This is a genomic window from Methylobacterium sp. E-045, assembly GCF_022829685.1.
Taxonomy (GTDB): domain Bacteria; phylum Pseudomonadota; class Alphaproteobacteria; order Rhizobiales; family Beijerinckiaceae; genus Methylobacterium.
On the sequence record NZ_JAKSYE010000134.1, the window covers coordinates 56483 to 171825 of the forward strand.

General features: G+C 67.1%; 106 protein-coding genes and 1 pseudogene (2 of these 107 running past the window's edge). 67 read left to right on the plus strand and 40 right to left on the minus strand.

The genetic code is table 11. The features are described 5' to 3' along the window. From MKK51_RS26005 to MKK51_RS26025, 5 genes are all read right to left on the minus strand, one after another. On the minus strand, nt 1-1686 hold the 5' portion of the coding sequence (locus MKK51_RS26005; protein WP_243982568.1) for an efflux RND transporter permease subunit. 1632 nt of this gene lie to the left of the window's left edge; the window shows 1686 of its 3318 coding nt (coding positions 1-1686); the start codon lies at nt 1684-1686; its stop codon lies beyond the left edge, outside the window. Next, nucleotides 1683-2279, minus strand: coding sequence for an endonuclease domain-containing protein (locus MKK51_RS26010; protein ID WP_243982570.1), 597 nt, complete (start codon nt 2277-2279; stop codon nt 1683-1685). The genes MKK51_RS26005 and MKK51_RS26010 overlap by 4 nt, the downstream gene beginning before the upstream one ends. Next, the gene (locus tag MKK51_RS26015; protein ID WP_243982579.1) at nt 2276-5389 is read right to left on the minus strand and encodes an MdtB/MuxB family multidrug efflux RND transporter permease subunit; all 3114 of its coding nucleotides are present in this window, start codon (nt 5387-5389) and stop codon (nt 2276-2278) included. Before MKK51_RS26015 ends, MKK51_RS26010 begins: the two co-directional genes overlap by 4 nt. 271 nt (nt 5390-5660) lie before the next feature. Further along, nucleotides 5661-7061 (minus strand): MdtA/MuxA family multidrug efflux RND transporter periplasmic adaptor subunit, encoded by a 1401-nt coding sequence (locus MKK51_RS26020; protein WP_243982581.1) that lies wholly within the window; start codon nt 7059-7061, stop codon nt 5661-5663. A gap of 269 nt (nt 7062-7330) precedes the next feature. Then, nucleotides 7331-7471, minus strand: coding sequence for a hypothetical protein (locus tag MKK51_RS26025; RefSeq protein WP_243982583.1), 141 nt, complete (start codon nt 7469-7471; stop codon nt 7331-7333). Between the two features lie 395 nt (nt 7472-7866). Between MKK51_RS26025 and MKK51_RS26030 the strand changes: the two genes are divergently transcribed. The 8 genes from MKK51_RS26030 (at nt 7867) to MKK51_RS26065 (ending at nt 15221) form a co-directional block, all read left to right on the plus strand. Further along, a complete protein-coding gene (locus MKK51_RS26030) occupies nt 7867-9036 on the plus strand; it encodes an aminotransferase (protein WP_243982585.1) in 1170 nt (389 codons plus the stop codon). Nucleotides 9037-9132: 96 nt separating this feature from the next. Beyond that, a complete protein-coding gene (locus MKK51_RS26035; RefSeq protein WP_243982587.1) occupies nt 9133-9618 on the plus strand; it encodes a DUF4112 domain-containing protein in 486 nt (161 codons plus the stop codon). A 25-nt stretch (nt 9619-9643) separates the two neighbouring features. Beyond that, nucleotides 9644-10819: an ABC transporter permease gene (locus tag MKK51_RS26040; RefSeq protein ID WP_243982589.1), complete on the plus strand. Its 1176-nt coding sequence runs from the start codon at nt 9644-9646 to the stop codon at nt 10817-10819. 166 nt (nt 10820-10985) lie between these two features. After that, on the plus strand, nt 10986-12206 hold the full coding sequence (locus MKK51_RS26045) for a Gfo/Idh/MocA family protein (RefSeq protein WP_243982591.1): 1221 nt from the start codon (nt 10986-10988) through the stop codon (nt 12204-12206). A gap of 176 nt (nt 12207-12382) precedes the next feature. Beyond that, nucleotides 12383-13666: a cation:proton antiporter gene (locus MKK51_RS26050; protein ID WP_243982598.1), complete on the plus strand. Its 1284-nt coding sequence runs from the start codon at nt 12383-12385 to the stop codon at nt 13664-13666. A 289-nt stretch (nt 13667-13955) separates the two neighbouring features. Beyond that, nucleotides 13956-14165: a cold-shock protein gene (locus tag MKK51_RS26055; RefSeq protein ID WP_026176335.1), complete on the plus strand. Its 210-nt coding sequence runs from the start codon at nt 13956-13958 to the stop codon at nt 14163-14165. A gap of 150 nt (nt 14166-14315) precedes the next feature. After that, complete coding sequence (locus MKK51_RS26060) at nt 14316-14678, plus strand: DUF6481 family protein (protein ID WP_313898842.1); 363 nt, start codon at nt 14316-14318, stop codon at nt 14676-14678. A gap of 345 nt (nt 14679-15023) precedes the next feature. Then, a complete protein-coding gene (locus tag MKK51_RS26065) occupies nt 15024-15221 on the plus strand; it encodes a hypothetical protein (protein ID WP_243982602.1) in 198 nt (65 codons plus the stop codon). Nucleotides 15222-15320: 99 nt separating this feature from the next. Here MKK51_RS26065 and MKK51_RS26070 read toward each other — a convergent pair whose 3' ends face one another. Next, nucleotides 15321-15857, minus strand: coding sequence for a Dps family protein (locus tag MKK51_RS26070; RefSeq protein WP_243982604.1), 537 nt, complete (start codon nt 15855-15857; stop codon nt 15321-15323). 204 nt (nt 15858-16061) lie between these two features. After that, the gene (locus MKK51_RS26075; protein WP_243982607.1) at nt 16062-17000 is read right to left on the minus strand and encodes a L,D-transpeptidase; all 939 of its coding nucleotides are present in this window, start codon (nt 16998-17000) and stop codon (nt 16062-16064) included. Between the two features lie 298 nt (nt 17001-17298). Between MKK51_RS26075 and MKK51_RS26080 the strand changes: the two genes are divergently transcribed. The 3 genes from MKK51_RS26080 (at nt 17299) to MKK51_RS26090 (ending at nt 20165) form a co-directional block, all read left to right on the plus strand. Then, nucleotides 17299-17691: a hypothetical protein gene (locus MKK51_RS26080; RefSeq protein WP_243982609.1), complete on the plus strand. Its 393-nt coding sequence runs from the start codon at nt 17299-17301 to the stop codon at nt 17689-17691. A gap of 131 nt (nt 17692-17822) precedes the next feature. Further along, nucleotides 17823-19049 (plus strand): exonuclease SbcCD subunit D, encoded by a 1227-nt coding sequence (locus tag MKK51_RS26085; protein ID WP_243982611.1) that lies wholly within the window; start codon nt 17823-17825, stop codon nt 19047-19049. Nucleotides 19050-19184: 135 nt separating this feature from the next. Next, nucleotides 19185-20165: a catalase family peroxidase gene (locus MKK51_RS26090; RefSeq protein ID WP_243982613.1), complete on the plus strand. Its 981-nt coding sequence runs from the start codon at nt 19185-19187 to the stop codon at nt 20163-20165. Nucleotides 20166-20237: 72 nt separating this feature from the next. Here MKK51_RS26090 and MKK51_RS26095 read toward each other — a convergent pair whose 3' ends face one another. Both MKK51_RS26095 and MKK51_RS26100 read right to left on the minus strand, forming a co-directional pair. Beyond that, nucleotides 20238-21473: a calcium-binding protein gene (locus MKK51_RS26095; protein ID WP_243982615.1), complete on the minus strand. Its 1236-nt coding sequence runs from the start codon at nt 21471-21473 to the stop codon at nt 20238-20240. A gap of 390 nt (nt 21474-21863) precedes the next feature. Next, nucleotides 21864-25394, minus strand: a complete 3531-nt coding sequence (locus MKK51_RS26100; protein ID WP_243982617.1) for a PAS domain S-box protein — start codon at nt 25392-25394, stop codon at nt 21864-21866. 350 nt (nt 25395-25744) lie between these two features. Between MKK51_RS26100 and MKK51_RS26105 the strand changes: the two genes are divergently transcribed. Next, the gene (locus tag MKK51_RS26105) at nt 25745-26773 is read left to right on the plus strand and encodes a helix-turn-helix domain-containing protein (protein WP_243982619.1); all 1029 of its coding nucleotides are present in this window, start codon (nt 25745-25747) and stop codon (nt 26771-26773) included. Nucleotides 26774-27419: 646 nt separating this feature from the next. Beyond that, complete coding sequence (locus MKK51_RS26110; RefSeq protein WP_243982620.1) at nt 27420-31169, plus strand: AAA family ATPase; 3750 nt, start codon at nt 27420-27422, stop codon at nt 31167-31169. Between the two features lie 223 nt (nt 31170-31392). Here MKK51_RS26110 and MKK51_RS26115 read toward each other — a convergent pair whose 3' ends face one another. Continuing rightward, complete coding sequence (locus tag MKK51_RS26115) at nt 31393-33204, minus strand: M10 family metallopeptidase (RefSeq protein ID WP_243982622.1); 1812 nt, start codon at nt 33202-33204, stop codon at nt 31393-31395. A 410-nt stretch (nt 33205-33614) separates the two neighbouring features. Then, complete coding sequence (locus MKK51_RS26120) at nt 33615-34529, minus strand: LysR family transcriptional regulator (protein ID WP_243982624.1); 915 nt, start codon at nt 34527-34529, stop codon at nt 33615-33617. 143 nt (nt 34530-34672) lie between these two features. On the opposite strand from MKK51_RS26120, the gene MKK51_RS26125 reads away from it, so the two are divergent. Continuing rightward, a complete protein-coding gene (locus MKK51_RS26125; protein WP_243982626.1) occupies nt 34673-36010 on the plus strand; it encodes an MFS transporter in 1338 nt (445 codons plus the stop codon). Between the two features lie 658 nt (nt 36011-36668). On the opposite strand, the gene MKK51_RS26130 is transcribed toward MKK51_RS26125, so the two are convergent. Then, complete coding sequence (locus MKK51_RS26130) at nt 36669-37334, minus strand: HAD family hydrolase (RefSeq protein WP_243982628.1); 666 nt, start codon at nt 37332-37334, stop codon at nt 36669-36671. A 285-nt stretch (nt 37335-37619) separates the two neighbouring features. Here MKK51_RS26130 and MKK51_RS26135 point away from each other — a divergent pair, with 285 nt between their 5' ends. Continuing rightward, a complete protein-coding gene (locus MKK51_RS26135; RefSeq protein ID WP_243982631.1) occupies nt 37620-37829 on the plus strand; it encodes a hypothetical protein in 210 nt (69 codons plus the stop codon). A gap of 90 nt (nt 37830-37919) precedes the next feature. On the opposite strand, the gene MKK51_RS26140 is transcribed toward MKK51_RS26135, so the two are convergent. The 3 genes from MKK51_RS26140 to MKK51_RS26145 all read right to left on the minus strand — a co-directional run bounded on the left by MKK51_RS26140 (nt 37920) and on the right by MKK51_RS26145 (nt 39817). After that, nucleotides 37920-38276 (minus strand): hypothetical protein, encoded by a 357-nt coding sequence (locus MKK51_RS26140; RefSeq protein ID WP_243982633.1) that lies wholly within the window; start codon nt 38274-38276, stop codon nt 37920-37922. Between the two features lie 743 nt (nt 38277-39019). After that, a complete protein-coding gene (locus MKK51_RS27460; RefSeq protein ID WP_313898843.1) occupies nt 39020-39295 on the minus strand; it encodes a hypothetical protein in 276 nt (91 codons plus the stop codon). A gap of 267 nt (nt 39296-39562) precedes the next feature. After that, the gene (locus MKK51_RS26145; protein ID WP_243982635.1) at nt 39563-39817 is read right to left on the minus strand and encodes a DUF6894 family protein; all 255 of its coding nucleotides are present in this window, start codon (nt 39815-39817) and stop codon (nt 39563-39565) included. A 224-nt stretch (nt 39818-40041) separates the two neighbouring features. Between MKK51_RS26145 and MKK51_RS26150 the strand changes: the two genes are divergently transcribed. Further along, the gene (locus MKK51_RS26150) at nt 40042-40722 is read left to right on the plus strand and encodes a recombinase family protein (protein WP_243982636.1); all 681 of its coding nucleotides are present in this window, start codon (nt 40042-40044) and stop codon (nt 40720-40722) included. 10 nt (nt 40723-40732) lie between these two features. On the opposite strand, the gene MKK51_RS26155 is transcribed toward MKK51_RS26150, so the two are convergent. Then, the gene (locus MKK51_RS26155) at nt 40733-40951 is read right to left on the minus strand and encodes a hypothetical protein (protein WP_243982638.1); all 219 of its coding nucleotides are present in this window, start codon (nt 40949-40951) and stop codon (nt 40733-40735) included. A gap of 42 nt (nt 40952-40993) precedes the next feature. Between MKK51_RS26155 and MKK51_RS26160 the strand changes: the two are divergent. Beyond that, nucleotides 40994-41263 (plus strand): annotated as a pseudogene (locus tag MKK51_RS26160) (helix-turn-helix domain-containing protein); the annotation flags it as partial. Nucleotides 41264-41435: 172 nt separating this feature from the next. Here the strand turns inward: MKK51_RS26160 and MKK51_RS26165 are convergent. Then, nucleotides 41436-41609, minus strand: a complete 174-nt coding sequence (locus MKK51_RS26165) for a ribosome modulation factor (protein WP_243982640.1) — start codon at nt 41607-41609, stop codon at nt 41436-41438. Between the two features lie 171 nt (nt 41610-41780). On the opposite strand from MKK51_RS26165, the gene MKK51_RS26170 reads away from it, so the two are divergent. The 13 genes from MKK51_RS26170 to MKK51_RS26230 all read left to right on the plus strand — a co-directional run bounded on the left by MKK51_RS26170 (nt 41781) and on the right by MKK51_RS26230 (nt 51745). Beyond that, nucleotides 41781-42023, plus strand: a complete 243-nt coding sequence (locus tag MKK51_RS26170; RefSeq protein ID WP_243982641.1) for a DUF6894 family protein — start codon at nt 41781-41783, stop codon at nt 42021-42023. A 68-nt stretch (nt 42024-42091) separates the two neighbouring features. After that, nucleotides 42092-42337, plus strand: a complete 246-nt coding sequence (locus tag MKK51_RS26175) for a hypothetical protein (protein WP_409565771.1) — start codon at nt 42092-42094, stop codon at nt 42335-42337. Between the two features lie 353 nt (nt 42338-42690). Next, complete coding sequence (locus MKK51_RS26180; RefSeq protein WP_243982643.1) at nt 42691-42894, plus strand: hypothetical protein; 204 nt, start codon at nt 42691-42693, stop codon at nt 42892-42894. Between the two features lie 481 nt (nt 42895-43375). Then, a complete protein-coding gene (locus tag MKK51_RS26185) occupies nt 43376-43756 on the plus strand; it encodes a hypothetical protein (protein ID WP_243982645.1) in 381 nt (126 codons plus the stop codon). Nucleotides 43757-43773: 17 nt separating this feature from the next. Next, nucleotides 43774-44493: a DNA-directed RNA polymerase gene (locus MKK51_RS26190; protein ID WP_243982646.1), complete on the plus strand. Its 720-nt coding sequence runs from the start codon at nt 43774-43776 to the stop codon at nt 44491-44493. 85 nt (nt 44494-44578) lie between these two features. Beyond that, nucleotides 44579-45226, plus strand: a complete 648-nt coding sequence (locus MKK51_RS26195) for a hypothetical protein (protein ID WP_243982648.1) — start codon at nt 44579-44581, stop codon at nt 45224-45226. A 52-nt stretch (nt 45227-45278) separates the two neighbouring features. Continuing rightward, nucleotides 45279-46049: a hypothetical protein gene (locus tag MKK51_RS26200; protein WP_243982650.1), complete on the plus strand. Its 771-nt coding sequence runs from the start codon at nt 45279-45281 to the stop codon at nt 46047-46049. 73 nt (nt 46050-46122) lie between these two features. Then, nucleotides 46123-47430: a hypothetical protein gene (locus MKK51_RS26205; RefSeq protein ID WP_243982652.1), complete on the plus strand. Its 1308-nt coding sequence runs from the start codon at nt 46123-46125 to the stop codon at nt 47428-47430. Nucleotides 47431-47911: 481 nt separating this feature from the next. Next, nucleotides 47912-48694, plus strand: coding sequence for a hypothetical protein (locus MKK51_RS26210; protein WP_243982654.1), 783 nt, complete (start codon nt 47912-47914; stop codon nt 48692-48694). Then, nucleotides 48663-49618 (plus strand): IS630 family transposase gene (locus MKK51_RS26215; RefSeq protein ID WP_243982656.1). Its coding sequence is split into 2 segments (ribosomal slippage): nt 48663-49002 and nt 49002-49618, totalling 957 coding nucleotides; the frame shifts between segments, so codons are not numbered across the junction. Before MKK51_RS26210 ends, MKK51_RS26215 begins: the two co-directional genes overlap by 32 nt. Nucleotides 49619-49642: 24 nt before the next feature. Beyond that, entirely contained in the window at nt 49643-49801 is a 159-nt protein-coding gene (locus tag MKK51_RS26220; RefSeq protein WP_243982658.1) for a hypothetical protein, read from the plus strand. A 448-nt stretch (nt 49802-50249) separates the two neighbouring features. Then, complete coding sequence (locus MKK51_RS26225; protein WP_243982660.1) at nt 50250-51368, plus strand: NADH:flavin oxidoreductase/NADH oxidase; 1119 nt, start codon at nt 50250-50252, stop codon at nt 51366-51368. A 20-nt stretch (nt 51369-51388) separates the two neighbouring features. Continuing rightward, nucleotides 51389-51745: a hypothetical protein gene (locus tag MKK51_RS26230; protein ID WP_243982662.1), complete on the plus strand. Its 357-nt coding sequence runs from the start codon at nt 51389-51391 to the stop codon at nt 51743-51745. A 10-nt stretch (nt 51746-51755) separates the two neighbouring features. Here MKK51_RS26230 and MKK51_RS26235 read toward each other — a convergent pair whose 3' ends face one another. Continuing rightward, nucleotides 51756-52484, minus strand: a complete 729-nt coding sequence (locus MKK51_RS26235; RefSeq protein ID WP_243982838.1) for a phosphodiester glycosidase family protein — start codon at nt 52482-52484, stop codon at nt 51756-51758. A gap of 281 nt (nt 52485-52765) precedes the next feature. On the opposite strand from MKK51_RS26235, the gene MKK51_RS26240 reads away from it, so the two are divergent. Continuing rightward, the gene (locus MKK51_RS26240; protein ID WP_243982664.1) at nt 52766-53263 is read left to right on the plus strand and encodes a hypothetical protein; all 498 of its coding nucleotides are present in this window, start codon (nt 52766-52768) and stop codon (nt 53261-53263) included. Nucleotides 53264-53343: 80 nt separating this feature from the next. Here MKK51_RS26240 and MKK51_RS26245 read toward each other — a convergent pair whose 3' ends face one another. Further along, nucleotides 53344-53748 (minus strand): DUF4174 domain-containing protein, encoded by a 405-nt coding sequence (locus MKK51_RS26245; RefSeq protein ID WP_243982665.1) that lies wholly within the window; start codon nt 53746-53748, stop codon nt 53344-53346. 175 nt (nt 53749-53923) lie between these two features. Here MKK51_RS26245 and MKK51_RS26250 point away from each other — a divergent pair, with 175 nt between their 5' ends. Then, nucleotides 53924-54940 carry an NADP-dependent oxidoreductase gene (locus tag MKK51_RS26250; protein ID WP_243982666.1) on the plus strand — a complete coding sequence of 339 codons (1017 nt, stop codon included), beginning with the start codon at nt 53924-53926 and terminating at the stop codon, nt 54938-54940. Nucleotides 54941-55118: 178 nt separating this feature from the next. Continuing rightward, entirely contained in the window at nt 55119-55688 is a 570-nt protein-coding gene (ssb, locus tag MKK51_RS26255) for a single-stranded DNA-binding protein (RefSeq protein WP_243982668.1), read from the plus strand. Nucleotides 55689-55812: 124 nt separating this feature from the next. On the opposite strand, the gene MKK51_RS26260 is transcribed toward ssb, so the two are convergent. Continuing rightward, a complete protein-coding gene (locus tag MKK51_RS26260) occupies nt 55813-56499 on the minus strand; it encodes a haloacid dehalogenase type II (RefSeq protein ID WP_243982677.1) in 687 nt (228 codons plus the stop codon). 125 nt (nt 56500-56624) lie between these two features. Here MKK51_RS26260 and MKK51_RS26265 point away from each other — a divergent pair, with 125 nt between their 5' ends. From MKK51_RS26265 to MKK51_RS26295, 7 genes are all read left to right on the plus strand, one after another. After that, on the plus strand, nt 56625-56999 hold the full coding sequence (locus MKK51_RS26265) for a YciI family protein (RefSeq protein WP_243982679.1): 375 nt from the start codon (nt 56625-56627) through the stop codon (nt 56997-56999). Between the two features lie 436 nt (nt 57000-57435). Continuing rightward, nucleotides 57436-60192 carry a DNA gyrase subunit A gene (gene gyrA / locus MKK51_RS26270; protein ID WP_243982681.1) on the plus strand — a complete coding sequence of 919 codons (2757 nt, stop codon included), beginning with the start codon at nt 57436-57438 and terminating at the stop codon, nt 60190-60192. 446 nt (nt 60193-60638) lie between these two features. Continuing rightward, nucleotides 60639-61139, plus strand: a complete 501-nt coding sequence (gene coaD / locus MKK51_RS26275) for a pantetheine-phosphate adenylyltransferase (RefSeq protein WP_243982683.1) — start codon at nt 60639-60641, stop codon at nt 61137-61139. Between the two features lie 44 nt (nt 61140-61183). Beyond that, entirely contained in the window at nt 61184-61750 is a 567-nt protein-coding gene (locus MKK51_RS26280; protein WP_243982685.1) for a peptidylprolyl isomerase, read from the plus strand. A 30-nt stretch (nt 61751-61780) separates the two neighbouring features. Continuing rightward, complete coding sequence (locus MKK51_RS26285) at nt 61781-62275, plus strand: hypothetical protein (RefSeq protein WP_243982686.1); 495 nt, start codon at nt 61781-61783, stop codon at nt 62273-62275. A gap of 3 nt (nt 62276-62278) precedes the next feature. Next, nucleotides 62279-62737 (plus strand): peptidylprolyl isomerase, encoded by a 459-nt coding sequence (locus tag MKK51_RS26290; RefSeq protein WP_243982687.1) that lies wholly within the window; start codon nt 62279-62281, stop codon nt 62735-62737. 128 nt (nt 62738-62865) lie between these two features. Beyond that, complete coding sequence (locus MKK51_RS26295) at nt 62866-63954, plus strand: GSU2403 family nucleotidyltransferase fold protein (RefSeq protein WP_243982689.1); 1089 nt, start codon at nt 62866-62868, stop codon at nt 63952-63954. A gap of 44 nt (nt 63955-63998) precedes the next feature. On the opposite strand, the gene MKK51_RS26300 is transcribed toward MKK51_RS26295, so the two are convergent. The 6 genes from MKK51_RS26300 to MKK51_RS26325 form a co-directional block, all read right to left on the minus strand. Beyond that, nucleotides 63999-64259 (minus strand): L,D-transpeptidase, encoded by a 261-nt coding sequence (locus MKK51_RS26300; RefSeq protein ID WP_243982692.1) that lies wholly within the window; start codon nt 64257-64259, stop codon nt 63999-64001. 9 nt (nt 64260-64268) lie between these two features. Further along, the gene (locus tag MKK51_RS26305) at nt 64269-64427 is read right to left on the minus strand and encodes a hypothetical protein (RefSeq protein ID WP_243982693.1); all 159 of its coding nucleotides are present in this window, start codon (nt 64425-64427) and stop codon (nt 64269-64271) included. Between the two features lie 197 nt (nt 64428-64624). After that, the gene (locus MKK51_RS26310) at nt 64625-64864 is read right to left on the minus strand and encodes a DUF6894 family protein (protein WP_243982696.1); all 240 of its coding nucleotides are present in this window, start codon (nt 64862-64864) and stop codon (nt 64625-64627) included. Nucleotides 64865-65118: 254 nt separating this feature from the next. Next, on the minus strand, nt 65119-65727 hold the full coding sequence (mobA, locus tag MKK51_RS26315; RefSeq protein WP_243982700.1) for a molybdenum cofactor guanylyltransferase MobA: 609 nt from the start codon (nt 65725-65727) through the stop codon (nt 65119-65121). Nucleotides 65728-65733: 6 nt separating this feature from the next. Beyond that, entirely contained in the window at nt 65734-66870 is a 1137-nt protein-coding gene (locus MKK51_RS26320; protein ID WP_243982701.1) for an Mrp/NBP35 family ATP-binding protein, read from the minus strand. 125 nt (nt 66871-66995) lie between these two features. Continuing rightward, nucleotides 66996-67313, minus strand: a complete 318-nt coding sequence (locus tag MKK51_RS26325; protein ID WP_243982703.1) for a hypothetical protein — start codon at nt 67311-67313, stop codon at nt 66996-66998. Nucleotides 67314-67443: 130 nt separating this feature from the next. Between MKK51_RS26325 and MKK51_RS26330 the strand changes: the two genes are divergently transcribed. Further along, nucleotides 67444-67947, plus strand: coding sequence for a pyridoxamine 5'-phosphate oxidase family protein (locus MKK51_RS26330; RefSeq protein WP_243982705.1), 504 nt, complete (start codon nt 67444-67446; stop codon nt 67945-67947). Nucleotides 67948-68251: 304 nt separating this feature from the next. After that, entirely contained in the window at nt 68252-69544 is a 1293-nt protein-coding gene (locus MKK51_RS26335; protein WP_243982706.1) for a nicotinate phosphoribosyltransferase, read from the plus strand. Between the two features lie 46 nt (nt 69545-69590). Here MKK51_RS26335 and MKK51_RS26340 read toward each other — a convergent pair whose 3' ends face one another. Then, nucleotides 69591-71201 (minus strand): TROVE domain-containing protein, encoded by a 1611-nt coding sequence (locus MKK51_RS26340; RefSeq protein WP_243982708.1) that lies wholly within the window; start codon nt 71199-71201, stop codon nt 69591-69593. Between the two features lie 974 nt (nt 71202-72175). On the opposite strand from MKK51_RS26340, the gene MKK51_RS26345 reads away from it, so the two are divergent. Further along, nucleotides 72176-72421, plus strand: a complete 246-nt coding sequence (locus MKK51_RS26345) for a helix-turn-helix domain-containing protein (protein ID WP_243982709.1) — start codon at nt 72176-72178, stop codon at nt 72419-72421. 37 nt (nt 72422-72458) lie between these two features. On the opposite strand, the gene MKK51_RS26350 is transcribed toward MKK51_RS26345, so the two are convergent. Next, entirely contained in the window at nt 72459-73583 is a 1125-nt protein-coding gene (locus tag MKK51_RS26350) for a methyl-accepting chemotaxis protein (protein ID WP_243982717.1), read from the minus strand. A gap of 373 nt (nt 73584-73956) precedes the next feature. On the opposite strand from MKK51_RS26350, the gene MKK51_RS26355 reads away from it, so the two are divergent. The 3 genes from MKK51_RS26355 to hisN all read left to right on the plus strand — a co-directional run bounded on the left by MKK51_RS26355 (nt 73957) and on the right by hisN (nt 77828). Continuing rightward, complete coding sequence (locus tag MKK51_RS26355) at nt 73957-74718, plus strand: LamB/YcsF family protein (RefSeq protein ID WP_243982719.1); 762 nt, start codon at nt 73957-73959, stop codon at nt 74716-74718. Between the two features lie 230 nt (nt 74719-74948). Further along, a complete protein-coding gene (locus MKK51_RS26360; protein WP_243982840.1) occupies nt 74949-76883 on the plus strand; it encodes an AI-2E family transporter in 1935 nt (644 codons plus the stop codon). 156 nt (nt 76884-77039) lie between these two features. Further along, a complete protein-coding gene (gene hisN, locus MKK51_RS26365) occupies nt 77040-77828 on the plus strand; it encodes a histidinol-phosphatase (RefSeq protein WP_243982730.1) in 789 nt (262 codons plus the stop codon). A gap of 88 nt (nt 77829-77916) precedes the next feature. On the opposite strand, the gene MKK51_RS26370 is transcribed toward hisN, so the two are convergent. Further along, entirely contained in the window at nt 77917-78921 is a 1005-nt protein-coding gene (locus tag MKK51_RS26370) for an alpha/beta fold hydrolase (protein WP_243982732.1), read from the minus strand. 178 nt (nt 78922-79099) lie between these two features. Between MKK51_RS26370 and MKK51_RS26375 the strand changes: the two genes are divergently transcribed. Continuing rightward, entirely contained in the window at nt 79100-79573 is a 474-nt protein-coding gene (locus MKK51_RS26375) for an Hsp20 family protein (protein ID WP_243982733.1), read from the plus strand. A 452-nt stretch (nt 79574-80025) separates the two neighbouring features. On the opposite strand, the gene MKK51_RS26385 is transcribed toward MKK51_RS26375, so the two are convergent. After that, a complete protein-coding gene (locus tag MKK51_RS26385) occupies nt 80026-80469 on the minus strand; it encodes an RNA polymerase subunit sigma-70 (protein ID WP_243982842.1) in 444 nt (147 codons plus the stop codon). A 325-nt stretch (nt 80470-80794) separates the two neighbouring features. Here MKK51_RS26385 and MKK51_RS26390 point away from each other — a divergent pair, with 325 nt between their 5' ends. Together MKK51_RS26390 and MKK51_RS26395 are read left to right on the plus strand one after the other, a co-directional pair. Next, on the plus strand, nt 80795-81661 hold the full coding sequence (locus MKK51_RS26390) for a Kdo hydroxylase family protein (RefSeq protein ID WP_243982735.1): 867 nt from the start codon (nt 80795-80797) through the stop codon (nt 81659-81661). A 35-nt stretch (nt 81662-81696) separates the two neighbouring features. Further along, nucleotides 81697-81996 carry an antibiotic biosynthesis monooxygenase family protein gene (locus MKK51_RS26395; RefSeq protein ID WP_243982743.1) on the plus strand — a complete coding sequence of 100 codons (300 nt, stop codon included), beginning with the start codon at nt 81697-81699 and terminating at the stop codon, nt 81994-81996. 194 nt (nt 81997-82190) lie between these two features. Here MKK51_RS26395 and MKK51_RS26400 read toward each other — a convergent pair whose 3' ends face one another. After that, nucleotides 82191-82397, minus strand: a complete 207-nt coding sequence (locus MKK51_RS26400; RefSeq protein ID WP_243982746.1) for a hypothetical protein — start codon at nt 82395-82397, stop codon at nt 82191-82193. A gap of 711 nt (nt 82398-83108) precedes the next feature. Between MKK51_RS26400 and hemC the strand changes: the two genes are divergently transcribed. After that, nucleotides 83109-84032, plus strand: coding sequence for a hydroxymethylbilane synthase (gene hemC, locus MKK51_RS26405; RefSeq protein ID WP_243982748.1), 924 nt, complete (start codon nt 83109-83111; stop codon nt 84030-84032). 143 nt (nt 84033-84175) lie between these two features. Then, nucleotides 84176-85216, plus strand: a complete 1041-nt coding sequence (locus MKK51_RS26410; RefSeq protein ID WP_243982756.1) for a diguanylate cyclase domain-containing protein — start codon at nt 84176-84178, stop codon at nt 85214-85216. A gap of 11 nt (nt 85217-85227) precedes the next feature. Here the strand turns inward: MKK51_RS26410 and MKK51_RS26415 are convergent, their stop codons facing one another. Beyond that, nucleotides 85228-85635 carry a response regulator gene (locus MKK51_RS26415; RefSeq protein WP_243982758.1) on the minus strand — a complete coding sequence of 136 codons (408 nt, stop codon included), beginning with the start codon at nt 85633-85635 and terminating at the stop codon, nt 85228-85230. Nucleotides 85636-85761: 126 nt separating this feature from the next. Between MKK51_RS26415 and MKK51_RS26420 the strand changes: the two genes are divergently transcribed. The 7 genes from MKK51_RS26420 (at nt 85762) to glmM (ending at nt 94782) form a co-directional block, all read left to right on the plus strand. Beyond that, entirely contained in the window at nt 85762-86127 is a 366-nt protein-coding gene (locus MKK51_RS26420) for an Hpt domain-containing protein (RefSeq protein WP_243982844.1), read from the plus strand. 323 nt (nt 86128-86450) lie between these two features. After that, entirely contained in the window at nt 86451-86951 is a 501-nt protein-coding gene (gene pal / locus MKK51_RS26425) for a peptidoglycan-associated lipoprotein Pal (protein ID WP_243982759.1), read from the plus strand. Nucleotides 86952-87068: 117 nt separating this feature from the next. Continuing rightward, complete coding sequence (gene ybgF, locus MKK51_RS26430; protein ID WP_243982761.1) at nt 87069-88037, plus strand: tol-pal system protein YbgF; 969 nt, start codon at nt 87069-87071, stop codon at nt 88035-88037. Beyond that, nucleotides 88034-89041 carry a tRNA lysidine(34) synthetase TilS gene (tilS, locus tag MKK51_RS26435; protein WP_243982763.1) on the plus strand — a complete coding sequence of 336 codons (1008 nt, stop codon included), beginning with the start codon at nt 88034-88036 and terminating at the stop codon, nt 89039-89041. The genes ybgF and tilS overlap by 4 nt, the downstream gene beginning before the upstream one ends. 145 nt (nt 89042-89186) lie before the next feature. Next, nucleotides 89187-91106 (plus strand): ATP-dependent zinc metalloprotease FtsH, encoded by a 1920-nt coding sequence (gene ftsH, locus MKK51_RS26440; protein WP_027174054.1) that lies wholly within the window; start codon nt 89187-89189, stop codon nt 91104-91106. 335 nt (nt 91107-91441) lie between these two features. Next, nucleotides 91442-93343 (plus strand): hypothetical protein, encoded by a 1902-nt coding sequence (locus tag MKK51_RS26445; RefSeq protein WP_243982765.1) that lies wholly within the window; start codon nt 91442-91444, stop codon nt 93341-93343. A gap of 98 nt (nt 93344-93441) precedes the next feature. Beyond that, complete coding sequence (gene glmM / locus MKK51_RS26450; protein WP_243982846.1) at nt 93442-94782, plus strand: phosphoglucosamine mutase; 1341 nt, start codon at nt 93442-93444, stop codon at nt 94780-94782. Here glmM and MKK51_RS26455 read toward each other — a convergent pair. Next, nucleotides 94779-95102, minus strand: coding sequence for an MmcQ/YjbR family DNA-binding protein (locus MKK51_RS26455; protein WP_243982766.1), 324 nt, complete (start codon nt 95100-95102; stop codon nt 94779-94781). The two genes, glmM and MKK51_RS26455, sit on opposite strands and share 4 nt — an antisense overlap. A gap of 230 nt (nt 95103-95332) precedes the next feature. On the opposite strand from MKK51_RS26455, the gene MKK51_RS26460 reads away from it, so the two are divergent. The 4 genes from MKK51_RS26460 (at nt 95333) to MKK51_RS26475 (ending at nt 98774) form a co-directional block, all read left to right on the plus strand. Further along, on the plus strand, nt 95333-96184 hold the full coding sequence (locus tag MKK51_RS26460) for an outer membrane protein (protein WP_243982768.1): 852 nt from the start codon (nt 95333-95335) through the stop codon (nt 96182-96184). A gap of 230 nt (nt 96185-96414) precedes the next feature. Then, entirely contained in the window at nt 96415-97269 is an 855-nt protein-coding gene (locus MKK51_RS26465; RefSeq protein ID WP_243982769.1) for an outer membrane protein, read from the plus strand. 212 nt (nt 97270-97481) lie between these two features. Then, nucleotides 97482-98393 carry an outer membrane protein gene (locus MKK51_RS26470; protein WP_243982771.1) on the plus strand — a complete coding sequence of 304 codons (912 nt, stop codon included), beginning with the start codon at nt 97482-97484 and terminating at the stop codon, nt 98391-98393. Nucleotides 98394-98477: 84 nt separating this feature from the next. Next, nucleotides 98478-98774, plus strand: coding sequence for a hypothetical protein (locus MKK51_RS26475; RefSeq protein WP_243982773.1), 297 nt, complete (start codon nt 98478-98480; stop codon nt 98772-98774). Between the two features lie 6 nt (nt 98775-98780). On the opposite strand, the gene MKK51_RS26480 is transcribed toward MKK51_RS26475, so the two are convergent. Further along, nucleotides 98781-99329, minus strand: coding sequence for an HNH endonuclease (locus tag MKK51_RS26480; protein WP_018043045.1), 549 nt, complete (start codon nt 99327-99329; stop codon nt 98781-98783). Between the two features lie 669 nt (nt 99330-99998). Between MKK51_RS26480 and MKK51_RS26485 the strand changes: the two genes are divergently transcribed. Continuing rightward, nucleotides 99999-102641 (plus strand): DUF3772 domain-containing protein, encoded by a 2643-nt coding sequence (locus MKK51_RS26485; RefSeq protein WP_243982775.1) that lies wholly within the window; start codon nt 99999-100001, stop codon nt 102639-102641. A 36-nt stretch (nt 102642-102677) separates the two neighbouring features. Further along, complete coding sequence (locus MKK51_RS26490) at nt 102678-103175, plus strand: CAP domain-containing protein (RefSeq protein ID WP_243982777.1); 498 nt, start codon at nt 102678-102680, stop codon at nt 103173-103175. A 15-nt stretch (nt 103176-103190) separates the two neighbouring features. Here MKK51_RS26490 and MKK51_RS26495 read toward each other — a convergent pair whose 3' ends face one another. Together MKK51_RS26495 and MKK51_RS26500 are read right to left on the minus strand one after the other, a co-directional pair. Further along, nucleotides 103191-104021 (minus strand): flagellar motor protein MotB, encoded by an 831-nt coding sequence (locus tag MKK51_RS26495; protein WP_243982779.1) that lies wholly within the window; start codon nt 104019-104021, stop codon nt 103191-103193. 20 nt (nt 104022-104041) lie between these two features. Then, entirely contained in the window at nt 104042-104815 is a 774-nt protein-coding gene (locus tag MKK51_RS26500) for a motility protein A (protein ID WP_243982781.1), read from the minus strand. A 277-nt stretch (nt 104816-105092) separates the two neighbouring features. Between MKK51_RS26500 and MKK51_RS26505 the strand changes: the two genes are divergently transcribed. After that, nucleotides 105093-106868 carry a glucan ABC transporter ATP-binding protein/ permease gene (locus MKK51_RS26505; protein WP_243982783.1) on the plus strand — a complete coding sequence of 592 codons (1776 nt, stop codon included), beginning with the start codon at nt 105093-105095 and terminating at the stop codon, nt 106866-106868. Nucleotides 106869-106932: 64 nt separating this feature from the next. Here MKK51_RS26505 and MKK51_RS26510 read toward each other — a convergent pair whose 3' ends face one another. The 3 genes from MKK51_RS26510 to MKK51_RS26520 all read right to left on the minus strand — a co-directional run bounded on the left by MKK51_RS26510 (nt 106933) and on the right by MKK51_RS26520 (nt 109260). Beyond that, nucleotides 106933-107349 (minus strand): VOC family protein, encoded by a 417-nt coding sequence (locus MKK51_RS26510; protein WP_243982784.1) that lies wholly within the window; start codon nt 107347-107349, stop codon nt 106933-106935. 80 nt (nt 107350-107429) lie between these two features. Beyond that, entirely contained in the window at nt 107430-108251 is an 822-nt protein-coding gene (locus MKK51_RS26515; RefSeq protein WP_243982785.1) for a transglutaminase-like domain-containing protein, read from the minus strand. Nucleotides 108252-108375: 124 nt separating this feature from the next. Next, nucleotides 108376-109260, minus strand: coding sequence for a YihY/virulence factor BrkB family protein (locus MKK51_RS26520; protein WP_243982787.1), 885 nt, complete (start codon nt 109258-109260; stop codon nt 108376-108378). Between the two features lie 168 nt (nt 109261-109428). Between MKK51_RS26520 and MKK51_RS26525 the strand changes: the two genes are divergently transcribed. Together MKK51_RS26525 and MKK51_RS26530 are read left to right on the plus strand one after the other, a co-directional pair. Further along, the gene (locus MKK51_RS26525) at nt 109429-110328 is read left to right on the plus strand and encodes a DMT family transporter (protein ID WP_243982789.1); all 900 of its coding nucleotides are present in this window, start codon (nt 109429-109431) and stop codon (nt 110326-110328) included. Nucleotides 110329-110518: 190 nt separating this feature from the next. Further along, nucleotides 110519-112201 carry an acyl-CoA dehydrogenase family protein gene (locus MKK51_RS26530; RefSeq protein WP_243982798.1) on the plus strand — a complete coding sequence of 561 codons (1683 nt, stop codon included), beginning with the start codon at nt 110519-110521 and terminating at the stop codon, nt 112199-112201. 147 nt (nt 112202-112348) lie between these two features. On the opposite strand, the gene MKK51_RS26535 is transcribed toward MKK51_RS26530, so the two are convergent. After that, nucleotides 112349-115343: the 3' portion of a multidrug efflux RND transporter permease subunit gene (locus tag MKK51_RS26535; protein WP_243982806.1), read on the minus strand. Its footprint extends 167 nt past the window's final position; the window shows 2995 of its 3162 coding nt (coding positions 168-3162); its start codon lies off the right edge, out of view; it ends in the stop codon at nt 112349-112351.

Genomic DNA, 115343 nt, shown 5'->3' on the forward strand with positions numbered 1-115343 from the left:
GTTGAGCCCGATCGTCGCGAACAGCGTGGCGAGGACGAGGCGGCGATGGTTCAGCGCCATCCTGAGGGTGCGCTCGTAGGCCCGGAGCGTGACGTCGAAGCCCCCCTCCAGGGCGCGGATGATGAGGTTCGGGCGCGTCTCCCCGACATGTCCGTGCCCCCCGCCTTCATGCCCGCCGCCTCCATGCCCGCCGCCTCCATGCCCGCCTTCGCGTTTCAGCAGCAGGGCGCACATCATCGGCGTGGTGGTGAGCGAGAGCACCAGGGAGATCAGGATCGCCAGGGACAGGGTGACGGCGAATTCCTCGAACAGCCGCCCGACGATCCCCCCCATCAGCAGGATCGGGATGAACACCGCGATCAGCGACAGGCTCATGGAGATGACGGTGAAGCCGACCTCCCTCGCCCCGATGAGGGCGGCCTCCAGCCGCGGCTTGCCGAGCTCCACATGGCGCTGGATGTTCTCCAGGACGACGATGGCGTCGTCGACCACGAAGCCGGTGGCGATGATGAGGGCCATCAGCGACAGGATGTCGAGGCTGTAGTCGAGGAGGTACATGGCCGAGAAGGTGCCGATGATCGAGATCGGCACGGCCACCGCCGGGATCAGGGTCGCCCGCCACGAGCGCAGGAAGGCGAACACCACCCCGATGACGAGGGCGACGGCGATGACCAGGGTCTCCTCGGTCTCGGCGAGGGAGGCGCGGATGGTGGCGCTGCGGTCCCCGGTGACGGTGAGGTCGATGTCGCCGGGCAGCGCGGCCCTCACCTGCGGCAGCGCCGCCTCCACCGCCTTAATCGTATCGACCACGTTGGAGCCGGGCTGCTTGTAGATGAACAGGATCACGCCCGGCCGGCCGTTGACGAGGCCGAGGTTGCGCTTGTCCTCCACCGAATCCTCGACCTTGCCCACATCGGTGAGGCGCACCCCCGCCCCGTTGCGGTAGGCCACGATGATGTCGCGGTAATCCGCCGCCACCCGGCCCTGGTCGTTGGCGTAGAGCTGATAGTGCCGGGTGTCGGTCTCGATCGCGCCTTTGGGCGAATTGGCATTGGCCGAGGCCAGGGCCGCGCGCACCCCTTCGAGGCCGATCCCGTAATGGTAGAGGGCGGTGGGATCGAGCTCGACCCGCACCGCCGGCAGGGACGAGCCGCCGATATCGACGTTGCCGACACCGGGCAGCTGGGACATCTTCTGCTGCACCACCGTGGCGGCGGAATCGTAGAGCTGGCCCGGCGACAGGGTGTTCGAGGTGAGCCCGAGGATCAGGATCGGCGCGTCGGCCGGGTTGAACTTGCGGTAGGTGGGGTTCGAGCGCAGGGCCGTGGGCAGGTCGGCCCGCGCGGCGTTGATCGCCGCCTGGACGTCGCGGGCGGCCCCGTCGATGTCGCGGTTGAGGTTGAACATCAGGACGATCCGCACCGTCCCGACGGAACTGGTGGAGGTCATCTCGCCCACGTCGGCGATGATGCCGAGGCGCCGCTCGAGCGGCGCCGCCACCGTCGTCGCCATGGTCTCGGGGGACGCCCCGGCCATCTGCGCCTGGACCAGGATGACGGGGAAATCGACCTGGGGCAGCGGCGCCACCGGCAGCTTGAAGAACGCGAAGATCCCCGCCAGCAGCACCCCGATGGTGAGCAGTATCGTGGCGACCGGCCGCCGGATGAACGGTTCGGAGACGTTCATGGGCGGGGGGCCGGGCGGGGGCGCCTGCCCCCTCCCCCCTCTGCGGGGGAGGGTGGCCCGGCCGTCAGGCCGGGTCGGGAGAGGGGAGCGACGCGGCCGGACGTGGAGCGAGCCAGCCGCGCCTCGACGGTCGCGCCGACCGTGTCGAGGACCGAAACGAGATCGCTGAGGACACGGTCATTCGGAAAGCGCAGAACCTCGAACCCCTGCTCCCGCAGCCAGGCATCGCGCGCGGCATCGCGATCACGGCGCGCGGTCTCCTCATGCGGGGCTCCGTCGAGTTCGACGATCAGACGGGCGGACGCGCAGAGGAAATCGGCGATGTAGGGCGGCAGGGGAACCTGGCGTCTGAACGTGAGCCCGCGGAAGCGGCCACCGCGCACCTGCTGCCAGATCGCATCCTCGGCGAGGGTACGGAGCCGCCGTTGCTCGCGGGCGAACGCGCGCAGTTGTGGAGTGGGTCTGACGAGGATCCGCCCATCGTCAATCTGCGCGTCCGATCCGGAGACCGGGCTCCCCTCTCCCGACCCCCTTCGGGGGCCACCCTCCCCCGCAGAGGGGGGAGGGAGGGCAGCGGCACGATTCCGGCTCACGGCGTCGCCTCCACCGTCTTCGCCCCGCCGCCGCGCTTGAACCGCCGCTCCAGGCGGTCGAAGGCGAGGTAGATCACCGGGGTGGTGAACAGGGTCAGGACCTGGGAGACGATGAGGCCGCCGGCGATGACGATGCCGAGGGGCTGGCGCAGTTCCGAGCCGACGCCGGTGCCGAGGATGAGGGGCAACGCCGCGAACAGGGCGGCCAGCGTCGTCATCAGGATCGGGCGGAAGCGCAGGAGGCAGGCCTCGTAGATCGCGTCGCGCGGGGCCATCCCCTCCTCGCGCTCGGCCTGAAGGGCGAAGTCGATCATCATGATCGCGTTCTTCTTCACGATGCCGATGAGGAGCACGATGCCGATGACGCCGATGATGTCCAGCGGCAGCCCGTAGAGCATCAGGCCGACGAGGGCGCCGATCCCCGCCGAGGGCAGGGTCGAGAGGATCGTGATCGGGTGGACGAAGCTCTCGTAGAGCACGCCGAGCACGATGTAGACGGTGACGATGGCCGCGATCACCAGGAAGAGCTGGTTCGAGAGCGCCGATTGGAAGGCGAAGACCGAGCCCTGCGGCACCACGCGGAAGCTCGGCGGCAGGTCGATCTCCCTGCGCGCCGCCTCGATCGTCTTCACCGCATCGCCCAGCGCCACCCCCTCGGCGAGGTTGAACGACACGGTGGTGGCCGGGAACTGGCCGAGATGGCTGATGAGGAGCGGCGCCCGGCGTTCGCTGATCCGCGCCACCGCCGAGAGCGGCACCTGTCCCGAGGCCGCCGTGGAGGAGGGCAGGAAGATGCCGTTGAGGCTGTCGAGGGTCTTGTGCAGGTCGGGATCGGCCTCGAGGATCACCCGGTACTGGTTCGACTGGGTGAAGATCGTCGAGACGATGCGCTGGCCGAAGGCGTCGTAGAGGGCGTTGTCCACGGTGGCGGGGGTGATGCCGTAGCGGCCGGCGGTGGGCCGGTCGATGGTGACGTAGGCCGCCAGCCCGTTGCCCTGGAGGTCGCTGGCCACGTCCGACAGGAGGGGCGAGCGCTGCAGCGCCTGGACGAAGCGCGGCACCCAGGTCTCGAACTCGGAGAGGTTCGGGTTCTCCAGGATCACCTGGTACTGCGTCGCGCTCACCGCCGTGTCGATGGTGAGGTCCTGCACCGGCTGCATGTAGAGCCGGATGCCGGCGACCCCGCGGGAGGCCTCCTTGAGGCGGCGGATGATGGCGCCGGCATCGCTGGTGCGGCCCTCGTGCGGCTTCAGGTTGATGAGGAAGCGGCCGGAATTGAGCGTCACGTTCTGACCGTCGACGCCGATGAACGAGGACAGGCTCGCGACATCCGGGTCCTGCAGGACGATGCGGGCGATCTGCTGCTGGCGGTCCGCCATCTCGGCATAGGAGACGGTCTGGTCGGCCTGGGTCACGCCCTGGATCACGCCCGTGTCCTGGACCGGGAAGAACCCCTTGGGGATGACCACGAACAGGTAGGCGGTGAGCGCGATGGTGGCGAGGGTGACGACGAGGGTCAGGCCCTGGTGGTTGAGGACGATGCGCAGCATCCGGCCGTAGCCGGAGATCACCCCGTCCATGGCCCGCCGGCCGGCCCGCGCGATCAATCCTTCGCGGCGCTTGGCCTCCGGCGCATGCTTGAGCAGGCGGGCGCACAGCATCGGCACCAGGGTCAGCGACACCACCGCCGAGATCACGATGGTGGCGGCCAGCGTGATGGCGAATTCGTGGAACAGGCGCCCCACCACGTCGCCCATGAACAGGAGCGGGATCAGCACCGCGATGAGCGAGACCGTGAGGGAGATGATGGTGAAGCCGATCTCGCGGCTGCCTTTCAGGGCCGCCTCCATCGGCGAATCGCCCTCCTCCACGTGGCGGGCGATGTTCTCGATGACCACGATGGCATCGTCGACGACGAAGCCGGTGGCGATGGTCAGCGCCATCAGCGACAGGTTGTCGAGGGAGAAGCCGTAGAGGTCCATGATCGAGAGCGCGCCGATCAGCGAGAGCGGCACCGACAGGCTCGGGATCAGGGTGGCGGACAGGCTGCGCAGAAACAGGAAGATCACCAGCACCACGAGGCCGATGGCCAGCGCCAGCTCCACCTGCACGTCGTGCACCGAGGCGCGGATGGTGGTGGTGCGGTCGGTGAGCGGCGTCACCGTGACGGCGGCGGGCAGCGTCCCCTGCAGCTGGGGCAGCAGCGCCTTGATCTTGTCCACCGTGGCGATGACGTTGGCGCCGGGCTGGCGCTGGATGTTGAGGATGACGGCGGGCGTCTCGTCCATCCAGGCGCCGAGCTTGGTGTTCTCCGGGCCGTTGACCACGTCGGCGACATCCGAGAGCCGCACCGCCGAGCCGTTCTTGTAGGCGATGATCGCCTGCTCATAGGCCTTCGGGTCGCGGATCTGGTCGTTGGCGTTGATGGCGTAGGATTGGGTCGGCCCGTCGATCGTGCCCTTGGGCGTGTTGACGTTGAGGTTGGTGATGGTGGTGCGCAGGTCGTCGATGTTGAGGCCGTAGGCGGCCAGCGCCCGCGCATTGAAGCGCACGCGCACGGCGGGGCGCTGGCCGCCGCCCATGCTGACGAGGCCGACGCCGGAGACCTGGCTGATCTTCTGGGCGAGCCGGGTCTCGGCGAGATTGCGCACCTCGGTGAGCGGCATCGTCGTCGAGGTCAGGGCCAGCGTCAGGATCGGCGCGTCGGCCGGGTTGACCTTGGCGTAGACCGGCGGCGCAGGCAGGTCGGAGGGCAGCAGGTTGCCCGCCGCGTTGATCGCCGCCTGGACCTGCTGCTCGGCGATGTCGAGGCCGAGATCGAGGCTGAACTGCAGGGTGATGACCGAGGCGCCCGCCGAGCTCTGCGAGGTCATCTGGTTGAGGTTGGCGAGCTGGCCGAACTGCCGCTCCAGGGGCGCCGTCACCGCCGAGGTCATCACCTCCGGGCTGGCGCCGGGATAGAAGGTCTGCACCTGGATCGTCGGGTAATCCACCGACGGCAGGGCCGAGACCGGCAGGTTCAGGTACGACACCATGCCCACGAGCAGGATCGCCAGCATGAACAGCGTGGTGGCGACGGGCCGCAGGATGAAGATGCGGGACGGGTTCATGGGGTGAGCCGTCCCGCCACAGGATCTCGGACCTGCCCGGCCGTCGGCGTGAAGCGCCACGGGCTCCCTCTCCTGGAAGGAGAGGGTTGGGGTGAGGTGTGCGACACCTCCGAAAAGTCCACGCACCTCACCCTGTCCCTCTCCTTCCAGGAGAGGGGACCGGCGCTGCCCGTGCGATCCGGCCAGACCTTCGCCAGGAAACGGATCCCTGTAACGTCCGGTGCGCCCATGGATGCATCGAACGGCGCGTCAGTCACAGGAAGCAAGGCGCTCATTGCGCCGCCGGCCGCTCTCTGCGGCGCTCGCGCTTCTGCGACGGGTTGTCGGGAGGGGTGCCGGCGGCGGGCGTCGAGGTCGTGGCGGCGGCGTCCGGCGCGGGTGCGGCCTGGCCGGGCGCCGACGCTTCTCCGGGGGGCGCCGGCTGGCCCTTGCCGCCCTCGGTGACGCGGACCTTGGCGCCGTCGCGCAGGCGGTCGGTCCCGTCGACCACGACCCGGTCGCCCACCGCCAGCCCCTTGGTGACGGCGGTGCGGGCGCCGTCGGCCTCGCCCACGGTGATCGGGCGGACCACGACCTTGTCGTCGCCGTCGAGGAGGTAGACGTAGGCGCCGGGCGTGCCGCGCAGGATCGCGGCGGTGGGAATGATCGGCGTATCCCGCACCGTGTCCACGGTGAGCTTGGCGTTGACGAACTGGTTCGGGAACAGGCTCTCGTCCTTGTTCTCGAACAGCGCGCGCAGCTTCACCGTGCCGGTGGTGGTGTCGATCTGGTTGTCCACCGTGTCGAGGGTGCCGGTGGCGAGCACGTTGGCGTCGCCCCGGTCGTAGGCGCTGACCGTGAGCTTCGCTCCCGAGCGCAGGCGCCGCATCACCCGCGCCACGTCGTCCTCGGGCAGGGTGAACACCACCGAGATCGGATGCAGCTGCGTCACCACCACGATGTTGGTGGAGGCGGCGGTGACGTAGTTGCCCTGGTCGATCTGGCGCAGGCCGACCCGGCCGTCCACCGGCGAGACGATGCGGGTATAGGCGATGTTGAGCTTCTGCTGGTCCACCTGGGCCTGGTCGATGGCGACCGTGCCCTCGTTCTGCTTCACCAGGGCCCCTTGCGTGTCCACGTTCTGCTTGGAGATCGAATCCTGCAGGCTGAGGCGCTGGAAGCGGGCGAGATCGAGCTTGGAATTCTGCAGCAGCGCCTGATCGCGGGCGAGCTGGCCCTGGTACTGGGCGAGCTGGGCCTCGTAGATGCGCGGGTCGATCTGGGCGAGAAAGTCGCCCTTCTTCACGGTCTGGCCCTCGCGAAAGCCGATCTCCATGAGATAGCCGCTGATCTGCGACTGGATCGTCACGGTGGCGAGCGGCGTCACCGTGCCGAGGCCCGACAGCACCACCGGGATCTCGCCGGAGGAGACCGTGGCGACGCCCACCGCCTGGGGCATGTCGCCGCCGGGGCGTCCGCGGGCGCCCTTGCCGCGCGCGGGCGTGCCGTCGGCGGAGGTCTCCGTCGCGGTCTTGGGCGCGAGATAGAACCGGTAGCCGGCCGCCCCCGCGCCGACGAGGAGGAGGATCAGGATGAGCCATGTCCCCGCACGGCTTCGCCGGCGCGTGGGCGCCGGTGTCTCCGGTCCGATCTCCCGGGCCGTCTCGGTCCGGATGGGCGATTGTTCGTTCATGCCTCGACAATCCGTCCGCTCGTTTCCGACCGGCACCACGCAGTGTGACCGAAATGGAGACCGGAGTCCCGGCGGAACAGGGGGCGCGACCACCTCGCAGCGGGGCGCCGATCCAGGGCCGCGCAGGCGGTTGCGCACATTGGCCGGGGGGCCTTGCCCGTCGATCGTTCGCTCAGCATCGCCGCCGGAGATGCCGGACTATTGCGACGCCAGTGCGGCGCGGAGGTTTCCGGCCTGTTTCCGGGGGCCCGTTCCGCCCCCCGACGCCGTCAGGGCAGGGGTTTCGACGGATAGGCCTCGACCACCGCGTGATAGGCCGCGTCCGGCGGCGTCACCGGCACGGCGAGGCGCAATCCCGCCCCCGCCAGGGCGATGAGGAGGGCGAGGGCGCAGCAGGCGCGGGTGCTCAACGGGGGCGTCCTCGTGATCCGATACGAGGTCGCTACCCCGGAGGACCATCGAGGCACAAGCGGAACGCGAGAAAGCCGCCACGCCGGGACGGTGTGACGGCTTTCCTCTCGGGGAGGATCAGCTTCTGAAGATGGACCGGAGCGGCACGTCGCCCAAAAGAAACGAGGGGGCGGTGTTTCCGTTGAGCGGCGACCGCTCCGGCCATGACCAGAACCTACGTTACGCCTGATGAATGTCAACAATCGTCAGGCCCGCTCCGGGGCGTCGGGCCAGGGAGCGTGCGAACGCGCACATTTCGGCTCGCTCGTTTCCCGCCCCGAAACGCCCGTGCTACCGAGGATGGACGCCTCTCCGCCCACGGGCGGATCCCCGCCGACCACGAGCGTTCCTGCGGATGAATCCTGTCTTCGCCGACCTCCCCAATACCGTGTTCGACGTGATGTCGGTGCTGGCGCGCGACCTCGGCGCGATCAACCTCGGCCAGGGTTTCCCGGACGATCCCGGCCCGGCCGACGTGCGCGAGAGGGCCGCCGACGCCCTGCGCGACGGCTACAACCAATACCCGCCGATGATGGGCCTGCTGGCCTTACGCCGGGCCATCGCCGACCATTACGGCCGCCACCAGGGCCTCGCCCTGGATCCCGACACCGAGGTGATGGTGACGTCGGGCGCCACCGAGGCCCTGGCCGCGAGCCTGCTCGCCCTGGTCTCGCCCGGCGACGAGGTGGTGCTGTTCGAGCCGATGTACGACGCCTACCTGCCCATCGTCCGGCAGGCCGGCGGCATCCCGCGCTTCGTCACCCTGCGTCCCCCGCATTTTCGCCTCGACGAGGACGCCCTGGCGCAGGCCTTCTCCGAGCGCACGCGGGTCGTCGTGCTCAACAACCCGCTGAACCCCACCGCGACCATGGTCCGCGACGAGGATCTCGCCTTGCTGGCGCGGTTCTGCCAGCGCTTCGACGTGACGGCCGTCTGCGACGAGGTGTGGGAGCACGTGACCTTCGACGGGCGTCCCCACCGCCCGCTGATCGGGTTCGAGGGCATGCGGGAGCGCACCGTGAAGATCGGCTCGGCCGGCAAGATCTTCAGCCTCACCGGCTGGAAGGTCGGCTTCGTCATGGCGGCGCCTCCCCTGCTCAAGGCAGTCTCGAAGGCGCACCAGTTCCTCACCTTCACCACGCCGCCGAACCTCCAGGAGGCGGTGGCCTACGGGCTCGCCAAGGACGAGGCCTATTTCCTCGACATGCGGGCGCGCTTCGCCCGCTCGCGCGACCGGCTGAGCGCCGGCCTCACCGGGCTCGGCTTCTCGGTGCTGCCCTCGCAGGCCACCTACTTCCTCACCATCGACATCGGCGAGCTGGGGCCGCGCCTGGGGCATGCGGACGACGTGGCCTTCTGCCAGGCCCTGGTGCGCGAGCACGGCGTCGCGGCGATCCCGATCAGCGCCTTCTATGCGCAAGGGGCGGTGCGCCATCTCGTGCGGCTGTGCTTCGCCAAGCAGGACGCGACCCTCGACGCCGCCCTGGAGCGGCTCTCAGGCCTGATGCGGGGGCGGGCCGCGTGAGGCCGGGAGGTCTCGGAGTTCCGCCGCTTGCGGTCGGCCCTGGCCGGGGCCACATCCCGTATCATGACCACGACGCGCATCCCCCGGAGCCCCGCCATGGCCTTCAACGACGCCGTCTTTACCGCCCGCGAAGTGCCCAAGGGCGGCTTCGGCCAGCGCGACGGGACCGCCACGCGCTTCCGTGCCGAGCCCGACAGCCGGGAGGCGGCGCTCCTGCGGCTGGAACAGTTCGCCCATCTCATGGACACGGCGTTCGTGATCCCCGGCATCAACCGCCGGGTGGGGCTCGACGCGGTCATTGGCCTCGTCCCGATCGTCGGCGATGCGGCGGGCATGCTGCTGGCCTCCTACATCGTCTACGAGGCGCGCCGCCTCGGGGCACCGCGATGGCTGCTCGCCCGGATGGCCATGAACGTGGCCTTCGACGGGGTGATCGGCGCCGTGCCGCTGGCGGGCGACATCTTCGACGCGGCGTTCAAGGCCAATCGTCGCAACGTCCGTCTGCTGCGCCGCCACCTCGAGAAGACCGGCGGCCTTCGCCCCAACGAGATCGAGGGAACGGCCGTCCGTCTCGACGGCTGACGCACAATCCAATAGGGGCGGTCTCATGAACGAGATCGCCCGCCCCGCGGAAGCCGTCCCCGTCGCCGCCCCGCCTCCCCTCGCGCCGGTGGTGCGGGGGCTGTCGCCGCTGAACCGGCGGCGGCTCTCGAACTTTCGCCGAAACCGGCTGGGCTTCTGGTCCTTCACGCTCTTCGTCGCCCTGTTCACCTTAAGCCTGTTCGCCGAGTTCATCGCCAACGACCGGCCCCTGGTGGTGTCCTACAAGGGCGAGATCCTGTTTCCCGTCCTCATCGACTACCCGGACGAGAAGTTCGGCGGGTTCTACGCCCGGCCGAACTACCGCTCGGCCGAGACCCGGCGGGAGATCGCCGAGAACGGCTGGGCGATCTGGCCGCCGATCCCCTATTCCTACGACACGATCATCGACGGGCTGCCGACCCCCTCGCCCTCGCCGCCCACCTGGATGCTCACGGACGCGCAATGCCAGGCGGCGGCGAAGCAGACTGGCGCGGAGACCACGGGGCGGGCCGGGTGCACGGGCCTCGAGATGCACTGGCTCGGCACCGACAACACCACCCGCGACGTGCTGGCCCGCGTCATCTACGGCTTTCGCATCTCGGTGCTGTTCGGGCTGATCCTGGCCATCGTCTCCTCGGTGATCGGAGTGATCGCCGGGGCGGTGCAGGGCTATTTTGGCGGCTGGGTCGATCTCGCCCTGCAGCGCTTCATCGAAGTGTGGAGCGGCATCCCGACCCTCTATCTCATCATCATCATCTCGGCCTTCATCGCGCCGGGCTTCTTCGTGCTGCTCGGCATCCTGCTGCTGTTCTCCTGGGTGGCCCTGGTAGGGGTGGTGCGGGCCGAGTTCCTGCGGGCGCGCAATTTCGAATACGTCCGCGCCGCCCGGGCGCTGGGCCTCTCCAACATCCGCATCATGAGCCGGCATCTCCTGCCCAACGCCATGGTGGCGACGCTGACCTTCATGCCGTTCATCCTCAACGGCTCGATCGGGACGCTGACCTCCCTCGACTTCCTCGGCTTCGGCCTGCCCCCCGGCTCGGCCTCGCTGGGCGAGCTGCTGGCGCAGGGCAAGGACAACATCCAGGCCCCCTGGCTCGGGCTGACCGGCTTCTTCGTGGTGGCGGTGATGCTGAGCCTGCTCATCTTCGCCGGGGAGGCCGTCCGCGACGCCTTCGACCCCCGCAAGACGTTCACGTAACATTCGCCCGTGGCGCAGACCCGCCGAGGCGGGTCTTGCGTTTTTAATCCCCCCGCGCGCCTCCACCGCAGGTTCCGATGGAATCCGATCGGAGCGTCACGCGTTGTCGAAGGGCGGCATTCTCGGTCCGGCCGCGAGATTCATCCCTCCCGGATCCGGAGTTTCGATGTCCGACGCCTCGAACACGACACCGTCCCGCCGCCTGTTCATGGCGGGGACCATCGCCGGCATCGGAGGAGCGCTGGCATCCGAGCGTGCGGCATCCCAGACGATCCCCACCACCCCGACCGGCCGGCCCGAGCCCCAACTCGACCAGGCGCCGCCGCTGCCGCGCGAGGCGCATCTCGGCTGGGCGGTGGTCGGCCTCGGTGACTTCGCCCAGGCCCAGATCCTGCCCGCCTTCCAGCGCGCCCGGCGCTCCAGGGCCGTGGCCCTCGTCTCCGGCAACCCGGAGAAGGCGAGGTCCGTCGCCGCCCGCTACGGGATCGGACCGGGCGGCCTCTACGACTACGCCTCGATGGGCAGGATGGCCGACAACGCGGACATCGCCGCCGTCTACGTCATCACGCCGAACGCCACCCATGCCGATCTGACCATTAAGGCCCTGGAGGCGGGCAAGCATGTCCTCTGCGAGAAGCCGATGGCGACGAGTTCCGCCGAGTGCCGGCGGATGATCGACGCCGCCAAGGCCGCCGACCGCCGCCTGATGGTCGCCTACCGGGTGCATTGGGAGCCGCACAACCTGCGTGCCAAGGCGATGATGGATGCGGGCGAACTCGGCGCGGTGCGCTTCGCCTCCTCCGACCATCACCGCCCCCTGGAGCCGGAGAAGCCCCGCGACCAGTGGCGCATGCTGAAGGCGGTCGCCGGCGGCGGGTCGCTGGTGGATATCGGCATCTACGGCCTCAACGGGGTGCAATGGTTCTTCGGCGAGAGCCCGTCCTCGGTCTCCGCCTCGATGCATGCGCCGGCGGGCGATCCGCGTTTCGCCGAGGTGGAGGACGTGTTCACGGCCCAGCTCGTCTTCCCCTCGGGCCGGCGCGCCACGGTCTCGTCGGGCTACAGCGCCGACAAGAAGCGGATCGACCTGTGGGGCGACAAGGCGGTCGCCACCCTCGATCCCGGCACCGCCTACCAGGGCAACCGCCTCGTGATCGGCAACGCCAAGCGCGCGGACGAGATCCTGACGGCGGAGGGCGACGCGGTGCAGTTCACCGGCGAGATCGACCATCTCTCGCAGGTCATCGCGGAGGGCGGAGAGCTGCGCACGCCCGGTGAGATGGGCCTGCGCGACGTCCGCCTGATCGAGGCGCTCTACCAGGCGGCGGCGACGCGCCGGTGGGTCGATCTCAACCCCGACATGACGATGCGGTCGGGTACGCCCTGACGGCGCCCATCGGATTTAGCGCATCTCGGTATGCAGGCAGACAGCGTCCCTCTCCCCCTTGTGGGGAGGAGGGTCGGGCGGCGCTCCCGTCCGGCAACGGACACCTCAAGAAAATCGGTCTTGCGTATGGGTCGTGGTGATTCCGGCGAAGGACGCGCAGGAACGAATCGGCTGTCATGGACACGTATGTCATCACGCTCGGCGGCTTTGGAGCCCTGGTGCTCCTCACCGCCTGGCTGCCGATGGTGCTTCGGCGACTGCCGCTGTCACTGCCGATCTGCTGCGTCGCGATCGGGGCCGGACTGTCGCTGATCCCCGGGATCGGCGAATTCTCCCCCCGGCCGGAGCATCACCTGCGCCTCATCGAGAAGGTCAGCGAATTCGTCGTCATCATCTCGCTCATGGGGGCCGGGCTGAAGCTCGACCGCCGCGTCGGCTGGAAAAGCTGGATGGTGACGTGGCGCCTTCTGGCCATCGCCATGCCGCTGACGATCCTCGCCCTCGGGCTCCTGGCCTCGCATCTCCTCAGCCTCGGCATCGCCTCCTCCCTGCTCATCGCCGCCGCCCTCGCGCCCACGGACCCGGTCCTCGCCTCCGACGTCCAGGTCGGTCCGCCGTCGGAAGGGGACGAGGACGAGATGCGGTTCGGACTCACCTCCGAGGCGGGGTTGAACGACGGGCTCGCCTTTCCCTTCGTCAACCTCGCCATCGCGCTTGCCGCCTCGACGGGCCTCAATGCCGCCGGGTGGACCGAATGGGTCGGCCTCTCGCTGGTCTGGAAGATGCTGGCGGGCGTTGCCCTGGGGGCCGCCATCGGGCGGGGCTTCGGCTGGCTGACCTTCCACCTGCCGAATAGGGCGCGCCTGTCGCGCACCGGCGACGGCTTCGTGGCTCTCGGCATCACCTGCCTCACCTATGCCGCCGTGGAGGCGGTGCACGGCTACGGCTTCGTCGGCGTCTTCGTGGCGGCCCTGGCCATGCGCTGGTCCGACAGGGGCCACGATTACCATCACGCCCTCCACGGGTCGGCGGAGGCGTTCGAGCGGCTGGCGATGATGATCCTCCTCGTCGGCTTCGGCCTCGCCCTCGGCGGCGGGCTCCTGCGCGACCTCACCGGGGCGGGCGTCGCTTTCGCCTGTCTCGTCATCTTCGTGGTGCGGCCGCTCTGCGGCTGGGTCAGCCTCGTCGGGCACGACCAGCCCTTCGCCGAGCGAGCGGTGATCAGCATCTTCGGGATCAGGGGGCTCGGCACGATCTACTACCTCGCCTTCGCCCTCGGGCATGCGTCATTCGAACGAGCGGGCCTGTTGTGGAGCACGGCTGGATTGACGATCCTCCTCTCCATCGTCCTGCACGGCGTAAGTGTCTCGTCGGTGCTGGGCTTCCTCGACCGCCGCAGCGGGCGCGACACCGAGAGCGCCCAGCTCGACCTGCCGCTGGCCCCGCCCCCCGTCGAATGAGGGGAGAGGACGGGGCCGGTGGGGACGCGAAAACGGCGCCCGTATTGACCGGGCGTCCGGCAAATTCTCTCCGCCCACCCAAAAATAAAACCCAAGTTTTTCTACGGCATTTGCTAAATCCCGCCATTGGGAGTACATCAGTGAAATCGAAGCGTGATCAGATTTTCATTTGCTGAAGCCAAACAGCTTTTGCAGAGTGAAAGTCGGGTGCGAGTCGAGACAACGGAGAAGGCCGGACATCTTCGTCTGGACCTCCGAACTATGATGCCCGCAAGGGCGAAGGATTATGATGGCTGTCGGTACTGTTAAGTGGTTCAACGAGCAAAAGGGCTTCGGCTTCATCCAGCCGGATAACGGCGGCAACGACGTGTTCGTGCACATCTCCGCCGTCGAGCGCGCCGGTATGCGCGGTCTCGCCGAAGGCCAGAAGGTCTCCTACGAAATGGAAACCGACAAGCGTAGCGGCAAGCAGTCCGCCGGCAGCCTCCAGGCCGCCTGAGCCACCGTGCCGCATGAGCCATGCCGGGTTCCCTGAGAACCTGACAATGGTCACGGAGCCGCTCTCCCTGGGAGAGCGGCTTCCTGCGTTTTCGATGACGTCTTCTTCCTATGCGGCCCTGCCCCGCCGCATTCCAAACCAGGATTCTGTGTGAGCCAATTCAACGAAAACTCCATGACCGACCGCCTCAAGGCTTCGCAGGAAGCCCGTCAGGCCGCGCTGGCGCGTTTCCGCGACCGCCCGGCCGCCGACGATCCGACGGTGGTGGCCCGCAAGGCCGAGCGTGAGGCGATCGCCCGCGAGCGCGACATCCGCGTCGCCGCCCGCGAGGCCGAGCGCGCCGCCGCCGCCGCGCAGGCCGTCGCCGAAGCCGAGGCCGAGCGCGAGCGCCAGGCCATCGAGGCGGCGCGCGTCGCCGAGGAGAAGATCGCCCTCGCCGCTGCCGCGCGCATCGAGCAGAAGCAGCAGCGCGACGCGCGCTACGCCGCCCGCAAGGCCAAAGCCCGCAAATAAGGCGGACCGCTGCCGCATCGGTCCGGGCGAGGAGCGGATCCCGCTTCCCGAAGGACCGGTGCCGCCAAACGAAATCCCGGAGAGCCGTCCCGAACACGAGGTTCGGGGCGGGCATCCACCGGGTTCGACGTCAGGGCCGTTCGTCAACGATCGGGCCTGTCCCGTCGAATGGGTTGGCTCGGTCCTTCGTGAGGGTTCGGGCGCAGGATGGCATCGCCGGACGGAGCTGCCACCCCTCTCGTCCCTGTCCGGGAGGCAACAGGCCTTCGGCACGGCGACGCGCGACCACGAACACCCGTCCGGGGACGCGGAGCCCCTTTCGCGTCAACTCAGAAAGGCACTCCCATGGTCCATAAATTCAAGCTCGGGCAGCGTGTCCGCCGCGCCCGCATCGGCTATGCCGACGTCAAGGCCGATCCCGCCGACGTGTTCGAGATCGTCCGCCTCGTTCCCGAGGACCAGACCGGCGAGCCGTTCTACCGGATCAAGTCCGGCGGCGGCGAGCGCGCCGTCCGCGAAGGCGAGATCACCCTCGCCTCGTGAGACTTCGTCTCCGGCCCGGGCCGGACGCGAGAAACAAAAAGGCCCCGCATCGGAGGATGCGGGGCCTTTTTCATGGTGTGTCCGTTCAGCCGGGCGAGATCAGTGGCCGCCCTCGGTGGCGTTGCGGGTCGCCTCATAGAGGAACCAGGTGCGCTCCTCGGACTGGTTGATCCACTCCTCCAGCAGGCTGGTGGTGGAGACGTCCTTGGCCTCGTCCGTCACCTCGTGCAGCTCGCGCATGTTGGCGGTGAGGGTCTTGTTGTCGTCGCGCAGCTCGGCCAGCATCTCGAGGGGGCTGACATAGTCGGCGTCGTTGTCCTCGACGCGGGACAGCCTGGAGGCCTGACCCAGCGACCGCAGGGTGGTGCCGCCGATCTTGCGGGCGCGCTCGCCGACATCGTCGATGATGCCGAAGATCTGCTGCGACTGCTCGTCGAGCATGAGGTGGTAGTCGCGGAAATTCGGGCCGCTCACATGCCAGTGGAAGTTCTTCGTCTTCACATACAGGGCGAAGAGGTCCGACAGCAGGACGGTCAGGCCCTCGGCGATCTTCTTCGTTGCCTCGGGCGCGAGATCGGTAGGGGTGTTCAGGCGATCCCCGTCGACACGCGTGCGTCCGCTCAAGCTCTTTGCCATGACGTCATAACTCCGGTTGAATTCCGATGACGGGCGGCGTCCAGCGCACGCCCCATGACGGGAAAAAGCCAGAGAGAGGGGGGAAGTTCCGCATCCCAGCCATGAGCGGAGTGACGCGCTCGCGATCGTGACCGTGCCACCGCCTCGGATTGACGCCACCGCGGAACGCGCCCGGCGGGTGGTGCCCGCCGGGGACGAGCGACGTCAGGTCAGCACGACCACGCGAGTGCCAATCTCGACGCGGCCGTAGAGGTCGATCACGTCCTGGTTGATCATGCGGATGCAGCCGGACGAGACGCTGAGACCGATGGATTCCGGCTCCAGGGTTCCGTGGATGCGGTAGAGCGTGTCCTTGTTGTCCTGCCACAGGTAATGCGCCCGCGCACCGAGCGGGTTGCGGGAGCCGCCGGGCACGCCGAGGCCGCTCTGGAGCTGGGTCACCGACCGGGCGAGCTTGGGCGTGCGGGCGATCATCTCCTTGGGCGGATACCAGTCCGGCCACATCTGCTTGGAATTCACGGTCGAGACGCCCGACCAGGAAAAGCCCTGCTTGCCGACGCCGACGCCGTAGCGCCGCGCCCGGCCGTTGGCCTGAACCAGGGTGAGGTGGTGGGCGCGCGGATCGACCACGATGGTGCCGGGGGGCTCGCGGCCGGTATAGGCCAGCTCCTGACGCAGGAAGACCGGGTTCGCCTTGCGCCAGTTGAAGGCATGGACCGGGAACGGCTCGTCGGTGATCGCGGCATAGGCTTTTGCGTAGTCGATCGGCCCGTCATCCACCGGACGCGCCACGGCGTTGCCCTGGTTCGCAGGCGGCGGCTGCTCCACCCGGCGGCGGGCATTGGGATCGGCATAGGGATCCGCGTCGGGATCGTCCTCGAAGCGCGGGGCGGTGGTGCGCTGGCCATAGGGTTCGTAGCGCCCGCCTCGCCGGCGGTAGAGCCGCCCGGCCTCGTCCCGGTAGAGACGGTCGTCGTCATAGGGGCCGTATCCGTCCTCCGAGTCGAGGGAGAGCCGGCCGCGGATCTGGGCGAGGGCGGCGAGGGGGGAACCGACGAGGGCCAGGGCCGCACCCGCGCCGCTCAGCAGGGTCCGCCGGCTGACGGGAAGAACGGGGCGTTCGAAGATGGGACGTTCGGACATGGGGTACTCGAGGATGGGCCCCTCGCCAGGACGCGAGGACTAAAGCCAAGATCGTGCGGTGACTTAGCAAGACCAGGGGCTGCCGTCACGCCGGCTCGTCGCTCAGCAGCATTGCGGCCGGGTGGGGTCGGCGGGCGGACATGGGGCCGGCCCGGCGACGGACCTTTCATCATGGCGCGAGAATGAGCGGGAGATGTCGGGATTTCATCGGGTCTTGCGATTGCAAAAACCTCTGTTCGCATCGACATAGGATCCTGCATTTCAACACCATCGAATCCTTGAAAGACGGACGAATCCTGTGCCGATCTCTTCGTTCGCACGCCTTGGCGCGTCAGCCCTGACGCTCGCCCTCGGGCTGCTTCTCTCAGGGGAAAGCCCTGCCCTGGCGGGTCCGAAGCCCGCCCTCTCGACGGCAGCCCCCAGGGCCGTCGATTCCTCCCGAGCCGGCTCCTCCCGGACGAAGGCCGCCAAGCGGTCGCGGACGGTCAAGGCCAACACGGTCAAGACCACCACAACCAAGGGCAAGGCGGCCCCCGCCGAGACCATGTCCACGGAGGCCATGTCGACGGAGGCGCCCGCCGTCACCTGGACCTCGGCCGAGCCGGACGAGCTCCGGTGCGGGCGCAGCCGCCGCAAGCTGTGGCAGGCGGGCGAAGGCTGGATGGTCAAGACCGTGACCGTCTGCCGGTAAGCGTCCGCCCGAGAAGCCGGAGCGGGACGACGCCGGATGCCCGGAGGCCGCCGGGTAGGACCTCACCCGGCGGCGCGCTACAAGGCCCCGGCCCGCACAGGCGATGTCCGGGCTGAAGTGGGAGCGATGACGTGATCCGCGTGCTGCATACGGGCGACTGGCATATCGGGCAGTCCCTGCGCGGCTATTCCCGCGCCCACGAGCATGCGCGGGCGCTGGCCCGTCTCGAAGCCATCGTCGTGGAGCACGAGGTCGACGCCCTCGTGGTGGCGGGCGACGTCTACGACAGCCAGAACCCCTCGGGGGAGGCGCAGGCGCTGCTCTACGACGTGCTGGTGCGCCTGCACCGGGCGCGCCCCGCCATGACCATCGTCCTCACCGCCGGCAACCACGACGCGGCCGGGCGCCTCGAAGCGCCGAGCCCGATCCTCGAGGCCATCGGGGTCCGGGTCATCGGCAATGTCCGCCGCCGCGACGGCGCCCTGTCCATCGAGCGTCATCTCGTGCCGGTCCTGCGGAACGGCGACGTGGCGGCGCAGATCCTGGCCGTGTCCTATCCCACCGCCGCCTGCCTGCCGCCCCTGCGCCGGGAGGAGGGATCGCCCATCGTCCGGGCCGTGCGCGCCCTCTATTCCCAGGTGATGGAGGCGGCGGCGCCGCATCTCTCCGGCCTGCCGCTCCTCCTCACCGGGCATCTGCACGTGGCCGGCGGGACCGAATCGGAGGGGGCCGAGCGCCGCATCCTGGTCGGCGGCGAGCATGCCGTGCCGCCGGACGTCTTTCCGGCGGAGGCCGATTACGTGGCGCTGGGCCATCTCCACAAGGCCCAGACCATCGGCGGCGGGATGGTGCGCTATTCCGGCTCGCTGATCCCGCTCTCGGCCACCGAGCAGCCCTATGTCCACGGGGTCAGCCTCGTGACCCTCGGCGACGGACCGGCGCGGGTGGAGCACATCCCGATCCCGCGCCCGGTCCCGTTCCTGCGCCTGCCCCCGCGCGGCGACATGCGGCTCTCCGACCTCGCCGACCATCTCAAGGCCCTCGACCTCGATCCCGCCCTGCCCCTGGAGGAACGGCCCTATATCCAGGTCCGCCTCGCCCGCGAGGGGCTGGGGCCGGGCCACCGGGCCGAGGTCGACCGGATCGCGGACGGCTTTCCCGTGCGCATCGTCGACACCCGCGTGGCGCCCGCCGCCGATCCGGTGGCGGAGGCCGCCGAGGCGGCGCCCCTCGTGCGACTGTCCGAGCGCGACCCGGAAGACCTCTTCCGCCTCGCCTTCGCCCGCGTCCGGGGCACGCCGCCGGAGCCGGCGCATCTCGAGGTGTTCCACCGGGTCCGGGCCGAGGCGGAGGCCTGAACCCCTCAGCCCGACGCCGGCCCCTCCGTCCTTGTCACGCGGCCGTTACCCTGTAGATATTACAAGTCGATTGTGCGCCATCGAGATTCGCCGGACCCTGCCGATGCGAGCCGGGCGCCCGGGGGAAACAGCGCCATGAGATCCACGATCGTCGCCACCGGCTGCGCCCTGGCGCTCGCCCTCACCGCTCCGGTACAGGCCGAGGAGGCGGATGCCGCCGCCATCGTCGGCGCCCAGTTCGCGGCCGGCGGCAACAAGCCCGGCGTGCGGGCCAGCGGCGCCAAGGGCGTCTGCGTCACCGGCCAGTTCACCCCCTCCCCCGAGGCGGCGGCCCTGTCGAAGGCGCCGCATTTCGCCAAGCCCGTGCCGGTGACCGCGCGGTTCTCCATGGGCGGCAGCAACCCGGGCATCTCGGACAAGGCCAAGCCCGTGACGCGGGGCTTCGCCATGCGCCTGCGCGACCCGGCCGGGGACCTCGTCCTCGTCATCATCTCGGCCCCGGTCTTCTCGGCGCGCACGCCCCGGCAGCTCCTCGACTTCGCCTCCGTCCGCGCCCCCGGCCCGGACGGCAAGCCCGATGCGGAGAAGGTCAAGGCCTTCGCCGCCGCCAACCCGGAGACCACGAAACAGGCGGCCTGGCTCAACGCGCGCCCGGTCCCGGCGAGCTTTGCCGGCGTCGATTACTGGGGCGTCCACGCCTATACGCTGACCAACGCCCGGGACGAGGCCAAGGTGGTGAAGCTGAAGACCGTGGCGGATGCGGGCCAGCTCGGCCTCACCGACGAGGAGCTGAAGGCCAGGCCCGACAGCTTCTATGCCGACGAGCTGAAGGCGCGTCTGGCCAAGGGACCGGCCAGCTTCTCCCTGGTGGCGATCCACGGCGAGGCCGGCGACCCCACCGCCGACCCGACGGCGCTGTGGCCCGAGGAGGACCGCAAGAGCACGACCCTCGGCACCCTCGCCATCACCGCCCTCGAGCCCGACGCCACCTGCGACGCCGCCACCTTCGATCCGGTGGTGGACCTCCCCGCCGGAATCGCCGGCCCGGCCGACGACCCGATGTTCGCGATCCGCTCGCCGGCCTACGCCGTGTCGCTCTCGCGCCGCGCGCAGTAGGGGACCGCCCGACCACGCCTGCCCGGTCGCGAGGGGATCCCGCGACCGGGCAGGCCGGAGCCGGTGCGGACGTCAGAAGATGAAGCTGCCTTCCGTCACGGACTGCGCCGTGACGCCGAGCAGGATGATCTTGTCGGAATGTCCGGTCTCGCCGGTGAAGGTGATGATCGTGTTGGCCTCGCCGTGGAACGACTGGATCTCAACGCCATGGATGTCGTCGGCGAGGGTGCCGATGTCGATCTTGTCGTGGAACACGTCGAACTTGCGGATCACGTCGCGGCCATCGCCCGAGACGAAGGCGAAGGTGTCGTCACCCGCGCCGCCGAAGAGGGCGTCGGCGCCATGTCCGCCGGCGATGAAGTCGTTGCCCTTTCCGGCCTGGATGCGGTCGGCGCCGTCCGTGCCGGCGATCGTGGAATGGCTGCCGTCCACGCTCTGCGAATAGATCTTCGTACCGGCCTCGACGCCCGTCATGATGAGGGACGCCCCGTCACGCACATAGACCTTCTCGATGCTGGAGAACGTGCTGTCGGTGAGTTCGACGGTGCTGTCCTTCGTGATGAAGAGCAGGTCCGTCCCCTCGTCGCCCTGAACCCGCACGGGCGAGCTGCCGATGACGAGGCGATCGTCGCCGCCCCGCCCGTACAGTTCGTCGGAACCGCCATTGCCGGTCAGCGTGTTGGCTTCATAGTTTCCGGTCAGCACGTCGTCGGAGGTGCTGCCAAGGACGCTCTCGAACCCCGCGAGGTCATCCCCCTCGGCATCACCGCCGGAGCCGTGTCTGGAATTGAGATCGACGGTCACGCCCGCGCTGGAATGCGCGTAGCTCACGGTATCGATGCCGTCGCCGCCGTTCAGATAGTCGCCGCCCGCGCCGCCTTCGATGACGTTGTTGTGCACGTCGCCATCAATGATGTCGCCATACTGCGAGCCGCGAATGTTGGCGATGTTCGAGAATGTATCCTGGACGACGTCGCCTTTGCCATCGTTGGCCGTGCCGCTCGCCATGTCGATGCCCATCCCGTACGAACCGCCGAAGAAGGGCGCATCGAAATGCTCGTAGCTCAGGGTGTTCGTGCCGGCGCCGCCGTCGAACGTGTTGATGCCGCGACCGCCCTCCAGCACATCGTTGCCGCCGCCGCCGTTCAGGACGTCGTTGCCGTCGCCGGTGCGGAACACGTCCCCGAAATCTCCGCCGGTGACCCGGGTGACGTAATCGAAGTCGCTGGAATCACCGGAGAGGCCGGCTTGATCGCTCGACAGGCCGAAGGGAAGGAACTGAAGAGGGTCTCCCGCACCGTCCGCCACCAGGAAGACGAACTGATGTCCGTAGCTGTCATACCCCTGAATCGACGATCCAGGTCCGAAATCAAGCGTCCGGACATTGGGACTGACAGGCTCATAATATCCGGGACTTGAATTCTCGAGATTAAAACCGCCGCCTAACGTATAAGAAAACGTCGCCATCACCGAACCCCGTAGGACAAATCGACACCCTGATGTCCCACGACTCGATAGCCATCAATATTTAAAATATTGTTATGGCATAAACCCCGACTAGACCAATGTAGACATGCCGCTCCGGCAGTCAGTGTCCCCGGTGCCGGTTCCTCGCGGCGTGTCGCCGAGCCGGCCGATGACGCGGCGGCTGTGGCGCGCCCACGGGTTCGGAGCGGGCGTCGCCGGTCGTCCCCAGCCCTACCCGGAGACGATCATCTCCTTGATGCGGCCGGCCAGCGCTTCCATCACGAAGGGCTTGGTGAGCACCTGCATGCCGGGCTCCAGATGGCCGTTGCCGACCACGGCGTTCTCGGCGTAGCCGGTGATGAACAGGATCCTGAGGTCGGGCCGGGCCACCCGCGCCGCGTCGGCCATCTGGCGGCCGTTCATGCCGCCGGGCAGGCCGACATCGGTGACGAGGAGGTCGATGCGCACGTCGGATTGCAGGACCTTGAGGCCGGAGGCGCCGTCCGCCGCCTCGATGGCGGTGTAGCCGAGCTCTTCCAGCACCTCGGTGACGAGCATGCGCACGGTCGGTTCGTCGTCGACGATGAGCACGGTCTCGCCCCGCTGCGCCCGCGGGGCGGGGGCGAACGCGCCGGTCTCGTCCACCTCGGAGGCCTCGCCGTAATGGCGCGGCAGGTAGAGGCACATGGTGGTGCCCTCGCCGAGCTCGGAATAGATCCGCACCTCGCCACCCGATTGCCGCACGAAGCCGTAGATCATCGACAGGCCGAGGCCGGTGCCCTCGCCCAGGGGCTTGGTGGTGAAGAACGGGTCGAAGGCGCGGGCGATCACCTCCGGCGTCATGCCGGTACCGTTGTCGGTGACGCACAGCGAGAGGTACTGGCCGGGATCGAGGTTGCGCTCGCGGGCGGCGTGCCCGTCGAGCCACTTGTTGGCGGTCTCGATGGTGAGACGGCCGCCATCCGGCATGGCGTCGCGCGCGTTGATGCAGAGGTTCAGCAACGCGTTCTCGAGCTGGTTCGGGTCGACCAGGGCCGGCCACAGACCGGCGGAGCCCACCACCTCGATCGTCACCGCCGGGCCGACCGTGCGGCGGATCAGGTCCTCCATCCCCGCGACCAGGGCGTTCACGTTGGTGGGTTTCGGGTCGAGGGTCTGGCGCCGCGAGAAGGCGAGCAGCCGGTGGGTCAGGGCCGCCGCCCGGCGCGAGGCGCCCTGCGCCGCGTTGATGTAGCGGTCGAGCTCGGTCAGCCGCCCCTGCGCCATCCGGGTCTGCAGCAGTTCGAGGCTGCCGGAAATACCCGTGAGCAGGTTGTTGAAATCGTGGGCGATGCCGCCGGTGAGTTGGCCCACCGCCTCCATCTTCTGCGACTGGCGCAGGGCCTCCTGGGTGTGGGCGAGGGCCGCCTCGCGGGCCTTCTCGTCGGTGATGTCGCGGGCCACCGCATAGAACACCTCGCCCACGGGCGCGCTGACCCAGTCGAACCAGCGGTACTCGCCGCCCGCCGTGCGGACCCGGTTCTGGTGGCGCATGGTGCGCCCCTGGCGCATCGCCTCGACCACGCCGGCGCTGACATCGAGGAAATCGGGGTGGATGATCTGCCAGAACGGCGTCGCCAGAAGGGTCGCCTCGTCATAGCCGAGCACCTCGCTCCAGGCCGGGTTCACGCTCAGGAAGCGGCCGTCCAGGGTGCCCGACATCAGGAGGTCGGGGATCAGCGTCCAGATCCGGACGCGCTCCTGGGTGCGCTCGGCGATCTGGCGCTCGAGCTCCGCCCGCGAGCGGGCCAGCACGTCGCGCGCTTCGACGATGTCCTGAATCTCGGTGCAGGTGCCGAACCAGCGCACGATCCGCCCGTCCGCGTCGCGCACCGGCTGCGCCCGTCCCAGCACCCAGCGGTACTGCCCGGAGCGGTGCCGCAGGCGATACTCGATATGGTAGGGTTCGCCGGTGGCAAGGCAGTGATGCCAGACGCTCCAGGCCCTGTCCCGGTCGTCGGGATGGAAGATGCCGTTCCAGCCCGCGCCGTCGGTGCTGCCCGCCGGCACCCCCGTATAATCGTACCAGCGCTGGTTGAAGTAGTCGTGGTGCCCGTCCGGCAGGGTCGACCACACCATCTGGTCGATGGAATCCGCGATGGCCTGGAAGCGCCCCTCGCTCTGGCGCAGGCGCTCCTCCGCCTCCCGGCGCTCGTCGATGTCGATGACCGAGCCGACATAGCCGAGGAACTCGCCCTCGGTGCCGAAGCGCGGGGTGGCCGCGTCGATGGCCCAGCGATAGGTGCCGTCGGCCCGGCGCAGGCGGTACTCGACCCGGAAGGGCTCCTGCGCGGCATTGGCGGACAGGAACGTGTCCGCCGCCAGCCCCTCGTCGTCGGGGTGCGTCGCCTTGGTCCAGCCGAGGCCGAGGGCCTCCGCCTCGGTCTGCCCGGTGAACTCGTACCAGCTCCGGTTGAGGTAGATGCAGGACCCGTCGGGAATCGTCACCCACATCATCACCGGGGCGTGGTCGGCCATGTTGCGGAACCGCGCCTCGCTCTCCGCCAGCGCCTCGGCCTGCGCCCTGCGCTGGGTCTCGTCCCGGGCGATCCGGAGAAAGCCGGGCGAGCGGCCCTGCAGGTCCGGCGGCAGGCGGTGGAGGGAGCCGGCGAGGAAAACCGGCGTCCCGTCCGCGCGCCGGTGCCAGCGCTCCGCATCGGCGCGGCCCCGGTTCACCGCCTCGGCGAGTTCCGCCGCGTCGATTCCGGCCGCCCGGTCCTCGGCCGTGAAGATCATCGCTCCGTCACGGCCGAGCGCGTCGGCGGCGTTCCAGCCCAGCACCTCGGCGGCGCCCGCCGACCAGCTCGTGATGATCCCCTGCGGGTTCATGGTGAGGACGGCGTGGTCGCGGGCGCCCTCCACGACGAGGCGCAGGCGCTCCTCGCGTTCGCGCAGGGCCTCCTCCGCCGCCCGGCGCCCGCTGACGTCCCGGTAGAACACCGAGAGGCCGTTGCCGGAGGGATAGACCCGCACCTCGATCCAGATGTCCCGCTGCGTCGAGGTGTGGCGGTAGGTGAGTTCGGCCGAGGCCCGCTCCGCCATGGCGCGGCGGTAGAGCGGCCAGGTCGGCATCTGCTCGGCATCCGGCCACACGTCGAGGAGGTGACGGCCGAGGATCGCCTCGGGGGGCCGCCCGTCGAGGCGCAGGCCCTCGGCGTTGATGCGGCGGACCCGGAAATCGCGGTCCAGCAGCAGGAAGCCCTCGCCCATCCCGTCGAGGACGCCCCGCACCTCGGCCTCGCTCTCCCGCAGCCGGCTCTCGGCGCTGACCCGGCTCGTCGTCTCGGTGCAGGCGCAGAAGAATCCGGCGACGGTGCCGTCCGCCTCCCGCACCGGCGTGTAGGAGAAGGCGAAATGCGTCTCCTCGGGAAAGCCGTTGCGCTCCATGACGAAGGCGACGTCGTCCATCTGGATGGAGAGGCCCGCATAGGCGTCGGCGACGATGGGCGCGAGGTCGCTCCAGATGTCCGACCAGACCTCCGCGATGGGACGGCCCATCGCCTCCGGGTGCTTGGCGCCCATGAGCCGCGAATAGGCGTCGTTGTAGAGGACGATCCGCGACGGCCCCCAGGTGACGAACATGGGCTGGCGCGCGGCGACCATCATCCCCGTCAGCGTGCGGAGGGACGCGGGCCAGGACGCGAAGGGTCCGAGGGGCGTCGCGGACCAGTCGATCGCCTCGATCAGCGCACCACACTCGCCCCCATCAACGAGGACACTCACTGCCACTGTCTCTCCGTCGCGAGGGTCGATCCGGGATGGCGCGACGCGGGGTCGGATCGCGCGTCCGCACGGGATCGACGTCCCTGCCAACGGCCAAGATCGATCCGCCGTTCCCCGCGGGAGCCCGCGCCGAGGGGGCCTCCGCCGGGGGGAAGGTCTCGCATCGTCATCGCGGCCCGATGACACGGGCCGGTGTCCGATGTCAAAGTCGAGGGCGCCCGCCGGTCAGTATCTCTTGGACGTCAGGATGAGCGCGGCATGAGCGCCGATCGCCGCTCCGTGGCTTGGCCGCAGCCCGGCTATCCTGCTAGAACGATGGACGCGTTACTACCGCTTTTATCGACGAAAGCATGACGAGTTCTGGCATTCCAGAGGCGAAGAACCCCCGGCAGATGCATCTGAGCAGGGTGTCTGCGGACAGCTTTGGCTTCTATCACGATATGATCCGGTCGAGCGGGGCGGCGACCTTTCTCATCGGCGACACATTCGAAGCAACCGTCGCCGCGCAACATTTCGGCCGCCTGACGCTGTACGATCGGCAACTCATCGGCGCCGACCATAGGCGGGATCACGCGCACATTCGGCGCGACGATTTCGAGCACTACTATCTCCAAGTCTTACGATCCGGCCGGGTCGTAAGCGGTCGGCCGGGGGAGGAGCGTCGTCTTGTCCCGGGTGACGCTGTTCTTTTCGATGCGACCCGACCGATGCGGTCGATCGTGGACGATGGCGATCTCGTCACGGTCATCCTGTCCCGTGATCAAGTCGAGGCTGTCGCGCCGGACGTGCGCCATCTGCATGGAAGCGTCCTTCCTAGGGGTGAGACAGGCTCGCTCGGCCAAGCCGTGCTTTCTTTCATCCGCTGTGCATCGCGTTTCCCGGAGACCTCGGCCGCCGGGGTTGGTCACCTGATCACCAGTATGCTCGGCCAGATCCAGGGAAGATCCGATGCCGCCTACAGTGACGCTGTCGGCGAAAGCAATTTGGAGGCATCGCGGCGCCTCAGGGCGGAAATCTTCATCGACAACAACCTCGCGGCAGATTTGAGCGCCGACGCTGTCGCCCGTAGCATCGGTGTTTCCCGGTCTTCTTTGTATCGTGCGATGCAGGCCGTCGGCGGCGTCGAAACGGTCGTCAAGCATCGGCGTGCCGCTCGTCTGCGACTGCTCATATCCCGGCAGGACAAACCAACGTCGATCGGGGTATTTGCGAGAAAGATCGGTTTCTCAAGTATCAGCCACGGCTCACGTGCATTCAAGGACATCTATGGACAATCGCCGAATCAGTTTCGGGCGGCTCTTCGAGCCGACGCAATCTCGGCGGCTCAAGCTCTCTACCCCGGGCGAATGCGGGATTGGTACGGCACGATAAACGACTGAATGGTTGCAGTTGGTTCAGATCTGTACCGCCCTTGCTGTCATCGCCGGCGGGCCGAAGCCGGTGTCGAGACGTGCGTCCTTCCGGCCGACCGGCGTCAGCTTGGTTGGAAAGCGTGGTCCCCGGTTCGAATGACTGAGTCGGGTCGGGACCCGTCTGTCCGTTCCACGACTGGGTTTGGGTGAATTGCGGACGGGTCGTCAGCGATAAGGTCGTGAGATGCGGCCTCATGACAGGCGCCGAAGAGCTTTCAAGCGCGCCACGAGGCAGATGCCGCACTCTTCGATCTCTTCATCTCCTACGAAGAGACCGCTGGTTTCCCTCCAGCGTTCTCAGGGGCGCCGAAGGCGAGCCCGGACCCGGAGGGCCGCGCCAGAGGCGTGCGATCCAGATCCGCCGGGCGGTGCCCTATCAAGCCCACGGAGCGGCTCCGGAGTCCGGGTTCCGCGAGTGTGGACCCGGAATGACGACGTGGCCTGTTCATTGTCATGCCAAACCCCATTAACCCGAGTTCGAAGCCCTGCCGCCATCCCGCCGCGTGTGGACATCGTTGCGCGGCGACTGCATCGCCCTCGTCCGCCCGTCATCCTGCGCTATGACACCCTCCCCTGCATCCCCCCTGACTTCTTCGACACGAGGCCACGACCCTTGCGCATCCTGGCGATCCGCGGCGAGAACCTCGCGAGCCTCGCGGCCCCCTTCTCCGTCGATCTCGCCGGCGGACCCATCGGCGGCACCGGCATCTTCGCCATCACCGGCGAGACGGGGGCGGGCAAGTCCACCATCCTCGACGCCCTCTGCCTCGCCCTCTACGGGCGCTATCCGCGCGTGGCGACCAGCGGGCGCGAGCGGGCGCCGGATCCCGGCGGCGATCCCATCACCATCGGCGACGAGCGGGCGATCCTGAGGCGGGGGGCGACGGAGGGCTTCGCCGAGGTGGATTTCATCGGGCGGGACGGACAGGGCTACTGCGCCCGCTGGTCGGTCTACCGGGCGCGGGGCAAGGCCAACGGCCGCCTCCAGAACAAGTCCCGCTCCCTCACCCGGCTCGCGGACGGGGGCTCCGTCGGCGACAGCAAGGCCGGCCTCGTCGACGCGGCGATCTGCGACCTCACCGACCTGACCTTCGACCAGTTCCGCCGCACCGTCCTGCTGGCGCAGGGGGAGTTCGACGCCTTCCTCCTCGCCGCCGAGGGCGAGCGCGCGGAACTCCTGGAGAAGATCACCGGCACGGCGATCTATTCCGAGATCTCGAAGCGGATCCATGCCGGGGCCGAAGCGGAGCGCGGCAAGGTGAAGGAGCTGGAGGCCCATCGCGACGCCGTCGGCCTCCTCGACGAGGCGGCGCGGGCGGAGAAACACGCCGAGCGGGCGCGGCTCCGGGCCGAGGTGGCGGAGCTCTCCGGCCGGCTGGCGGGGCTCAATGCGGCGCTCGCCCATGCCCGGCGCATCGCCGACACGCGGGGCCAGGTCTCGGCGGCCGAGAGCCGCCTCACCGTCGCGCGCGCGGCCTTGGAGACCCATCGGCCCGACAGCCTGCGGCTCGCCGAACTCGACGCGGTGGAGCCCCTGCGCGAGCCGGCGCGGAATGCGGCCAGGGCGGAGCGGGATCTGACCGCCGCCGAGGCGGCCCTGGTGCGGGCTCTCGCGTCGCGCGGGGAGGCCGAGGCGCGGGCCGGGGCCGCGCGGGAGGCCCATGACGAGGCGGCCAGGGCGGACGAGGCATCGGAGACCGGGTTCAAGGCGTTCGGGCCGGTCTGGACGCGGGCGGCCGAGCTCGACACCCGGATCGCCGAGGCGGCCACCGAATCCGCCCATGCCGCCGAGGCCGCCGCCGCCGCCGAGGCGAAGGCGGTGGAAGCCCGTACGGCGCTGACCTCCCTGGATGCCGGCCTCGCGGCGGCGGAGACCGCCCGCCAAGAGGTCGCCGCCCGGTTCGCGGCCGATACGGGCGGCGCCTTCCTCGCCGGCCGGGCGGAGGAGGCCGAGCAGCTCTTTGCCAAGCGCGCGACCCTCGGCGCGGAACTGGCCGAGGCGAAGGCTCATCTGCGCACGGCCACGGACGAGGCCTCCCGCCGCGCGGCCGCGATCGCCACGGGGGACCGGGCGATCGCGCAGGCGAAGGTCGCGCGGACGGAGGCGGCCGAGCACCGGACCGGCCTCGCCGCCGCCCTGGACGAGATCGGCGACGGTGCGGCGCGGACGCGCCTGGGCACGATCGACCGCCTCGCCGAGCACCTGCGCGAGGCGCTGCCCCTGGCGCGGGGCCACGGGGACGCGTCCCTCGCCCTTGAGCGCGCCGCGACGGAGGCGCAGGCCGCCCGCCGCGCCGACGAGGCCGCGCGGCTCTCCGGGGAGGAGGCCGCCGCCCGGCAGGCCCACGCCGTCGAGCGGCGGCAGGCCGTCGCCCCCCTGGCGGAGCTCGCCGAGGAGGCCGTCTCGCAGCAGGCGGCGCATCTGCGCAGCCTGCTGGCGGAGGACCAGCCCTGCCCGGTCTGCGGCGCCACCGACCATCCCCATGCCCGGAACCAGGACGGGCTCGGGCGGGTCGCCGAGGCGCTGAAAGCCCAGCGCGCGGAGCAGGACGCGGCCATCGCCGCCGCCCAGCAAACCCTGGCGGAGGCCGCGTCCGCCCGCGCCGCCGCCGGGGCGAGGCTGCGCAACGCCGAACAGGCGGCGGCGTCCGCGCGCGAGTCGCAGGGTCGCGCGGCGGCCGCCTATGCCGATCTGCGCCCGCACCTCCTCGCCACGCGAGGCGAAGCGGGGATGGGCGGGACCATCCCGGAACGGCTCGATGCCGAGGTGGCGCCCGCGCTCACTGCCCTCGTCGAGGCCCTGAAGCGCGCCCGCGCCCCGCTGCTCTCCGCCCTGGAACGGGCCGGCACCCTGCGCGCCGAGATCGACGCGCTGACCGCGCGGATCGAGGCGGGAGCGGGGGAGATCGAGGCGGCGGAACTCCTGCGTGCCGCCGAGGGCGAGGCCCTGCGTCGCGCCGAACTCACCGCCAACGGCGAGACGGTCCGCATCTCGGGCCATACGGAGCGGGTCGAGTCCCTCGGCCGCGAGATCGCGCCCTATCTGGCGGGCGCCGGCCTGTCGCTGGCCGATCTCGACCGGGACGGGGCCGGTGCGGCCCGGCGCGTGGCCGAGATCGCCGCCGCGCACCGCGCCCTCGACCGGCGTCGGGACGAGCTCGACCGCGAGGCCCAGTCCCTCGCCTCCCGGCGGGCCGGCGCGGCCGAGGCCCTGGGTTTCACCCGCGCCGCCGCCGACGCGGCCGGACGCCAGGCCCTGGCCCGCTTCGACAGGCTCGCCGGCCTGCGGGCGGAGCGGGCCCCCCTCCTCGACGGTGAGGAGACGGGGGCGCACCGAACCCGGATCAACGCATCGCGAAAACTCGCCCGCGACGCGCTCAAACACGCCGAGGAAGCCCGCGCCGCCGCCCTTGCCGCCCTCGCCTCGGCGGTGACGGCGGCCGAGCACGGGGCCGCCGCCCGCGACGCGGCCCGGCGCCTGCGCGAGGAGGCCGATGCCGCCTTCCTCGCCGCCTGCGCCCCGCGCGGCGTCGAGGCGGTGCGGGAGGCCCTGGCCCTGCCCCCGGAAATCCGCGCGTCCCTGCGCCGGGCCGTCGATGCGCGGACCCTGGAAGCGCGCGAAGCGGAGACCGCCCTCGCGACGCGGGCTGCCGACCTCGCCCTCCTCCTCGATGCGCCGGAGATCGACGCGCCCGCCACGGAAGCGGCGGCGTCCGGCCTCGCCGAGACGATCACCGCGCATCAGCAGGGCCTCGGCGCCATCACGGCCGATCTCGACCGGGACGACGCGGCGCGGGTGCGGGCGGCCGGATTGGAGGCGACCATCGCCGGGGCGCGGGCCGATCACGCCGTCTGGGAAGCGGTGAACGAGGCCGTGGGCTCGGCCAGCGGCACCAAGTTCCGCCTCTTCGCCCAAGGGGTGACCCTGGAACATCTGGTCCGGCTCGCCAACGAGCACCTGCTGGCCTTGAGCCCGCGCTACCGGCTGGTGCGCGGCGACCCGGCCAACCTCTCCCTCCACGTGGTCGACCGCGACATGGGCGAGGAGGTGCGCGCCACCCGCAGCCTCTCGGGCGGCGAGCGCTTCCTCGTCTCCCTGGCGCTGGCCCTCGCCCTGTCGGGCCTGGAGGGCCGCGACTCCTTCGTCGACACCCTCTTCATCGACGAGGGCTTCGGCTCCCTCGACGCCGAGACCCTCGACCTCGCCGTGGACGCCCTGGAGACGCTGCAGGGCCGCGGCCGCAAGGTCGGCGTCATCACCCATGTGGCGGCGATGATCGAGCGTATCGCCGTGCAGGTCCGGGTGGAGAAACGCGGCAACGGCCGCAGCGTGGTGAGCGTCGTGGAGGCCGGGGCGGGGTGAGGCCGCTCTTGCGGGCGGACCGCGTCCGTCTCCCCCTTGCGGGGAGAGGTCAGGCGTGGGGGTGGCTGCGCCAGCCTCCATGAGCGGAGGGTCGCCCCACCTCCCACTCCTCCCCGCAAGGGGGAGAAGGGCAGGACTGTGCAGCCCGCGACATGCGTGAAGGCGGTGGCCTGGAAAGAGAGGGGACCAGCGTCAGTAGTCCCGGCCCGAACTCTTGGCTGCCTCAGACGAAGAACCCCGAATCCACCTGCGACGGCCGGATGTGATCCAGTTCGACCGTGCCGCCGCCCGAGAGGGTGAGCAGGGCATCGCCGTCCGAGGAGCGGCCGACGGAGTAGCTCTGTCCGGACAGGTCGATCCGGTCGCCGCTGGAGACGCTGAAATCGAACAGCGTGTCGTCGCCCGAATGGAGGTCGAACACGGTTCGGTTGGCGCCCGCGCCGAGGAAGAGCACATCGTCGCCGCGCCCGCCGGTCAGGACGTTGCTGCCCCGGCCGCCGATGAGGACGTCGTGGCCCCATCCGCCGCTGAGCGTGTCGTTGCCCGCGCCGCCATCGAGGCGGTCGTTGCCCAGGCCGCCGCTGAGCCGATCCGCGCCGTCGTTGCCGTAGAGCCGGTCGTGTCCGGCCCCGCCGTTCAGCACGTTGTCGCCCGCATTGCCGCGCAGGGCATTCGCCAGGTCGTTGCCGACGGCCCTGGCGGCCTTGCCGATGAGGATCAGGTGCTCGACATTCTCGCCGAGGGCGTAGGAGACGCTGCTGCGCACGGAGTCGGTGCCCTGGCCGGCCCTTTCCACCACCGTGTCGCGCCGGTCGTCGACGAGGTAGGTGTCGTTTCCGGTCAGGCCGAACATCGTGTCCGAGGAAAGACCGCCGTCCAGGCGGTTATCGGCCGTGTTGCCGACGATCCGGTCATGCCCGCGGCCACCGATGGCGTTCTCGATCAGGGAGCGCAGGTCGCCCTGGTGCAGCAGCGCGTTGGCGACGTTGCCGACCGCGATCGCGTCGCCGCCGCTATAGGCCTGGTGGTTCACGAGCTGCGCCGGGGAGAAGGTCGAGAACGCCCCCGGGCGCAGGTCCACATCGAGGGCGGTCGCGTAATTGGAGAGGTCGTAGGTGTCCCGGCCGTTGCCGTCCCAGATCGTCATCGAGATCGTGTTGGCGGTGGGAGCGCCCTGGCCGATGCCGTCGATGGACATCTCACCGGTCTTGGCGTCCCAGCGATAGGTCGTGTTGCCGCTGTTGGTGTGGAAATTGGCGCCGTAGAGGAACTGCAGGGCCGCGATGTCGTCCTGCATGTAGGTCTGAGGCTGGTTGAACCCCTCGCCTTCGAAGGAAGGGCCGGGATTGGTCGGGTCGGACCGATAGGTCATCAGGGACCAATCCTGCCCGTCCCTCTCCAGGGGAAGCGCCGCCGTGCCGTAGCGGGGCGGGCTGCCGACGAGGCCGAGTTCGGCATTCAGGGGCGCGTTCGTGTAATCCTGGTGGCCATGCTTCAGGCCGAGCGCATGCCCGATCTCGTGCATGGTCGTCGCCTGCCCCCAGTTTCCGATCGCCGGAACGCTGTAGAAGGGCTGATGGGAATAGGTTCCAAACCAGACATCCCCGGCCTGGAGATTGCTCGACGGGAAGTTGGCATGAGCCCCTCGCTCGCCCCGCCAGCTGGTCTGACTGAAGCGCAGATCGGCATGGGTCGTGGCGGTCTCGGTGATCTCCTGGAAGGTCAGGTTGGTGTAGGCGGCCACGAGGTCGAGGGTGTAGCGCGTCGCCTCCTGCTGCTGCGGATTGAAGGGCAGGTGGTAGACGGGGTCGCCATGCTGACCCTTGCTGTCCTCGTAACCGGACCCTTCGTAGAAGCTCCCGCTGGTCGGGAAGCTGTAGGTCAGCGTGCCGATCGTCCATTTCGAGCCGATCAGGACCGCGTCGATAGAGTCCTCCCCGGAGAAATGGAACGTCCCGTCGCGGTCCCGGACCTGAAACAGCAGGGCGGTCTTGCCGTCGCTGCGGCTGGTCTGTGCTGAACCCGGTACGGCCATCGTCTCGCGCCTTCACAATCGAGCGTGATTGTCCGCGCCGTGATGGCCAGCCGGGAGGATGGTTCGTATCGACGGCGCTCAGGGCTGACATCTTGAGGCCTGACCGGTTAAAACATGGCTTAACGCATCGCGGATCGCGGCCGAGCGGGCGTGTCGTCCGCTCAGCCCGCGGGCGGCGCGAGGCCAGCCGGTGGTGGAAATCTGTCGCTTGGTACCTGCGCCGAACGTCTGGACCGGGTTGGGTAGCGGACCCTGGCCGTGCGTCCGGAAGCGGCCGTTCCGCCTCCGACCCAGCCCGGTCGCCTGGAGCGTCCTGGGCGCATCTCCAAAGCGACCGTTCCTCAGCCGTCGGTCGACGGCAGCTCGGGATGGAAAGCGGGGGGTGTCGCAAGTCCCGTGAAGCCGTTGCGTCAAACCGTTTCGCCCAGCCCTCGATTGCCGATAGCGATGGCCTGTTCCGCCGATGTGACGAGCCAAGCGCTGATGGACTCGGCGGTCTGATCCCGGGGATCGCGCCACCGCGCCATCTGCATTTTCGAACAGGTCTGCATCTCGTCAGGCCCGGTCAGAGGGATCAGCCGCCGGTGCCGTAACGCATCCGCAGCGAGCAGCGAGCGGGCCAGGGCTACACCGTTGCCATCCGCCGCCGCCTGCAGCGAGTTCCCGATGTCGCGGAAGCGGATCGCTTCATGACCGACGCGGCCCCGGAGCCACGTGGCCCAGGACCATTCCCGCCCGGTTTCCTCGCCCCGACGGCCTTTTGCAAGCAGAGGCAGCGAGTGCCAGTCTTGGTCGGGGCCTTTGGTGTCTAGCAAACCCGGCGCGGCAACGGGAAAGACGCTCTCGATCGGGAACGGCAGTTCGCAGGGGGCCACCAACCGGCCGGCACGCGGCAACCAGAGCAGGGCAAGATCGACCTCGGCGCGTGCGGCCTCGACTGCCGTGTCCCAGGTCACGACCTCCACGGAGAGATCCGGGAAGGCACCGCACAAAGCCGGCAGGCGCGGCGATAGCCACCACGCCAACAGGGGCGTGCTGAGGCCAAGTCGGAACACACGCTGTCCCGAATGTCCGACGATCCGCCGCCGCATACCTGCCAACGTGCCGAGCAATGGGCCGAGTTCCTGGGCTAGCCGCGCACCCGCCTCGGTGACGCGCAAACCCGGGTTTAGGCGTTCGAGCAATGGAACGCCGAAGTAGTTCTCCAGGGCTCGGATACGATGGCTGACGGCACTCTGTGTCAGCCCCAGTTCGTCGCCGGCCAGCGTCATGCTGCCATGCCGCAGCACGGCCTCGAAGGCGAGTAAGGCGGCGAAGGGGGGCATCCTGGGCGAGTATAACGACACACCGCATTAAATATCTTCATATGGAGGGGAGCAATGCTCATTTGCTGCCGAGGTGCGTTCTGCCTCAACTCTGGGCAATGCAGCGCACCGCCGAACAGCTCGCCTGGACCCACCGGAGCCGCTTGACCGCGGCCACGATTGGCCTCGCCGCCGCCTTGACGAACTTCGATGTGACCTCGGTCGTGGTCGTCCTGCCCTCGATCGGGACGACCCTCGGCATCCCGGTCGCGAACTGGGCCTGGATCATCGACGCCTACAGCCTCGCCTTCACCGCGACGCTGCTCGTCGCAGGAGCCCTGGCTGACCGTTTCGGCCGCCGCCGCATGCTCCTCATTGGCAACGCTGGCTTCCTCGTAGCGTCCCTCGCCTGCGGCCTCGCCTGGAACAGCTCCGTCTTCCTGGCTGCCCGCGCGGCACAGGGTGCCGCCGCGGCCTTCCTCGTGACCGGGGGCTTCGCCTCGATCGCAACCGTGTTCCCAGAGCCGGAAGCGCGAGCACGCGCCTTCGGGATTGCCGGCGTGGCCTCGGGGGTCGCCATGGCGCTGGGGCCGACCCTCGGCGGCATCATCGGCACCGGGCTGGGCTGGCGCTGGATCTTCCTCGCCAACCTACCCTTCTGTGCCCTCATTGCGCTCGCCGTGCCACAACTCGTGGTCGAGTTGCGCGATGGCACGGGCAAACCGCTGGATTGGCTCGGGGTCGCGATCTTGACCCTCACCTTGGGACTGATCATCCAGGCGATCTTGGAGGCTCGCCATGCCCCCGTGCGGATGGCGGTTGGGCTGGGGGCGGGGGCCGCCCTCGGCGGATGGTTCGCCATCCGCCAGCGCCGGCAGGCGCGGCCGATGCTCGACCCGGCCCTTCTCACCAGCCGCCCCATGATCGGCGTGACTGTCCTGCTGATGGCCGTCTCGGTGGGCTACTGGTCAGTCCTCGTCTACCTGCCCCTATACCTTGGAACCGCCTTCGGATGGACAGCCGAGACGGTCGGGCTGGCTATGCTAACAGCGACATTACCCATGCTCGTCGTGCCGCTGTTCGGAGACCGCCTGGTCGCGCGCCTGGGTTGGCGAAGGCTCTTCACGGTTGCACTGGGGCTGATCGCGCTCGGCGGGGCTGCTCTCGTTCTGTCGGCACTCGTGGGGCCGGCCGCCCGTGTCTGGACATTCGCCGGAATGGCGTTGATCGGGTTGGGAGCCGCACTGTCCCATCCGCAGCTCTCCGGTGCGGTGATCTCGCTCGCGCCGCCGGAGGCCAGCGGCATGGCCTCGGCCCTGACCGTGATCGCGCGACAGGCGGGGTTCGCACTAGGCGTGGCCATGCTCGGTGCACTGACGCCCATCGGCTTGAACGTCGTCGGCTTCGCGTGGCCCTTCGGCTCTGCAGCCATTGCAGCGGTCTGCGGTGTGTTCGCTTGCCTACGGCTGCTACCCCCCTCGAGCGGCGGGATCAGGTCCTGATCCCGACCCAGGCCATGACGAGTCTGTATCCACTGTTGGTCGTGAGCGGCCCCGCGGCTATGTCCGCCTAAATGGATCTACCGTCCGAAGGCGGACCGACGGAAATCCACCCAACCCGGACGTCGGCGTCTGGCTTAACAGCCTACCAGCGGACGTTCCCAGTTCCCGCAAAGGGTCGGGAGGGGACCCGAGGCATGGGTTCCATCCGTCGGATTTCGAGCACGGGAGGCCTGCCCCGAAAACCCGTTTGACTTGGTTGTCCCAGACTTCGTCTCATCCTGAGATGGTCTGCCGGGGCGATCCATGCTGGCATCAGCCTACGCATCGACAGTCGATCTGGCAGGCTCTGAGAACAAGCGGTGCTCGCCATGACTACGGCTATCGCATGGGAGAGGCGTCGACGATTCATGATCATCGTTCCCGGTCCTGCTCGCTTCGCATCCCGGCGGTGCACAGTCGCGTTCCGAGACGAACACCCGCTCGTCGCCGTTCCGGACGGCGACGAAGGGAGCCCCCTCGCCGGCGCCGCCGCTAGAGCGCTCTGCGCCGAAGTGGATGCCGGTTCGGCGAAGAAGAGCGTGGCACAACAAAGGTTTGGAGATGCGTCCCGACCCAACGTGGTCGGGCGCAGCTCTAGCGGCGGTCCAATGGAGTGACGTCAGCCGGCGGCGAGGGGAGAGCGATCGAAACCGTCGAGGAGATCCTGCGGGTCGCGGTAGAGGGCGATGCAGCCGGCCCCCAGAAGGTCCGCCGCCGGGACGCCGCCGCACAGGACGCCGATCGTCGACAGGCCGGCCTTGGCGGCGGCCTCCGCATCGTAGGGGGTGTCGCCGACGACAACGATCGAGCGTGCCTCGAGGGGGGCGAGTTTCTCCAGCGCCGCCTCGAAGATGTCGGGATGGGGCTTGGAGCGCTCCGCGTCGTCCGAGGTGGTCACCACGTCGACGAGATCGGCGATGCCCAGGATCTCCTGGTAATGCGCGACTTCGTCCTTCTTGCCCGACGACCCCAGGGCGATCCGCAGGTCCGCCGCCCTGATCCGCTCGAACAGGGCCCTCACCCCGGGGAACGGCCGCACCCGGTCGAGGTAGTCGCGCTTGAACAGGTCGGAGCGGTAGGCCTCGATGGTCTTGCCCTCGCGCTCCACCCGGTCCGGCGGCAGGAACACCGGCATGAGTTCATCGCCGCCCTTGCCGATCTGGCTCCGGACCGTGGCGGGATCGGCCTCCACCCCGAAATGGGCGAAGGCCTCGACCCAGGCCCGGGCATGGAGGTCCACGCTGTCGAGCAGCGTTCCGTCGATGTCGAAGATCACTGCGCGCATGTGCGGCCCCCTCAGCCGACAACCGTCATGCGGATGCGCCGTTCCGCCGTACCGACGCGACGGACCGAGGGATGGCGGTCGAAGAGGGGGTCGCGTGGCGGTCGAAAGGGGGGGGGGGAGCGTGGCGGTGCCGGGCAGGGTCCCGTTCCCCATCGGAGATGCCGATCGGAGTGTGGCGGCGTGCCGCCCCGATACGCCGATTGGCATTATCATGCTATATTTTACATCACCCCGGCCGGGTGTATGGCACTTTCTTTCTTGACCCGAGCGAGCGCCGTTTGCCCGATGATGAGCCATCACTGCCTCGACCCCCATGATTCCTACGCCCAGGCGGAGGTGCTGGTCACATTCGAGGGAGCATTCCCGGACGTCCACCTCGTGTCGGCCATCGACGGCGACGGTGACGACATCCTCCCGGACCTCATCGACGAACAAAGGCGCGACCTGATCCAGGAGATCGCCGCGTTCTACTGCGGGGCACGGACGGCGGCGTGACCCTCGATCATCGCGCGATCATCGATGACGCTTCTCTGTCCGCAACACCGTCCACGACGTCTTTCGCGCATCTCGGCTCTGCGAACCGGCTCAGCCCTTCGTCCCCTGGAAGGGACGAAACAACCAGGCGAGGCGCTTGGCGTCGGCCTCCTCGCCCCCGGCCGCTTCGGTCGCGGCCTCCTCGGACCCGATCCCGCTGGGCTTCCCGGCATCCTCGTCTTCCAGCGTCTCGACCATCTGCTCGAGCAGCGGCGGCAGCCTCATCTCGTATTTTTCGAGGATGATGGCCGCGTCCAGCAAGGCGTGAATGTGAGCTTTTGGAATGGGTTGGCTGGCGATCTGCGCGTTCAGGACGCGGTCCGCCAGAAGGCTTGCGAGGCGTGAGACCTCGGACAGCCGGCCGGCGGGGTCCGAGGCTGTGGAGGACGGCTCCGGGCTCTCGTTCATGGCACATGGTCCTCCCCCACCAGGTGCTTAACCCATTCTCCGCCATCTCCCTACATCCGCCGGACGCTTCGTTGTCCCGGTGGACGACCACCGGACCACCGCGCCGGCAGCGTCGACGACGCCGGTCCCTGCCGGGGTTGTCTCGTGGCGCACCCGCCTATGCGGCGCCGTCGAAGGCCGTCTCCGGGGGGCCATCGTCTCAGCGGGCTTCGCGCCGAAGGCCACGCCCATGCGACAGAAATGTTGATATTTTTCAATGGCTTGAGCGGAAGCAGCCCTTGGCTCGCCCATGCGAGCGGGCGTAGCGAGCCCCCGAGATCCGATGGGGGATCGGTGCGTCGGCAGGCCCCTCAGTCGTTCACCGAGGTCCGGCCCTTCGGGACCCGCGAGAGGCGCCTCAGGCCCGCTACATCAGTCAGCCACGGAGCCGTGGCCGGCGTCGGCTGTTGATCTGGCGAAAAAGCAGCGCTGAGAAAACAGGACCAGCTTGACCTCGCAGGGACCTCGCGGCGCTGGTCGCCGGTTTGTCCCTGGTGTTCTCAGCCGGCCTGGATACCTGACTGAGTAATGGCGCGCCCGAAAGGAGGGCAGAACCGTCAGAAATTTCGCAATACAATCAGCGCTTTGCAGGCGCCGCTAGTTTGCGATTTGTATGACCGGGTTGCCCATTAGGTCAATGCACTGCTGGTGCATGAGGCCGGTGACCACTTCAGGCCCGGCCTCATGCCCTTCATCATGTTAGCCTAGCGGGTCGGCGAGCTGGCACCCTTGCCCGATGCCCCCGGAGATGACCCCGAGCCCGCATCATTGGCGCCCGTGCTGTTCGTGGTGCCCGACCGGCTCTTATCGCCCGTCGAGGGTCCGCTACCGGCGGCTCCCGGTGAAGCCCCGGCGCCGGCATCGTTTGGCCCGGTCTTATCCATCGTGCCAGACTTCGTGGTCCCCGAGCCGCCTTCCGCAGCGAGGGCAGCCGATCCCAAAAGCAGAGTGCTGGCGAGGGCGAGCGTAATGGCCTTCATGGCGTTTCTCCCTGATGTTGGCGTGAAGCACGCTCGGGCAAACGCAGGCTTCTGGTGTGACGTTCCGGCACAGGGCAAGGTGACCATCCGGCAGGGAGAAGACTCTTCCGACTAAACCAGGGGTCACCCGTATGAAGGGCCATACTCGTGGCAGCGGATCAGCATTTCCCCCCTATGCCCGCCGCCAGGTTTCCCTCGGGCCGAACCTGATGGCCTTCCCTCACCCCGCGTTCCGCATGTGACCAGGCGCCCAACCTAATGCGGGCGTCACTTGCGCGTATCGATCTCGGCCACTTCCCTAAAGAACATAACGACCATGACCTCACCTGTCTCTGAGGTGATCTCGTAGATGAGACGGAGCGCCAGACCGAGGGGCGCCTCTGCTTTGACGATCTCGGATATTAGTAGCTTCGCGCTTCCGACTGCTTCGCTACGAGCCGCCTCGATGCTCTCGAACTCCCCTCCCTCAGGATCATGATGCAGATTGCTGCCATCCCGGAGATGAAAGTAGTAGCGCGGCATCGATATCTCTCGCAGGCGCCAAATTGGTCAAGCTTGGCGGCTTTCCCTTTAGCGTAGCAGCATCGTGAAAGTTAGCCTCTTCACAGAATGTCTGGCGGAGGTGGCGCCTTTGGGCGCTCCCACCCTAGGGGTTGTCATTAAGCATCTACGAGCGTTGATGGGTATTGACACGGACCATCAGAGGACTCAGCTTAGGGCGAGCGCCACCGAGGCCCGCCTCCCCCATGACCACCTTCATCGCCTACTGCCGCGTATCGACCGACAAGCAGGGCCGCTCCGGGCTCGGCCTAGAGGCCCAGCAGGCCGCCATCCAGTCCCACCTCCGGCCAGGAGACACCCTGCTTCAGCTGCCCTACGTCGAGGTTGAGAGCGGGAAGCGATCCGACAGGCCGAAGCTTCAGGCCGCCATTGAGCGGTGCCGGAGGACGGGCGCCACGCTCCTCATCGCCAAGTTGGACCGTCTGGCCCGCAACGTGGCCTTCATCTCCAACCTTATGGAAGGCGGGGTCGAGTTCGAGGCGGTGGACTTCCCGAAGGCCAACAGGCTCACGGTTCACATCCTCGCCGCCGTGGCAGAGCACGAGGCCAAGATGATCTCGGAGCGTACCAAGGCCGCCCTAGCAGCCGCTAAGCGCCGTGGGACAAAGCTGGGAGGGGATCGAGGCTACCGGCCACCCTCGCCACCATCGGCCGAAGACGTGGCCCAGGCGACGGCTGTGAGGCAGCGCAAGGCCGACCATGCGGCGTTCGCGGTGCTGCCGGTGCTGGAAGGGCTTCGGGGTGGTGGCGTGGTAAGCCTCAATGCCCTGGCCAAGCGGCTGAACGACATGGGCCACCAGACACCGCGCGGAGGTGCCTGGACGGCTACGGCGGTGAAGAGGGTCTTGGCGAGGGTGGCGGCTTGACGCCAGCCTTTCAGATGATCCGCGCTTCGCCGGGCTTGAGGCCAAGACGCTTCACGGATGCCGCGCCAAGCGAGCCGACATGGCGCGGCGCTGGGCCGGCGGGCTCGCATTGACCGGCAATCTTGAGCGCCTCACTTTCCGTCTTCGCAAGGATCGCATAGACGTTGTCGGTTTCGTCGAGCTGGCGGATGGCAATGAGGTATGCGGCTGAGGCGGCTTTCTTGGGCATTCTTCTCCGATGCCACGGCGTTTGCCATTCGAGAACCGCCAGGGCTTCATGGCAGCCACGGCGCAGGCCCAGGCGGAAGCCACCAAGGAAGCGCAGAGAGCCGGCATAGACCACGCCAGGGGCCGCGAGGAGGCCTATCGAGGCCGCAAGCCCAGCTTCACGCGGGACCAATTCGATGCCGTGCGGGGGGCTCTAGGCCAGGGGACGGGGGTCTCAGAGGTTGCGACTGCCACGGGACTGAGCCGGCAGACCGTCTATCGCATTCGCGATAACCCGGCGGAGGCAGAGGCAGCCTTGGCGCGGTGGGCGTGAAAGGACCTTAGCGTCCTGCCCCTACGAAACTTCGGGCCGCCCCCGAGACTTCTCGGGTATGTTCTTCTTCTTTTCCAACCGCCTCGGCTGTCTCGGATCAATCGTCGTTTCGGTGGTGCTCACCGTCATCGTCATTGCGGTCCTACGAGGACTGTAGGTCCGATAGGCGGCACTACTCCTCTTTTCTTTCTTCCCGCTCCTTCACCGCCTCGTCATACCCGGCGGTCCATTGAGCATGCGGCTCGGTCCCCTCCGCATAGGGGCAGTCCTGGCGCCTGAGCCCCTTGCCAAGCGCGTAGTAGCCGAGGGCGTGATGGTCGAGGTTGTCGTCTGGCGGCTGGGTCATGGCTGAAACGTAGGGCGCCAGGCGGCCCGACCAAGAGGCCCCTGGGCCTGGGCAGCGGCCTGTTAGCATCACCGAAGGGCATCCCACGCCATGCGGCTACAGGGATCGTGCGGAGGCCGCCACCAAGGGAGTACAAGACGCTCCGGGGAGCCCACTCAAAGGCTACGGGCAATGCCACGGTACTTCATCGACATCCATGACGGTGCCACTCACGTCAAAGATACGGTTGGCTTCGATCTCCCAGACCTCGACGCCGCACGGGCGAGGCTTGTGCAAATCATGCGCAGGGTAGCCGAAGGGTTCGACCCAGCCAATGACCGCCACGACTACCTCGGAGTGGTGCGAGACGACGCCCGGAGGGTGGTCTTCCGAGCCCACCTCTCGCTCGACATTGAGGCCGTTGGCGCACCTTGACTGAACCCCTCGGGCCGTGGCGTGTTCACTTTCCGTTCTCATGGTGAGTCGGAAGGGGAAGGCACAGCGTGGCACCGAGAGACAGCATAAAGCCACCGCCGCCATCAGCCCAAGGCTGCCAGGTCGAGGCCATCGCACAGGCTTACCTCAGGACCACCGAGGGCGACGCCTCCCAGGCTCTTCGCTTCGCCATCACCGATGCTATGGCTGACCTCATGGCCGCCGACATGCGGACCCGAGGCCTCAGCCGTCTCATCTCGCGAGGGTACGTGCGGGGCGGCCTAGACGAGCACGATGGCTCCGAGGCGGCCTGAGGTCCCGAGCCTCGCGGCCTACTCGGCCGGAAATCGTGACGCGTGCAGCAGCTTGCGGGCCCTCGCAAGGTACGTTTGACGCTCGGTAAGCGTAGCGGGTTTTTGCGAGCCTCCGGGGGCCACCGCTCGCCAGAAACGACCCGGGTTCTCCTTCTCAAAGATACGTTTGGCGCTCTCATGCACGTCGAGTTCTGTAATCTCGCTCATTGATCCGGCCGAAGGAGAAAAGGTGTCACCGCCGGATAGCGGCATCGGAACCACGCAACAAGCAAGCCGTTGATATCCAGATTGGACCTGTTCTAATTCGCAACTGAAGGCGGCCACGGTCGCCCATCCTATCTTAGGAGAACGACATGGCCGGCAATGCACACTGCGATAGCTGCAAGTTCTTTGACGAGCACAAGGTGAACGGCGCCCCGGCGTCTGGCGACCAGGGTCTGTGCCGCTACAACCCGCCCGTGACCCAGCCCGCCGCCGAGTCGAAGGGTCTTTGGCCGGTAGTGGCCAACAGTGATTGGTGCGGCCACTTTACGCCCGAGATGACCGCTGCCGAGTAAGCGTAGGGCGGATTTGAGTTGACGAGAGGCCAGCCTTCGGGTTGGCCTTTTGTCATTGGTGGTGGCGGTAGTGCTGAATCCCACCCCTATCCCTCAATCACTTAGCCCTGTTCGCCCCCGGTTGGCTTCGCGCCGGCTGGGGGCTTGTCGTTTGGCGTGGTGGCGGTCTGGGCCTCGCGCCGCTCTAGCTCGGAGACCACGGCGTCACGGATGAACTCGGCTCGGCGGTTCTTGCCTTCTATAGCGTCGATGCGCTCGGGCACCCCCTCCGGTAGGCGCACTAGGGTCGGCTTGACGCCTAGTAGGGGCCGACCGCGACGCTTTGAGGTTGCCTGTTCTGGCTGACCATCGGCCATGTCTGCCCTTTACCGATATCGGTATTGACGGATTATCCGTTATCGGAATATCCCTATGACCCGTTAAGGAGTCGTCACCGACAGTACCCCTTCACGCCACCTAGCCCGATCCCCGGAGCCCACCAATGAGCGAGCATCACGCTTTGCCTGCCGCTGCCGCATGCCTTGAGGCCAGCGCCAAGTATCCTGCCCTCCCCGCTTTCACCATCCCCGGCCAACTCGAAGCCCGAGCTGCATGGCACCGCCTGCCCGTCGAGACGCGGGACCGCATCGGCACGCTCGCGGTGGACCATGCCTTCGCGATGTTCCTCACGGGGGACCTCCTCGCCCCCGGGGAGCAAGTCCTAGCCGGTGATCCGCAAGCCCAGCACGAAGCCGGCCACCGCGCGGACGAGACGCTCGAAGACCTCATGGCCCTCATCGAAGGAGCGCTGCCCGAATTGTTCGGCGTCCAAGGGCAGCACCCGGCCTGGGCCATCAGCGCCACCGCCGCCACGACAGCCTGAGACCGGGGAGGATCAATATGCAGCAGCATCGCCATCACCACTCCCTAGGCGACGGCCTCCGCCTCAACAGCCGCGTCCACCTCATCGCTTACGAGGCAGCCCAACTTACCGATCCGCCTGCCGCGATCCGCAGGGCTCTCAACCTGCTCAGCATCAAGCATCGGCTCGGGGCTGACGAGTTCGGTGGTCTGGTCGAATTCGAGGAGGCGCGGCCCGTTATCGATGAGGGTTGCGGCCAAGGGTGGCTTAGCATCCATCTCACGGCCACCTTCGGGCTGAACTCGACGGACTTCGATGGGCGCTTCAAATGGGTGGCTGAGCGGGCAGAGCTTTGGCGGCGGATCGCTTCCGACCCTCTGGCCCACGTTGAATGGGCTGACGCGTCGGTGCCCGATCCCCTCGCGGCCCTCGCGGCTGTCTTCGAGTGGGCCGCATTCCTCGACTTCGGCCCGGGTATGCCGAGCCGTCTCCCCGTTATTGTGGAAGACCGGCACCTTGGCGGCTTCATGCTCTCCCCGCTGCCGAGTGCAGCCGATGAGCACGTTCGGCTCCGTGAGCTGTCTTGCGCGGCCTTCGAGGCGCGGGAGGCGGGGATTGAGGTTTCCGAGGACGGGGCTGGCACCTTCGCCACCCACGCCGCGACGGCATGGGACCTGGTGCATTTCCTTCAGGATGGGCTCAGGGTGGCAGCAACAATTGCGGGTCCCGTGCCATGCTTCATGGGCGCAGACGCGTAGAGGGTAAGGCCTCGCGATTTCTTTAAAGTAGGCGTTCGGCTAGAGGGGAGTGATAGAACCGAACACTTGCCGCTAGGTCGTGCACGTGCTGCCAATCGTTCCTGCCGTCCTTGCCGCGATATTCGATCAACAGGTGACCGTGTCGGCCGCCGAGCTGTGCAGGCTTTTGCCGATGAGCAGTGCCCTGCTGCGCTCACATATTAAACACGGGAACATTGACTTCATCGAGTTTGGCTTTGGACGTAAGTCGCCCCGCCGCTTCACGTTAGAGCAAGTGATGCGGTTCATATCGAGTCGAAGTTTTCGCGAGGTTCCCTACCCAATCAGACCCAACCGGCAAGCAATTGTAAACGCAACCCCCGTAGATGAGGGGTCTATTTCTTTTCGCATTGCATTGCGTGAGGAAAAACGGCGTAAGGAGCTATTAAATGCAAGGCGTGCCGAATGGTCAAAGCTAGGTCCATCGCGCTTCAGTCAGCCTCTTAGTTTGGGGCTTGATGTAAGTCCACTGGCGAAAGCTGCACGTAAACGCCTTCGCGAGGATACAAAGGCACAAGCGCTTAAAGATAAGGAGGCAGCAGCCCATGCACGTCAAGCGAAGAAGGATAAAACCCAACCTCCGCCCGGCGAAGACTTCGACGTTTGGAAAACCCGGATGGCATCTGAGCGTAAACTGCTTGCGGCCAAGCGTACCGCTGCCGCCCTGCTAAAGGCGGAGGGAAAGAAGTGTTGAGCAATAAGCACGTCTGCCTTTCCCCCGTTCACATAAATGGATTCGCCAATACGTGAGCCGCCCTCTTAACCCCCGAGCCGCCCTCGCAAAGGCACGCGGCATCAGGCCCGCCACGTTGGAAATCCGGGAGCGGGCCGCGATGCGGGGCGGCGACGCTCTGCCCATGTGCCCGACCTGTGGCAGCCCTCCGGCGGCCCGTGCCGGAGAGGGCCTGTCGCAAATCTACTGCCGGCAATGCTGCCAGCGGGCTAACCGTCACGGGTCGCATTTCAAGACGACTTACCCGGCGGCAACGCTCCGCCCGTACCGGCATGCCGCGCAACGCTTCCTCAGGGCTCATCTGCTCGATACCTGGATAGTCCACGCGCTTCACGCGCTGGCGGCCCTGATGGACCACGCAGGGCCGGTCGAGAGGGTGGTGGATGTCTACCGCCTCCCGCCGGCCGACAAGGCACGGGCAGCTCTCGCACGCATGAGGAGGCGCGAGGTGCCCCCGGAGCGGCTTCTGGTGAACTACCTCGCTGTTTGCTGCGCCATCGCCACCGACCCGATCTCCCCGGGGAGCGAGACCGCCAACTACCGGCGGGTACAGGCGGCGAAGGTCTGCGCACGGACGGCTGCGTCGAACGATGGCTACTACTCCGACAGGCTCAAGAATGAGCGCTACGCGCGAAGCACTGGCCAAGCTCTGGTTCACCTCGGGCGGTGGCTTGAGGAGGCCTGCGAGCATGTCGAGACGGCGCACCTCGCGGCCATCCTTGAGCTTGCTCGGGCAGGCACCACCGCCGCCCCGTCGCAGCGCACCGACCACACGAGCGAGTGATATAATGTTACAGTGGTGGGACGCACAGATTGAGGATTCTGATTCAGGAGGCAAAGAACCGCCGGCTCCGTGGGTGAACTTCGATCCGCAGCGTCGTGCTTCCTCGCTCGAAATGAAGAAAGCTGTCTCCTCGGTTGTCGCCGCCGTAGAGTGCTTTCAGACAGTCCATCACCCTCGCATCAGAGGGCGGGGCGCAGCTCGGCAAGACCGCTTCATTGCCGCTATTGAGGCCTTGGTCTGCAATCTCGCGGGGCTAAGTCTCGATCCTCGTTCCCGACCGCTTGCTGTTCCTCGAAGCAATAAGGCGATGTGGCCCAGCAACGGCTTTGTAAGCCCGATCTACGGCCAGCATTTTCGTGATGCGCTAGAGTTTATGGAAGCCCCCGAACTTGGTCTTATCGAACCAGTGGGGAAGGGCTTCAGCTATCAGGGGAACGCCTGGAAGCTTTCGACCGTACGCCCCACGACGGCGCTCTACAATCTCCTGCCCAGAGAGCCGACAACGTGGGACGCATTTCGTCGTATTCCTGCCGAGCATGTTCTTCTCCGACGCAAGCGGAAGGTGGCGGGGGCCCAGCGCGGCGAGCTGGATGACTATGCCGATACCGACTATTCGGCAGGTCTGCGCCATGAAGTCGAGCGCATCAATGCGTGGCTCGCCGACGCGGCGTTCTGGCTTCTCCCAGACGGCTCTTCACACGGGCTCGCGACCTCAGGCCAACCCTGTGATCCTACGCGGCGGTCACTCAGAAGGATATTTGCGAACGGCAGATGGGATCAGGGCGGGCGCCTCTACGGCGGGTTTTGGATGACGATGCCCCGCGAAGACCGCTTCAAGCGATTGCGGATTGCCTCGAAGCAAAGCCCGCATGGCGAGCCGGTGGCCAACGTCGATTTTCGCCAGTTCAACCTTCGCGCCGCTTATGGGCTTACGAATCAGCCGGTGCCCTCGGGCGACCTTTACGATGTTCGGGGCGACGGGGCTTTCCGTGACGGCTTCAAGGTTCTCATGAACGCGATGTTCTACGTGCCCAGCCGCCTTACGCGGCTACCTGCCGAAGCCCAGGTGGCCTTTCCGTCCGGCACAAAGGCCCGTGATGCCGTCGCCGAAGTCGAGCGGTTTCACGCGCCTATCGCCCACCTGTTCGGGACGGAAGTCGGCTTCCGCCTAACTGCAATAGAGAGCACCATCCTCGTGACGGCCCTCGCGATCTTATTCAACAAGGGCATCACCGCCTTGCCGCTGCACGATGCAGTTCTGGTAGCCGAGTCCGAAGCGGCGCTTGCGGCCGATGCCATGGAAGAAGCCTCTGAATTTTTCTCTCCAGAGTTCGGCGCGAGGCCCAGCATCGAGTTTTATCGAGCCTCGACAGACACTTAAGTTGCATCTTCGGTCTTAATCCTCCGCTTATATGGTGGCCCCTCTGGTGTCTCCTCGAAGTAGAGCCGGCGGGAATGACTTTCTTATCTCGGTCCTCTTGACAGGATTACAGACCTCCCCATTCTCAGCACAGTTGCCAGGGACGTGCGGGGCAGAACCCCGAGACTACAGCGAGCCCTTTGGACGACTAACCCTCCCGCCGAACTCGCCGCAAGGTGACAAGGTGTTCGGAGATGAGGGCGAGGCCAAGCCTCACCAAGTCCCTCAGCGGGGCGTGCGATTGGGACCGAAGCCCAGTCGAGCACACGCAGGCCGCCACCACCCGTCCACATGAGGGTTCTCCAGTTGTTGCGATCTTGGTGCGCTCCCGGCGCCCGACACCACGACTCTGCCTGTGCGACGAGGGATCGGAGGCATCTGCCCCGGTCTCAGACCATCCAAGCCCATACCCGCCACCGATACGGATTGAGGCACACACTCGATGCCATCCAACGACAACAACGAGTCAACCCGGCGCGAGAGCCGAGGCTACCGCCCGATGAGCCTAGAAGCTTGGGGGGCACGGATTGCCTTCCTTCGCCAAGCTCTCGCCAAGGTCCAGAACCCCGAATTACCCGACCCGGATTTGGGTCTCCTCACTATCGATCCGCACGGACCCTTGACGTCCATCTGGGTTGCAGCCGCACCCAACAATGGCCCGCCCGCCATCTTCTTCAGGACCCGAAACCTCAAGATTAAGCCCCGGTCTGGCCCTCCCGAAATCTTCCTGATGATGGAGTTGCTAATTGCCTTTGGTGGCGGTCTCTCCGTCAACGACAACGGAAGGGGTCTCGCCTACGTCCGGCTTTGGGGCGGCAACGAGCGGCACGACCTTGGGCGCCTGATCGTGGATGCTCGGCGCGGTCAACTCGCCCTTCAAGACAAGCAGGTCGACCACCGCGAGCAATACTTTCAGCCGGCAGACGGCAATGATCGTCCCAAACTTCCGCATCGTATGCCGAGACGGGACCGGGAGGACGCCATCAAGACGGCTCTCGGCTACTGGGACCGGAACCACCGGAGAGCTGAGTTCAAGGTGAGCCGCGCTGAATACGAGGCCATCATCCGCGATAGCTTCCGGCTAGTGGACGCCTACAGACGACTAGAGCGGTGTCCGACCGATTTGAATCGTCTGGGGTTTCGAGAGCGGCGCAGATGTGATTCGATGCCTGGCTTTCCAGGAGGAGAGCCGAATGCCCTCAGCCCTGTCAGCCGATCTGCGTGAACGCGTCGTGGCAGCGATCGAGGCAGGAGCCTCGCGCCGGGAAGCCGCCAGACGGTTCGAGGTCAGTCCCGCCAGCGCCGTGCGCTGGCACGAAGCCTTCGTTCGGGAAGGACGCACACGGGCCAAGCGGATGGGCGGCGATCAGCGCTCGCACGCCATCGAGGCCCAGGCCGCCCTGATCCGGCAGACCTATGAGGCCAAGCCGGAACTGTTCCTGCATGAGATGCGCGCCCGCCTGGCCGACAACGGGCTGCGGGTCGGGGTGAGCAGCCTATCCCGCTTCTTCAAGCGCCACGGCATCACGCGTAAAAAAACACCGGGCACGCCGCCGAGCAGGATCGGGAAGACGTGAAGGCGGCCCGCCTGGCCTGGTTCGAGGGCCAGCCTGAGCTTGATCCAGACAAGCTCGTGTTCCTCGACGAGACCGCGACCAACACGAAGATGACGCGTCGCTACGGGTGGGCTCCACGGGGCGAACGCTGCCGGGTGGCCGTGCCGTTCGGGCACTGGAAGACCATCACGGTTACGGCGGGCCTGCGGGCCAGCGGCTTGACGGCGACCGCGCTCTTCGACGGACCGATGACCGGCGCTCGCTTCCGCAACTATGTCGAGGAGACCCTGATCCCGACCTTGAAGCCCGGTGACACGGTCGTGCTCGACAACCTGCCCGCCCACAAGGTCAGCGGCATCCGAGAGCGCATCCAGGCGGCCGGAGCCCAGCTTCTTTACCTGCCCGCCTACTCCCCCGACTTCAACCCGATCGAACTGGCCTTTGCCAAGCTCAAGGCGGCGCTGCGTGCCGAGGCCGCCCGCACGATCGCGGACCTCTGCGACACCATCAAACAGGCTTTCAAGCGCTTCACACCGAATGAGTGCCGCAACTACCTCGTGGCCGCAGGATACGATGCTTTTGACCCTACTTGATCGGATGTAGCCCTAGCGCTCACCGTGGCCCGGCTCCCCAAGACCCGCTCAGGCAAGATCCTGCGCGGCACGATGAAGAAGATCGCCGACGGCGAAGCCTGGACCACCCCGCCCACCATCGATGACGCGGCCGTACTGGACGAGATCGGCGAGAGCTTGAAGGGGAGGGGGATCGGAGCCTGAGCGTTCCCTTCCCCTAACGGTTGGCGCGCCAGCAGAATGCGATCCGGGGGCCAACTGAAAGATGCGCGCAGCGGCATGATCCCCGCCGAAGGGGGAGCCGCTGACACGGCGCGTCTTGCGCTGGATCCCGGATCACCCTCCGGCGCTGCTCCTACGGCAGTCACACCTGTCGCGGGATGCGCGGCTCTCCTCCCCCTTGTGGGGAGGAGTGGGAGGTGGGGCGACCCTCAGCCGTCGGAGGCTGGCGGAGCCACCCCCACTCCTAGCCCCTCCCCACAAGGGGGAGAGGGACGCGCTCTGCCTGGAAAAAGCAGGATATGTGACTCCAGTAAGCTGTCGCTCCGGGACGCTGGAAAGGGGGCGGGAAACACGGATCCTGCGCGTCCATCCCTGGCATCGGGGACGCGGGTGCTCCATCTAGGCTGTCAGCCAAGACCGGAGCCCGCACATGACCGCACGCCTGTTCGAGCCCCTGTCCCTAGATGGCCTGACGCTGCCCAACCGCATCATCGTCGCTCCCATGTGCCAGTATTCGGCCCATGCGGGACAGGCGGGCGACTGGCACCTGATGCATCTGGGGCAGCTCGCCATGTCGGGCGCGGGCCTGCTGACCCTCGAGGCCACCGCGATCTCGCCGGAGGCGCGGATTTCGCCCACCGATCTCGGGCTCTATTCGGACGAGACCGAGCTGGCGCTGGGCCGGGTGCTGGACGCGGTGCGGCTGCGTGCGCCGATCCCCATCGCGATCCAGATCAACCATGCCGGCCGCAAGGCGTCGAGCCGGGCGCCCTGGGACGGCGGCTCGCAGATCGATCCCGAAGCGCCCGACGGCTGGCGGACCGAGGCGCCCTCGGCCGTTCCCCATGGCGAGGGCGAGGTTCCGCCCCATGCCCTCGATGCGGAGGGGCTGAAGCGCATCCGCGACGGGTTCGTGGAGACGGCCAGACGCGCCCTGCGCATCGGGATCGACGGGTTCGAACTCCACGGCGCCCACGGCTACCTGCTGCACCAGTTCCTCTCGCCGCTCTCCAACCACCGCACGGACGACTATGGCGGCAGCCTGGCGAACCGCATGCGCTTTCCCCTCGAATGTTTCGAGGCGGTGCGCGAGGTGGTGCCGGCCGGTCGGCCGGTCTGGATGCGGGTCTCGGCCACCGATTGGGTCGAGGGCGGCTGGACCCTCGACGAGACGGTGGAACTGGCCCACGCGCTCAAGCGGCGCGGATCGGCCGCGATCCACGTCTCCACCGGGGGCCTCTCCACCCGCCAGGAGATCCCGCTCTCGCCGGGCTATCAGGTCCCCTTCGCCGAGCGGGTGAAGGCCGAGACCGGGCTCACGACCATCGCGGTCGGCCTCATCACCGAGGCGGCGCACGCGGAATCGATCCTGGCCGAGGGCAAGGCCGACGCGGTCTCGCTCGCCCGCGCCATGCTGTACGATCCGCGCTGGCCCTGGCACGCGGCGGCCGAACTCGGCGCGCAGGTGAGCGCGCCCAAGCAGTACTGGCGCTGCCAGCCGCGCCAGTTCAAGACCCTGTTCCGCGACACCCAGTTCGGGCAACGCTGACCCGTTTTCAGGCATTGAGCATGGACGACGACATCACGACGATCACGGTGCAACGCGTCCGCTACGACGAGGAGAACGGCATCAGCCTGATCTCCGGCGCGGACGACGAGGACGAGCCGGCGGGCTATTTCATCATCCAGATCGAGAAGGGCGACCCCGACGGGCCGCTCATCGAAATCTTCGGCGAGGACCTGACCCAGTCCGACGGGGTGACGGCGCTTGAGATCGGCGTGCGCCACCTGCACTTCAGCTTCGAGCCGACGAGCCTGATCGGGGCGGAGATGCCGATGGTGCGGATCGAGTCGATGACGGAGATCGCCGAGGTCGCCAAGGCGCGGCTCCGGGTCGCCTTCGGCAAGCGGGCGCGGCTGGCCTGATCGGCGGCTCCTACTTCGCCACCGCTCCCACCAGCGGCCCCAGTGGCCGGCTGATGTCGGAGCGGTTGATGCCCGGCGCGTAGAGGCTGGACACGCTGCCGTCGAGGAACAGGGCGTTGGCGCAGCCGAGGGTGTCCTTGAACAGGCGGGCGAAGGAACCGAAGGTCACGGGGCGCTCGGAAATCGCGAAGATGGCGGTGCGGCCGTCGTCGCGGACGCCGACCCCGTTGCGGATCTTCTGGCTCGGCCCGTCGGTGGAGATCTTCGGGTGGATCTTGCCGTCGATCACCAGCATCGGCCCCGACTGCGTGGCGAAATCCGGCTTGATCTTCTGGCGCAGGTAGCGGGCCGTGTCGGTGACGCCCGCGCGCTCGCCCTTCACGTAGAAGATGCCGTTGGGCTTGAGGTGGAAATTGCCCGGCCCGTTGGCGGTGGAGACGCCCTTCATCTCGCGGCCCTCCTCCACATAGAGGCCCACCGGCGCCTGACCCTTGTCGTACATGCCGCCGTTCATGGCGAAGCTGAGCTTCGGCCCCACCTTCTCGCCCAGAGTCGAGAGCGAGGAATAGGGAAGGCCGTCGGCGCCGAGCCAGAACACCCGCACCCGCTCCCGGCGCAGGTCCACCGTGCAGACCGTGAAGGTCTCGCCCTCGGACTGCACCGCATTGCACGGCGACGGGGCGGCGGGCGCGGCCCGCGCGGGGAGGGGGGCGAGACCCGCCGCACCCATGAGAAGCATGGCTCCGGCGACGGCTCCGGAAAAGCCTCGGGCAAGGGCGGGTCGCGGTGACGTCATCGTGGAATCCCGAGGCGGAGCCATCATCCGCCCTCCCGTGCGGACGAGGGGGCGCGCGGTGTCCTCGCCCGAAACGGGAGGCGTTTTCAAGGCGTGCCGGCCGCCTGTTTCACCGACCTGTGATCGGCCCGACGGATGCGGGACAAAATGTGCCATGAACCGTTTGGCGAGCCTGGGCGTTCTGCAACCACTGGGGACAAGAACCTGTCTTTGGAGACAAGACGATGAAACGCATTGTTCTGGCAGCGACCGCGATGGTCGGCGCTCTGGCGATGATCCCGGCGACGGCGGAAGCGCGCGGCGGCTGGGGTGGCCACGGTGGCTTCGGCCATGGTGGGGGATTTGGCCATGGAGGCTTCGGCCGAGGTGGTTTCGCTCACGGCGGCTTCGGTCGAGGCGGCTATGGCGGCGGATTCCGTAGCGCTGGCTTCGGTTATCGCGGCGGCTGGGGTGGGCATCGCGGCTACGGCTGGCGCGGCGGCTACGGCCGTGGCTACGGTTACGGCCTCGGCGGTCTCGGCCTCGGCGTGGGCCTCGGGCTCGCGGCCGGCGGCCTCTATGGCGGCTACGGCGGCTATGGCGGATACCCCGCCTATGGCTACGGATATGCTCCGGCCGCCTATGGCGGATACGGCGGCTACGGTGGCGAATGCTACACCGTTCCGCGCACCCGGTGGACCCCCTACGGTCCTCGCCGCATCCTGGTCGAGCGCTGCTACTGAGCGGTCACGATCGAGACGATCTCCCGAGGAAGGGGCCGCTCCGGCGGCCCCTTTTTCGTTGGATGAGGCTTGCCGCGACGTCATCGCCGGCCCTTCTCCTCCCTCCGCATCGGCATGGCATCGATCGTGGCAAACAGCCGGGCGGCCGGGATCGGCGCGGCCTCGGTGAGCTTTGCATCCCCGTCCTTGCCCACGAGCAGGACGCGAAAGTCCCTGGGCCCGATCCCGAACCGGGCGCGGATGCGGTCCGCCTCGGCGCCCGTCCCGATCGCCTCCACCACGACGAGGTCGCGCTCCGCGTAATCCGCCCGTCTCGCCCGCGCGTCGCGCCTCTGCGCCTCGATGCGCGGATCTGCGCCCTCCGGTGCCACGATGACGAGGACCCGCGATCTCCAGCGATGGACGGCGAGAGGGTCGTCGGCCAGGGCCGGCGCCGCGAGGCCGGACAAGGCGGCGATGGCGGCGAAGAGAAGCGGGCGGGTCATCGGGGCGGTCCTATCGCTGGCGGGGCGGCAGCCCTTGCGCGTCAACGCCGCCGGGCGCGGGCGGTGCCTCGGCCCGATAGGGGAACACCGGCGCCGGATCGGCCTTGTCGCCATGTCCCCCGAGGCGGGCACGCCCGTCAGAGACCATCCTTCACCTCAACCGGAGTGCCAGATCATGGTCGCCGTGAACCGCAGCATCGTCCTCGCCTCCCGTCCGCACGGAGAGCCGACCGCCGCGCATTTCCGCCTCGAGGAGAGCCACACTCCGGCGCCGGGGGAGGGGGAGGTGCTGCTGCGCAACCGCATCCTCTCCCTCGATCCCTACATGCGGGGGCGCATGAGCGCGGCGAAATCCTATGCCGAGCCCGTCGCCATCGGCGCCACCATGGTCGGGGCCACCGTGTCGGAGGTCGTCACCTCGCGGCATCCCGAGTTTCGCGAGGGCGACGTGGTCACCGGTTTCGGGGGCTGGCAGGACTTCGCCATCTACGATGGACGCGGCCTGCGCAAGCTCGATCCCGACGCCGCACCGGTCAGCACGGCCCTCGGCGTCCTCGGAATGCCGGGCATGACCGCCTATACCGGCCTCCTCACCGTCGGGCGGCCGAAGGCGGGGGAGACCGTGGTGGTCGCCGCCGCCGCCGGGCCGGTGGGCTCCCTCGTCGGGCAGATCGCCAAGCTGAAGGGCGCGCGCGCCGTCGGCATCGCCGGGGGACCGGAGAAATGCGCCTATCTCACCGACGTGCTCGGCTTCGACGCGGCGGTGGATCATCGCACCGACGACCTGCCCGGCGCGCTCGCCGCCGCCTGCCCCGACGGGATCGACGTGTATTTCGAGAACGTTGGCGGCGCGGTGTTCGACGCGGTGCTGCCGCTCCTCAACGACTTCGCCCGCATCCCCGTCTGCGGGCTCGTCTCGGGCTACAGCCTCACCGAACTACCGCCGGGGCCGGACCGCAGCCCCGTCCTCATGCGCGCCGTCCTGACGAAGCGCCTGACCCTGCGCGGCTTCATCGTGTGGGATTTCGCCGACCAGGAAGAGGAGTTCCTGAGCGAGGTCGGAACCTGGCTGCGTGAGGGACGCATCCAGCACCGGGAGGATATCGTCGACGGTCTCGAAGCCGCGCCGGAGGCCTTCATCGGGCTGCTGAAGGGCCGGAATTTCGGCAAGATGCTGGTGCGGATCGCGTGAGCGCCGGGCGCGCGATCCTTGCGCGCCAAAACGAACAAATGTAGAACATCGGGCTGTGATCGGTGGGGACAAATTCGACCCGGCGATTGCCGCCCGGCGAGCCGAAGCTCATGAAGGGCAGACGAGACGGCCGGCAGGGTGAGCGGCCTTCGGTGAGATCGATCGAGAGGAGAGCGGCATGGCCGGCAGCGTCAACAAGGTGATTTTGGTGGGCAATCTCGGGCGCGACCCCGAGACCCGGCGCCTCGCCTCCGGCGACCCCGTGGTCAACCTGCGCATCGCCACGTCCGAGTCCTGGAAGGACAAGGCGTCGGGCGAGCGCAAGGAGAAGACCGAGTGGCACGCGGTCGTGATCTACAACGAGAACCTGGCCCGCGTCGCCGAGCAATACCTGCGCAAGGGCTCGAAGGTCTATATCGAGGGCCAGCTCCAGACCCGGAAATGGGCGGACCAGTCCGGCGTCGAGAAATACACCACCGAGGTGGTGCTCCAGCGCTTCCGCGGTGAACTGACGCTCCTCGACGGCCGCAGCGGCGGCGGCGGCGAGATGGGCGCCGACGACGAGGGTGGCGGCCAGATCAGCCGCGGCGGCGATTACGGCGGTGGCCGTGGCGGAGATCGCGGCGGCGACAGGGGCGGCGATCGCGGCGGAGAGTATGGCGGTGCCCGCTCCTCCGGCGGAGAACGTCGTCCGGCCGCAAGCCCGTCGAAGCCCAACTACGACCTCGACGACGATATCCCGTTCTAGGGATCTGCCGTTGCCCTCATCGGCTTCCGACGGACGGGACACATGTCCTGAGCCGTCCTCTGCCCGGCCCGCTCAGAGGGCGGACCGGCGCGTGTTCCCGGACATTCGGGGACGGATATCAGGCTTAGAGCGTCTGCGATGAGGCCCGCACCATCTCCGAGGCGACATCCAAAAGGGTCTCCCCGGTGAGATCCGGCGCCTGCAGGGCCGGTGAGAAGGGCACGCCACGAGCGACATAGCCGGTCATGAGGCCGGCGATCCTGGCGCCGTGGAGATCCCACGGGTGGGTCGCGATCAGGGCCATCTCGCCCGGGGCAATCCCGGCGGCCCGTGCCGCATGGTGGTAGACCTCGGCGCGCGGCTTCGACAGCTTGACCTCCTCGACGGAGAGGACCCGCTCCACGAGCCCCTCCATGCCCGCCGCTGCGAGCAATCCCTTCGTGGTCGCGGCGGCGCCATTGCTCAGGGCGAAGACCCGGATGCCGGCCTCCGTGAGCCGCCGGAACGCGGCTTTGGCGTCCTCGTGCGGGGGCAGCGCCTTCATCATGGCGAGCAAGGCCGTCTTGTCCTCCGACGATGCGGAGAGGCCGTGCATGGCGAGCAGCTCGTCGAGGCACCCCGACAGCACGGACTGGAAGGGCGCGAAGGTGCCGGTCGCCGCCAGGGCGAACATGTCGCGCAACCCGGCGGTGTAGAGGAAGTCCAGGGCGAGCGGCGGCAGGCCCATCGCCACCAGTGCGGGCCGCATCGGCTCCATGCTGAACACGGTGCCGATGATGTCGAAGGCCACGGCCTTCGGGCGAGTGAGCATGACGGTTCCCCTCTCGGTGAGTGCGGCGGGATCGATGGCGTCGGGTAACCGGTCCCACTGTCTGCCGGTTCACACGCACCGCGTCTGCGTGCTTCCCTCGGCGCGATCTAGCAAGGGAGGAATCGATGCGCGTCATGGTTCTGGTCAAGGCCACCACGGACAGCGAGGCGGGGATCATGCCGTCCCTCGATCTGCTCACCGCCATGGGCGAATTCAACGGGGAACTCGCCAGGGCCGGCATCCTGCTCGCCGGCGAGGGCCTGCATCCGTCCGCCAAGGGTAAGCGGGTCGGCTTCGACGGCGCCACCCGCACCGTGAGCGACGGCCCGTTCGCCTCCACCGGGGAACTGGTCGCCGGCTTCTGGCTCTGGCAGGTGACGGACATGGAGGAAGCGCTGGACTGGGTGAAGCGCTGTCCCAATCCGATGCCCGGCCCGAGCGAAATCGAGATCCGGCCGCTCTACGAGATGTCCGACTTCGCGGGCGTCGCGGAGGAGTGAGGGGCACGACGCTTCGCTTGGGGCATTTTGGTGTACCCGGAGCGACGCGGAGGGCGATCCGGAACCGGGGGCGGGACGGGCCGCGTCCACGTATCGTGACGGTTCGGCCGCTCCACGACCTTCATCCGTAGGCCCGGGATCGGGTTCCACCGCCGCTCCGCTTGTCCGTGGAAGGGGGTGGAGACCGAACGGCCCCGCATTCTCTGACATCGCCGTCGCAAGCGCTTGCGGCGTCTGGGATTTGTCGATGTGGTCGCGACGTGTCCGGCGGTGGCGCGGCGGCATCGGATGGCGTATGGAGAAAGCCCGAGACAGGGCGTGACGCGGACGGCCTTTTCGAGGCCACGCGGAACGCCCCGCTCCCCACTTTCCCATGCGCCCGGCGCTCCATGCGGCCCCGGCCCGCCGGACCCGTCACAGGCAGAGATCGAAGACCTTGGCAGAGAACGACGATACCGGCGCCGGCGCGACGCCGCCCGCCTCGGACATCAAGCCCGTTTCCATCACCGACGAGATGCGCCGCTCCTATCTCGATTACGCCATGAGCGTGATCGTGAGCCGGGCACTGCCCGACGCGCGGGACGGCCTGAAGCCGGTGCACCGGCGCATCCTCTACTCGGCCTATGAGAGCGGGCACCTGCCCGAGCGCAAATACGTCAAGTCGGCCCGCATCGTCGGCGACGTGATCGGTCTCTACCATCCGCACGGCGACCAATCGATCTACGACGCCTTGGTCCGCATGGCCCAGGACTTCTCGATGCGGCTCATGCTCATCGACGGGCAGGGCAATTTCGGCTCCGTGGACGGCGATCCCCCGGCGGCCATGCGCTACACCGAGTCGCGCCTGGCCAAGCCCGCCAACGCGCTGCTCGCCGATATCGACAAGAACACCGTCGACTTCCAGCCGAACTACGACGAGTCGCGCGAGGAGCCGAAGGTTCTGCCCGCGCGCTTCCCCAACCTCCTCGTCAACGGGGCCGGCGGCATCGCGGTGGGCATGGCCACCAACATCCCGCCGCACAATCTCGGCGAACTCATCGACGCCTGCATCGCCCTCATCGACGATCCGGGCCTGACCATCGAGCAGCTCACCGAATACGTCCCCGGCCCCGACTTCCCCACCGGCGGCTCGATCCTCGGCCGCGCCGGGGTGCGGCAGGCCTACGCCACGGGGCGCGGTTCGGTCATCATGCGGGCGAAGTCGCACGTGGAGGAGCTGCGCAAGGAGCGCGAGGCCCTGATCTTCACCGAGATCCCGTATCAGGTGAACAAGGCGACTCTCATGGAGAAGATCGCCGAGCTGGTGAAGGAGAAGCGCGTCGAGGGCATCTCGGATCTCCGCGACGAATCCGACCGCGACGGCATGCGCATCGTCGTCGAGATCAAGCGCGATTCGATGGCCGACGTGGTGCTGAACCAGCTCTACCGCTTCACGCCGCTGCAGAGCTCGTTCGGCTGCAACATGGTGGCGCTCAACGGCGGCCGCCCCGAACTGATGAACCTGAAGGACCTGCTCACGGCCTTCGTCGATTTTCGCGAGGAAGTCGTCTCGCGGCGGACCAAGTTCCTCCTCGGCAAGGCTCGCGAGCGCGCCCACGTCCTGTGCGGTCTCGCCATCGCGGTGGCCAATATCGACGAGGTCATCCGCCTCATCCGCACCTCGCCCGATCCGAACACCGCCCGCGAGGCCCTGATGGGCCGCCTCTGGCCGGCGCTCGACATCGCGCCGCTCATCGCCCTGGTGGACGACCCGCGCCACCGCGTGGACGCGGACGGCAATTACCGCCTCTCCGAGATCCAGGCCCGCGCCATCCTCGACCTGCGCCTGCAGCGCCTCACGGCACTGGGCCGCGACGAAATCGGCGACGAGCTCCAGAAGCTCGCCGACGAGATCGCCGATTACCTCGACATCCTGCGCTCGCGCCTGCGCATCATGACCATCGTCAAGGACGAGCTGACCGAGGTCCGCGAGGCCTATGCCACGCCGCGCAAGACCATGATCCTCGACTGGGATTCCAACGTCGAGGACGAGGACCTGATCCAGCGCGAGGACATGGTCGTCACCGTGTCCCATGCCGGCTACGTCAAGCGCGTGCCGCTCTCGACCTACCGGGCCCAGCGCCGGGGCGGCAAGGGCCGCTCGGGCATGTCCACCCGCGACGAGGATTTCGTCACCCGCCTGTTCGTGGCCAACACCCACACGCCGATCCTGTTCTTCTCGAACCAGGGCCAGGTCTACAAGGAGAAGGTCTGGCGCCTGCCGATGGCCGCCCCCAACGCCCGCGGCAAGGCGCTCGTCAACATCCTGTCCATGGATGCGGGCACGGAGCGCATCACCACGATCATGCCTTTGCCCGAGGACGAAGCGTCCTGGGAGACCCTGGACGTGATGTTCGCCACCGCCAGCGGCGGGGTGAGGCGCAACAAGCTGTCCGACTTCGTGCAAGTGAACCGCGCCGGCAAGATCGCGATGAAGCTCGACGAGGGCGACCACATCGTCCACGTGGAGATCTGCAAGCCCGAACAGAACGTCCTGCTCACGACCGCCAACGGCCAGTGCATCCGCTTCCCCGTGGAGGACGTCCGCGTCTTCAAGGGCCGCGATTCCACCGGCGTGCGCGGCATCAGCCTCGCCCAGGACGACCGCGTCATCTCGATGACGATCCTCAACAGCTTCGAGGCGACCCCCGACGAGCGGGCGGCCTTCCTGAAGATGCAGCGGGCCGTGATCGGCGATACCGAGGGCGGCGACGCCGATTCCGAGGACATCGCGACGGATGCGCCGCTCCTCTCGCAGGAGCGCTACGCCGAGATGGGGGCCGCCCAGCAATTCGTGCTCACCCTCTCCGAGCGCGGCTACGGCAAGCGCAGCTCCTCCTTCGAGTATCGAATCTCGGGTCGCGGCGGCAAAGGCATCACCGCCATGCGGGTCAACCCGCGCAACGGCAACCTCGTCGCCTCCTTCCCGGTGCAGCCCGCCGACCAGATCATGCTTGTGACCAATGCCGGTCAGCTCATTCGTGTACCGGTGGACGATATCCGCATCGTCGGCCGGGCCTCGCAGGGGGTGACGGTGTTCAACACCGACAAGACCGAACGCGTGGTGTCGGTGGAGCATATCGAAGGTGAAGGCGAAGGTGAGGACGATGCCGGAGAGGTGACGGCCATCGATCCCGCCGGAGACGCCACCTGACGGAAACTTTATTCAGAATAATCTTGGCTCGACCGAGTTCAGTCCAAGACCTTGCCTTCCGAATGCCGGTCCTGTGCAACACTCGGCCGGCATTCCCGTTTCGGCGGCTGGTCTTCGGTGTTGCAGACAAGTCATATCCGGCGCGGAGACTCACGGCTAAGTTCGCTCTTCGGAGACATATCGCTCCCGTATCCGTGCCGTTTCGAACCAGACGTTCGGCATGGATACCGGAGTCGCGAAAAAGCTCTGACGGACAAGCACGTCGTTCCGCGGATTCATCAACCGGACGTCGTCGACCAAACTTCGAAGACCGAAACTTCGGGCGGGCGCTCCAACGGGGCCTCCGCCCTTTTTCGTACCGCGCCGATGCCGGGAGGCTCGGCCCCCGGGCCGGGATGGTCGCGGGCGGTTCCGTTTCGAGGCGAAATGCTCTACGCCCACCGGTAATGATCCGCACCGCGCTCTACGCCGGCTCTTTCGACCCGGTCACGAACGGACACCTCGACGTCATCCGTCAGGCCTGCCGGCTCGTGCAGCACCTCGTGATCGCCATCGGCGTTCATCCGGGCAAGGCCCCCATGTTCTCGCCGGACGAGCGGGCCGACCTCCTGCGGGCGACCTGCGCGCCCCTCGCCGAGGCCGAAGGCGCCGCCCTCGACATCGTCACCTTCGACGATCTGGCGGTGTCCGCGGCCCGGCGCTCGGGCGCCAGCATCTTCATCCGCGGCCTGCGCGACGGCACGGATCTCGACTACGAGATGCAGCTCGCCGGCATGAACGGCGCCATGGCGCCGGAGGTGCAGACGGTGTTCCTGCCCGCCTCCACGGGGGTTCGGCCGATCACCGCAACCCTGGTGCGCCAGATCGCGGCCATGGGGGGCGACGTCTCCCCCTTCGTCCCGCCCCTCGTGGCCGAACGGCTCGCCGCGCGCTTCGCGAAAGCCTGATCCCTTCCATCCACCTCCTTCAACGGACCGGAGACCGCTCCCTCATGACTCATCGGACCCTCCATCGGCGGACCGCCGTCCTGTCCCTGGCCCTCGCCGCCATGATCGGGTTCGCCCCCGTGGCACGGGCGGCTGACGACAACACGGTCTATCTCGACACCAAGGACGGCCGCGTCACCATCGAGCTGCGCCCGGACCTCGCCCCGCAGCACGTGGCCCAGCTCAAGACCCTCATCAAGAAGGGCTTCTACGACGGGCTGAAGTTCCACCGGGTCATGGACGGGTTCATGGCCCAGACCGGCGACCCGAAGGGCAACGGCACCGGCGGCTCGTCCCTGCCGAACATCCCGGCCGAGTTCTCGCAATCCCCGTTCCGCCGCGGCACGCTGGGCATGGCCCGCTCGTCCGATCCGAACTCGGCGAACTCGCAGTTCTTCATCTGCCTCGGCGACGCGCCGTTCCTGAACGGCCAGTACACCGTGATCGGGCTGGTCTCCTCGGGCATGGAGGCCGTGGACAAGATCAAGAAAGCGGCCAAGGACGCTCCGGGCGGCGCGGTCCAGAACCCGGACAAGATCGTGAAGATGCAGATGGCCCAAGGCGCTAAATGAGCGGAGCCGCCAAATGACCGGAGGCGCGAAATGACCGGAGCCGCGACAGGGGGGCGCCCGATGCGCCTCGCCGTCGCCGCGTCGGCGGTCGCGATCGGAGCAGCCTTGACCGGCACCGCCATTGCGGGAGCCGGACTGCCGCCGACGCTGCCCGAGACCCTGCGGGTCACGGTGCAGGCGCCGGAGGGCGGCATCGCCGCGAGCCCGGCCGATACGCTCCAGGAGCTCTATCCGAGGCTCGCCGCCTGCTGGGAGGTACCGCAGGGCCTCGCCGGTTTCCCGCGCACCGAGATCACCGCCCGCTTCGCCCTACGACGGGACGGGTCCGTCATCGGCGAGCCGCGCATCACCTTCACGATGCAGAATGCCGATCGGCGCGGCAGGGACATCCTGACCCGCTCAACCCTCGACGCGATCCGGCGCTGCACGCCGGTCGCGATCACGCCGGCGCTCGGCGCCGCCATCGCGGGGCGTCCCATCGCCCTGCGATTCCTCTACCAAGGTCCCAAGGGACAAGGAGTCTGACCCATGGCCGATACCGAGACCATCATCCTCGAAACCACCAAGGGCCGCATCGTCATCGGGCTGCGCCCGGACCTCGCCCCCAACCATGTCGAGCGCCTCAAGACGCTCGCCGGGCAGGGCTTCTATGACGGCGTTCCGTTCCACCGCGTCATCGACGGGTTCATGGCCCAGACCGGAGACCCGACGGGCACCGGCTCGGGCGGTTCCGACCTGCCCGACCTGAAGGCGGAGTTCAACGACGAGCCGCATGTGCGCGGCACCTGCTCCATGGCCCGCACCAACTTCCCGCATTCGGCCAATTCGCAGTTCTTCCTCTGCTTCGGCGATGCCCGCTTCCTCGACAAGCAGTACACCGTCTGGGGCAAGGTGACCGAAGGCATGGACGTGGTGGACAGCCTCAACAAGGGCGAGCCGCCGCGCTCGCCGGACAAGATCGTCAAGGCCACGGTCGGCGCCGCCTGAACCGACACGCCCGTCACCGAAAAGGGCGTCCGCGCGTGACCCGCGCGGACGCCCTTTCTCGTTTGGACACCTCGCTCTCGCGCGTTACATGAAAACCGCTGTTTTCCTGTAACGCGCGGATACGAGCCATGCCGTCCATCGATGCCGCCGCGCAGACGGTGTTCGCCGATCTCAATCAGCGTTGCGCCGATGCTGAGTTCGACCGCGACTTTCCCGAGAACGGCAAGTTCATCAGGCGCACCATCAAGGCGCGCGAATACTGGTATTATCAGGGCTACGATGCCGCCACCGGTACGAAGTCGAATCGCTATGTCGGCACGGTGGCGGATGCCGAGACGACACGGCGGGTCGAGGCCCATGACCGCCAGCGGATCGACTACCGCACACGCATCGACGCGGTTCGCATGTTGCGAAGCGCAGGGTTTCCGGCGGCGGACGCGCTGACGGGTCGGGTCGTCGAACGGCTGGCGCAGGCAGGCTTCTTTCGCCTGCGCGGCGTTCTGGTGGGCACGGTCGCGTTCCAGACCTTTCCGGGCCTCGTCGGAGAGCGCCCGACGAGGGCGCTCAGGACCGGCGACATCGATCTCGCCCAGGATTACGGCATCTCGGTCGCGATCGGAGAGAGTATGTCTCCCGTCCACGAGGAACTCCAGGCCGTGGATGCAAGCTTCCGGCCGGTGCCGAACCTGTCGCGACCGGACCACACGAGCGCGTTCGTGAACGCCAGCGGGTTTCGAGTCGAGTTTCTGGTCTCGAACCGCGGCTCCGACGAGGTGACCGGTGCGCCCGTCTGGATGCCGGCCCTCGGCGGCGTCAGCGCCCAGCCACTGCGCTACCTCGATTTCCTGATCAGGGACCCGGTCCGCTCGACACTCCTCTATGCCGGTGGGATCTCCGTCACGGTGCCGGCTCCCGAGCGCTACGCCGTCCACAAACTCATCGTGGCGAACGAGCGGACCGAGCGTGAGAAACAGGCGAAGGACCTCACTCAGGCGGGCTTCCTGATCGAAGCCCTGGCCCGGACCCAGCCCGTCGCCCTGGCGGATTCCTGGATCGAGGCGTGGAACCGAGGTCCGTCCTGGCGCCGTCATCTCGAGACCGGCCTCGCACGCCTCAATGAGGCCGGGCGCCTCAGCATCGCGCGAGCCGTGGGGGCACATGGCGCGATGCTCGGCTACGACCCGACACGGGTCGGGTTTCCCGCATTCCCTCCGTAGCGCCCTACGCACCCTTTTCTCTGCGTCGCGTCCCCGGCGTCGGTCTACCGCGCGTCAGCCATTGCGTCGCCCGTGTCGCCGGCCGCCTCGGTCGCGGTTCCCGGCGGGAGCACCACCACTTGAGTGCCGATCTCCACGCGGGCGTAGAGGTCGTTGGCGTCCTGATCGATCATCCGAGTGCAGCCCGACGCGACGGCCTGGCCGATCGTGTCGGGTTCGAGGGTGCCGTGGATCCGGTATAGCGTGCCCCGGCCATCGCGCCGGAGATAGGCGGAATCAATCCGCGCCGTATCCGCTGCCTCCACCGAAAGGGGCTACGACGTCAGGGCGGCATAGTCGGTGGGGGAAGCGTCATTGCCCCGCCTCCGGGCGAGATCCACGTCGATGCCCGGTCCCACGACACAGCCGCCTAGGACGAGAAGAGTCGTCGCCTGTGTCAGGATGGTGCGGATCGACGAGAGGGGGAGGGTCACGATCGCTGCAGGGAGAGGTCGTGCAGGCTCGGTCCCGTCCGGGTCGAGTCTATGGCCAGGCGTGGCCTCGGCCGTGGCCGATCCACATTGGCACCGGGGCATCGCTCGCCTCCGGCAGGCCTTCGTCATCGCCCGGTCCACACCACGGCGACGTGCCGCGCTCCGGCGAGAAGTCTCCGCGCGCGCGTGACGCGGCGCTAGCGGATCAACCATGTCCCGGTATAGGCGAGCGCCGCCAGATAGACGGCCTGACCGTCCTCGTCCGTCACCAGGACCGTGATCGCCTGGCGCTCGCCATCCTGCGGCACTTCGTCGGCGGCGACGGCGGGAAGCAACCTCTTGGCCTCGAGGACGGCGGCTTGCAGGTCGGCGCAGTGAACGCCCTCTTCGTCCCGCTCGTTACGGCCGTCGTTGATATCGAAGTAGTAGCGAGGCACAGCGCTCTCCGCGCGTCGAAGGCGGGAGCACATATCTGTCTCTCAGCGCGGAAGGCCGGGTAAGGACCGCGATCATTCAACCTTAAAGCGTCGGACCGGGAAAAGCACTCGCGAGCTCGGGGAATTTCTCGCACGGTCCTCAACCGGACGTTTCAGACCGCATCGACGTCTTCAAAAATCCCGGGGTCGCGGGTCGTTGTCCGGAACATCGACCCCGCTTCGGATCTCCGCCCTCGTCGGACGGCCCGGTCCGATCAGGAGACTTTCAGACGATCCTCCGCGATCGCCAGATCCTCCGGCGTGTTGACGTTGAGGAACGGATCGACCGGGTCCGTCGCCCAGTCCACCGCCGCGGCGCCGTGACGGCGGAGGAACGCGCCGACGCGGCGCTCGCCGCGCCCGACGAGGGACGCGCGAAGGTCGTCCCGCAGGGACACGGCCCAGAGCGCCACGGTGAAGTGCTCCCGCCCGGCCGAGGACGCCATGGCGATGGGTGCGCCGGAGAGACCGGCCCGGAGGCGGTCCACCAGGTCGAGGGGCAGGAACGGCGCGTCGCCCGTGACGCTGGCCACATGCGTCGCGGAGGGGTGATGCACGGCCGCATGGTCGAGGGCGGCGAGGATGCCGGCCAGAGGCCCCGGATGGTCGGGCACCCCGTCCGGCACGATCGGACCGGGGAACCCCGCGAACCGGGTCGGGTCGCCGTTGGCGTTGAGGAGGACGCCCAGGCCGCATTGCGGCGCGAACCGCTCCACCACCCGGTCGAGGAGGGTGCGCCCCGCCAGGAGTCTCAACGGCTTGTCGCCACCGCCCATGCGGCGGGACAGGCCGCCGGCCAGGATCACCCCGAGGATGGGCGCCACGCCGGGTTACTCGATGACGATGCGCGGCGCGGCGCGGGGGGCCGGCCCGCCGGTGAGGTTGGCCCAGAGCTGCGCGGCTATGCCGCGATAGACCTTGGCATGCGGCCCGTCCGGGTCCACGGCCACCACGGGGCGCCCGGAATCGGAGGTCTCGCGGATGGTCATGTTCAGGGGGATTTCGCCGAGGAACGGCACGTCGAGCCGTGCGGCCTCGTCGCGGGCGCCGCCATGGCCGAAGATGTGCGAGGCATGGCCGCAATTCGGGCAGATGAAGGTCGCCATGTTCTCGATCACGCCGAGGATCGGCACCGAGACCTTGCGGAACATCGTCACCCCGCGCCGCGCATCGATCAGCGCCAGATCCTGCGGGGTCGAGACGATCACGGCCCCGGAGAGGGGCGTCGCCTGGGCCATGGTGAGTTGAGCGTCGCCGGTGCCGGGCGGCATGTCGACCACGAGGATGTCGAGTTCGCCCCAGGCGACCTCGCGCAGCATCTGGGTGATGGCCGATTGCACCATCGGGCCGCGCCAGATCATCGCCGTCTCCGGCTCGATCAGGAAGCCGATGGACATCACCTTGATGCCGTAGCCGTCCATGGGCGCGAGCAGGCGCTCCTCGATCACCTTCGGCTTGCCGGAGAGGCCGAACAGCTTCGGCACCGAGGGGCCGTAGATGTCGGCATCGAGCAACCCGACCTTCAGCCCCTGCGCGGACATGGCGAGGGCGAGGTTGCAGGCGGTGGTGGACTTGCCGACGCCGCCCTTGCCGGAGGCGACGGCCACGATGTGGCGCACGCCCGGCAAAGCAGGGCCGGTGCGGGGGGGCGCCGGCCGTCCCGGCTGGGGCGGCGTCGGCGCCGACGCCTGCGCCGGCGGGGCGGGCTGGTTCGGGCCACGCTCCGAGGTGAGGCTCGCGAACACACCGGAGACGCCCGCCATGGCCAGGACGGTGCCCTCGGCCCTGCGCCGGACCGGCTCGAAACGCTCCGCCTCGCTCGGGTCGATCAGGATCGAGAACATGACCCGGTTGGTGGGATCGACCACCACTTGCGAGAGGCGGCCCGATGCGGGCAGCGTGGTCCCGCCGGCATCGACGGTGACGGCGGACAGCGCCTTGAGCACGTCGTCGCGAGTAATGGCCAAGATGGTTCTCCAGGCGAGGCAGGCGGGCACGGCGGACCGGACGCCCCCCTGCATGTAACCGACGAAGGCGAGAACGCCAGACCTCTTGCGGTCTCACCCCTCCAATATGCGCCAGACGCGTGGATTCAGCGCCGCCCCGGCGGGATGGCGATGAGGTTGCACTGCTCCATCGGCCCGCGCACGACCGAGCCGTCGCCGCGCCGGTACGTCCCGTGCCGGAGGTGCCGGCATCCGGGCGGCCCGGGGAGCCGCCTCACCCGCTCCACATGGACGCTGCCGTAGCGCCGATGGGAGAAGTCGTGACCGCCGATCCGCACGCCGGAGCCGAAGCGGACCTGCGCCGCGACCGGCGCGGTGAGGACGGGGAGGGCGCAGGCCGCGCCCAGGAGCAGTTTGAAGATGATTAAGCCAGGGATTCCCCGGATCGGGACGGGCAGAGACATTCTTCCTCTTCTTCCTCCGGTGCTGAACCAAGCGGGCCGTGGCCCGTTGTGAGTGCAGCCTTCAGGGCCGGCCCGCGACCGGGAGCGCCGCGCCCTGAGACGAACGACAGACCTTCAGGAGACCCGTTTCATGCATCAAGGCAACCACCGCGACCACGAGGGCGCGAAGAAGCTGTTCGATCTCGTCAAGGACATCAAGGTCGCGATGATGACCACGGCGGATCAGGACGGGAAACTCTACAGCCGCCCGATGTGGAGCCAGGACACCGACGAGAACGGCGACATCTGGTTCTTCACCAAGCTGCACTCTCCGAAGACCGCCGAGATCGGCAAGGACAACCAGGTCAACCTCGCCTATTCCGACCCGTCGAGCCAGACCTACGTCTCCATCGCCGGCAAGGCCGAGATCGTCACCGACCAGGCCGTCGTCGACGACAAGTGGAGCGAGAGCATGAAGACCTGGTTCCCCAACGGCAAGGACGACCCGGAAGTCGCGCTCATCCGCATCCATCCGGAGAAGGGCGAGTATTGGGACAGCCCCAACGCCACCGCCCTGCACATCTTCGGCTACGTGAAGGCCGCGCTCACCGGCGAATCGCCGAAGACCGAGACCAAGAAGGTCGATCTCGCCTGATTTTATAGATGGGTCGGACAGGAGGGCGGTCATCCGAAGCGGGTGGCCGCCCTTTTGGTTTGTCCACGGCACGGCTCCCTCTGCCGAACCCACATAGGTCGTGAGATGCGCAGGCCTCTCCTCCCCCTTGTGGGGAGGGGATCCGTGACGAACCGTGCCGTACTTCGATAAGGAGGGGGTCCGAACCAACCGGGCGGCCTGCGGTCCCCGCCGATCACGAGGTGCGCGATTGACTCGCGCCCGCGGCCCATGCGCTTTTGCCGGCGAGCGGGCGCCCGGTTCCCGCGCCGGATCCGTCCCGACCATGCTCGATCTCGCGACGCGGGTTTACAACCACAATTTCAAGATCGACCCGATCTTCCGGTCGCTGCTCGATACCGATTTCTACAAGCTCCTGATGGCGCAGACGATCTTTCGCCGCCACCGCGACGCCGACGTGACCTTCGGCATCCAGAACCGCAGCCGCTCGGTGCGCATCGCCGATTTCGTCGATGTGGGCGAACTGCGCGAACAGCTCGATCACGCCCGCACCGTCCGCCTGAGCCGGGGAGAATCGACCTGGCTGCGCGGCAACACCTTCTACGGCCACCGCCAGATGTTCTCGGCCGATTTCATGGACTGGCTCGAAGGGTTCCGGCTGCCGGACTACGAGCTCGAGGCGCGCGACGGGCAATACGTCCTCACCTTCCACGGCCCCTGGATCGAGACGACCATGTGGGAGGTGCCGGCGCTCGCCATCCTGAACGAGCTGCGCTCGCGCGGGATCCTGCGGGCGCTGGGCAAGTTCGAGTTGCAGGTCCTCTATGCGCGGGCGATGACCCGGGTCTGGGAGAAGATCGAGCGCCTGAAGGCCCTGCCCGACCTCTCCATCGCCGATTTCGGCACCCGCCGCCGCCACGGCTTCCTGTGGCAGGATTGGTGCGTCGAGGCCATGCGCGAGGGCCTGGGCGAGGCCTTCCTCGGCACGTCGAACTGCCTCATCGCCATGCGCCGCGAGGTCGAGGCGGTGGGCACCAACGCCCACGAACTGCCGATGGTCTATTCCGCCCTGGCCGAGGACGACGCGGCCCTGGCCCAGGCGCCCTACGACGTGCTGCGCGACTGGCAGCAGGATTACGCCGGCAACCTGCTGGTGATGCTGCCCGACACCTACGGCACCACGGGGTTCCTTGCCCGGGCGCCGGACTGGATGACCGCCTGGACCGGCATCCGCATCGATTCGAAGGACCCGATCGAGGGCGGCGAGGAGGCCATCGCCTGGTGGGCGTCGCGCGGCTGCGACCCTCGCGACAAACTCGCGATCTTCTCGGACGGGCTCGATATCGGGACGATCGAGGCGATCCACGCGCATTTCCACGGGCGGATGCGCATCGGCTACGGCTGGGGCACCCTGCTCACCAACGACTTTCGCGGCCTCGTGCCCGATCACGGGCTCGATCCGATCTCCATCGTCTGCAAGGTCATCGCCGCCAACGGCCGCCCCACCGTGAAGATCTCCGACAATCCGTCGAAGGCCATCGGGCCGGCGGACGAGATCGCCCGCTACAAGCGCGTCTTCGGCACCGGCGGGATGGCGGAGATGCCGGTCATCGTGTGATGCCCGGGCATTCGGGAGACGGGCGGCGCGCCGTCCGTCTCCCCTGTCAGGCGCGGAGGAAATCCGCGATCAGCGCCGGCGCGGCGGCGTCGAAGCCCACCACGTCGAGCATGCCGGCATCCTCCGGGTCGGCGATGCTGAAGCCGTTGGAGACGAGCCCCACGACCACGAGCTTCGCGTCGATTCCGGTCTTATGCCGGTACGCACGCAGGGCCTCTACCGGATGGACCGGCCCCGCCCACGTCTCCGAGTCCGTGTAGACCACGAAGGCGTCGGCCCGGACGTTCCGCTCGAGGGCCCAGCGCATGGGCAGCGAGCAATCCGTCCCGCCGAAGGGCAGGTCGGCCGTGGCCGCCACCGCCGCGTCGAGCCGCATCGACGGCCCGATCGGCAGCGCGGTCAGCGCCGTACCCTCGTTCCAGCGCCGGCCGGGTCCGGCCGTGAAGCCGACGACCTGCCAGTGCTCCTCGGTGGCCGCGGTGACGAGCGCCATGGCGGCGGCCGCCTCACGTGGGGTGAGGGAGGAGCCGGCGACACCGCCCGTCGCCATGGACCCCGACACGTCGAGGGCCAGGACGAGACGCTTGCCCGAGGGCGTCACCGAGGCGAACGCCGTGTAGAACGCGGCGTTCAGCGCCTCGACGATGGCCGCCACCGGCTCCCAGGAGAGCCGGCCGCGCTCGCCGCGCCCCGAGGCGTAGGTCTTGAGCGCCAGGAGCAGCGCCATCGGGTGGAGGCGCGCCTTGAGGATGCGCTCCCGATCCGACAGCACCGCCCGGACGTGCTCGGTCCCCTCCGAGAAGGGGGCGAGCACACCCAAAGCCGTGAGCCGCCCGAGCTGACGCACGAGGGCTCCCACCGGCATGCGCTCGATCAGCGCCTCGTTCACCGCCCGGCTCGTCATCAGCTCGGTCGGCAGCGCCTCCCACGGCAGGCCGTGCGAGCGGATCATCGCCGCGGCCGAAGCCCCGTTGACGCCCGGCGCCTGCACCGAGGCGAAGGCGTGGACGAGGGCCGGCGCCGCCTCGGCGAGGGTGCCTCGGCAGATCCAGTCGAACAGGGCGGCCCGATCCGGCTCGCCCGTCTCCGGATGGGCGAGCCGCAGCAGGTCGCGATGCGACCAGCCGTTGCGCGACCGAACCTTCACCGCCTGGTAGGCCAGCGCCTCCACCGGGCGGGCGAGGTACCAGCCGGCCACCGCGCGGCGCAGGCCGCGGCCCCAGCCGCGCATCGCCTCGACGGCGGATGCGAACTGGAACAGATGCGTCCCCGTGCGGCAGACCCGCGGAAGGGCGGCCAGGGCGGCCCGACGGGTGGCGAGGGCATGCTCGCCCTCCGCCGAGGCGGCGAGCGCCAGGGCGAAGATCGCCGGATCCTGCTTCGGAGCCCGGCCGGCCTCGCTCACCGCCACGATGGCGGCGACCACGCGCGGCCCGTCTTGCGCGAGGCAGCGGAGCACGGCCTGCGCATTGTCGCGGGTCAGGGCGACGGGGCCGGCATAGTAGGAGCCGCCCTCGGAGCCGAGCACCAGGAAGCGGTCGAGCCGCGTCCAGTCGCTCACCGGGAAGGCATGGCCGCCGGCCGAGTTCGGCACGGTGCGGGGAATGGGCTCCGACTGCGGATTGCGCCGGAGCGAGAACAGCTTGGCATAGGACATCTTCGCTCGCTCCTTCCTCCACGGGGCCTCGTGCCCGGTGGTTCGTTGGGGCCGCGCGGGCATGGGACCGAGGCAGGATAGTCTTTCGCTCTACCGACTGAGCTACGGGCATCGCTGCCCGGCGGGGTTCGAACCCGCGACCTAAAGATCCGATAACCCTGCCGTCTCGGCCCGCGCGGCCGATGGGGTGATCCGCTCGCCGATCCGGGTCGGCCATGCGGGCATGTGTTCGGGGGACGGTGCCATGAGCTTCGGGACCGCGGCGGCCCCGGCGGAACTCGAATCCGCACCCTCCGCGGGGCAAGGCCCGCGGCGCTCTACCGATAACCGTCCCCTCCCGGCCCGCATGGGCCGCCGGGTTCCGGCGCGGTCGCTCGGACGCGAGCCGGCAGGCCCGCGCCGCGCGGAAGCGACGGAAACGTTAGCGATGAGGAAATCTCGGTGATCACGGCCCTGTGGCCGCGCGGACATGGTCGAGGCGAACGGATCGGCCGCGAGGCCGTCGGGGGGTCGAACCCCAGGGCTCAAGAGCCCTTCATCCCAAAGATAACCGTTCGTCAGCGGCCCGCGCGGAGCGCCGGATCAAAGACGGGTCGGTCGCCGGCTTTCGCCCCCTAGACGGGCGAACGCGGCGACTTGGCGGTCGACTTTCTTCATGCGTTGCTCCGTCCGTGGCGGGGACCGAATGGCGAGGGACGCGGACGTGTCGAACGGGGCTCGGGACGTTTCACGTGACAGGTGATAACCGAGCCCCCGCCGGCCCGCGCCGGTGAGTCAATCTGGTCTGCCGGTCATGAACGAACGAGGACGACTGGGCTTCGAGGCCCCCACGGCTCGCCACCGTGGACGTCGATAGGGGTGCGATAACCCTCGATCACCGGCCCGGCAGGCCGATGGCGGGGTGATTAGAGTCGGGCTCCGGTCCAGTCAAGCCGAAACTTGAAAAATCTTACAGTTCGGTCCATCTCCGCAGCATGATCACATCCGCACAGATCCGCGCCGGGCGCGGGCTGCTGAAATGGACGCAAGGGACGCTCGCGGCGCGGGCCTCCCTCTCCGTCGTCACCCTCAACATGATCGAGAGCGATCAGGTCGCCCCGCGCATCCGCACCCTCGACGCCATCCGGTGCGCCCTGGAAGGGGAGGGCGTCCGCTTCATCGGCGACGCGGACGAAGGGTTCGGGGTGATGCTGCGGGCGCAGCCGCCACGGGCCGCATGAGCCGCCGCATCGATGTCGACGCCGATCTGGGCGAGGGCTACGGTGCGGAGCCCCTCGGCGACGGCGAGGCGCTCATTGGGGTCTCCACGATGACCCCGTACCAGCCGAGCCCGGCATAGGTCTCGTATCCGGGGGTGCGATGGAACGCGGTCAGCGCGCCGGACGCGGCCTCGCGATCGCCGCCGCTGGCGCGGTCGCCCGGCTGGAACGCCAGGATCTCGGTGAGGAGGCCGCGCCGGTCGGACGCGGCGAGGACGCGGCGCTGGGCGTCGACCAGCAGCACCCGCGTCCGGTCCCGATCCTCAGGCGCCACGCGCACGCCCTCGACGATGGACCGGGCCTGGGGCTCCCAGTCGAAATGGACCGCCAGCACGCCGATCGGCCGCGCCCGGCCCCTGCCGCCGTCGCGGACGCTGGCGCAGTAGGTGGCCACCTGGGCGCCTCCCAGACGCGGCTGACACGCCACGTCGGCGGCCACGTAGGCGTCGCCGTCCGGCAGGCCGGCCGCCTTCCTGAACCAGGGTTCGTCGGACACGTCGCGGCCGATGACGTCGCCGTAGCGCTCCGGCCGTCCATGGGCGATGACCCGTCCGTCCATGCCGCAGAGCCAGAGGTCGAGATAGACGGTGTAGGCCCCGAGGATCACGGCCAGGCGCTCGGCGGCGTGGGCGACCGTGTCCGGAGCCGGATCGGCGGCGCAGGCCACCAGGGTCGCATCGGTCGCCCACCAGCGCACGTCGCAGGTCCGCTCGTAGAGGTTCCGGTCAATCAGTTCGACGGCGTTGAGGGCGAGGTCGATCAGCCGGTCCTTGCGCGAGCCCTCGGCGAGGGTCTCGACCTTGGACTGGACCGCGGCGATCCGGTCCGACAGTTCGACTTCGAGAGCCCGCGAGATCGTCTCGACCTCGGCGCCGATGGCGCGGACCTCCTGCGCCACCACGGAGAAGCCCCGTCCGGCCTCACCGGCCCGCGCCGCCTCGATCAGGGCATTCAATGCCAGGATCTTCACCTGCCCGGTGATGTTCTGGATGCGGCGGCTCTTGTCCGATGAGATGCGCTTCAGCTCGGCGATTTCGGCCGCCACGCCGTGCAGACTGGTCGCGTCACGATCGTCCTCGCGACGCGCCGACGGATCACCCTGTCCGAAAGCCAACCCGCTCATCTGTCTACCGATCGCCGAACGATCCATCATCGAATGCTGTGAAACGCCTAAGATTTCACTAAATTTGCATCATTGTGCACCTGAATCACAACAAGACCGGCTCGTTTTCACACCGGCGATTGAGGACCTGCCGGATTATACTGAAATTCCCGATCTTATTGCAGAATGGAGCGGCCTTCATGCGTCATGTCCCCCTGGTCCGGTGACCGGATTTGGCGCTCCGCGCAGAGACGGAACGGACAGGCGAGGGACGCGTCGCCCGGCGTCGCTCTCCGTCTCTTGGGCGTAACCTCGACGCCGCCGGGCTGGACGCGGAGCGATCACGGTGACGCCGGCCTCGGCAAGCGGTAGATCGCGGATGGAGGCGACACCCATGCGCATCGATCTCAACGCCGATCTCGGCGAAGGCTACGGGCCCTATACGCTCGGTGACGACGCGGCCCTTCTCGATCTCGTCACCTCGGCCAATGTCGCCTGCGGCTTCCATGGCGGCGATCCGGCGATCATGGTCGCCACCGCCTCGGCGGCCAAGGCGAGGGGCGTGGCCATCGGCGCCCATCCGGGCTTCCAGGATCTGCGCGGCTTCGGCCGCCGGGTCATCGCCGAGAGCGCGGCCGAGATCGAGGCGGGGGTGGCCTACCAGATCGGCGCGCTCCAGGCCTGCGCGGCCCTCGGCCATCATCGCGTCACCCATGTGAAGGCGCACGGAGCCCTGGCCAACCTGTCCAATGCCGATGCGGAGGTGGCAAACGCCCTCGCGCGGGCGGTCCGCGCCGTCGACCGGACCCTGCCCCTGGTCGTGATGCCAGGGCTCGCTGCAGAGCGCGCCGCGCTCGAGGCCGGTATCGCCGTGGTGCGGGAGATCTATGCCGACCGGGCCTATGACGAGGACGGGCAGCTCAGCGCGCGTTCGCGTCCCGGAGCCGTGATCCACGATTCGGCCGAGGCGGCTTCGCGGGTCCGCCGCATGGTGGAGGAGGGGGCGGTGATCACCCTGACCGGCCGCCGGATCGCGGTGTCCATCGACACGATCTGCGTCCATGGCGACACGCCGCGCGCGGTGGAGACGGCGCGGGCGGTACGGCTGGCGCTGGGAGAAGCGGGATTCGACCTGGCCGCATTCAGCGGCGCCTGATTGCGAAATGAATGCAATCGACGAAAGCAGCAGGGATCGTTTCCCGCCGATACTCCGTTCCCCACCACAACCGCGCCGGCCTTTCCGTCGCGCGGTCGCATGCGTGGCGTTGAGACGGACCTGACATGGCGACACCGAAACCGGCGGACGAGGCCCCGCGGCAGCCGGCTGCCTCCGGCGATGCGAGCGCGAGGAGCGGCGTTTCGCGGGCGACATCGGTCCGGACCGCCATGCTGCCGCCCCGGGCGACCCGCATCGCCCCGGCCGAAGCGATCCCGCCCTCCCTGGCCTCGCCGCTCATCGTCACCGCCCTGATCGTCTCCGGCCTGTATATCGGCCGCGACGTCCTCATCCCCATCGCCATCGCGGTCCTGCTGTCCTTCGTCCTCGGACCCATCGTCCATCTGCTGCGGCGCCTGCGCTTCGGTCGCTTCCTGTCGGTGGCCACCTCCGTCGTCATGGCTCTCGGGGTGGCGGCGGCCCTGGCCACCCTCATCGGCGTCCAGCTCGCGGATCTGGCCAAGGACGTGCCCCGCTACCGCACCACCATCGAGCAGAAGGTTGAGGGCCTTCGCGACAGCCCGGCCGGGCGGCTGGCCGACTACGTCGCCAATATCGGCCGGACCATGCACCAGGGCGGCGAGGAGAGCGCGAAGCCCGAGGCTCCCAAACCGGAAGCCGGGAAACCCAACCCTCCGCCGCCCGAGAAGCCGGTCGTCGTCGAGATGAAGGAGCGGGCGCCGGATCCGCTGGCGCTGGCCAACACCATCCTGTCGCCGATCCTGCATCCCCTAGCCACCACCGGCATCGTCTTCATCGTGCTGCTGTTCCTGCTGATGCAGCGGGAGGACCTGCGCGACCGCATGATCCGCCTCGTGGGATCGAGCGACCTCCACCGGACCACGGTGGCGATGGACGACGCCGCGCGGCGGCTGAGCCGCTACTTCCTGGTCCAGCTCGCCCTCAACGCCGCCTTCGGCGTCGTGATCGGCATCTGCCTCTCCGTCATCGGCGTGCCCAACCCGGCCCTCTGGGGCATCTTCTCGGCGCTGATGCGGTTCGTTCCCTATATCGGCGCGGCCGTGGCGGCCCTGTTCCCCCTGGCGCTCGCGGCGGCGGTCGATCCCGGCTGGACGATGGTCATCGCGACGCTCGCGGTGTTCCTGATCCTCGAACCCCTCACCGGGCATGTCATCGAGCCGATGCTCTACGGACAGTCCACCGGCATGTCGCCCTTCGCGGTGCTGGTCTCGGCCCTGTTCTGGACCTGGCTGTGGGGACCGGTCGGCCTGCTGCTGTCGACGCCGCTCACCGTCTGCCTCGTCGTGCTGGGGCGGCACGTGGACAAGCTCGAATTCCTCGACGTGCTGTTCGGCGACCGGCCGGCCCTGACCCCGGTGGAGAATTTCTACCAGCGCATCCTCGCCGACGACCCGGAGGAGGCGGAGGAGCATGCCGAGCTGATCCTCAAGGAGTGCTCGCTCTCCTCCTATTACGACGACGTGGTGCTGAAGGGTCTCGAACTCGCCGCCCGCGACGCGGCCCGCGGAGTGCTCACGCCCGAGCAGAAGACCGACATCCGGGATACGGTCGCCGTCCTCATCGCCGGCCTCGACCGCCGGGAGGTCGAGGTGCCCGACGACGATTTCGCCGCTCCGGCCGAGATTCCCGAAAGCTGGAAGCAGGACGGTGCGGTCCTGTGCGTGACGGGGCGCAGCTTCGTCGACGAATCCGCCTGCACGATCCTGGCCCAGCTCCTTAACAGGCGCGGCATCGGCACGCGGATCGTTCCCTTCTCCGAGGTGGCGCGGGTCCAGATCGACGGGTTCGATCCCGGCTCGGCCCGGATGACCTGCATCGTGTCCCTCGCCATCAACGGGGAGCCGACGCATCTGCGCCGCCTCGTCGGACGGCTGAAGCGGCGCATGCCGGACCTGCCCATCGTCGTCGGCCTCTGGCAGGCCGATCACGAAGTTCTCAACGACGAGGGCCTGCGGACGCAGATCGGCGGCGACGTCCATGTGTCGTCCCTCGACGCCGCGTTGCAGGCCGTCCTCGCCCGGGCCGGCACCACGGCCCCGGCCGCGAAAACGGAGCCTTCCGCACCCGAAACTTTGCCCGAGACGCCGCCATCGGCACCCCTCGCGACCGCCATCGCATCGTGATTGCGCAGGGGGCCGTCGGGGGTCGAAGAGCCGTCCAATGGCGCTGGTTACGCCGGTGCGATGGCGGTGTTTCGGGGCGGGTCGTGGCGGTCCGGGCTTGACGCGGCGCGCCCGTCACCGCTTCGGTTGCGGGGCGGTTCCACAGGGAGGCTTTCGATGAGCGTCGTCGATCTCGCACGGTTCATGGAAGACCTCGCCACCGAGTCGGGCCAGGCCATCCTGCCCTTCTTCCGGGCCTCGTTCGGCATGGACGACAAGGGCAGGGGGACGGGCGCCTTCGACCCCGTCACGGAGGCAGACCGGGCCGCGGAGACGATCCTGCGCGGCCGGATCCGGAGCACGTTTCCCACCCACGGCATCGTCGGGGAGGAGTTCGGCTCCGACCATGCGGATGCCGAATGCGTCTGGGTGCTCGATCCGATCGACGGCACCCGCGCCTTCATCACCGGCCTTCCCACCTGGGGAACCCTGATCGGCCTGCTCCATGACGGCGTACCGGTACGCGGCCTGATGAATCAGCCCTATCTCGGCGAACGCTTCGTCGGAGATGGGGCGAGTGCGACGTTCCAGGGCATCCGAGGCCCGCGCAAACTCATGACCCGCCGCTGCGAGCGCCTCGCCGATGCGCTGCTCGCCACCACGGATCCGCGCCTGTTCGCGCCGGGCGACGAGCAGGATCGCTTCCGGAGCATCGAGGGCGCCGTGCGCATGTCGCGCTACGGGACCGATTGCTACGCCTATTGCATGCTCGCGGCCGGTCAGATCGATCTCGTGGTCGAGGCCGGCCTGAAGGCCCATGACATCGTTGCTCTGATCCCGATCATCGAGGGAGCCGGCGGCGTCATCACCGCCTGGGACGGCAGCCCCGCCGTGAAGGGCGGTCGCATCGTCGCCGCCGGAGATGTACGGCTGCACGCCGCCGCCTTGCGCCACCTCAACCCGTAAAGCCCTGATTTTTCAAATTTTTAGGCCCTGTAATTCTCCTCCGGTCGAGGTGAGGCGATGGCCTTGTCCGGTCAGGCCGACGCTTGTCTCACGGCGTCATCGCGGCGGCGACGGCCCGCCCCGTTTCGGCATGTTCAGCCCTGTCCGACACCACCGTCCCCGGCACGAAAGCATCGAAAGCCGCCCAGAAATCGTCTCGGATGGCATCGCGTTCCGAAAGGATCTCGTGACGGGCATCGGGCAGGACGAGGAGGAATCCGGAGGAGAGGCGGCCGACGAACCGTTCCGTGATCGCGGTGTCGCACACAGGATCGGCGCCGGCACCGATGACGAGGGTCGGAATACGGATCGAGGCGGCCTTTCGCGGATCGGCGAGCTTTGCCATCGCCCGGAACGCGCCGACGATCCAGGCCACGCTCGGATCCCCCACGGCGCTTGCGCCGACGGCGCGGGCCGCCTGGGCATTGCGTTCATAGCGGGCGGGATCGCCCGAGAGGCGGTTTCCAGCGAACGGTTTCGTCGCCAAGGAAGCCGGCTTGCCGAACGGGATGTAACTGCGCCCGAGACCCAACGCGTGCAGCACACGGGCGAGGAAGAAGGACGCCACCGGAAAACGGATCATCCGGATCGACAGCATAGGCGCCACGGTGACGAGGCGGGCGAAGGGCAGCCACCCATCCATCGCCCCGGTCAGGGCCACGGCACCCCCCATGGAATGGGCGAGGCACATGTGTGGATGCGGCATCAGCGGCCGCAGGATCGCATCCTCGATTGCCCTGAGATCGCGGCGATAATCGTCGAACCGCGCCACGTGGCCGCGATGCGCGTCGGAGACCTGTCGCTGCGATTCCCCCTGGCCCCGCCAGTCGAACGCAACGATGGCGAACCCGCGGCGGCGCAGCTCGGTGATGGTCTCGTAGTACTTCTCGATGAACTCGGCCCGGCCCTGCAACAGGCACACCGTCCCCTTTGCCAACCGGGTCGTCGGGCGCCAATGGGCGGCCCTCAGCCGAATCCCGTCATCAGCATGGACAACGACCAGCGTTCCCCCCGGAGGGACCGGATTTCCGGGCGTGGAAGCAAGGGTCAGCATGTGTAGGGTCCGGACAAGAGATGCGACGACAAAATTTGCATGCGACGGGGTATCCAAACTCTTGAAGCCCTCCGACGCGCCTCCGATATTGGAGGAGCGCCGGCCGATACGGCGGCGCAACGGTCCGGCCCCTCGGGCGGACGATACGTTACATGTTGCTTCCTACGGAGAATATGTCATGCGCCAGTTCGATCTTGCTCCCCTCTATCGCTCTACCGTCGGCTTCGACCGTCTCTTTTCGGCCCTCGATCAGTTCGTGAGCGCGGATGCGGTCCCGACCTATCCGCCCTACAATATCGAGCGCACAGGTGAGAACGCCTACCGCATCACCGTCGCGGTGGCTGGGTTCACCGAATCTGACCTCACCATCGAGGTGAAGGAAAACGCGCTCACGCTCAAGGGCGAGCGTAGTCCCGATACCAGCCGGAAGGCCGAGGTCCTGCATCAGGGTATCGCCGCCCGTGGTTTCGAACGCCGGTTCCAGCTTGCCGATTACGTCCAGGTGACGGGAGCGGCCCTGGAAAACGGCCTGCTCCATATCGATCTCGTCCGTGAGATTCCGGAGGCGAAGAAGCCCCGCCAGATCCAGATCGCCACGTCCGCCGGCACGAAGGCACCGGTGATCGAAGGTCAGGTGCAAGCGGCGGCGTAATCGCCGGTCCTTCGATGACGGGCGCCCCGGCCGCGAGGTTGGGGCGCCTTCACGCAATCAGAATCCGTCGAACCGATCGCCCCGGCCGGGCTCCTGGCATCGGTAGCCGATGAAGCAATCCGATGTATCGCGCGTGGGTGCGTAGGCGGGGATTGTGATCTCGGTCACCTCGCAAGCGCCCCGGTCACGTACGAAGCGGTCATAGGTCGCTCCACCCGTACCGAGGACGATGCCACGGTTCCGCGATACGACAGTTCGTGCCTCGGGGCACGTCATGTCGAGGGTGGATGCCCGCTGCGCCATTGCGGGCCAACTGATGCCGAGGACGGCACACATGACGCCGCCGAAATTGAATATCCTGACCACCGCCGGAAGTCCCCCGCCCTTGGCCGCATGAAGACACGGTTCGATCAGAGTAACTCCGTGCGGATCCGCCGAGTTTCAGGCGCGATTCAGAGGTCGCCGAATACGAGTTGCCCCTGTGGGCTCTGCCTGCGGCGCGCGGCGACCGAGCGCTCCTTGCGGACCGGAGGTTTTGGTGCGGGACGGTGCTGTTTCGGCTCGCCGCGCATCCGGGCTTTTGCTTTGTCGCGGGCCACCGCTTCCGGTGCACTCGGATCGTCGCTCAGCCATTTGCCGCGCTTGATGACCTCGTTGACCCGCCCCTGGTTCACGCCGACCTTGAAGGCGATCTCCTGCTGGGTCATTCCCGTGGAGGCATGAAGGTCGAGGATCGCCCGCGCCAGATCCGGTGTCATCTTCTGGCCCGTGAGGCGTCGAGCAGGCTTGATCGTGCGGGTCGCCCGGTCGCGTTCGCGCAAACGTTGGAGCAGGGCCAGCGCCATGTTCATGCCCTGCTCGCGCAGGGCCTCCTCGAATTCCTTCAATGTCGCCATCGTCGGCTTCCTCGTTGCCGTCGCGGCCAGACCTGTGGACCTGCCCGCAACCGAGAGAACGGTCGGACATGCGCCAAGGTTGCGACGAATGCCATCGGTCGATTCATCATGGTTGAGCCGATGCCGGAACGATGACAACCGGGCGAAGACTTCGTCCACCGCTATTGCAGCGCAGATCGCGCGTGATAGTGCCGATGTTCCCATGTTCGTGGTCGCCGGTGACGGTGCTCGACCTTGCTGTTTCCCTTGGCGGCCTGCCCGTGGCGGAAACCTCTGGCTTCGGCTAAACCGCGCGGCACACGCGGCTTTCGAGGACGCTTCCCCAATGATCAGCCCGATCCTTTCCGTCGCCCGCGACGGATCAGCGCCCGGCGCTCCCTCCCTTGTCGAAGCGTTGGAAGGCGGCTCGGTCCTGGTCTTCCACGACGAAGACTTCCCCATCAGCGACTTCGAGAAACGCTTCGTCGAACGACCCTTTGCCGACGGCAAGGCCAAGAACGTCAACATCCGCGGCAAGGACGCGGCTCTGAGAGGCGCCGCTGGGACGCCGGAGGAGCAGGAGGCGCTGCGCCAGCTTCTCATTCGATACAAGGCTTTCGCCCAGGGGCTGATCGAGCGACACCTGCCCGCCTATACCGGCAAGGTCACGCTGGCCGGCACCTCCTACCGCCCGTTCGAGGTGGACCAGCGCAAGCTCAGTTGGCGCCGGGACGATACACGCCTGCACGTGGACGCCTTTCCGTCGAACCCGATCGGCGAGAAGCGCATCCTGCGCATCTTCCGCAACATCAATCCGAGCGGCCAACCGCGCCTGTGGCGGGTGGGCGAGGATTTCGGCTCGATGGCCGAAAAATTCCTGCCGCGTCTGCCCGGCTACTCGCCCCTGTCGGCACGGCTGCTGGCGGCCCTCCGGATCACCAAGGCGCGCCGCTCCGAATACGACCACCTGATGCTGCATCTCCACGATGCGCTGAAGCAGGACATGGAGTACCAGCAGAGCGGCCCCCAGGCCGACGTGCAATTCGCACCGGGCCAGACCTGGGTGACGTTCTCCGACCTTGTGATGCACGGCGCCATGGGTGGTCGCTACATGCTGGAACAGACCGCCTACCTTCCGGTGACGAGTCAGGCGGATCCGGAGCGCAGCCCGCAGCGGATCCTCGCCCGGAAGCTCGGGCGCAAGCTGCGCTGAAACCTCATGCCACTGAGATGGGTTTGGACCACGCCATGATCCTCGAAATTGCACAGATCGACATCAAAGCCGGGACGGAGGCTGATTTCGAAGCAAACATCGCCAAGGCATCTGAGATCTTCAAGATTGCCAAGGGCTGCAGGAGCTTCACCGTGCGCCGTTCCCTGGAGAAGCCTCAGCGCTACCGGCTGCTAATCGAGTGGGAAACGCTTGCCGACCATACCGAACTCTTCACCGGCTCGCAGGCCTGGAAGGATTATCGCGCTATGGTCTCTCCCTTCTTCGAGGGCCCGCCGAGTGTCGAACATACAGAGCTGACCCTTCAGGCGTTCTGACGGCGGGAACGGTCGGGGCCGGATGGCGGACCAGCATCTTGAAGCGGCGATCGAGGCGCGCCCAGCGCTCCGCGATGCCATCGCGGGCGCAGGTCCGAAAGGACTTGGCTAGCGTAGAAGCCGACATTCGTCTCAATGTGGCGAGACGCCGGGACCGATGGCACCATCACCATGAGAGGGGATGGCCAGGAGGATCAGGCTGACATCCGCAGCAGCCCCGGCACCCAGCATTGGCGCGGACGGTGCGCCTTGGCGTCCTCAAGCGCCGTCCCGATATCGCCGATGGCCTCTCTGGGATGGCTCTGATCGGCGTACCGCGATGCGGTCGCCCCTCCGCCGCGCGAAGTGATCCCGGTAGATCTGGAGCGCAGCAGGAAAACGACGAGCGAAGCTGATTGCATCACTCCCCGGCTTTTCTCCTGGGATGGCACAATCGAGCCCCCGCGTGATCCCGCTCGAAACGGCGCTACCGGCTGGAAGGTTCGGCTCATGGTAACCCTCGTCACGGACATCTCATTGGGACCGGACGGCCTCAGTGCAGACGGTCCGACACGGTCTTGAGCGTATTCTCGATGGACCAGACGTGGCGGGTGAGGTCGCGCCGTGCGCAGGCACTCGCTTTTAAGACGTCCGGTAGCAACGATGAGGAGCTAGGTCCGCATTCGGCGACGGCCGATAGAAGCAGGAAGGCCAGTGGCCCGAGTGTCCCGATGAGCTTGAGACCGAAATAGGCACGACCCAGAACGCTACGCCGCCCGTCACGTGGAGGCTTTCCAGAACGGACCGGAGTGATTCCACCCGACAGCACGCTCCGCTCGGACGACCGGTGAAAGGCTTCGTCGTCATCCGGGGGGAAATGCGAGTCTCGGAACCGTTCGAGCTTGCTCTGAGCCATCTTTCTCGTCTCAACCAGAGGTCACGCGACATTCGTCCCTCCTTCGTAAGGATTCGATGATCGCGGGTGGGTGAATTGAGTCCTTTCGCTCCTAGGCAGGCACGTCGCGCGAAGCCTTCGCCACGGTGACAGCCGGCCGCCGACTGCTTACTGAAGGAAACCGTCCTCGATAGAGGCGGCTTTGTCCGAAGCGTCCTTGCAAAGGCGGCCATTGCCCATGATCCAGCGCCCCCTCCGCATTGGCACCCGCGGCAGCCCCATGGCTCTCGCGCAGACGGGAATGGTCCGCGACAAGATCGTGGCGGCCAATCCGGAGTTGGAAACGGAGTTGGTGGTCGTCAATACGGTGGCCGACCGCATCCTCGACCGGCCGCTCTCGGAGATTGGCGGCAAGGGGCTCTTCACGAAGGAGCTCGAACAGGCCCTTTTCGCCGACGTGGTCGATGTGGCCGTGCATTCGATGAAGGATGTCGAGACCTGGCTGCCCGAGGGGCTGGTCATCGCTTGCATTCTGGAACGTGACGATCCGCGTGATGCCTTCCTCTCCGCTCAGGCGGACGGCTTTGCCGGCCTTGCGCCAGGTGCCCGCGTGGGCACCTCCTCCCTGCGTCGCGCCGCTCAGGTTCTCATGCGGCGGCCAGATCTGCGCATCGTCCCGATGCGCGGGAACGCCAATACGCGGATGCGCAAGCTTCAGGAGGGCACCTGCGAGGCGACGCTTCTGGCCCTTTGTGGCCTCGAACGTCTTGGTATGGCCGGCATGGCACGGAGCGTCCTGTCCGTGGACGAGATGCTTCCCGCCGTGGCGCAAGGTGCGCTCGGTATCGAATGCCGGGAGGCGGATTCAGACGTTCGAGCCTTGCTCGCCCCGCTGCAATCTCCGACGGCCTCGGCCGAACTCGACGCCGAACGCGGGCTCCTTGCGGAACTCGATGGGTCGTGCCGTACCCCGATCGCGGCCCTGGCACGGATCGACGGCGAGGTGCTGACCCTCGACGGCCTGTTGTTCCTGCCCGACGGCAGTTCCCATTGGGCGGTCCACCGTTCGGGCGTGGTATCGGATGCAGCCCGGATCGGACAGGATGCCGGCGCCGAACTGAAACGCGCGGCCGGGGACACCTACGCCAAGCATCTGCAATAGCCGGGCTCCCAAACCAATGGCAGCAGCGCCGGCTCCGGTTAGGCGCGGCGTCGTCGCGCCTTGCGGACAGGAGAGGAACGGTTAATCGCCGATCGGCTACGGTCAGTGTATAGTCTCATACACTCTGCGGCCCGGGGATACCGATGCTTGAGGTCTGCGCCGACCTGCCGTCCTGCTCACCGGTGCTGATCCATCTCGATGGGGATATCCCCGGCCAGGGAGAGATCACGATTGAGCGTAGCGGGGATGCCCAATTGATAGCAGCCCTCCGGGCACGTCTCGATGACCAAGCCCGCTTCATCGACGTGCAGGCGCGGTCCCTTGCCCATAGCCGGAAGATCTTCGAACGCGCCTCGGCCGTGGCCAGAATTGGAGTATGGGAATGCCGCCTCGCAGATGAGGCACTGACCTGGACCGATGCCGTTTACCGGATGTTCGACCTGCCGGTGGGCTCCGCGGTGGACCGTGAGACGACCTTGGGCTGCTACAGCCCGGAATCCCGTATCCGCCTCGACGCGCTCCGGAGCCAGGCCATCGCCGAGCGTGGCGGCTTTACCCTCGATGCGGAGATCGTGACGGTTTCGGGCAACCGACGCTGGATTCGCCTGACCGCCACGGTGGAATGCGAGGAAGGAACACCGGTCCGCATCTTCGGAATGAAGCAGGACATCACCGAGGAGAAGATCCTCGCCGACCGAACCCGCTATCTTGCGGAGTTCGATACCCTGACGGGCCTGCCCAACCGCACCGCCTTCTACGGTCGCCTCGCCGACATGGACAGACTGGGAGCCCTACTGCTCCTCGACCTCGACGGCTTCAAACAGGTCAACGACACTCACGGCCACATGGCAGGCGACGCCTGCCTCGCGGAGGTGGGGCGCCGCCTCAAGGAGACGTGCCGTCACACGGAGTTCGTCGCGCGCATCGGGGGTGACGAGTTCGGGATCGTCGTCGACGGCACGATCGGCACACAGGGCCTCGCAGCCCTGGCGAAGCGGATCATCGCCGCCATGGCGTCGCCCATCGCCTGGGGGCAGGGGACCTTCACGATCGGCGTTTCCATCGGGATCGCCATAACGGCGCTGCGCAGCCCGGAGGACGTCTTCGCGGAGGCCGACATGGCGCTTTATGCGGCCAAGGCGGAAGGGCGCGGGACGTTCCGCCTAGCCCCTCCGCCGAAATGACGGCGACCGCCTCACGCCGATGCGTGATGCGAGACCGGAGCGGGGGGTAGGCCGCGCTCGGCCGCCATCATCCTGGCAAGGGCGGCGATCTCGCGTATCTGGAATGGCTTGCGGACCGAAAGGCTTCCTCGAAGCGGTCTGCGGTCGAAATATGCATTCGTGGATGCATAGATGACCGGGCGGCCAGGACGAACCTCGCGGAAGGCGAGCGCGACTGTCCATCCGTCTATCATTCCCGGAAGATTGATATCGGTCAGCAACCAGTCGAAGTCGGCACCCCGAGTCCTGAGAAGCGTCAAAGCGTCTTCGCCGCTGGACGCCGCCACGGCAGTGAGGCCGGCACGCTCACACTGGATCGTCAACATATCCAGCAGGAGGAAATTGTCTTCGACGATCAGAACTCTCGGTGCGCCACTCATGCCGGCCATCGACCCTTTTATACATCAACAAATGACTGCATTAATGGTTAAGCTTCCATCAACGGTCGCGTTGATTCGGAAGCCGCAGGCGACCTGGACGGTGGGTCGTTCGAACACCTTGTGACGATGCGCGAGGCACCAGTGGAGCCAACGGCAGATGAGGCCAGAGGAACGGTCTGCGATGAGGCGACGCTCGCCGAACTCAGAGTCCTTCTCGGGCACGACCATCTGAAACGGCTCTTGTCCCTGCTCGTCGTCGAGATCCGCGTCCGCTTTTCCGGCGGAAAGGACGATCGGATCGCCATAGCGCAGGATGCCCATGCGCTGCTGGCGTCGAGCGGGTCTCTCGGTTTTCTCAATCTTTCGCGGTGCTGTTCGATGATCGAACAGGCTTGCCTGAAGGGCGACGACATCGCCATCCCGCTGCAAGAAGGCCGGATCGCCGCCGACCGCGCATTGACGGCGCTCGCTGCCTTGGGGGTGCGCGAGTGACGGCAGTCGTGCGCCTTTGAGACCCTCGGAGCACGGATGCGTTGCGCCGAAGGCACACCCGCCGAGAGTACGGAGCGCGCGACTGATCCGTCGCGTCGCTGCCGCATTTTGGGTGCGACACAGACCATTCTCAGATCACGGCGCCATTCCGCTGAATTGAGGTGCCGAGTGTCACAGACCGCCACTGGGATTCGGTCTTTGAAACGTCCCGTCAAGGTTGATGGAACCTTCGCTTAACCCGCTCGACCTACACAGGTCGCACCATCGAACGGCCCCGCGGGGACGCTCCGGAACCGGGCACCCCGCACGAGGAGAGCAAGACCATGTCCATGACCGCACGCTTTCGCGTGTTTCCGCTCGCGGCAGCCCTTTGCGCCGCGCTTAGTGTCGCTGCCTGCACCAATGACAAGGATCTCGCCGACGCCTCGGGTTTCGCCGGCGGCGCCAATACACCGGGCAGCGCGCAGGACTTCGTCGTCAACATAGGCGACCGCGTCTTCTTCGAGTCGGATTCGACCGACCTGACGCCGACCGCTACTGCCACCCTCGACAAGCAGGCCCAGTGGTTGCAGCGCTATCCCCGCTACACCTTCCTGATCGAGGGCCATGCTGACGAGCGCGGCACCCGCGAATACAACTTCTCACTCGGCGAACGCAGAGCCCAATCCGTCAAGGACTACCTGTCGTCACGCGGCCTCCCCGCTGGACGGATGCGGACGGTCTCCTACGGCAAGGAGCGCCCGGTTGCCGTGTGCAACGACATCTCCTGCTGGTCGCAGAACCGGCGCGCCGTGACCGTCCTCGACCGGAGCGCCGGCTCCTGAGGACGAGGGGTAACCTTCACAGTGGTGGTCCTATTTTTGCCGCGCCCCGGCACATCTGCTATCGGCGGGGCGCTGCCGATGCCTCCTCGTCCGATCCGACCACAGGTGCCGATTCCCATGCTCCGCCGCCTGCTTTACGCGTCCACGCTCCTCGCAGTCCTCTCTCCCTTGACCGTCGTCGGTCCAGCGACGGCACAGGATGCGTCTGAATTTATCGTCCGCCTGAACCGCATCGAAAATCAATCTCGACAGATGGCGGGCCAGATCGAGACGCTGCAATACGAAAATCGCCAGCTCAAAGAACAGCTTCGCAAGTTCCAAGAGGACGTCGAATATCGGCTGCAGGAAGGCAAGGGCGGCGGAGGAAAGCCGGCCGCCCCCCCGTCCGGCACCAATCCCGGACAATCCAAGCAGCAGAAGCGCAGCGATGCCTTCGACCCGGAGCAGAACCCGGGCCGTCCCGGCGGGCCGATGCAGCTCGGCACGACCGTCCCCTCCGCCGCCATCGCCGCTGCGCCGTCGCCACGGGTACCGAATGTGCCGCCCACGGTGGTCGATGCCGATGACGAAGAGCCGGGCCTGTCGCCTCCGGGTCTGGGCGGCCCCGTCGATCTCACGCCCCCCTCGCGTGTACCCACGACAGGCGCGTTGCCGAACCCGTCGCGCTCGATGACCAGCGTGGCTGCAACGACGACGGGGGACGCACGGGCGGATTACGAAACGGCCTACGGCTACATTGCGGCGCGCCATTATGAACAGGCGGAGATGAGCCTGCGCCAGTTCATCCAGTCGCATCCGCGCGACGCCCAGGTGCCGTCGGCGACCTACTGGCTCGGCGAGAGCTACCTTCAGCGCAACCGCAACCGGGAGGCGGCCGAGCAATTTCTGAAGGTCTCCACAGATTACGCGCGCTCGCCCCAGGCGCCGGATGCGATGCTGAAGCTAGGAATTTCTCTGAACGCCCTCGGCGCTCGCGAACAGGCCTGTGCGACCCTCGCGGAACTGGAGCGCAAATTCCCTTCCGCCGCACAGGGTGTCCGCCAGAGTGTGGTCCGCGAGCAGAAACGCGCGCGCTGTGCCGCTTGAACGCCGCGCCATCGAGCCATGGGATCGACGCGACGCTCGCCGCGGCGCTGAAGCCCTATCTTGAGTCCTGTCGCCTGCTCATCGCCGTCTCCGGCGGACCGGATTCCACCGCGTTGATGCATGCGGCGGCCCGGTTCGGCGCCGTGCATCCGATCCAGGTGGCGACGGTGGATCATCGTCTACGGACCGAGGGACACGCCGAGGCCCTGAGCGTCGGGCTCGCCGCGAAATCGCTTGGTCTAAGCCATCACATCCTGACCTGGGACGGCGACAAGCCGCACCGCGGTATCCAGGCCGCAGCACGCGACGCGCGCTATACCCTCCTTGCGGAATGCGCGGACCGGATCGGTGCCGATACCATTCTCACCGGACATACCGCCGACGATCAGGCGGAAACCGTGCTGATGCGGGTCCTGGCCGGAAGCGGTCCGGCCGGTCTCGCGGGCATGCGGCGCGAGCGGGTTCTCGCGCCGGGCCTACGCCTAGCGAGACCCTTTCTCCTTATTCCTAAGGCGGAGCTCATTGCCTATTGCGCAGCCCATGGGCTGGCGCCCGCATACGATCCCTCGAACGTCGATGACCGCTTCGCCCGCGCGCGCCTGCGCCGCCTCATGCCCGACCTCGCGGCGGGAGGCCTCAGCCCCGAACGGCTTCGCCGCCTTGCCGCTCGCATGGCTCGCGATGAGGACGCGTTGCGCGACGCCGCACGCGCCACGTTCACCGCTCTCCGTATCACCGCCGATGTCGTCATCCTGGATGCCCGTCCGCTGGCCGCCTTGCCGGACGCGATCCTCCTTCGCGTGGTGGGCCTCGCATTGCACGAAGCCGGCGGGGGAGGGGCTTTACGCCTCGAACGCCTGGAACGGCTCGTCTTCGACGACCTTCGGCCTGCCCTCGCCGCAGGCGCTACCATGCGGCGCACGCTGCGCGGCATTCTCGTCGATTTGAAAGCCGAGGGCGTCCTCTCCTTCCGTCCTGCCCCGGCGCGCCGGTCCCCATCTTAGGGGCACGCTCACCTTTCCCCGGACTGGCTTGCCGCAGGCTGGCCCGATTTACTTGGCAAGGGGGTCGGCACTGCCTACATTGCCGACATGTGTCCGCGTGATCCGCCCACCAAGCGCGGGACCGGACGCCCCCAGGGATTGATCGATGAACCCGAACTTCCGCAACTTTGCCTTGTGGGTCGTCATCTTCCTGCTCGTGCTGGCCCTCGTCACTCTGTTCCAGAATCCGGGACATCGTGGCGGCGGCAGCGAGATCGCCTATAGCCAGCTTCTGAACGACGCCGATTCCGGCAAGATCCAGACGGTGGTGATCTCGGGGCAGGATGTGAGCGGTACCTACGTCGGCGGTGGCAACTTCACCTCCTATGCGCCCAACGACCCGAATCTAGTGTCGAAGCTGCAGAGCAAGGGCGTGCAGATCACCGCGCGTCCTCCGTCAGACAATACGCCCTGGTTCATCCAGCTCCTCGTGAGCTGGCTGCCGATCCTGGTGTTCATCGGGGCCTGGATCTTCCTGTCGCGCCAGATGCAGTCGGGAGCGGGCCGTGCCATGGGCTTCGGCAAGTCGAAGGCCAAGCTCCTCACCGAGGCTTCGGGCCGCGTGAGCTTCGACGACGTCGCCGGCGTCGAGGAGGCCAAGGAGGATCTGCAGGAGATCGTGGAATTCCTCCGCGATCCGCAGAAGTTCCAGCGCCTCGGCGGGCGCATCCCGCGCGGTGTGCTGCTGGTCGGCCCTCCCGGTACCGGTAAGACCCTGATCGCCCGCGCGGTGGCGGGTGAGGCCAATGTACCGTTCTTCACCATCTCGGGTTCGGACTTCGTCGAGATGTTCGTCGGCGTTGGTGCCAGCCGCGTGCGCGACATGTTCGAGCAGGCGAAGAAGAACGCCCCCTGCATCATCTTCATCGATGAGATCGACGCGGTCGGGCGCCACCGCGGCGCCGGCCTAGGCGGCGGCAACGACGAGCGCGAGCAGACCCTCAACCAGCTCCTCGTGGAGATGGACGGGTTCGAGGCCAACGAGGGCGTGATCATCATCGCCGCCACCAACCGGCCTGACGTGCTCGATCCTGCCCTGCTGCGTCCGGGCCGGTTCGATCGCCAGATCATGGTGCCGAACCCCGATGTCGTCGGCCGCGAGCGCATTCTGCGAGTCCATGTCCGAAAAGTGCCCCTGGCGCCGGACGTCGACCTCAAGGTCATCGCCCGCGGCACCCCCGGTTTCTCGGGCGCCGACCTGATGAACCTCGTCAACGAATCGGCCCTGCTGGCGGCGCGGCGCGGCAAGCGCATCGTTACGATGCACGAGTTCGAGGATGCCAAGGACAAGGTGATGATGGGCGCCGAGCGGCGCACTCTCGTCATGACCGAGGACGAGAAGCGCCTGACCGCCTATCACGAGGGCGGCCATGCCATCGTCGCCTTCAACGTGCCGGCGACCGATCCCGTCCACAAGGCGACGATCATCCCGCGCGGTCGGGCGCTCGGCATGGTCATGCAGCTGCCGGAACGCGACAAGCTGTCCATGAGCTTCGAGCAGATGACCTCGCGTCTGGCCATCATGATGGGCGGTCGCATCGCCGAGGAGATGACGTTCGGCGCCGACAAGGTGACGTCGGGCGCGCAGTCGGACATCGAGCAGGCCACCCGCCTCGCCCGCATGATGGTGACCCGCTGGGGCTTCTCGCCCGAACTCGGCACCGTGGCCTATGGCGAGAACAACGACGAAGTGTTCCTCGGCATGTCCATGGGCCGTCAGCAGACGGTCTCCGAGGCGACTGCTCAGAAGATTGACGCCGAGGTCCGCCGCCTCGTCGAGACCGGCCTCGAGGAAGCGCGCCGCATCCTCGGCGAGCATAAAGACGATCTCGAAGCGCTGGCACAGGGACTCCTCGAATACGAGACTCTGTCGGGTGACGAGATCAAGAACCTGATCGCCGGCAAGCCGCCGATTCGTGACGCCGGTGACGGACCGACCCCGATCCGGGGCTCCTCCGTCCCCTCGGCAGGTCGCGGCCGGCCACGGGACAACGAGGGCGGACTGGAACCTCAGCCTCAAGCGTGATGCTGGCATGGTCGTCTTTGGAGATAACAAAGCGGCGAGGGAAACCTCGCCGCTTTTCTTTTGATTGCCAAAAGCCAATTTGATCGGCATCGCGGGTCGACCAAATAGCGAAGCGCGGGTCGTCTGCGCCATGATCGCGATGAGGGCGGCCACCATCGATGCACGAAGCGGCACAGGGCGCGATCGGTGAGTTGACCAATCCGGAACGGCGTTTCGTCGAGGCCTGCCGCGTAGGCGATATACAGAGGCTCGCCCCCGAAGAGGCCATTCGTGCGAGCGTCATTCGCGCTCTCGTTTGCGCGGAAAGAACAGACTGGCCCGTCGCTCCCGAGGGCGTGCGGCTCGTCGGCGGCCTTGTGGTGGGCCTGCTCGCCTGCGCCGACCGCGATCTCGTCCGGCCGCTCTGGATCGACGATGCGGATATCCCGGACGGAATCGACGTCAGCAACAGCCATACGCGGACATTGTCCTTCGAGAAGAGCCGCATCGGCAACGGCTTGTCGGCGCAAGGCGTGACCATTGCCGGACCGCTTTTCATCTCGCACGCCACCATCTCGGGCACCTGCGATCTCCGCGGCGCCTCGATCGCCAGCACGTTCACGGCAGACGGGGCCGTGTTCGATCACCCCACCGGGGACGCGATCAACGCCCAGCGCAGTTCGATGGCGGGCGCGTTTCTCAACCATGCCAGGGTCAGGGGTGGCTGTCGTTTCCTGGGAGCGGCCATCCGAGGGCAATTTGTTGCCGTGGGCGCGGTGTTCGAGAACCCTGACCAAGACGCGATTGATGTTCAGGACATCACGGTGGCGGGGATCTTCCTCGATGGTGCCACCATCATGGGCACCTGCCACCTCGTCAGTGCACATATCGCCGCGCAGTTCGCCGCCGAGGGGGCGACATTCCACAATCCGAACGGCACCTCCATCAATGCCCAGGGCAGCCGTATCGGCAGCATCATCCTGCGTAGCGGAGTCGGACCTGGCGACGTCCCCATTCCTGGCACGATTGACGGCAGCCTCAATTTCAGCCGTGCGACGGTAGAGCATCACGTCGAGATCAGCGGAGCCACTCTGATGGGCGGCCCGTTCGGTGCGCTCGACGGGCGCGGTATGGAGACGAAGGGACGGTTCATCATCGGGTGCGGCGCCCATGTCACCGGGGCGATCCTGCTCTCGGGGGTCGAGATCCGCGGCTCCCTCGACCTTTCGGGCAGCCACATCCTGTCGAGTGCAATTGCCCGGGACGCCCTCGTCGAGCCCGCGCATGGGGGGGGGGGCACCGAGGAGGATCCCCTGCGCTTCATCGCCCTCGATCTCAGTGAATCCGTGATTTCTCACCTGATCATGCCGGATGCCGAAGACATCCGATATCCGGGATGCGGACGCCCACGCGGTATCGTCGATCTTTCGCGGTTGAAGGTCGGCACCTATGTCGATTTTGCCTCTGCCTGGCCGACTCCGGTGCCGCTCCGCCGTGGTTCCGGTCCTGACAGGTTCCGTGACGCGAAGGACCGCGACGCCGATCACCTCATCCTCGACGGGTTCGAGTACCAGCATCTCGACAATCCGGATGGTGACGCAGCGCCCTCGGTGCCGACGCATACGGCGAGGCAGCGCTGGCTGCGCGGGCAATCCCGTGACGATCTCGTCACCCGGCTTCGACCCCAACCTTGGCGCCATCTCGCCAAGGTGCTGGCGAGTCAGGGTTACGAGGAGGACGCCCACCGCATCGCCATCGCCCGGCGCGTCGCCGAACGTCACGCCCGCGAAACCGGCAGGTTCCTGCGCTGCATCAGTTGGCTTCTCCACGTCCTGGCCGATTACGGCTTCAATCCGTGGAAGGCGGTGGGCTGGTCGGTGGTGGTCATCGTGGTCTGGGCCGCCGTCTATACCGGCGCGGCTTTCGAATCCTGCAAGGGGGGACCACGTCTCTGCCAGGACGGGGAGATCTTCGTCCGCACGGCCGCCGCCGATTTCGTGCCGGGCGTCACGAGCAGCGACGAGGCGAGGGACAAGCTCGTCAACCTCTACCCGTCCTTCGATCCGCTGGCCTATTCGTTCGATACCTTCATGCCGCTTTTCGATGCCGGCACGGACCGGTTCTGGCGGGTGAACACGGCGACCTGGCGGGGGGTGGCGCTCTATTACTTCAGCATAGCCGAGCAGATCGAAGGGGCTGTCCTCGTCTCGCTGATCATCACCGGCTTCACCGGCCTCCTCACCCGCGACGAAGCTTGACCAACACACTGGGCCGGCACCATTCGTTTGCCATGCTTCGATACCATTCAGCGAGGCGAAACCGGCTATGAAGGCCGTGACGATCGGGATTGAAGAACGTGCGTAAGTATTTCGGCACAGACGGTATCCGGGGCCGCGCCAACGGGGTGATCACCCCTGAACTTGCCCTCAAGGTGGGGCAAGCCGCAGGATTGGTGTTCCAGCGCGGCGATCACCGCCACAGGGTCGTGATCGGCAAGGACACCCGCCTGTCCGGCTACATGATCGAGACCGCCCTCGTCGCCGGCTTCACATCCGTGGGCATGGACGTGATGCTGCTCGGCCCCATGCCGACGCCGGCGGTGGCCATGCTCACTCCCTCCATGCGCGCCGATCTCGGGGTGATGATCTCCGCCTCGCACAATCCCTTCGAGGATAACGGCATCAAGCTGTTCGGCCCCGACGGGTTCAAACTCAATGACGAGGTCGAGCGCGAGATCGAAGCGCTGATCGATAGCGAGTTGCACAAGAAGCTCGCCGGCTCGCGCGATCTCGGCCGCGCCAAGCGGATCGAGAGCGTGCATGCCCGCTACATCGAATTCGCCAAGCGCACGCTGCCGCGCAATGTCACCCTCGACGGCCTGCGCGTGGTCGTCGACTGTGCCAATGGCGCGGCCTATCGCGTCGCGCCGGAGACCCTGTGGGAGCTCGGCGCCGAGGTGATCGCCATCGGCGTCGACCCCGACGGCTTCAACATCAATCACGATGTCGGGTCGACGGCACCGGCGGCCCTTGCCGCCAAGGTGAGGGAGTTGCGGGCGGATATCGGCATCGCCCTCGACGGCGACGCCGACCGCGTTCTCATCGTCGACGAGAAGGGCCAGTCGGTGGACGGCGACCAATTGATGGCTGCCGTGGCCAGGTCCTGGAAGGATGACGACCGGTTGACGCAGCCCGGCATCGTCGCGACGATCATGTCCAACCTCGGCCTGGAACGGTTCCTCGGCGGGATTGGCCTCGGCTTGGCCCGAACGGCGGTGGGCGACCGCTACGTCCTCGAGCACATGCGCGAGCACGGCTACAATCTCGGCGGCGAGCAATCGGGTCACATCATCATGTCGGATTACGCCACCACCGGGGACGGTCTCGTGGCGGCACTTCAGCTTCTCAGCGTGGTCAAGCGTCAGGAGCGGCCGGTGAGTGAAGTCTGCCATTGCTTCGATCCGCTGCCGCAGATCCTCAAGAACGTGCGCTACCGCTCAGGCGCGCCGCTTCAGCAGGATGCAGTGGTCACCGCCATCGCCCATGGCCGCGAGCGCCTTGGCGAAACCGGCCGCGTCGTCATCCGTCCCTCGGGCACCGAGCCGGTCATTCGCGTGATGGCGGAGGGCGACGACCGTAACCTCGTCACGGAAGTGGTGGACGAAATCGTCGATGCCGTGACCAAGGCCGCAGCCTAATCACGCAGTGCGTCCGGCGCGAGACAGCGCCAAGCCGTGAGGAGGGCGCCCCTGAGCGTCTCCTCTTCGGCACCGGCGAGTAAAAGGTTGGTCCAGCCGCGCCGTCCCCAGGCGCCGGGAACGGGGTCGAACAGGTCGGGCTCGGCTTCGACCATGAGCGCCTGATGCTCGGCTGGGAACTTGAGTACGACGCGCTCTTCGTCGACCCAGAGGGTCGCGAAGATCCGCCCGCCGACGCGGAAATCCGGATGGCCCATATGGGCGCCTTCCTCCACCCCCGGCAGCATCAGCGCCAGGGCGCGCACGTCTTCAGGACGCATCCACCACTCCTCCTCAATACTCGCGACAACCGCAGACGCTCGGCGCGAAGGCAAGTGCCGCGACTGGGCGATGGCGCCTGCAGGTTCCGGCAAGGTTCTGGACGTCTAACGGTTCAGAAAGCCTAATGTTTAACGTTAAGCCGGATTTAACTCATCCGACAGATAGTGAGATCGTCATCCAGGCTGGTGCTCCCACACGTCCGTCGAACGATCGAGTTGAAGGATTCATTATGCGCCGTTCCAAGCTTTCCGCCTTGGCGCGCTCGATCACGCTCCTTGCGAGCGTGGGAGCGCCAATCCTCGCGCAGGCCGCCGACCTGCTTCCCACTCTGCCACCCGAGCCGCTGCCCCCGCCCGTCGAGATCGGTGGCGCCTGGTATCTACGCGGCGACGCCGGTGCGGGTATTCTGGGCGAAGGGCACACCGTCGCGAAGGACGTGACGACCCCTCCGATCCCGTACAATTACAATGTCCTGAAGGATTATCTGGGCAACCAAGCCTTCGTGGGCGCGGGCATCGGCTATCAGGCCAATTCCTGGCTCCGCTTCGATGTCACCGGTGAGTACCGTTCGGAAGCGAAATGGATCTTCTATGCGGCCGAAAAGCCGAGCGGAGGCATCAACCGTACATCCGGCAAGTTCTCGTCGGTGGTCGGCATGGCCAACGGCTACGTCGATCTCGGCACCTATTACGGCGTCACCCCGTTCGTCGGCGCGGGTGTCGGATTTGCTCACCACATGTTCGGCGGCGTGACCGACAACGGTCTGGGCTTGTATCAGGGTGGGTATGGCGTCGGTCCGGAAAAACAGAAGCTCAGCTTCGCCTGGGCGGCCCATGCCGGCCTCGGCTACTCCATCACGCCGAACGTGAAACTCGAACTGGCTTACCGCTATCTCAACATGGGTTCGGCGCAAACCGGCACGATCACATGCGAAGCACCGCCCTACTGCAAGACGGATTACCATCTCAAGGACATTGCCTCGCATGACGTGAAGGTCGGCCTGCGCTGGATTCTCGGTGGTGTCGTTGCACCGGTGGCCGAGTATCAGCCGATGCCGGAACCGATCGTCCGCAAGTACTGAACTTTCCTCAACGACCCGGGAAGCGGCGCGGATCGGTATCCGCGCCGTTTTCGTTCGGCCCGATCCCGCAATCAGGTTAACGGCACCGCGATCTGTCTTATCCCGGGCCGGATACCGTTAGGGTTAAGGCGATCATAACCTTTTAATTTCATCATCTTGGTCAGTTGGACCCTTCGCCGGCATGCATCCGTATCATGCGCTTTCCGGCCGATGCCTCCGTGAGGAACATGATGACCGCGCCCCGCCCATACCGCCCCGCAGCCATCGCTGCGATCCTCGCTGGACTGGCAATCGGCATTGCCACGCCGACCCTCGCCGCGGACCTCCTGCCGCCGCCGCCGCCCCCACCGGCTGCCGCCCCGGTTCAGATCGGCAGCGGCTGGTACCTGCGCGCTGATTTCACCGAGAGCTATTTCGATCACCCCAAGGACGCGACGCTCGTCGAACCGGGCACGCCGGCGCTCGTGCGCCTGCGCCTGAGCCATGAACCCGGCTATGGCGGCGGCATCGGCTACCGCTTCAACAACTGGCTGCGCATGGACGCCACCATCGACCAGCGCTTGGCAAGCCGCTTCAGCACCTACTCGTCCGGCTCGAACTTCGCGAACGGATACAACATCGAAGCCGGCAAGCTCGATGTGCTCACGGCCCTCGTGAACGTCTATGCGGATCTTGGCACTTGGTGGGGGCTCACTCCGTACATCGGCGGTGGCATCGGTATTGCGCAGAAGGATTTCCGCAACGCCTACACCCAGACGACCTGCACCGTTCCCGTGCTCTGTGACGGAAGCCCAGTGGTTGGTCCTCGCCCTGCCGCCGCGCGTCGCAATGGTTCGGTCACGTCGCTGGCCTGGGCATTGACCGGAGGCGTCTCCTACGAGATCGGCGCGGGCTTCGCGATCGATGCGAACTACCGTTACGTCAATCTCGGTCGCGCCAAGACGGGCCTCGACGATTTCGGCTTCGGGACCCGCCTGAAGGATATCTCGGCCAATGAGGTCCGCGTGGGTCTGCGCTACAGCTTTGCCGGCGGCGCTGCTGCTTTTGGAAGAAGCGGTTACGGCGGCGGCAATCCCTACGAGTAGGCGAGAAGCCTAGAACGCGGTGACTTTCGCGTGATTTCAGACACTCCAGCCCGCCCGGCCATGCCGCGCGGGCTTTTTTATCATGCGCTCACGCGAACAAGCGTCCCGGTCATTCACGAGGGCTAACTGCAACGGACCATTAAGGTTACTCGATTACCAACGTTCCAAGGTTCGGAGAGAACAGTCGGGCTGCAGCCCTGAGGACGACCTTGATGCGTACCGTCACCCTTGCACTCCTTACCGGCGTGGCTCTCAATTGGGTTCCGGCCGCCCACGCGGCCGATCTCGACTATGGTGTGCTGCGCGGTTCGGATTACGAGCCTGCTTCCACCGAAATCGATTGGAACGGCGGATATTTCGGTGCGCATGCGGGGTACAGTTCGGCTGCGCTGGGCTTCAACAATGCGTTTAAACCGATTGTCGCAAGCGCGCTCAGCCAGACCTACTTCGAGAGTGAGATGAATGCCTCTGGATTGCTCCAGACGCATTCAACCCGGACGGAAGGCGTCAGCTATGGAGCCTTTGCGGGATGGAACTACCAGTTCGACGAGACCGTCATCGGCGTCGAAGTGGATTATACGAACTTCGGCAGAACCGGTGCGAGCTACAACTACATCTCCCGTTCCATGGTGGGGACCGACGGCTATTTTCGCTCCGTCGGTCTTGAAGGCACATCCTCGACCCGCCTTGAAGATTTCGGCACGATCCGGGCGCGTGCGGGCTATACGATGGGCGCTTTTCTCCCCTTCGTAACGGGCGGATTGGCCATCGGACGTGCTCAAGTCGCGGATCAGGTCAAGATCCAGGCCGCAGAATACGACCAGACAACGTATCGTGCCAACCTCGGCCTCAGTGATCCCAGGCAGGCTGCCGTCGTCAACCACAGTGGTTATAGCAGCTTCAATGCCCAAAATCCCGGTCGATCAACTCTGGCCGATCCCATCACCTACGGAACCAGTAAAACCAAGGTCGTTGGCGGCATCGCACTTGGCGCAGGGCTGGAATACGCTTTGACGCAGAACATCATTCTGCGTGGAGAATATCAATACGTTCTCTTCAATGACTTTGATGGCCACAAAGTCAATCTGAACACCGTTCGCGGCGGTGCGGCCGTAAAGTTCTGAGACTGAATCGCACCCGGCCTGTTAAGGGCTTCGTCGCATTAGCTCCGGCATAGTCCGTCAGCATGTCAGAACGGACGCCGCACCATGAACCGTGTCACCCTCTCCGTCGGTGTCGTGATACTCAGCCTTGGAGCCGCGTCGGGAGTTGAGGCAGGCGGTCGTCACGATCCCGTCCACGCCATGCACGACGGTCCGCACGTACACCGGCACGGTGCGAAACTACCGCCGCAGATTCCCTACCGCGATCGTCGCTACCGGCCAGCGCCGCCCGTGATGATGCAGCCCGTCTCCGGGCCGCCGGTCGTCCTGGGGCTCGTTCCCGCGCACAACCCCAATGCACCCGTCTACAATGAACCGCCGCCGCGCTTCCTGCACGATTGACCGGCGTCAGCTTTCGAGCTCGCTGTCCCAGTACAGATAGTCCAGCCAGGTGTGGTGGTATTCGCGGTGGTCGAATTCCGGCTGGCGGCGATGGAGTTCGTGCCGCGTGGGCCGGTGGGGTTCGTGCAGGAGCGGCATCTCCGCTTCCGCCGGAGTACGGTTTGCCTTGCGCAGGTTGCAGGGTGAGCAGGCGGCGACGACATTTTCCCAGCTCGACAATCCACCGCGTGAACGCGGGATGACGTGGTCGAAGGTCAGCCCACCCGAGGGCATCCGCAAGCCGCAATACTGACAGGAGAAGGTGTCGCGCAGGTAGATGTTGTAGCGGGTGAAGGCCGGACTGCGCGCGAGGGTCACGTAATTCTTGAGTGCGACCACACTCGGCACCCGCAGGGCACGGCTCGGAGAGCGTGCCTCGACATCGTAGCTGGCCACCAGCGTGACCCTGTCGAGAAAGAGCGCGGTGAAAGCGTCCTTCCATGACCATAGCGAGAGCGGATTATACGAAAGCGGCCGGTAATCCGCATTGAGGACGAGCGTTTGGAGATCCAGCATGGCGCTACTCTCTTGACGGATCGACAGGGGGACGACGCAGCCCGTTTCGGTGCGGCATCGTCCCCGGATGATGAAAGATCGGCGGTCCCGGCAGTTCTGTCTTCGGCATCGGGTGACCGAATCGTGGTCGACGGTCCGGCACAGGAAGCGAAGAGAACAGGTGATCGGGGAGGGTGGACCGGCCTGGGCTTAGCCAAAAGCGGTCGCATCGGGCGGGAACGCCCGGTTTGTGGCGAGGCACATCGACATGGACGGCCAACGCCACCTCCTCGCGTCGATACGAAAAGGCTCTGCCCATTGCGCGTTAGTCTAATATCACCATGACACGCTTGTGAAGGTTGCCCGGAGGATCAGCGACGTCGCGTCCCACAATCTTTCGGGAGGACCGGGCGAATGATGCACCTGCGGCACCCTTTCGCCCCATTGATCGGCCATCCGACATTCCGATTTCGGACCAGGTGCCGACTACGGCGCGCGATGTGCCTTCGGTAACGCTCCCGTCATGGCCACCGCTCTTGCCGGAGACGGGGTCTGGAGCGACCGACCCGCTGCACCGGGGTCCGCGTGCCGCCGCCAGAGGAGCAGGCGGCCTGAGCCGACGAAAGGAACGACATGGAACTGGGATTCATAAAGGGCAGAATGCGACATGCAGCGCTCGTTGCCGCGTGGATGGGTGCCTCCCTTCTGAATCCCATTCCGGCCCTGTCGCAGGCAGTGCCCGCCGCACCCTCGCAGACCGAGCCGGCGAAACCGGCGCCCGCCGCCGCTCCCCCTTATGCCGCAGCCCCGGTTCCGGCCGCGAAACCGGCCGCACCGAAACCGGCGGTGTCGGAGGCCATCAAAAATGTCCGCGATCGCCTCGACGAGGCGAAGGCCAATCTCGACGAGCGCGAGAAACTGCTCGCGGGGCGCAACGTCGATCCTGCAAATCTGCTCAAGGCGCGCGAGGGGCTCGATGCCATCGCCGATCGGATTCGTCAGATCATCGACGCCACCACCCCGCGCCTCGAAGCGGCCCGTGAGCGCCTGACGCAGCTCGGCCCGAAACCCAAAGAGGGCGAGGAAGGCGAGGACGTCGCCAAGGAGCGCGCCGAACGCGAGCACGCGGTGGCCGAAATCGACGAGACGCAGAGGCTGGCGAAATCGCTCCTGGTCCAGAGCGACCAGATCATCGACCAGATCACGAACAAGCGCAGGGCAGCCTTCACACGCGGCTTGTTCGAGCGCTCGTCGGCGCTGGTGAACCCCGATCTCTGGATGCGTATTGCCGACGATGTCCCACGCGACATCCGGGCCTTGCAGGCCGCCGTCAGCGACATCGCCGGTCTGTTCGGCCGCAATGGATCGATCTGGAACCTTCTCCTGCTCGGGGTCGCGCTGGGCATCTCCGTGGCGCTGTATTTCGGGCGTCGGAACATCGCGCCGCGCCTCGGGCGGCGCAGCCAGAGCGTGGTCGACCCGACCCAGCGCATGAAGCTGATGGCGGCCTGGCGTGTGTTCCTCCTCGGCACCGTGCCGGCCGTGGTGGGGAGCTACGCGGTCTATTACGCCCTCGATTCCACAGATCTGCTGCCCCAGCGGCTCATGCCGGTGGCGGGGGCCATCCTCGGCGGCCTCGCCTTCATCGCCTTCGTCGAGGCCCTGTGCGATGCGCTGCTCTCGCCTGAAAAACCGTCCTGGCGTCCGGCACCGCTCGGCGATTCCACCGCCTCGCGGTTGACGCGGCTCGCCGTCGGCATCGCTACGGTGATCACGGTGGTGAAGTCGATCGAGGCGCTCAATTCCGGCATCTACGCTGCCCTGTCCATCTCCATCGCCACCCGTGGCATCGGCGCGCTCGCCACCGTCCTCATCCTCGCGATCGGCCTGCATCGCTTTGCCGATACGGCAGACAAGGAGGAGGCCTGCTTCGGTCCCTACGTGGCACCGGAATCCACCACCACGATCGGCGGACCGGCGCGCCTTCTCGGATGGGCCGCCGTCATCGTCATCGGCATCGCGCCGCTCGTCGGCTATGTCGCCTTCGCCGCCTTCCTCATCGACCAGTTGGTCTGGACGGCATGCCTGATCGTACTTCTCTACCTCCTCATTTCCAGCGCCGACACGTTCATCGGCGGAACGTTGAAGGACGAGACCCGCTTCGCAACAGCGCTCCAGGCCAATACCGGCCTGCGCAAACGCTCGATCAACCAGATCGCCGTCCTCTCCACAGGCATCGCCCGGGTGGTTCTGATCCTGGTGGCCGCCCTGCTGGCGCTGGCGCCCTGGGGGCTCGATTCCACCGATGTGTTCACCTCCGTGCGCAGCGCCTTCTTCGGCTTCAAAGTCGGGGACGTGACGATCTCGCTCTCCACCATCGCCTATGCGGTGGGGCTTCTCGTGATCGGCGTGGTCATCACCCGCGCTATCCAGCGCTGGCTGGAACAGACCTACCTACCGGCCACCGACCTCGATGCGGGGCTGCGCAACTCCATCTCCACCATCACCGGCTATTGCGGCTTCCTGATCGCCCTTGCGCTGGCCTTCTCCTATCTCGGTCTCAGTCTCGAGAAGTTGACCATCGTCGCCGGTGCGCTCTCCGTCGGCATCGGTTTTGGCCTTCAATCCATCGTCAACAACTTCGTCTCGGGCCTGCTGCTGCTCTGGGAGCGCCCGATCCGCGTCGGCGATCAGGTACTCATCGGCGACAGCGAGGGCATCGTGAAGCGCATCTCCGTGCGTTCCACCGAGATCCAGACCTTCGACCGTTCGGCGGTGATCGTGCCGAACTCGAACCTCATTTCGGGCATCGTGAAGAACCGAGTGCGCGGCGATCGCACCGGCCGCGTCACCATCACCGTCAACGTCCTGCGCAATCAGGATCCGGTCCGCGCCGCCGAGATGCTGGTGGCCTGCGCCACCGCCCATTCCGACGTGTTGAAAGAGCCGGCACCGCGGGTGGTGTTCCGCAAGATCGGCGATCCCTTCCTCGAATTCGAACTGATCGCGATGATCGTCGATGTCAGCATGGGCCTGAAGGTCACGAGCGACCTGAACTTTTCCGTGTTTCAGGCCTTGTCCGGCGCAGGGTTCATCCCGGCTCTCGGCCCCGGATCGAGCGTCGTCACTGTCCAGGGTCTGGAGCCGGTCCAGACCGCCCTCGGGCAGATCGCTGGCGTCTTCGCGCAGAACCGGAGCCAGGATCGGCCGGTTCAGGCGGAGGAGGTCGATGACCGGCAAGGCCGCCCTTCCGCGAACGAAGAAGCCGAGCCGATGCGCTCGGCAACGTCCGATGAACCGAAGCGGCGTAGGAGCCCTGTGGAGGTGTCGTAGACCGACACGATCGGCGACGAACGCGAGGCAGGAACGATGACGATGGGATTCCGGGTGTTCGGCCTCGCGCTCGTGGGCGGCCTCGCGCTATCCGGCTGCGCCAGGGAGGCGCCGACGACCGGTGCGCTTCCGAGCTTGTACTGGCCGATGACCACGTCGGGCGCATCCGTCGATTCCGCCACCGCGCGCGACATGATCTCGGCCTATCGTGCACGGAGCGGCGGAACTCCCTTGCGGATCGACTCGGACTTGCAGCGTCTCGCCGAAGCCGAGGCTGCGGCAATGGCGGCAGCCGACAAGCCGAGCCAGGCCCAGACGGTGAAGATCGCGGTGCAACGCCTTGGCTATGCGGGCGCGCAAGCCAATCTCTCCGCCGGCTACCACACCCTGGCGGAGGCCTTCTCCGGGTGGCGCGACAGCCCGGCTCATAACGCGGTCATGCTGACGCCGCGGGCGACCCGCATGGGCATCGCCACGGCCTATGCGCCGAATTCGAAGTACAAGGTTTACTGGGCGCTGCTGGTTGCAGAGTGAGAGCGGGTGCCGCCCTCAGGGCAGCTTCATCGAACGCGGCGTCGGTGCCTGCTCGTTCATGAGGGTCACCGTCACGCGGCGGTTCGACGACAGATACGGGTTGTCCGGGAAGAGCGGCTCGGTATCCGCTTTGCCGGAGACTGAAGCGAAGCGATCATCGGGCACGCCGGCGCCGGCGAGGATCTCGCGCACGCTGATTGCGCGGTTTGCCGAGAGTTCCCAGGGGGGGGCGGGGGGGCGTGTACCCGGCCTGTCGGTGGCGGTGTAGCCCGTCACCGCGATGCGGTTGGGAAGTTGACGGATGACGGGAGCGAGCTTCTCCAAGAGGCGCCGAGTCCGGTCGTTCGGGCGACTCGAGCCGTTCGGGAACATCGTACTTCCGTCTTGGTCCACCAGGGAGAGGTCGACGCCCTTCTGTGTCGGGTTGATGATGATGTTCTTCGACAGCTCTGCGATCTCGGGCATGTCCTGCATCGCTTGGCGCAGACTTGCGGCGGCGAGGCCGAACGCCTCCGGGTAGCCGCTGTCGGGGATCCCCTCCGTGGAACTCGACTCCAACTCCGGCGGATTCGGCCGGTCGATGGCCTGCTCAGGCGGGATGTCACGGCGGTTCTTGATATGCCCCGGCGTCGGAAGCCCATTCACCTCGATGATGCCAGAAAAGCGCGATTCCTTGTTCACGCCGAACGCATCACGCATGGAGCCGGCCACCGCCTGCATCTTCTTCTGGTCCTGAGTGGAGTAGGCCGCGATCATCACGAAGAAACTCATGAGCAGCGCCATGAGATCGGCGAAGGTCACGAACCAACCGTGACCGCCATGGCCTCCGCGCTTCTTCCTGGCCACGGCCGGTTACCCTCTTCCCGTCAGGCCGCTTCCGCCGCGAGGTCGTCGCGGTGGTTGTGCGGCAGGTAGGCGACCAGCATCTCGCGCACGAGGGACGAGCTCTTCGAGTCGCGAATGAGCAGGATGCCGTCGATGATGAGGGAGCGGGACACGTCTTCCTCCTCCAGCTTCACATGCAGCTTGTCGGCGAGGGGGAGCGCGATCATGTTGGAGATCAGTGCGCCGTAGAGCGTGGCGAGCAGCGCGGTCGCCATGGCGGGACCGAGTTTCGAGGGGTCCGACATGTTGGCGAACATCGTCACCATGCCGAGAATGGTGCCGATCATACCCCAGGCGGGAGCGCAGTCCCCGAAGGCGCGGTAGATCTTCGAACCCTCGTCGAGATGCATGAGAAAGTTGTCGCGATCGCGCTCCATCGTGTCGCGGATGAATTCGCGGTCATAGCCGTCGGCGATGTAGCGGGCGCCCTGTGCCAGGAAGGGATCGGAGATCTCCATGTTCTCCAGGGCCATCGGGCCGGATTTACGCACGACGTCGGCGATCTTGGTGATTTCCTCGATGAGTTCGCGCGGTCTGATCGCCCGCATGGTGAACGCGTAGCGCAGGCCCATCGGCAGGCCGTGCATCATCGTGGCGAAGGGGAAGCGGATCATCGTCGCAGCGGTGGAGCCGCCGAAGATGACGATGACCGCGTGCTTGTCGAAAAAGGCGGCGAAGTTGCCGCCATCGATCATAATCAGGGTGAAGACGACACCGAAGCCGCCCAGAAGCCCGATACCGGTTGCGAGATCCATGGTGAACCCTGGTCGGCTTGCCCAGCACCACGGAACGGGATCCGAGCGGAAAGCGACGTACCCAGACTTAGGCGGACGCGCTGAACGAACCGTAAAGGATAACGGTCCGGCTCCGTCATTCCCGTCATTCCCCGTTCAGGCTCCGCTTGTCATAAGCCGATCACGCCAAAGGGTTTGAGGTTTTCGGAGACGAAAACCGCCCCTGGGGAAAAAGGTTAAGGGCGAAGGTTCCGCCAAAAGGAACCGCGCCGGGATTGGCATCGGAGCATACGTCGTCATGCCGTTGGTTCGTCTTTATGCGCGTGTCATGAGTCTGCTCGGCGCTGATCGGCGTCTGGCGATCCTGCTCGCCCTCGCCAATGTGGCCCTCGCGGTGGCGGCTTTCGCCGAACCGCTGCTCATGGGGCGCATCATCGACAAACTGACGCACCTGAACAGCAACGGTAACGCCTTCTCGACGCTGGCCCCGCTCATCGGCGCCTGGGTCGCCTTCGGCCTGTTCACCATCGCGGCTGGCGTCACCATCGCGCTGCATGCCGACCGGCTGGCCCATCGCAATCGTCTCGCCTCCATGGCGAATTATTTCGAGCACGTGCTCGAACTGCCCCTGGCTTTCCACTCTTCGAACCATTCCGGCCGCGTCCTCAAGGCGATGCTGGAAGGATCGAACGGCATGTTCTGGCTCTGGCTCGGCTTCTTCCGCGATCATTTCGTGGCCGTCGTGTCCCTGGCAGTCCTCCTGCCGATGACCCTGTTCGTGAACTGGCAGCTCGGTTCGATCCTTGTCGTGTTGGTGACGATGTTCACCGTGCTCACCACCTTCGTGATGCGCCGCACCGAGATGCTTCAGGGTCGGGTCGAGGCCTACCAGTCGGGCCTTGCCGCCCATGCCTCCGACGCCCTCGGCAACGTCGCCGTCATCCAGTCCTTCACCCGCGCCAAGGCGGAGAAGGAGGCCATGCACGGCATCATCCGTAATCTGCTCGCGGCCCAGATCCCGGTCCTGTCCTGGTGGGCGCTGGCCAACGTCGCCACCCGCGCCGCCGCGACCCTGACCATGACGGCCATCTTCATCACCGGCATCGCCTTGCACCAGCACGGCATGGCCTCGATCGGCGAAGTGGTGGCCTTCATGAGCCTGGCGACCATGCTCGTCGCCCGCCTCGATCAGGTCGCCACCTGCATCAACGGTCTGTTCCAGCAGATGCCCAAGATCGCCGAGTATTTCGAAATCCTCGACACCACCCCGGCCGTGCATGATCGTCCGGGCGCCGTGCAGGTGGCCCGTTTCAAGGGCGAGGTCTCGTTCGACCAGGTCGGCTTCTCCTACACTCCCCGCCGCAAGGCCGTGGAGAGCGTCTCCTTCACGGCACAGGCCGGGCAGACCATCGCCCTCGTCGGCACCACCGGCTCGGGCAAGTCCACCACGTTGGGCCTCCTGCACCGCGCTTTCGATCCCGATACTGGTGCGATCCGCATCGACGGCACCGACATCCGCGATATCGGCCTCTCCTCCCTGCGCCACAACATCGGCGTGGTCTTTCAAGAGCCGATGTTGTTCGCCCGCTCGATTCGCGAGAACCTTCAGGTCGGCCGTCCCGATGCCACCGATGCGGAGATGCTCGACGCCCTCGACCGCGCCCAGGCGACGGAGTTCATGGATCGCCAGTTCGACGGTCTCGACACGGTCATCGGCGAGCGCGGCCGCTCGCTCTCCGGCGGCGAGCGCCAGCGTCTGTCCATCGCCCGGGCGCTGCTTAAGAACCCGCCCGTCCTGATCCTCGACGAGGCCACGTCCGCCCTGGACGCCACCACCGAGCGTAAGCTGCAGGGAGCGCTCGAAGCCGTGATGGAGGGCCGGACCACCTTCGTCATCGCCCACCGTCTGGCGACGATCCGCAACGCCGACCGCATCCTCGTCTTCCACGAAGGTCGGATCGTGGAGGCGGGCAGCTTCGACGATCTCGTGGCGCAGAACGGCCGCTTTGCGGAACTGGCGCGGGCTCAGTTCATGGCCGCTGCGGAACCGGGCGACATGGCGCTGGCGGCCTGATCGACGACTTTCCGAGGCGAGCCTCGCCGTCCGACGGGCGGCGGGGCTTGAGGGGGCATAACCGTCAAACCGCCGCTCCCTCCGAGACCGGCACGTGCTCGTGGCAGCAGATGCAGAGCTTGTTTCCGTCGAGGTCGCGGAAGTAGGCTCCGTAAAAATCTGGATGGTAGTGGGGTCTGAGCCCCGGCGCTCCTTCGTCGCGACCACCGCGTGACAGAGCGTACCGATAAGCCCGATCGACCACTGCCCGGTCCATGACCAAAAAAGCTGTCATCTGGCCGTTGCCCGGAGACGCGGCTTGAGTGTCGAAGGGCCTGCCCAGCAGGAAAAGCGGGCGTGCCTCGCCTGGTTTCATCCAGCCTGCCCATTCGTCGTCTCGTTTACGGAACTTCGGAACGAGACCGAGTTCGGCCATCAAGCCGTCATAGAACGCGAGCGCTCGCTCGAAGTCCGACGTTCCGACGTAGACATGCGAGAACATCGCGTTTTCTCCCTCGGCGACGGACCCGCGCTGTCGGTGTGGGCGAGGTCCGAACGAAAACTCCGCGTCCCGGTCGCTCGTCAGTCGATCCCGGGGGGCGCGGCGTCCTCGGCCCAGACACGAAACTTCGTCAGTTGGTTCGGCCCGAAGGTGTGGGTCAGGGGCACGTCCGCCGCATCGCGCCCCCGCGCCACGAGGATGCGGCCCCGGCGCGGGGCGTTGTTGCGCGGATCGAACACGTGCCAGGCCCCGCCGAGATAGACCTCGGTCCAGGCGGCGAAGTCGCCGGGCGCGTGAGGCTCGGGTTCACCGATGAAACTGAGGTAACCGGTGCAGTAACGGGTTGGCATGTTGAGGCCGCGGCAGAACGCCACGAACAGGTGAGCGTAGTCACGGCAGACCCCGCGCCCGACGGCCAGGGCATCGGCGGCGGTGCGATCGACGTTGGAATAGCCGTAGCCGAAGCTGATATGGCCGTGGACCCAATCACAGACCGCCTGGGCGCGGCCCCATCCGGGCGGGACATCCCCGAACAGGCGCCAAGCTTCGTTCGAGAGCAGATCGGATTCGCAGTAGCGGCTCGCGACCAGGAACGGCAGGGCTTCCAGGGGCAGGTCCTCGATGGGATGCTGGATTGCCTCAAGCACCACCGGATCGAGGTCGCCGTCATCCTCCAGCCATCCCTCGACTGAGAGAGTCACCGCCCCTGCCGGCGCCACGAGGCGGCAGCACCGGTTGCCGAAATCATCGATGAAGAGTTCGTGCGGCGTCTCAGGGCCGATGGCCAGGCGGTCCGGCTCGGAGGCTCGCGCGAACCTGCTCGGATGCGCCGTCAATCGGGCGATCATCGGAGTCGGATACGCGAAGTCGTAGCCCATTTCGCAACCGAACCTGATGCGCATTACCCTTGAACCTCCGACCGACCATCGCGCCAGCCCCGCTGCCCTCATGCCCGCGCGAGACCGCTCAGCATAGGCCGCGAAGGTCACAGGTGGATGTCGGCATGCCGGCCGCGGCAACCCCGCTTCAGTGCAGGCGCGCCTCGGCCTGCCTGGCCAGCATCCGAGCCTGGAGCCGCTGACGCCGTGCTGCAATGACGGTGCCATTGATTTCGCCGCCGAACAGGAACATCGCGGCGAGCCAGTAGAGGAAGACCAAGAACACCATCGCCGTCGCCAATCCGCCATAGGTGGAGGCGTAGGCGGTGGAAAACCGGTCGAGGTAGAAGCCGAACCCGAGGCCGGCGAGGAACCACAGCACCAGCGTCACCGCGACGCCGGGCAATACCGACAGGATCGGGCGTCGGCCTGCCGCCACGAATTTGTGGGCGATGACCAGAACCACGGCGAGAAGAAAGGCGGTGACGCCGATGCGGCCGAGGGCGACGGTGAGGCTCAACGGTTCGAGCCCCGGCGCCACATCGATGACCCTGCGCCAGATCAACGGGCCCAGGACCACGAGAAGCGCGAAAGCGAGCATGGCGAAGGCGCCGCAGACGACGTAGCCGATCGATTCGAGGCGGGTGAGCCACCAGGGCCGAATCTCGCGCAGGCCATAGGCGCGGTTGAGCCCCACCCTGAGGCTCTCCACTCCGGAGGACGAGAAGTAGAGGGCGAGCAGCGCACCGATGGTGAGCACGCCGCCGCGCTGCTCGGTGAGCACGCGGTGGACCTCACCGGCGATAGGCTTCGCCACCTCGCGCGGCCACGCTTCGAAAATCAGAACGCCCGCCTCGTCGGCCAGCGACTTGGTGCCGAACAGACCGGCCAGAGCCGCCAGCAGGATCAGGAAGGGAAACAGCGAGGTCAGGATCGAGAGGGCGATATGGCTCGCGATCGCCCAGCCGTCATGGGAGACGAAGCGCTGTGCGGCGAGGCTGGCGATGCTGGCGCTGTTGCGGAGGCGGCTCACGGCGGATGGGGCACTTCTCGTGATTGTGGGGCTTGGATGATACCGTCTGTCTAAACGCGAGGCCGGGCGCTGGCGCAACGTCCGGTTCGATCGTCCCGTCACTGCATTGCTGCCTGCCGCCGGGACGGCTTGTGTTCGGCGGTTCGGTGTGTTGCCTGCGCCACCGTCATGTCAGTCGATAAACCGGCTTCCCCCATCCGCACCGTGCCCGCTTCGGTGGTCTCGTCGGTCTTCGTCGTCATCTGGGCGTCGGGATTCGTCGCGGCGCGCTTCGTGGCGCCCCATGCGGAGGCGTTCACCTTCGTGGCCATTCGGGTCGTCGGCGTCGCCATCGTGCTGACCGTCATCACCTTCGGCCTCGGCGGGAGATGGCCGCGCAGCCGGTCTGGATGGCGCGATGCCCTGGTCGCCGGCGTGCTGATGCAGGGCCTCTACGTCATCGGCGTGTTCTGGTCGGTGGAGCGCGGCCTGCCATCCGGCATCGCCGCCCTGGTCGGCAGTCTCCAGCCCCTGTTGACGGCGGCCATGGCGCGTCCGTTCCTGGGCGAAGTCGTCAGCCCCCGTCGCTGGGCCGGGATCGTCACGGGCTTTGCCGGCGCGCTTCTCGTGCTCGCCCCGAAGATCGGTGCGGCGGACGCGTCCGGCATCCCGGCGCTTCCCCTCCTCGCCTGCCTCGGGGCCATGGTGGCGATGACCATCGGCACGTTGTGGCAGAAGAGCCATGCGGGACACGCCGAACTACTGCCGAATGCGGCGATCCAGTTCGTCGGGGCCGCGCTCATCGCGGTGCCAGCGGCGCTTCTGTTCGGCAATGGCCGTTTCGATGGGTCCCTGCCGCTCTGGGGCGGGCTGGCCTGGTCGATCCTCGTCAATTCGGTGGCCGGCATCCTGCTTCTTCTCGCCCTGATCCGGCGCGGCGAGGTGGCCGGCGTGGCGTCCCTGCTCTTCCTCGTCCCCCCGGTCTCGGCGGCGATGGCCTATCTCCTCTTCGGCGAGACCCTGGCCCCGGTACAGATGGCCGGCATGGCGGTGGCCACGATCGGCGTCGCCGTCGCCAGCCGAAGATGACTTTTTCTTTGATTCATCTCTCAATAAAATTCAGATCTCTTGATTCTGTTGAGCAAAACCCGGCTTTCCACGCCCAGGAATAATGAATCCAAGCGGGATAGTGCCGCGCTGCGGCGAGACGCCTCTACAGAGTTGGCAAACCTGCCTATAATGAGCGCCAACCCTCATTCTGATTTGAGAGATTCGAACCATGTCCGCTTCCCCGGCCGTCTCCACCGAACCGCAGGATCTCCTGACCCTCGCCCAGGGCGCCGGCGAAGCCGCCAAAGCTCTCGTGGCCGAGGCGACCCGTCGGGTTCGCGCGAAGGTCCTGTCCGCCGATGGGAAGATCTCCGCCGAGAAGTTGGAGACCGAGCAGCATGCGGCCCACGGCCTGGCCTGGCTCGCCACCTATGCGGAGGGTGTGCGAGAGCTCGGTGCCTATGCCGCGCGCCTGACCGAGACCGGAGAGTTCGGGGAGACCGAGGCGCTCCTCGTGAAGATCGGCATCGGCGAATATCTCGATCAGATGTTCTCCGGCATTCCCATGAGCCAGGGCGAGATCGTGCGCCCGACCGGCTCGCTCGGACTGTCCGCCCGTGAGATCGCGAAGTTCCGGACCGACGCCGTCGAGAGCATGATCGCTGAGGGCAACACGGCGGGCAACCGCGCCGCGCTCGTCGCCCGCATCCGCGACAACGGCGGCTCGGCCACCATCGGCAAGTCCGGCCTCGACGAGGACATGGAGGCGATTCGCTCCGAGATGCGTCGCTTCGGTCTCGCCGAGGTCGTGCCGCACGCCCACGAGTGGCACAGCCAGAACGCTTACATCCCCATGGAGATCGTCACCAAGATGGCCGAGCTCGGCGTCTTCGGCCTGACGATCCCCGAGGAATACGGCGGCATGGGCCTGCCGAAGATCTCCATGTGCGTCGTCTCCGAGGAATTGTCCCGCGCCTATATCGGCGTCGGCTCGCTCGGCACCCGCTCGGAGATCGCCGCCGAACTCATCCTTTGCGGCGGGACCGAGGAGCAGAAGCACCGGTTCCTCCCCGGCATCGCATCGGGCGACACCCTGCCCACCGCCGTCTTCACCGAGCCGAATACCGGCTCGGATCTGGCCTCGCTGCGCACCAAGGCGGTGAAGGACGGTGACGTCTGGAAGATCTCGGGCAACAAGACCTGGATCACCCACCCGGTGCGCGCCGACATCATGACCTGCCTCGTGCGCACCAAGCCCGAGGAGAAGGGCCACCGGGGCCTGTCGCTCCTCGTTGCCGAGAAGCCGCGCGGCACCGATGAGGATCCCTTTCCCGTGGCCGGCCTGTCCGGCGGCGAAATCCACGTGCTCGGCTATCGCGGCATGAAGGAATACGAGCTCGCCTTCGACAATTTCGAAGTGCCGGCGGCCAACCTCCTCGGAGAAGTCGAAGGCAAGGGCTTCACCCAGCTCATGCAGACGTTCGAATCGGCCCGTATCCAGACGGCGGCCCGCGCCATCGGCGTGGCGCAGAACGCCCTCGATCTCGGTCTGCGCTACGCAGAGGAGCGTGTGCAGTTCGGCAAGGCGCTGATCAACTTCCCCCGGGTGGCCGATAAGATCGCGATGATGGCGGTGGAGATCAACATCGCCCGCCAGCTCACCTACTTCTCCGCAAGAGAGAAGGACGAGGGCAAGCGCTGCGATCTCGAGGCCGGCATGGCCAAGCTGCTCGGAGCCCGCGTCGCCTGGGCGGCGGCCGACAACGCCCTGCAGATCCACGGCGGCAACGGCTTCGCGCTGGAATACGCGGTCAGCCGCGTCCTCTGCGACGCACGCATCCTCTCGATCTTCGAGGGTGCCGCCGAGATCCAGGCCCAGGTCATCGCCCGCCGCCTTCTCGAAACCGCCTGATCCTCCACGCCGATCGCGGCGGCCGGGCGATTCCCTCGGTCGCCGAGGGGGACCCGAACAGAAAAGGCCTGGAACCGGACGATCCCGGTTCCAGGCCTTTTTCGTGTCGGAGCTCCTCTCCCCCGATACGGTGGGAACAGCCCGATCCTATTCCGCCGGTGCGTGATGGCTCGACGGCATCGAACCCGCTTCGGCCGTCTTCGGCTCGTGCTCCACCGGCTTCGTCTTGAACAGGCGCATGACGAAGACGAAGAAGACCGGCACGAATAGAACCGCCAGGATGGTGGCGGAGATCATGCCGCCGAGCACGCCGGTCCCGATGGCCTGCTGGCTTTTCGACGCCGCACCCGATGCGATGGCCAGCGGAACCACGCCGAAAATGAAGGCTAGCGAGGTCATGACGATCGGCCGAAAGCGGAGCGTCGATGCTTCGATGGTCGCATCGACGAGCGATTTACCAGGCTTCCATAGATCCTTGGCGAATTCCACGATCAGGATCGCGTTCTTGGCCGAGAGGCCGATGATCGTGATGAGGCCGATCTTGAAATAGACGTCGTTGGGCAAGCCGCGCAGATAGACCGCTGCCACCGAGCCGATGACGCCGAGCGGGATCACCAGCAGGACCGAGAACGGGATCGACCAGCTCTCGTAGAGGGCCGCCAGGCACAGGAACACGATCAGGATCGACAGGGCGAGGAGCAGCGTCGCCTGGCTTCCCGCCTGTTTCTCCTGCAGCGACTGCCCGGTCCAGACGTAGCCGAAGCCTTTGGGCAGCTGCTGCATCAGGCGCTCCATCTCGGCGATGGTATCGCCGGAGGTGTAGCCTGCCGCCGGCTCCCCGGTGATACGCACCGATTGGTAGCCGTTGAAGCCGATGATCTGGGCCGGGCCGACGCTCCATTTCAGGTCGGCGAAGGACGACATCGGCACCATGGTGCCCTGGCTGTTCTTGACGCCGTAGTTCAGCAGGTCGGCCGCCTTCAGGCGCTGGCTGTCTTCCGCTTGCACGATGACACGCTGCATCTTGCCCCGGTTCGGGAAGTCGTTGGTGTAGACCGAACCGAGATTGACTTGGATCGTGTTGTTGATCTCCTCGAAATCCACGCCCAAGGCCGCCGCCTTCTCACGGTCGATCACGAGTTCCGCCTGGGGCGCCGGCGGCAGGCCCTCGACATAGACTTTCTGCAGGATCGGGCTTTTCTTGGCGAGGGAGAGCAACTGCTCCTGGGCCGCCATCAGGGCCGAATAGCCCTTCTGGGCGCGGTCCTGCAGGCGGAAGCTGAAGCCCGAGGCGTTGCCGAGATTGTCGATGGGCGGCGGCTCCAGCGCCTGGATGACCGCGTCCTTATAGGTGGACAGCGCCTTGTTGGTCCCCTCCACGAGGGCCGCCGCCGAGTTCGCGGCGTCGCGCTCGCCCCAGGGCTTCAGGGTCACGAAGGCCTGGCTCGTCACCTGACCCTGGCCGGAGAACGAGAAGCCGTTGACGATCGTCACCGTGGCGACGCCGGGCTGCGCGAGGAGATGCTCCTCCACCGCTTTCACCGCCTTCAGCGTGCGGTTGAACGACGAGCCGGGCGGCGTCTGGATATCCACCGTGAAGAAGCCCTGGTCCTCCACCGGCAGGAAGCCTTCCGGCATCCGCACGAAGGCGAAGGCGAGGCCGATGACGAGGGCGAGATAGATCAGCATCACGCGGCCGGACCGCTTGATCATCCCCGCGACGCCGCGGCCGTAGCGCGCGGTCTCGCGGTCGACGACCCGGTTGAACCAGCCGAACACGCCGCCCTTGGAATGGCCATGGCCCTTCTCGATGGGCTTGAGCAAGGTGGCGCAGAGCGCGGGCGTCAGCGTCAGGGCGAGGAGCGCCGAGAAGCCGATGGATGTCACCATCGCGATGGAGAACTGGCGGTAGATGATGCCCACCGAGCCGGGGAAGAACGCCATCGGGATGAACACCGCGATCAGCACCAGAGTGATGCCGATGATGGCGCCGGTGATCTGGCTCATCGCCTTCCGCGTCGCCTCCTTCGGAGACAGCCCTTCCTCGTTCATGATGCGCTCGACGTTCTCGACGACCACGATGGCGTCGTCGACGAGGATGCCGATGGCCAGCACCATGCCGAACATGGTCAGCACGTTCACCGAGAAGCCGGCGAGCAGCATCACCGTGCAGGTGCCCATGAGGGCGATCGGCACGACGATGGTGGGGATCAGGGTGTAGCGGATGTTCTGGAGGAACAGGAACATCACCACGAAGACGAGGATGACGGCCTCCACCAGCGTCATCAGCACCTTCTTGATCGAGGCTTCGACGGCCGGCGTGATGTCGTAGGGGATGTCCCACTGCACGTTGGAGGGGAAGAACTGCGACAGCTCCTCCATCTTCGCGCGGATGGCGGAGGCGGTCTCGAGGGCGTTGCCGTCCGGTGCGAGGGTCACCGAGATGCCCGCCGCCTCGCCGCCGTTCAGGCGGGTGGTGAACTTGTAGTCTTCGCCGCCGAGCTCGATCCGGGCGATGTCGCGCAGGCGTACGTTCGAGCCGTCCGGGTTGGCGCGCAGGACGATGGCTCCGAACTCCTCCGGCGCCGTCATCTGCCCCTTCACGATGATCGGGAAGTTGACGGTGTTCGAGGCCGGGCTCGGCATGGCGCCGACGGCGCCCGATGCGATCTGGACGTTCTGGTTGGTGATCGCCTTCGAGACGTCGGACGCGTTTAGGGACAGGCCACGGAGCTTGTCGGAATCGATCCAGATGCGAAGGCTGCGCTCGGTGGAGTAGAGCGTGGCGCGACCCACGCCGGGAATACGGCGGATCTCGTTGATGACGTTGCGGATCAGGAAGTCGCCGAGCGCGATCTCGTCCATCGACTTGTCGGGCGAGATCAGCGTGATGATGTTGAGGGTGGCGGCGGAGGCCTCTTCCACCAGCGTCCCCTGCTGGCGGACTTCCGCCGGGAGGCGGGCTTCGACGCGCTTGAGGCGGTTCTGCACCTCGACGCCGGCGAGACTCGAATCCGTGCCCGGCTGGAACTGCGCCGTGATCTCGACGACACCGAACGCGTCGCTGGCGGATTCGAAGCTCAGGATGTTGGCCGCACCGTTGAGCTCATCCTCGATGAGGCGGGTGGTTCCGGTGTAGAGA

Excerpts from the sequence above, each read along its gene's own strand:
- MKK51_RS26515 (WP_243982785.1), bottom strand. The coding sequence starts at position 108,251 with ATGCGCATCAGGTTCGGTTGCGAAATGGGCTACGACTTCGCGTATCCG.
- MKK51_RS26385 (WP_243982842.1), bottom strand. The coding sequence starts at position 80,469 with ATGGCGACATTGAAGGAATTCGAGGAGGCCCTGCGCGAGCAGGGCATG.
- ftsH (WP_027174054.1), top strand. The coding sequence starts at position 89,187 with ATGAACCCGAACTTCCGCAACTTTGCCTTGTGGGTCGTCATCTTCCTG.
- MKK51_RS26525 (WP_243982789.1), top strand. The coding sequence starts at position 109,429 with ATGTCAGTCGATAAACCGGCTTCCCCCATCCGCACCGTGCCCGCTTCG.
- MKK51_RS26015 (WP_243982579.1), bottom strand. The coding sequence starts at position 5,389 with ATGAACCCGTCCCGCATCTTCATCCTGCGGCCCGTCGCCACCACGCTG.
- MKK51_RS26140 (WP_243982633.1), bottom strand. The coding sequence starts at position 38,276 with ATGAACGAGAGCCCGGAGCCGTCCTCCACAGCCTCGGACCCCGCCGGC.
- MKK51_RS26120 (WP_243982624.1), bottom strand. The coding sequence starts at position 34,529 with ATGCCCCCCTTCGCCGCCTTACTCGCCTTCGAGGCCGTGCTGCGGCAT.
- MKK51_RS26480 (WP_018043045.1), bottom strand. The coding sequence starts at position 99,329 with ATGCTGGATCTCCAAACGCTCGTCCTCAATGCGGATTACCGGCCGCTT.
- MKK51_RS26335 (WP_243982706.1), top strand. The coding sequence starts at position 68,252 with ATGCTCGATCTCGCGACGCGGGTTTACAACCACAATTTCAAGATCGAC.
- MKK51_RS26075 (WP_243982607.1), bottom strand. The coding sequence starts at position 17,000 with ATGTCCGAACGTCCCATCTTCGAACGCCCCGTTCTTCCCGTCAGCCGG.
- MKK51_RS26290 (WP_243982687.1), top strand. The coding sequence starts at position 62,279 with ATGGCCGATACCGAGACCATCATCCTCGAAACCACCAAGGGCCGCATC.
- MKK51_RS26375 (WP_243982733.1), top strand. The coding sequence starts at position 79,100 with ATGCGCCAGTTCGATCTTGCTCCCCTCTATCGCTCTACCGTCGGCTTC.
- MKK51_RS26415 (WP_243982758.1), bottom strand. The coding sequence starts at position 85,635 with ATGAGTGGCGCACCGAGAGTTCTGATCGTCGAAGACAATTTCCTCCTG.
- MKK51_RS26345 (WP_243982709.1), top strand. The coding sequence starts at position 72,176 with ATGATCACATCCGCACAGATCCGCGCCGGGCGCGGGCTGCTGAAATGG.
- MKK51_RS26045 (WP_243982591.1), top strand. The coding sequence starts at position 10,986 with ATGTCCGACGCCTCGAACACGACACCGTCCCGCCGCCTGTTCATGGCG.
- MKK51_RS26390 (WP_243982735.1), top strand. The coding sequence starts at position 80,795 with ATGATCAGCCCGATCCTTTCCGTCGCCCGCGACGGATCAGCGCCCGGC.
- MKK51_RS26225 (WP_243982660.1), top strand. The coding sequence starts at position 50,250 with ATGACCGCACGCCTGTTCGAGCCCCTGTCCCTAGATGGCCTGACGCTG.
- coaD (WP_243982683.1), top strand. The coding sequence starts at position 60,639 with ATGATCCGCACCGCGCTCTACGCCGGCTCTTTCGACCCGGTCACGAAC.
- MKK51_RS26130 (WP_243982628.1), bottom strand. The coding sequence starts at position 37,334 with ATGCGCGCAGTGATCTTCGACATCGACGGAACGCTGCTCGACAGCGTG.
- MKK51_RS26420 (WP_243982844.1), top strand. The coding sequence starts at position 85,762 with ATGCGCGAGGCACCAGTGGAGCCAACGGCAGATGAGGCCAGAGGAACG.
- MKK51_RS26055 (WP_026176335.1), top strand. The coding sequence starts at position 13,956 with ATGGCTGTCGGTACTGTTAAGTGGTTCAACGAGCAAAAGGGCTTCGGC.
- hisN (WP_243982730.1), top strand. The coding sequence starts at position 77,040 with ATGAGCGTCGTCGATCTCGCACGGTTCATGGAAGACCTCGCCACCGAG.
- ssb (WP_243982668.1), top strand. The coding sequence starts at position 55,119 with ATGGCCGGCAGCGTCAACAAGGTGATTTTGGTGGGCAATCTCGGGCGC.
- MKK51_RS26465 (WP_243982769.1), top strand. The coding sequence starts at position 96,415 with ATGACCGCGCCCCGCCCATACCGCCCCGCAGCCATCGCTGCGATCCTC.
- MKK51_RS26180 (WP_243982643.1), top strand. The coding sequence starts at position 42,691 with ATGGCCGGCAATGCACACTGCGATAGCTGCAAGTTCTTTGACGAGCAC.
- MKK51_RS26050 (WP_243982598.1), top strand. The coding sequence starts at position 12,383 with ATGGACACGTATGTCATCACGCTCGGCGGCTTTGGAGCCCTGGTGCTC.
- MKK51_RS26455 (WP_243982766.1), bottom strand. The coding sequence starts at position 95,102 with ATGCGTCCTGAAGACGTGCGCGCCCTGGCGCTGATGCTGCCGGGGGTG.
- MKK51_RS26350 (WP_243982717.1), bottom strand. The coding sequence starts at position 73,583 with ATGAGCGGGTTGGCTTTCGGACAGGGTGATCCGTCGGCGCGTCGCGAG.
- MKK51_RS26505 (WP_243982783.1), top strand. The coding sequence starts at position 105,093 with ATGCCGTTGGTTCGTCTTTATGCGCGTGTCATGAGTCTGCTCGGCGCT.
- MKK51_RS26340 (WP_243982708.1), bottom strand. The coding sequence starts at position 71,201 with ATGTCCTATGCCAAGCTGTTCTCGCTCCGGCGCAATCCGCAGTCGGAG.
- MKK51_RS26500 (WP_243982781.1), bottom strand. The coding sequence starts at position 104,815 with ATGGATCTCGCAACCGGTATCGGGCTTCTGGGCGGCTTCGGTGTCGTC.
- MKK51_RS26165 (WP_243982640.1), bottom strand. The coding sequence starts at position 41,609 with ATGACCCAGCCGCCAGACGACAACCTCGACCATCACGCCCTCGGCTAC.
- MKK51_RS26190 (WP_243982646.1), top strand. The coding sequence starts at position 43,774 with ATGCAGCAGCATCGCCATCACCACTCCCTAGGCGACGGCCTCCGCCTC.
- MKK51_RS26260 (WP_243982677.1), bottom strand. The coding sequence starts at position 56,499 with ATGCTCACTCGCCCGAAGGCCGTGGCCTTCGACATCATCGGCACCGTG.
- MKK51_RS26020 (WP_243982581.1), bottom strand. The coding sequence starts at position 7,061 with ATGAACGAACAATCGCCCATCCGGACCGAGACGGCCCGGGAGATCGGA.
- MKK51_RS26530 (WP_243982798.1), top strand. The coding sequence starts at position 110,519 with ATGTCCGCTTCCCCGGCCGTCTCCACCGAACCGCAGGATCTCCTGACC.
- MKK51_RS26485 (WP_243982775.1), top strand. The coding sequence starts at position 99,999 with ATGGGTGCCTCCCTTCTGAATCCCATTCCGGCCCTGTCGCAGGCAGTG.
- hemC (WP_243982748.1), top strand. The coding sequence starts at position 83,109 with ATGATCCAGCGCCCCCTCCGCATTGGCACCCGCGGCAGCCCCATGGCT.
- MKK51_RS26510 (WP_243982784.1), bottom strand. The coding sequence starts at position 107,349 with ATGTTCTCGCATGTCTACGTCGGAACGTCGGACTTCGAGCGAGCGCTC.
- MKK51_RS27460 (WP_313898843.1), bottom strand. The coding sequence starts at position 39,295 with ATGAAGGCCATTACGCTCGCCCTCGCCAGCACTCTGCTTTTGGGATCG.
- MKK51_RS26105 (WP_243982619.1), top strand. The coding sequence starts at position 25,745 with ATGACGAGTTCTGGCATTCCAGAGGCGAAGAACCCCCGGCAGATGCAT.
- MKK51_RS26030 (WP_243982585.1), top strand. The coding sequence starts at position 7,867 with ATGAATCCTGTCTTCGCCGACCTCCCCAATACCGTGTTCGACGTGATG.
- MKK51_RS26295 (WP_243982689.1), top strand. The coding sequence starts at position 62,866 with ATGCCGTCCATCGATGCCGCCGCGCAGACGGTGTTCGCCGATCTCAAT.
- MKK51_RS26035 (WP_243982587.1), top strand. The coding sequence starts at position 9,133 with ATGGCCTTCAACGACGCCGTCTTTACCGCCCGCGAAGTGCCCAAGGGC.
- MKK51_RS26065 (WP_243982602.1), top strand. The coding sequence starts at position 15,024 with ATGGTCCATAAATTCAAGCTCGGGCAGCGTGTCCGCCGCGCCCGCATC.
- MKK51_RS26475 (WP_243982773.1), top strand. The coding sequence starts at position 98,478 with ATGAACCGTGTCACCCTCTCCGTCGGTGTCGTGATACTCAGCCTTGGA.
- MKK51_RS26250 (WP_243982666.1), top strand. The coding sequence starts at position 53,924 with ATGGTCGCCGTGAACCGCAGCATCGTCCTCGCCTCCCGTCCGCACGGA.
- MKK51_RS26370 (WP_243982732.1), bottom strand. The coding sequence starts at position 78,921 with ATGCTGACCCTTGCTTCCACGCCCGGAAATCCGGTCCCTCCGGGGGGA.
- MKK51_RS26325 (WP_243982703.1), bottom strand. The coding sequence starts at position 67,313 with ATGTCTCTGCCCGTCCCGATCCGGGGAATCCCTGGCTTAATCATCTTC.
- MKK51_RS26115 (WP_243982622.1), bottom strand. The coding sequence starts at position 33,204 with ATGGCCGTACCGGGTTCAGCACAGACCAGCCGCAGCGACGGCAAGACC.
- MKK51_RS26355 (WP_243982719.1), top strand. The coding sequence starts at position 73,957 with ATGCGCATCGATCTCAACGCCGATCTCGGCGAAGGCTACGGGCCCTAT.
- MKK51_RS26410 (WP_243982756.1), top strand. The coding sequence starts at position 84,176 with ATGCTTGAGGTCTGCGCCGACCTGCCGTCCTGCTCACCGGTGCTGATC.
- MKK51_RS26155 (WP_243982638.1), bottom strand. The coding sequence starts at position 40,951 with ATGCCCAAGAAAGCCGCCTCAGCCGCATACCTCATTGCCATCCGCCAG.
- MKK51_RS26070 (WP_243982604.1), bottom strand. The coding sequence starts at position 15,857 with ATGGCAAAGAGCTTGAGCGGACGCACGCGTGTCGACGGGGATCGCCTG.
- MKK51_RS26490 (WP_243982777.1), top strand. The coding sequence starts at position 102,678 with ATGACGATGGGATTCCGGGTGTTCGGCCTCGCGCTCGTGGGCGGCCTC.
- MKK51_RS26330 (WP_243982705.1), top strand. The coding sequence starts at position 67,444 with ATGCATCAAGGCAACCACCGCGACCACGAGGGCGCGAAGAAGCTGTTC.
- MKK51_RS26470 (WP_243982771.1), top strand. The coding sequence starts at position 97,482 with ATGCGTACCGTCACCCTTGCACTCCTTACCGGCGTGGCTCTCAATTGG.
- MKK51_RS26210 (WP_243982654.1), top strand. The coding sequence starts at position 47,912 with ATGCCATCCAACGACAACAACGAGTCAACCCGGCGCGAGAGCCGAGGC.
- MKK51_RS26395 (WP_243982743.1), top strand. The coding sequence starts at position 81,697 with ATGATCCTCGAAATTGCACAGATCGACATCAAAGCCGGGACGGAGGCT.
- MKK51_RS26280 (WP_243982685.1), top strand. The coding sequence starts at position 61,184 with ATGACTCATCGGACCCTCCATCGGCGGACCGCCGTCCTGTCCCTGGCC.
- MKK51_RS26230 (WP_243982662.1), top strand. The coding sequence starts at position 51,389 with ATGGACGACGACATCACGACGATCACGGTGCAACGCGTCCGCTACGAC.
- MKK51_RS26170 (WP_243982641.1), top strand. The coding sequence starts at position 41,781 with ATGCCACGGTACTTCATCGACATCCATGACGGTGCCACTCACGTCAAA.
- MKK51_RS26090 (WP_243982613.1), top strand. The coding sequence starts at position 19,185 with ATGAGATCCACGATCGTCGCCACCGGCTGCGCCCTGGCGCTCGCCCTC.
- MKK51_RS26040 (WP_243982589.1), top strand. The coding sequence starts at position 9,644 with ATGAACGAGATCGCCCGCCCCGCGGAAGCCGTCCCCGTCGCCGCCCCG.
- MKK51_RS26265 (WP_243982679.1), top strand. The coding sequence starts at position 56,625 with ATGCGCGTCATGGTTCTGGTCAAGGCCACCACGGACAGCGAGGCGGGG.
- MKK51_RS26185 (WP_243982645.1), top strand. The coding sequence starts at position 43,376 with ATGAGCGAGCATCACGCTTTGCCTGCCGCTGCCGCATGCCTTGAGGCC.
- MKK51_RS26400 (WP_243982746.1), bottom strand. The coding sequence starts at position 82,397 with ATGCAATCAGCTTCGCTCGTCGTTTTCCTGCTGCGCTCCAGATCTACC.
- MKK51_RS26135 (WP_243982631.1), top strand. The coding sequence starts at position 37,620 with ATGATGAGCCATCACTGCCTCGACCCCCATGATTCCTACGCCCAGGCG.
- pal (WP_243982759.1), top strand. The coding sequence starts at position 86,451 with ATGTCCATGACCGCACGCTTTCGCGTGTTTCCGCTCGCGGCAGCCCTT.
- MKK51_RS26360 (WP_243982840.1), top strand. The coding sequence starts at position 74,949 with ATGCTGCCGCCCCGGGCGACCCGCATCGCCCCGGCCGAAGCGATCCCG.
- MKK51_RS26150 (WP_243982636.1), top strand. The coding sequence starts at position 40,042 with ATGACCACCTTCATCGCCTACTGCCGCGTATCGACCGACAAGCAGGGC.
- ybgF (WP_243982761.1), top strand. The coding sequence starts at position 87,069 with ATGCTCCGCCGCCTGCTTTACGCGTCCACGCTCCTCGCAGTCCTCTCT.
- MKK51_RS26285 (WP_243982686.1), top strand. The coding sequence starts at position 61,781 with ATGACCGGAGCCGCGACAGGGGGGCGCCCGATGCGCCTCGCCGTCGCC.
- MKK51_RS26460 (WP_243982768.1), top strand. The coding sequence starts at position 95,333 with ATGCGCCGTTCCAAGCTTTCCGCCTTGGCGCGCTCGATCACGCTCCTT.
- MKK51_RS26240 (WP_243982664.1), top strand. The coding sequence starts at position 52,766 with ATGAAACGCATTGTTCTGGCAGCGACCGCGATGGTCGGCGCTCTGGCG.
- MKK51_RS26145 (WP_243982635.1), bottom strand. The coding sequence starts at position 39,817 with ATGCCGCGCTACTACTTTCATCTCCGGGATGGCAGCAATCTGCATCAT.
- MKK51_RS26235 (WP_243982838.1), bottom strand. The coding sequence starts at position 52,484 with ATGCTTCTCATGGGTGCGGCGGGTCTCGCCCCCCTCCCCGCGCGGGCC.
- MKK51_RS26245 (WP_243982665.1), bottom strand. The coding sequence starts at position 53,748 with ATGACCCGCCCGCTTCTCTTCGCCGCCATCGCCGCCTTGTCCGGCCTC.